The organism is Microlunatus parietis (assembly GCF_013407955.1).
In the GTDB taxonomy this organism is placed as follows: Bacteria; Actinomycetota; Actinomycetes; order Propionibacteriales; family Propionibacteriaceae; genus Microlunatus; species Microlunatus parietis.
In genome coordinates this window covers 3268651-3383993 of record NZ_JACCBU010000001.1, presented here as the reverse complement: position 1 = coordinate 3383993, position 115343 = coordinate 3268651, and the positions used below count along the sequence as shown (strand labels likewise).

The following is a 115343-nucleotide window of genomic DNA, read 5'->3' as shown; positions in this document are numbered from 1 at the left end:
TCAGGCCGCAGTCCGGGTTGGCCCAGAGCCGTTCGGCGGGCAGCGTCTGCCCGGCCAGCCGCAGCGCCTCGATCATCTCCTCGACCGGCGGGACGCGCGGCGAGTGGATGTCCCAGACGCCCGGGCCGACCTCGCGCGGATAGCCGGCGTCGGACAGTTCGCCGACCACCTCCATCCGGGACCGGGCCGCCTCCAGGCTGATCACGTCGGCGTCCATCGCGACGATCGCGTCCACGATGTCGCCGAACTCGGCGTAACACATGTGGGTGTGGATCTGGGTCGCGTCGGCCACGCCGGCGGTGGTCAGCTGGAAAGCCGCGACGGCCCAGTCGAGGTAGGCCGGCCGGTCGGCCCGGCGCAGCGGCAGGGTCTCCCGCAATGCCGGCTCGTCCACCTGGATCACCCGGATCCCGGCATTCTCCAGGTCGGTCACCTCGTCCCGCAGCGCCAGGGCGACCTGGCGGGCGGTGTCGCCGAGCGGTTGATCATCCCGGACGAACGACCAGGCGAGCATGGTCACGGGCCCGGTCAGCATCCCCTTGACCGGACGGTCGGTCAGGCTCTGCGCGTACGAGGCCCAGTCCACCGTCATCGGCCGCGGCCGGGACACGTCGCCGACGATGATCGGCGGCCGCACGCACCGGGTGCCGTACGACTGGACCCAGCCGTTGCGGGTGCTGAGGAAGCCGACCAGCTGATCGGCGAAGTACTGCACCATGTCGTTGCGTTCCGGCTCGCCGTGCACCAGCACGTCGACGCCGAGCTCGGTCTGCAGCTTGATCACTTCGGCGATCTCGTCCCGCATCGCCCGGTCGTACGCGGCGTTGTCGATCTTCCTCGCCCGCAGGTCGGCCCGCGCCTGGCGCAGTGTCGTGGTCTGCGGGAACGAGCCGATCGTCGTGGTCGGGAACGCCGGCAGCTTGAGTTGATCATGCTGCGCCTGCGCCCGCACCGGGTACGCCGAGCGGCGCCGGAGTTGATCATCGGCGACGGTGGCCAGCCGCTCCCGTACCGCTTGATCACGGACGATCGGCGACGTCGCGCGGGAGGCCAGCCGGGTTGCGTTCACGGTCAGCTCGCCCGCGACCGCGTCCCGGCCCTCGTTCAGCGCCCGGGCCAGGATCGCCAGCTCCTCCAGCTTCTGGTCGGCGAACGCCAGCCAGCCGGCCACGGTCGGGTCCAAGTCCGGCTCGTCGGTGACGTCGATCGGCACGTGCAGCAGCGACGACGAGGACGACACGTCCAGCCGGTCCACCAGGCCGAGCAGGGTGCCGAGCTTGCCCAGCGCCGCGGCCAGGTCGGTGCGCCAGACGTTGCGTCCGTCGACCACGCCGGCGATCAGCCGCTTGCCGGCGAGGCCCGGCTGACCGGCAAGATCATCGAGGCTGGCCGCGCCCGGACCGACGAGATCGACGGCGAGACCCTCGACCGGCGTCGAGGCGAGCACAGGGGCCGCATCCCCGAGCCGGTCGAAGTAGCTGCCGACGATGATCTTGGGCCGGTTCGGCACCGCGGCCAGCGTCGCGTAGGCCTCCCGGAACCGGGCCAGGTCGGCCGGCTCGAGGTCGGTGACCAGCACCGGCTCGTCCAGCTGCACCCACTCCGCGCCGGCCTCGGCCAGCCGGCCGAGCAGCTCGACGTACACCGGAATCAGCTTGTCCAGCAGGGAGATCGGCGCGAAGTCCGGGTCGTCGGCCGCCTTGGCGAGCAGCAGGAACGTGACCGGACCGACCAGCACCGGCCGCGCCGCGACGCCCAGCTCGGCCGCCTCGGCGAGCTCGTCGATGATCTTGGTCGGGTCGAGCGAGAACTCGGTGCCGGCGGACAGCTCAGGCACCAGGTAGTGGTAGTTCGTGTCGAACCACTTGGTCATCTCCAGCGGCTGCACCCGGTCGTCGCCGCGGGCCATCGCGAAGTAGCGGTCCAGTCGCCCCGCGTCGGTCGTGGTGTCCGGCACCGCCTCGGCGTGGCGCGGCGGGATCGCACCGACCATCCAGGCGGTGTCCAGGACGTGGTCGTACAGCGAGAAATCGCCGACCGGCACCTCGCCGAGCCCGGCGTCGCGGAGCCGCTCCAGCCGCTGCCGGCGCAGCGTCGCCGCGGTCTCCAGCAGCCCGGCCGCGTCGACTCCTCCCTTCCAATAGCGTTCGATGGCGCGCTTCAGTTCGCGGCGCCGGCCCTGTCGCGGATAGCCGTGGGTCGTGGCAATCGAAGTCATCTTGAGAGAACTCTCCTTCGCGAGTCCTGCTGATCAGCCGGAGAGCGGGCAGCACCGGAAGAACTTCCGGCACGACCTTCCTCCGAGATCGTCACCTCCGCCAGGCGGGCGCCGGGCGGACGGCTGGCAGGTCTTCGGACTCGAGGGCATGGGTCGGTCGGACCCGCCTACCGGCCGCCGCTTCCCAGGCCGGAGCCCAGTGCTTGGTGACGACTTTCGTTCCCTGATACCGCTGCGGGGCAGTCCCGGATTCGCACCGGGTTCCCTTGTCCAGCCGCACCCATCACCCTATGCGCGGCACCCGGGTGGATGGGGCCTATCTCGCCGGCCGGATCCGCCGGGAGCTTCAGGCGCGGATGGCGCGGCGGCGGACCAGCTCCGTCTTGGCGTACTTGCCGATCTGGTGGGTCGCCATCCCGTCCATCACGGCGCCGACCCCGCCGCCGATCAGCGGAATCCGCTTGGTCACGAGCAGGGCGAGGTTGCGGCCGCCGACGGCGGCGAGCAGGCCGGACACGACGGCCTGGGCGACCGCGGCATCGAGATCGGGGTCGAAGACCGGGGCGGTGGCCACAGCCAGCGGCGACGTGGGGAACGTGCCCTCCGCGATCCGCTTGGCCACCTGCTCACCGCCGAGCAGACACATCAGCAGCGCGGTCCGGACCCGGGGATCGTCGAGGTCGTACCCGCGCAGGTGGGCGATCGCGGCCACCATCCGGACCTGGACCACGGCGACGCCGGTCAGGTTCGCGGGCAGTGCGACCGGCAGCGTGGCCAGCCCGCCGATGTTGGTGACAAAGCCCTGCGCCGAGCCCAGCATGATGTGCGACTCGATCACCGACTCGATCGCGTCGTCGACGTACCCAGCGCACTTGGTCAGGTGCTTGCCGGCGGCATGCTTGGCGCTCGGCAGCCGGCCGATGCCGTCGATCGCCGCCTCGACGACCCGGCGCAGCACGCCGCCCGCCGCCTGCGGACCCTGGGTCCGGATCGGTTCGAGCGTGCGTGCGATGTTGCGACCGAACTCTTGTGCAGACGGCATCCGACCTCCCGGGCCACGAAATCACCACCAGCGTACGTGCCCGGGGGTGACGGCGCGTCACTCGCGCCCGGGCGGCACAATCGGGGGCATGCAGCCGTCGCCGTTCGGCCCGCCGGCGGACTGGCCGGACGAGGACCTGATCGGGTACTCGCACGGGTTCGACCTGGGGCTGGTCGTCGCGGGCTATCGCACCGGCGTGTTCCCGATGCCGATCGGCCGCGGCACCATGGGCTGGTTCTCCCCGGTCCGGCGCGGGGTGCTGCCGCTGGACGGGCTGCGGGTCAGCCGGTCGCTGCGCAAGACGCTCAAGCGGTACGAGATCCGGGTGGACACCGCCTTCGACGCCGTCCTGGACCGCTGCGCCGACCCGCGCCGCGAGGGGTCCTGGATCAACGGCGAGATCCGGGCGGTCTACACCGAACTGCACCGGGCCGGCGTGGTCCACTCGGTCGAGGCCTGGACCTCCGACGACCGGCTGGCCGGCGGCCTCTATGGGGTCGGGCTCGGCGGGCTGTTCGCCGGGGAGTCGATGTTCCACGACGCCGAGATCGGCCGGGACGCCTCCAAGGCCGCGCTGGTCGGGCTGGTCGAGTTGCTCCGCGCGGGCGGCCCGGCGGACCGGCTGCTGGACGTGCAATGGCAGACCGACCACCTCGCCACGCTCGGCGTGATCGAGCTCGATCGGGCCGACTATCTGGCCCGGCTGCCCGCGGCGCTCCGAGCGGAACCGCCGGCCTGGCGCACCGGAGTGCTCGCCGCCGGGCACCCGCCGCCCGGCCGAGCCGGTGACGGACTAACATCCGGCCAGTGCAGGACGAGCGGAAGACTGTCCGGTTGAACCGGTTCTGGTCCGGCCAGGTCGAGCCCTTCGACGTGCTGCTGGTCGTGTTCGCGGCCGCCGCCGTCGCCGGGATCGTGACCTGCATCGGCGTCGCGATCTGGCTTCAGCCGACCCAGCCGGCGATCTCGGGCGCGGTCGCGATGATGGCCGTCGTCCTGGTCATCGCGTTGGCCGGCATCGGCTGGCTCGGCGTCCGCGGCCGTACCGTCCAGGTGGGCCTGGGCCGGGCCGGGGTGCTGCTCGGCACCGGTGAGTCGCAGCGCGTCATCCCGTGGACCGACGTGGCCAGGATCGTGGTCGAGGACTCCGACGGCAACGGCAAGTTCCTGCCGGTACGGATCCAGCTGAGCGACATGGCTGCCGAGCTGGACGACCCGATCGTGAGCCGGATGTTCGGCGGCGACGGGCTGGCGCTGTCCCCGATGGGCGGCCTGCCGGCGCACCGGCTGGACCGGGTGGCGACCTGGGCCGAACACCGCCTCGAACTGGCCTGACCAATCCGCCGACCGGTCACAACAGCAGCGGTTTTGGCGGCGTGTCGCCGCACAAGTGACCGGTCGATCGGAGAATTGGCGGCGTCCCGGCGCATAGATTGGTGTCATGCCGGAGATGCCTGAGGTCGAGTCCCTCGTACGGTTCCTGCGGCCGGTCTGCATCGGCCGGACCATCGCCCGGGTGGACCTGGTCGCGTTCAGCGCCCTGAAGACGTACGACCCGCCGCTGACCGCCCTGGCCGGGCTCGAGATCGACGGCGTCGAGCGGCACGGCAAGTTCATCGACCTGTCCGCGCAGGGGCTGCACCTGGTGTTCCACCTGGCCCGGGCGGGCTGGCTGCGCTGGAAGGACGAGGTCTCGGACAAGCCGCCGCCGCGCAAGGGCCCGCTGGCGTTGCGGTTCCGGCTGGACGACGGCTCCGGGTTCGAACTGACCGAGGCCGGCACCCAGCGCAAGCTCGCCGTCTACGTCACCGCGGACCCGTCGACCATTCCGCACGTGGCGACGCTGGGTCCGGACCCGCTGTCGGACGCCTTCGACGCCGCCGTCTTCGCCGACCTGCTGCAGCAGGCCGGCCGGGCCCAGTTGAAGGGCGTGCTGCGGGACCAGAAGATCATCGCCGGGATCGGCAACGCCTACTCCGACGAGATCCTGCACGTCGCCAGGCTGAGCCCGTTCAAGGGCGCCAACACGCTCACCGACAAGGAACGGGACCGGCTGTTCGCGGCGATCAAGGAGGAGCTCGCGGGCGCGATCGAGCGGGCCGAGGGGCTGGCCGCGAAGGATCTCAAGGGGGAGAAGAAGGCGGGCTTGCGGGTGCACGGCCGCAAGGGCGAGACCTGTCCGGTCTGCGGCGACACCATCGCCGAGGTGTCCTTCCACGACTCGTCACTGCAGTACTGCCCGACCTGCCAGACCGGCGGCAAGAAGCTCGCCGACCGCCGGCTGTCGAAGCTGCTCAAATGAGAGCCCACCTGGCGGCCCTCCGGTCCATGATCAAGTTCCTGTTTGCCCGGACGAAGGGTGATCATGGGCGGGTGGATGTGATCGAGATCGGACCGGACCAGGTGGAGCAGCACGTACGGGACGGCTGGACCCTGCTGGACGTACGGACCGATGGCGAATGGGCCGACGGCCGGATCGAGGGCGCCGTGCACCTGCCGCTGGACCAGTTGATCGCCCGGCAGGACGAGGTGCCGGACCGGGTGGTCTGCGTCTGCGCGGTCGGCGCCCGGTCGGCCCAGGCGGCGAGCTACCTGGCCGCGCAGGGCCGAGAGACGGTCAACCTGGCGGGCGGCGTCTACGCCTGGCAGTCCTCCGGCCGTTCCCTGACCCGCTAGGAGGCACGGCTGCCGCCGCGCCGAGCCTCGGCTCACCGGTCGTTCACCACCCGACCCTTGATCACCCCGGGAGCCGCGGACTCCACCGAGCGCCGGGGTCGATCCAGACGGTCGCGCCCCCGTCGCCTCGGGCCGTTTGACGCGAAAGCTCCACGGTTCGAGCGCTGGACGGCCCTGAAGCGCTTTATCGGTTGAACCGTGGAGGAATAACGACAGCTAGAGGTAGAAGAGGTTAGACCGGCGCGCGCCCGCTGCACCGGAGGCGAACCCGAAGTAGAGCCGCGGGGCCCCGGAGCCGAAGCCGCCGACGGCCATCCCCTCCGGTTCGCGATAGACCAGGTCCGCGCCCGCGTGGGTGAGCACCCGCTCGGCCAGTTCGCCGGTACGGGTATCGATGCGGGACAGGTAGGCGTTGCCGGGCGGCGGGTTGGTGTCGCCGTACGCGGTGCCGTCCAGCGTGTAGATGTCGCTGCCGTACAGCGCATAGCCCTGGAACACGCCGAGCCCCGGCGGTTGCGCGACGTCGGCGATCCGGTCGGGCGCACCGCCGGCGGCGACGTCGGCCAGCCGGAAGATCGCGATCCGCTTGCCCGCACTGGTGTGGTAGCGGACCGCCATCCGGCCGGCGTCGTGGTCGATCGCGCAGGTGGTCTCCAACGCCTCGGGCACCGGCCGGAACGTGGTGGCCCGTGGATCGTCCCGGCTGAGCGTCGCGCCGTTCTCCCAGGCGAAGCGCTTGAGGACGGTGCCGTAACCGTTCGCGTTCGCCTCGCCCTCGGTCCACAGGTAGGTGCCGCCGCGGAAGGCCTGGGCCGCGAACGAGACGGCGTGCCCGTAGCCGAGCAGCACCATCGCGCCGAGCAGCCGCCCGCGCCGGTCCACCTCGCTGACGTGCAGGTCGCCGGCGACACCGGGGGAGCCGGCCTTCAACTGGGCGACGAACAGCCGGTCGTTCTCCGGATCGAAGGTGAACGACTGCTGGACCGTCGCCGAGGCGAGCGTTGCGCCCGTATAGAGCGCCCGAGCGCGCGCCGACAGGTCGAACGTACGGGTTCCGGCCGAGGCGGTTCGGCTGCTGGCCCAGCCGGCGGTGGCCAGGCCGGCGACTCCGGCGGTGCCGAGCAGTTTGCGTCGAGTCCACGTCGCTGATGCCATTCCGAGCTCCTTCGGCGCAGGCCAGATTAACAATCAGGATGTGAAAGCTAACACTCTGAAGTCGGTTGATTCACAGTTTGCATGGCTGTGTCTCAGTCGGTGGCGAGGCCCGAGACGATCAAGGAACCGGCCAGCCCGACCATGATCACCGCGATCACGCCGTCGAGCAGACGCCAGGTCAGCGGCCGGGCGAACACGGGCCGGAGCAGCCGGCCGGCGAACGCCAAAGTCAGGAACCAGAGCACGCTGGCGACGATCGCCCCGGCGCCGAACACCCAGCGGCCGCTCGGCCCGTGCGTGTTGGCCACGGTGCCGAGCAGCAGCACGGTGTCCAGGTAGACGTGCGGGTTCAGCCAGGTCAGGGCCAGCGCGGTGATGATCACGCGGGTCGCCGAGGTCGAGCCGCCGGTCGCTGCGTCGAGCGTCTGCTGCGGTCCCAGGGCCCGGCGCGCGGCCAGGATCCCGTACCCGATCAGGAAGGCGGCGCCGCACCAGCGCAGCACCTCGATGATCATCGGAGCCTGCCGGACGATCACGCCGATGCCGCTGATCCCGAGCAAGATCAACAGCACGTCGGAGGCGATACAGATCGCCGCCACGACGCCGGCCCGTTCGCGGCTGATCGCCTGTCTGAGCAGGTACGAGTTCTGCGCCCCGATCGCGACGATCAGGGACAGGCCCATGCCGAATCCGGTGGCTGCGGTGTGGATCACCCGGCCGAATCTAGGTTCCGGCGGGCTGTCGTACCAGCTAAAGATTCTGACGAATCATCAGCATTGCTAATGTCGAGGTATGCAGGTCCAGTTCGATCAGCTGGCCACCTTCCTGGCCGTCCTGGAGGAGGGCACGTTCGACGCGGCCGCCCGCCGGCTGCAGGTGACGCCGTCGGCGGTGAGCCAGCGGGTCAAGGCGCTCGAGGTCGGCACCGGGCGAGTGCTGCTGCTGCGCAGCAAGCCGGTCCGGCCGACCGAGTCCGGCGAGGTGCTGGCCCGGCTGGCCCGGCAGACCGCCTTGCTGACCGAGGAGGCGGTGGCCGAGCTTGGCGGTCCGGCCGACCCCGGCCACGCGCAGTCGGCCGAGATCCCGATCGTGATCAACGCCGACTCGCTGGCCACCTGGGCGCTGCCGCCGCTGGCCCGGCTGGCCGACGAACACGGGCTGCGGTTCGACATCCACCGCGAGGACGAACAGCACTCCGTCGAACTGCTCCGGGCCGGTGCCGTGATGGCCGCGGTGACCGCGGTCGCCGAGCCGGTGCAGGGCTGCAGTGTCCGCCGGCTGGGCCGGCTGCGCTACCTGCTGGTGGCCAGTCCGTCCTTCGCCGAGCGCTGGCTGCCCGGCGGGCTGACCGTGGACAACCTGACCCGGGCGCCGGTGCTGGCGTTCGACCACAGGGACGACCTGCAGTTGCGCTATCTGCGCCGGCGGACCCGGCGCCGGCTCCGGCCGCCGCAGCACTTCGTACCGTCGTCGGCCGAGTTCGCCCGGGCGGTGACCCTGTCGATGGGCTGGGGCCTGCTGCCCGAGCCGGACGTCCGGCCGCTGCTCGCGGACGGCTCGGTGGTCCAGCCGGAGCCGAAGGCGTACGTGGACGTTGCGTTGTTCTGGCAACGGTGGCGGCTGCCCTCGCCGGCGCTGGACCTGGTCAGCGAGGCGATCGTCCAGGCGGCTTCGGTTGCGCTCCGGTGAACTGCGCGGTCGTACGATCCGGAAAGCTCCGTGACCATTCGTCCAACTCCGAGCCGGCTCGGTGAGCCGATCGGCTCCGGTGTGCCAGACTGATCGCCGTGATTTCACCGGTGCATGCGGCCCGGCCGCTATCCCACCAGCTCTTCGCCCACCGTGGATTCTCCGGCCGCCAGCCCGAAATGACGATCGCCGCGTATCGCGCCGCGATCGACTGGGCCGGCGAGACCGGCACCCGTCTCGGCCTCGAGTGCGACGTCCAGTTCAGCGCCGACGACCAGCTGATCTGCCTGCACGACAGCCGGGTCGACCGGACCGCCACCACGACCGGCATCGCCTTCGAGTTCACTGTCGCCGAACTCAAGGCGCTCGACTTCGGGTCCCGCCAGACGCAGAACCCGTCCGAGGAACAGCGCACCCTGATCACGCTCGCTGAACTGCTGGCCATGGTGGACGAGGCCCGGCAGCGCGACATCGACGTGACCCTGGCCATCGAGACCAAGCACCCGAATCCGCGCGGCCTGGACACCGAGGACCGGGTCGCCGACATGCTCGCCGACTACGGCTGGACCAAGGCCGGCGCGCCGGTCCGGATCATCAGCTTCTCGATGGAGGCGCTGCTCAAGGTCGGCCGGCTGCTGCCGGAGCTGGAGCGGACCTACCTGCAGCAGTTCGACTTCGGCGACTATGAGACCGGCCAGCTCCCGGACGGCATCGAGGCGTTCGGCCCCGACATCGCCATGCTCCGCGCCGATCCCGACTTCGTCGCCCGCGCCCACCAGCACGGCAAGCAGGTCCACCCGTGGACCCTGAACGAGCCGCACGACATCGACTTCGCCCTCTCCCTCGGCGTGGACGGCCTCACCACCGACTTCCCCGACCGAGCCCTGGACCGCCTGAACACCCCCGCCCGCGCCTGACCCGGCGGGAGGCCCGTTCGGTAGGCAGCCACGCGGTGCCCATCGCCCGGCCCGAGCGTCGAGTGTGACGTTACGGACCGAAGAAAACGGCGCGATTTCGGACGGTCGTAACGTCACACTCGACGATGTGACTGCTCGGGCGAGGAGGCGGCCCCCGGTGATGGGCCCACGGCCCACGCAGCTGCGCCGCTGATCGCTCGCACCGTGACGTCCTCGCCGGGGATTTGGCCGCGCTGGATTGCCGTGCACCAGGTTCTCCGCCCCCTGTAGTCCTGGACCGCGGATCGCCCTCGCCTTACGCGCCCGGAACCCCACCGCCCGCGTCCGACTTGGCCAACGCTCGTCGTGGCCGGATCGTCCGGCGCGATCTTCCACCCGAGCCCTGGCCGCTGGCCCGCCCGCAACTTCCCCACATTTCTTGTCGCTTTACCAGAGAAGTAACTTGCGGGAAGTGCCAGTTTTTCACGTTACGTGAAAAACTTGTGGCCAGAGTGACGACCGGGGAAACCGGCCCAGGGTCAGTCGCGGAGGATGGGGCAGGACATGCAGCGGGGGCCGCCTCGGCCGGAGCCGAGTTCGGAGCCGGCCAGGGTGATCACCTCGATGCCGGCGGCCTCCAGTCGGGCGTTGGTCTCGACGTTGCGTTCGTACGCGACGGCGACCCGGGGCTCGATGGCCAGGGTGTTGTTGCCGTCGTCCCATTGTTCGCGTTCCGCGGTGACCGGATCCAGGCCGGTTGCGATCACCCGCAGTCGGTCGATCCCCATCGCCGTCGCCGCGGCCTCGAGGAACGGCGCTCGCTCCCCGATGATCAACTCGCGGCCCTCGCCGGGCCGGACCGGGATCGCGGACAGTCGGTCGGCCACGTTGGGATACATGACGACGGCGTCGACGTCGACCATGGTGCAGATGGTGTCCAGGTGCATGGTCGCTCGGTTCTGGTCGATCGGTACGACCAGCAGTTGCTCGGCCAGACCATGATCGAAAACGGTCCGGGCGAACCGTTCGGCGCCGGCCGGCGTGGTCCGTTCGCCGACGCCGACCGCGAGCACTCCGGGCGCCAGGGCCAGCACGTCGCCACCCTCGAGATGCTCCCGGGCCCACCCGTGCAGCCGCGGCACGGACTCGAACCGCGGGTGGAACGCGTAGATCAACTCGGTCAGCTGGGTCTCCCGCTGCCGGGCCGGCATGGCCAGCGAGGTGATCGCCACCCGGTCGCCGACCCAGACGCTGGAATCCCTGGTGAACAAGAGATTCGGCAGCGGATCGATCAGGAAGTCCTCGGCCGCCAGCAGCGACGAGACCAGCCCGGTGGAGCGCAGTTCGTCGTTGCGCAGCCCGGCGATCAGCACACCGGACAATTCCTCCGGCCCGAGCTGGACGAGTTGATCACGCAGCTGACGGCGAAGTTGATCACCGAGCCGGAGATCGGTCAGCACGCCGTCGATGGCGTCGGCGGCCGCGGTCGGCTGGGCCAGCGTCTCGATCAGCAACTGTTCCAGGTGCAGCACCTCGACGCCCCGGGCCCGCAGTACCGCGGCGAAGGCGTCGTGCTCGTCCCGGGCCCGGCTCACCCACGGGATGCCGTCGAAGAGCAGGGCGTCGTTGTTCCGTGGGGTCAGCCGCCGCAGTTCCGGCCCCGGCCGATGCAGCAGTACGGTGCGCAGCCGGCCCACCTCGGACCGTACGCCGACCGGGCGCTGATCAACGTTCTCGGCCATAGCGCCCGACCCTACCCCCGACCCGCGCGCCGGATACGAACGCGCGGCGACCAGCAGGAAACCACTAACCTTGCCCTGTGACTTCCCGGACACCGATCGCGTGCGTGATCTGGGCCAAGGACGCGCAGCGGCAGGTGGCCGACGTCGTCCGGGCCGCCGCAGCGCTGCCGGGAATCGACCCGGTGATCGTCTGCGACGACGGCAGCGCCGACGAGACGGCCAAGTACGCCGGCGCCGCCGGCGCGATCGTGGTCACCCACAAACGGGCCCGCGGCTGGGCCGTCGCGATGGAGTCCGCGGTCAACGCGCTCGGCATCCTGGAGCAGCGCGACCGCCGGTCCGAAGCCGCCTCGCTGTTGCTGCTCTCGGCGACCGGCGCCCAACCCGCCGACCTGGCCCCGCTGATCGAGCCGGTCCGCGCCGGCCGGGCCGACCTGACGATCGCCGTACCCACAACGGAGGCGGCTACGGATCCGGGTCTTCCGGAAGCAGCCGCGATCCGCGGCATCGCCGAACTGACCGGCTGGACGCCGCGGGCCCCGCTCGCCGTCGAACGCTGCCTGACCCGGCGCGCGTTCGAGCTGACCAGCCCGCTCGCCGCCGGCTGGGGCGGTGCGGTGAGCATGCTCGTCGACGTTCGGCGGGCCGGACTGACCGTCGAGGAGGTCGAACTGGATCGGCCTCGCCGGGAGTCCTCGCTCGATCTGACCGAGCGGTTCGACCGAGCCGTCCAGCTGGCCGAGGTGACCAGGGCTCTGGCCGCCCGCGGCCTGGTGCAGGCCGGGCTGTCCGAGTTCAAGGAGTCCGGCGGTATCCAAGGAATACTGAAGCGGTTCAAGCGATGACCCGAGCGACCACGAAACCGGCGGGATCGAAACCTGCCGGGCCGACCGGCTACGTCCCCGATGCCTGGCACCGTGATCACCGGATCGCGTTGGCCATGATCATCGGCGCGACCGCGCTGACCTTGATCACCGGCTTCCTCGGCCCGTCCGCGGTCACCCTCACTCTCGGTGCCCGGGCCAGCCTGCTGCCGCCGTGGTATCTGCCGGACGGCAGCCCGGAACCCAACGAGTGGGTCGTTTCCACGATGATCTGGGCGGTGATCATCGTCGGCGGGGTCGGCCTGACCATCGCCCTGCGCGCGCTGTCCCGCGGCTGGCGACCCGATCACCGCAAGATCTTCGGGCTCGGCGCCGGGCTCAGCCTGTCCACGATCTTGGTGCCGCCGATGACTTCGGCCGACATCTTGATGTACGCGGCGTACGGCAGGCTGCAGGTGACCGGGCACAACCCGTACGACACGACCCCGGCGGAGGTCTTCCGAACCGTCTACGACCCGGTGCTGCACCAGATCGAACCGCCCTGGTGGGACGTGGTCAGTGTCTACGGCCCGATCACCTCCTGGACCCAGTGGGCCGCCAACATCATGGGCGGCGAGAACCTGCACGACATCGTGTTCTGGCTGCAGGTGTTCGTGGTGGTGCCGTTCCTGCTCGCCGGTGCCGGCATGGTGGTGCTGGCCCACGGTGACAAGACCCGGCAGGCCCGCACCGCGCTGCTCACGGTGGCCAATCCGCTGCTGATCTGGGCGGTCGTGGCCAGCGGCCACAACGAGGCGATGTCGGTGATGTTCGCGGTCGGCGGGCTGCTGCTGATGCGGAAGAGCCCGTTCGGCGCCGGGATCGGGATCGGCCTGGCCGGCTGCGCGAAGCTGAGCATCGGGCTGTGGGGCATCGCCATGCTGTGGGCGTACCGGAAGGAACCGAAGAAGGCGCTGCTGCTCTGCGTCGGCGCCGCGATCCCGATGGCGCTCAGTTACGTGGTCTGGCAGCCGACCGCCCTGATCCGGGTGCTGAACAACACGACGTACGTCTCGGTCGGGTCCTGGCCGGATCTGCTGTTCCGGCTGTTCGGCCTGTTCCCGGGGCCGCCGGGGATCAAGAAGCTGGCGCTGAACCTGGTCTGCTACGCGCTGATGATCTTGGTGGTCTGGCTGCTGTCCCGGGTGCTGCCGTGGACCGCCGCGCCCGGCCTGGACCGGGACGCCAACCCGCGCGCCGATCCGCTCACCGTCGCGTTACGGACGTCGGTGCTGCTCGCCGTGGCCTGGCTGGCCACCTCGACCTACACCCTGTCCTGGTACGACCTGATCGCCTGGATGCCACTCGCGGTGCTGGCGCCGAGCAAGCTCGACCTGTTGATGATCTTGCGCGGCGTGCCGCTGTCGCTCGCGTTCGTACCGGGGCGTGATCTGCCGATGGGACCCGAACTCGACTTCGTCGCCACCCGGGTCCGGGAGAACGTGTCCCCGGTGATCCAGTTGTTGATCTTGATCGCGATCATCCTGTGGGCGATCCGGCGGGCAAGACCGGGATCGCTGTCGTGGCTCGACCGCTTCGTCGGCGCGCCCCGGTACAGTCGTGTGTCGCGGCTGAAGCGCGGCGTCTGACGACGCCTGGGCACGCACCTCGCGTCGTTCGACTTCGGTCGCGTTACGACCCGGTAGCCCTCCCTCGGCGGCCTGGCGATGCACGCACCCAGACGCCGCCAGACACCACGCTTCAACCGCGACACACGACTATGGCGAGACCAGCGGCGGGTGCAGGTCCCGCATCGAGAACCGCTGCCGCCGCAGTACGGTCAGCGCACACAGTCCCAGCGCCAGAACGGCCACCGCCGCCAGCACGATGACGTCCCGGATCAGGTGACTCGCCTCGCCGCCGGAGATGGTGATCCGGAACGCGTCGATCAGGTACGTCATCGGCATGTACGGCGCGATCGCGGCGAAGAACCCGGGCAGCACCGGCGACGGATAGGTGCCGCCGGCCGACGTCAGTTGCAAGATCAACCAGACCAGCAGGAGTGACGAGCCGGGCGTGCCGAGCGCGGTCCGGAGCAGGTGGGCGATCGCGGAGAAACAGATCGCGGCGAGGGTGACCAGGCCGAGGAAAGGCCACGGCTGTACGGGATCCAGGCCGAGCGCGAGCCACACCACGCCCACCATCAACCAGCCGCCGACCACGGCGATCGCGCCGATCGGCAGCCAGCCGGCCAGCGCGTGCCGGAGCGGGCTGCCGCGGCCGGCCAGGGCCCGCGCGGTGATCGGCCGGACCACCAGGAACACCGAGATCCCGAACACCCACAGGGCGATCGCGAAGAACATCGGGGCCAGCCCGCGGCCGTAGTAGGTGGCCGGGTTGTCCACCCGCATGGTCACGTCGGCCGGCGACGACAGCACCTGGATCGCCTCGTCCTGCTCGCCGGGTGAATAGACCGGGATCCGGTCGGCGCCCTTCTTGAGTTGATCATGAAGCTTCCCGGCTCCGCCCTGCAGGTCGCTGAGCCCGCCGGTCAGGTCGGTCAGGCCCTGGTGCAGCGTGCCGAGGCCCTTGGTCAGGTCGCCGGTCCCGGTGGCCAGCCGGTCCGCTCCGGTGGCGGCGTCGGCGATTCCGCCCGCCAGGGTGTGGGCGCCGGAGTTCGCCTTGACGAGGCCGCGGTTGAGCTCCAGGGCCCCGTCCTCGACCTGGTGGGCGCCGTCGTTGAGCTTGATCAGATCGCTCCGGGCCGATGTCAGCCGCTCGCTCGCCGTGGTGTCCTCGGCCACCCGGCGGTTGATCGCGGCGATCCGTTCGGCGCTGTCGGTGGCCCGGCCGGCCAGCCGCTCGGTCCGGGCGCCGGCCTGCTCCAGCCGCGCGGTGAGGGCCAGGAAGTTCTTGTCCTCGGCCAGTTCCGGGTGGTCGGCCCGAAGTTGATCAAGGGCGACGCCGGCCTGGTCGAGGTCGTCACTGATCGACTTCTCGTTCCCGGCGAGTCCGGCGGCAAGATCATCCAGCGGCTCGGTCGCGGCCTGGGCATCTCGCTGCACCTGGGTGAGCACCTTCTGCACCCCGTCCAGGACCGGCAGCAGCCGGTCGTTCAACTGCTGGGTACCGTCGGCGACCTGACCGGCGCCGTCGGCCAGGTCGGCCGAGCCCGACTCGAGTTGATCAAGGCCCCGGTCCAGGTCGGCCGAACCCCGTTGAGCCGACTTCAGTCCGGTGGCGAGCTGGCCGGCCCCGGCGTTCAGCTTCGCGGCACCGGACTCGGCGTCGGCGGAGCCCCGCTCCAACTTGCCCGCTCCGGTGCCGGCGGACTTGGCACCGTCAGCGAGTTTGCCCGACCCGTCCGAGGCCTGCACCATGCCGGACCGGATCGTGGCCAGGTTCGCGAACACGGCGTCGAAGTAGCTGGCCACCGCTGACTCGTCGACGGCGCGGGCGATCGTGTTCTGCGCGCTGTTGGTGATGCTGCCGATCACGAACCCGTTGGCGTCGTTGCGCCGGAGCATGATCACCGCGCGCCGCGGGTCGTCGCCGGCACCGCTGATCAGGTTCGCCGAGAAGTCCGGCGGCACCACGACCGCGAGGTAGTAGTCGCCCTCGCGCAGCCCGCGCTCCGCCTCCGCCTGGTCCACGTCCCGGAAGTCGAACGTCGCCTTCTCGTGCATGCTATCGATGAAGTCTTTCCCGGCGGCCACCTTCTCTTTGTTGTACGTGACCGGGCGGTCGTTGTTGACCAGGGCGACCGGAAGGTGATCGAGTCGTCCGTACGGGTCCCAGTTGGCGGTCAGGTAGATCGCCCCGTACAACAGCGGGACGATCAGCACGAAGATCAACGCGATCTTGGGCAGCGGGCCGCGGAACCGGCGCAGCTCCAGCCGGGCCAGTCCGGTGATCGGGAACGGCATGATCAGTCCTCTTCTTCCGCAGCATCGGGGCGGGTCAGCGGGATCAGTGTGGTCCCGGCCGGCGCCGCGTCGGCGTGTACGGTGCTCGCCACCACCGTCGTGAAGTCCGAGCCCTGATCGTCCAGCGAGCACAGCCCGGCCAGCACCGACAGCAGCTCGGCCTGCTCGGCCGGGTCGAGGCCGCGGTCGGCGTCGTCGAAGATGACCAGGTCGGCGGCCCGTACCGTCGCCAGCAGGGCGGTCAGAACCGCCCGGTCCAGCGCGGGCAGCCGGCCGATCAGGGCGCCGTCGTCGAGTTGGAGCCCGTACTCGCGGGCGGACCGGTGGATGATCATGGCGGCCGACCGCGGCGCGACGTCGTCGATCAACGCGCGCTCGGTGATCGCCTCGCCGACCGTGTGCTGCGGCTCCAGATCGATCATGGTGTCGATCCGCGCCACCGACGAGATCCGGCGCACCGCCCGGGACTCCCGGGCCGCGTCCCGGCCGCCGATCCGCAGTGCGCCGGTCCAGCCGCGCATCCGGCCGGCCAGCGTGAGCAGCAACGCGGACCGACCGGACCCGGACGGCCCGGCGACCAAGGCCAGCCCGCCCTGCGGCACGCGGAACCGAAGATCACGAAAGACCGGCCCCTCCCTGGTGATCAAGGACAGCAGCTGCGCGTCGATGAACGCATCCGGCTCCTGCTCCGGCACCGTCTCGGCGGCGGTCACCGGAGCACCTTGATCAACAACTCGGCCAGGCACCGCTCGATCCGGTCCCGGTCGGTGACGCGAGGTGCGGCGGCGTGCTCCAGGGCCAACGAGGTCGCCGTCGTGAGGATCAGGTACGCCGCGACGGCATGATCGAAATCACCGGGCAGCCCGATCGCGTCCCCGTGCTCCCGCAGCTGCCCGGCCAGCCCGTCCAGCTGCCGGGCGGACAATTCGGCGTAGGTCCGGGCGACCTCCGGATCGCGGACCGCGAGCAGCCGGAACTCGCCGAGCGCGGTGGCCCAGCCCGGCGCCTCGGTCAGCCGGACCGCCAGCTCCCGGGCCACCTCGGCCAGGATCTCCTCCCGCGGCCGGCCGGACCTGATCAACTCGGACCGGCCCAGCGCAAACCCGGCGATCGCCTCGAACCGCTCCGACCAGACCGCACTGAACAAGCCCGGCTTGCCGCCGAAATTGGAGTAGACGGCGCCCTTGGTGAACCCCGCCGCGGTGGCGATGTCGATCACCTTCACCCCGGCGTACCCGTCCCGCAGGAACGCCGCCGCCGCATGCTCCAGCACCCGGTCCCGCACCTCGCGGCGCGGCGGCCTGGCGCGCACCTCCGCTGCCATCGGATCTCCCTTCCGCAGTCTCGATACCCAGGGTATCGACTCGGGATGGAGATGGCCAAGTCGAGAGGGATGGGTCCGCTGATGGCCAACCGGCGAGGCACGCCCTGGACAGCCGAGCCCGTCTTCCCCACACTTCTTGTCGCTTTACGCGAGAAGTAACTCGCGGGAAGTGCCAGTTTTTCACGTTACGTGAAAAACTTGTGGCCAGAGTGACGACCGGGACGGGCAGGGCTGGCAGAGGCTGACGAAGGGGCCGGGCCGATCGGCCGCCGGTAGGGTGTGGCCGTGTCCGAGCTCCCGTACGGCTACTTCGGCCCGGAGGGGACCTTCACCCATCAGGCCCTGCTGACCCTGCCGCTGCCGGCGGCGGCGCCGATTCCGTACCCGACGGTGCCGAGCACCCTGGAGGCGGTCCGCGAGGGAAAGATAGCGGCCGGGCTGGTGCCGATCGAGAACTCGGTCGAGGGCGGGGTCAGCGCGACGCTGGACAACCTCTGCTACGGCGACCCGCTGGTGATCACCCGCGAGGTGCTGCTGCCGGTCAGCTTCGACCTGTTCGTCCGGCCGGGCACCGCGCTCGCCGACGTCCGCCGGGTGATCACCCACCCGCACGCCGCGGCCCAGTGCCGGGGTTGGCTGGCCCGGGAGCTGCCGCTGGCCGAGCTGACCGAGGACGGGTCGACGGCGGCGGCCGCGGCCGAGGTCGCCCGCCCCGATTCTCCGTACGACGCCGCGATCTGCGCCCGGGTCGCCGGCGAGCTGCACGGCCTGACCTCGGTCGCGACCGGGATCGGCGAGAACCCGGACGCGGTCACCCGGTTCGTGCTGGTCAGCCGGCCGGGCCCGATCGCGCCGCCGACCGGCGCGGACAAGACGACGATGGTGCTGTTCATGCGGCACGACCACCCGGGCGCGCTGCTGGAGCTGCTGGAGCAGTTCGCCAGCCGCGGCGTGAACCTGTGCCGGATCGAGTCGCGGCCGACCAAGAAGAGCATCGGCGACTACTGCTTCTCGGTCGACGCCGAAGGACACATCGACGACGCGCGGGTCGCCGAGGCATTGATGGGCCTGCACCGGATCTCCGCCCGGGTGGTCTTCCTGGGCAGCTATCCGCGGGCCGACGGGGTGCAGCCGGTGGTACGCGGCGGCACCTCCAACGACGCTTACCGCGAGGCGGCCGACTGGCTCGAGCGGCTCCGGCGGTCATGACATCCCTGATCCCGACACCCCTATCCTTGGTGCCGTGACGGACCGGCCAGGATGGTATGCCGACCCCAGCGGCAACCCGGATACCTACCGCTGGTGGGACGGTACGAACTGGACGCGTTGGCTGAGCGACGACCAGCGCGCCCCGGCTCCGACGACCGAAGAGACCGCCGACCTGCTGGCCGGCGACGCCTACGCCGAGGCCGGTCACGACCAGCCGGAGATCCGGTTGCCGTTCGCGGTCGGGATCACGATCGGCGTGGTCATCCTCGCCGTGGTCCTGCTCGGGATCACCGTGTCGATCACGAGCGACCGGCTGCCCACCGGCCCGGCGATCGACCCGCCGCCGCGGAGGGAGCAGGCGGCCGTCGTGCTCTACGACCAGACGGTGCCCGGCTACGTCGCCGGCAAGGTCAGGATGAATCTGCCGGGAGCCCCGTACAACTGCTCCGACTATCTCGGCCAGCTGCGCAGCGGCGGCGACCAGGGCTTCACCTGCGACATCGTGGTGCACGAGGAATTCACCGACGGCCGCAACTGGATGGCCGACACCGGCTTCGGCATGGTGCCCGCGGAACTGGTGGTCAAGGACGACCTCAAGGAGACCTGTCGCAAGGTGCTCGGTCAGCTCGGCCTGCACGGGTACGAGAACGTGAAGTTGATCAACCCGAAGTTCAAGGCCGAGCCGCTGGCCGGCATCACCGATCCGCCGGACGAGGCGATGAAGGTCTCCGGCACGGTGGGCTTCCGGGTGCCGGGCCTGCCCTCCACCAGCTCCACGATCACGTTCGTGGTGATCAAGCTCGCCGACTCGGGCCAGCACGTGGTCTTCTACACCGACTATCCGAACGACGCGCCCAAGGAGGTCGTCGCCGCCAGCGACGCCGCGCTGAAGTCCCTCACCGCTCGCTCTCGCTGAGCACCTGCTGCTTCGGTACGGGATCCGACTCTTCCCCCTCCGGTACGGGAGCGGCCGCGGCCGCCATGATCGCCGGTCGGGCCGTGGCTGCGGCGGCAGCGGGCCAGATCCCGCGCGGCGAGCGCAGCAGCAAGGCACCGGGCAGCACCTCCGCGATCAGCTGGTTGCACTCGCCCTCGGTGTCCCCGTCGAGCTGGTAGCGGTCCCGTTCCTCGACCGTGATCGTCACCCGGCGGCCGGTGATCCGGTCGAGTTGATCATCAGTACGGCGCTGCCGGGTGAGCACCCGCGCGGTCAGCTTCACCCAGTCGCCGATCCCGCGCGGCGAGGCGATCAGCACGTCCAGCAGCCCGTCGTCCGGCGCGGCGTCCGGGATCAGCGGGATGTTGGCCTGCAGGAACCCGACGTTGCCGATCACCAGCACGTGCGCCCGCCGGCGCAGCGGCGGATCGTCGTCGACCTGGATCGTCGCGTGCAGCGCGGGATGGCCGGCGTTCTTCGCCGCCGACACGAAATAGGCGGCCGAGCCGACCGCCTTCTTCAGGTCCGGGTTGGTGGCCTCCATGATCACCGCGTCGATGCCGATGCCCGCCATGACGGCGAAATGATCAACGGTCCGGTTGTCGACGGTGAGCTTGACCAGGTCGATCGGCCGGTCGGCGCCGTCCAGCGCGACCTGCAGCGCCTCGTCCTCGTCCAACGGGATCCCGACGTTCTTGGCCAGCAGGTTGCCGGTGCCGGCCGGGATCAGGCCGAACGGGATGCCGGAGTTGGCCAGCCCGGCGCAGATCACCCGGATCGTCCCGTCGCCGCCGGCGCCGAGCACCAGGTCGACCCGCTCCTCGACGGCCCGCGCGGTCTGCGCCCGGCCGGGGTCGGACTGGGTCGTCTCCAGCCACAGCGTGTCCTGCCAGCCGCGGTTGGTCAGCTCGTAGTGCACCCGGCGCCGGAACACCTCCCAGTTGGTCACCTTGGCCGGGTTGTAGATCACCGCGCAGCGCCGGGCCCGCCCCGGCTCGGCCGGCCGCCGGATCCGGACGATCTCCGTCACCAGGTCGTGCGGGGCCGGGATCGCGACCCCCGCGATCATCAGCGCCAGCCGGGCCGCCAGGGCGCCGTACAGCATCCCGCCGATGATGTCGGAGATGTAGTGCGCGGACAGCAGCCAGCGGTCGACACCGACGATCAGCACCACGACGGCACCGCCGAGCAGCCAGCCGAACTTGGTCGCGATCCGCTCCCGGGTCACCAGCAGGGTGGCGCCGATGCCGACCGAGAAGGCGACGATCGCGACCGCATGCGAGGAAGGGTACGAGAGCCCACCGGCGGTGATCAGCGGCAGTGCTTCCTCGGGTCGCGGCCGGGCCAGCCAGAGCTTGAGCAGGTACGCCCCGCCCCAGCCCAGGATCACGGTCAGCGCCAGCGCGAGCGCCAGCTGCCGGAGCCGCTGCCGGACCGCCCAGACGGCGATGCCCAGCAGGATCGCGTACGGGATGCCGGGCCAGGTCAGGATCGCGATCGCGGACGCGATCTGGGCCACCGGCGAGATCAGTTCCAGGGGCGGCGCCGCCATCCGCCGGTCGAACGCGGCGATCGGCGGCCAATAGCGGACCAGTGCCGTCCAGACCACGAACGCGACGAGGATGCTCGCGGTGATCGCGGAGGAAGAGGCGGAAGGCGGCCGACGCACGCGCCCATAATCGCCGACCCGTCAAGAATGCGTGCAGTCGACGCGTCCTCGACGCGGCGGTAAACGACCTGCTTCCCGCCGGGCGGCCCGGCTAGGCTGGCCGCATGCTCGATCCCAAACTGCTTCGTCAGGACCCAGACCGGATTCGTACCTCGCAACGTGCCCGAGGCGAGTCCGAGTCCCTGGTCGACGACGCGGTACGGGCTGACGAGGACCGCCGGGCCGCCATCGCCGAGTTCGAGGCGCTCCGGGCCGAGCAGAAGGACCTGGGCAAGCGGATCCCGAAGGCGACCGGCGACGAGAAGGCCGAACTGCTGGCCCGGACCAAGGAGCTGGCCGAGGCGGTCAAGAAGGCCGACGCCGCGGCGACCGAGGCCGAGAACCGGTACGGCACCGTGATGGCCCAGTTCGGCAACCTGGTCGCCGACGGCGTACCGGCCGGCGGCGAGGACGACTACGTCGTGCTGGAGACCCACGGCACCCCGCGGGACTTCGCGGCCGAGGGCTTCGAGCCGCGCGATCATGTCGAGCTCGGCTCGCTGCTCGGCGCGATCGACCTGGAGCGCGGCGCCAAGGTGTCGGGCTCGCGGTTCTACTACCTGACCGGCCAGGGCGCCGAACTCGAACTGGCCCTGGTCAACCACGCGGTCGCCTCGGCGACCAGGAACGGTTTCACGCTGGTGATCCCGCCGTCGCTGGTCAAGCCGGAGGCGATGGAGGGCACCGGGTTCCTCGGCCAGGCCGCGCAGGACGTGTACCGGCTGGAGGCCGACGACCTCTATCTCGTGGGCACGTCGGAGGTGCCGCTGGCGGCCTATCACGCCGGCGAGATCCTGGACGCCGACAAGCTGCCGCTGCGCTACGCCGGGTACAGCCCGAGCTTCCGCCGCGAGGCCGGGTCGCACGGCAAGGACACCCGGGGCATCTTCCGGGTGCACTGGTTCGACAAGGTCGAGATGTTCAGCTTCTGCGCCCCGGCCGACGCCGCCGAGGAGCACCAGCGGATGCTGCAGTGGGAGCGGGAGTTCATCGAGTCGCTGGAGATCCCGTACCAGGTGCTGGAGCTGGCCGCCGGTGATCTTGGTCTGAGCGCCTCGCGGAAGTACGACTGCTACGCCTGGGTGCCCAGCCAGCAGCGCTACCGGGAGATCACCTCGACCTCGAACTGCACCGAGTTCCAGGCCCGCCGGCTCAACATCAGGGCCCGGTTCGCCGACGGCACCGGCCCGGTCGCGACGCTGAACGGCACCCTGTGCGCGATGACCCGGGTGATCATCATGATCTTGGAGAACCATCAGCAGCAGGACGGTTCGGTACGGATCCCGGCGGCCTTGCAGCCCTACCTGGGTGGCCGTACGGAATTCACCCCGGTGCGGGCCGGATAGCCGGTGAAGTCCAGGTTCCTCTCGTCGCTGTGGCGGCGCGACCGGCGTCGGCTGCCCGCCGACTGGCGGCCGGAGCTGGTGGCGCTGGACATCGACGGCACCGTTGTCGATCATGACGGCCGGATGCCGGACGCGGTCCGGGATGCGGTACGGCGGGTGGTCAAGGCCGGCGTCCCGGTGGTGCTGGCGACCGGCCGGTCCTGGCACGGCACCCGGGACCTGTTCGACTACCTGGACCTGCCGGCCGGCCCGGCCGTGCTGTCCAACGGTGCTGTCGTCGTCCGGTACCCGCCGCAGGAAGTGATCAAGACGGTGACGTTCGATCCGTCGGACGTGATCAGGAAGGTCCGCGACTTCTCGCCGACGACCTTGATCGCGGTCGAGGAGATCGGCCGCGGCTACCGAGTGACTGATCATTTCCCGGCCGGCGACCTGACCGGCGAGATGATCATCGAGACGCCGGAACAGCTGTCCGCGCGCCCGGTGACCCGGGTGATCCTGCGCGAGCCGGGCCGCTCCGACGAAGAGTTCCTGGCCCTGGCCGATCATCTCGGCCTGCACGGCGTGACCTACTACGTCGGCTGGAGCGCCTGGATCGACATCGCCCCGATCGGCGTCAACAAGGCCACCGCACTGACCGACGTGGCGGCCGAGTACGGGGTCGCGGCGGATCGGGTGCTCGCCCTCGGCGACGGCCGCAACGACGTCGAGATGCTGGCCTGGGCCGGCCGCGGCGTCGCGTTGGGCGACGCCCCGGAGGAGGTCCAGGAGGCGGCGGACGCGGTGACCGACCGGTTCGACGACGGCGGCACCGTGAACGAACTCGCCCGCTGGTTCGGCTGATCCGTCGGGTACCGTCGGCCCGTGACGGAACCTGCCTTGGTGATCTTCGACAACGACGGCGTCCTGGTGGACAGCGAGCCGATCGCGAACCAGGTGCTGGCCGACCTGCTCACCGGGTACGGCTGGCCGACCACGTTCGACGACAGCGTGAACACCTATCTCGGCGGCACCCTGCAACTCGTCCGCGATCTTGTCGAGCCGCAGTTGGGCCGACCGCTCCCGGCCGAGTTCGAAGCTCATTACCACGAGCGGCTGTTCGCCCGCCTGGGCGCCGAGCTGACCGCCGTGCCGGGCGTCCGGGAGGCCCTGGACGCGCTCCCGCTGCCGTACTGTGTGGCCTCCAGCGGTGCCCATCCGAGGATCGAGCGGACCCTGCGCACCGTCGGCCTCTACGACCGCTTCGCCGGCAACATCTACAGCGCCGACGACGTCCCGCGCGGCAAGCCGTTCCCCGACCTGTTCCTGCACGCCGCCCGCGAGCAGGGCGCCTCACCCGAGCGCTGCGTCGAGGTGGAGGACAGCCCGAACGGTGTGGCGGCCGGCAAGGCCGCCGGCATGACCGTGATCGGCTACGCCGGTGTCACCCCGCCGAGCCGGCTGGCCGCCGCCGACAAGATCATCTCCTCCATGGCCGAGCTGAGGTTCTGACCCCACCGGCCACCGGCGCAGCCAGTACGCGAACACGGCGGCGCCGAGCATCGGGCCCCAGAGCCAGAACGGCATGCCGATCATGGAGTACGCCAGGTCGGCGGGACTGTTCTCCAGGATCGGGCCGAGCAGCATGCCGGGAGCGGAGATCGTGACGAGGGCGGCGACCAGCCCGCCCGGGATCACCGCCAGCAGCACCGGGACCGGTCGGCCGGCCAGCACCGGGACCCACCGCGGGAACACCTCGCCCCACCGGCTGATCAGTCCGAGCGTCAAGATCACCCCGACCGCCACCGCCGGCGCGAACAGGAACCCCTGGAGCCGGGTGGCCGCGTCGAGCGGCATGCTGATCACGAGTTCCTCGATCCCGGGCCCGCCGAGCGGCCACGGCGTCAGCCAGGTCAACCTGGCGAATCCGTACGGGATCGGCCCGATCGCCGCAATGATCGTGGCGACCTTGCCCCACCGGGCGGCCGACTCCGGCCTGGCCCAGGAGGCGCGAGGCGCGGTGGTCCGGGCGCCCGCCAGGGTGCCGGCTGCGGCGATCGCCCAGCACGCCGCGCCGGCGAGCCAGCCCACCGGCCAGAGCAGGCGGAGTTCGTACCGCCCGACTCCGGTGGCGAGGTTGCCGAGATAGGTCGCGGCGCCCCCGACAGCGGCACCGAGCACCCCCGAGATCGCGCTGGCGACCCCGAGCAGCACCGCACAACCCACGATCACGATCCCAGTCCGCGGCGACCGGCGAGACACCAGCACGATGATCACCACCGCTGCGGCCGGGACGCCCAACGCGACCACGTACCCGAGCGCCGACATCACCGCGCCATCGCCCAGCACGAAGGCGAAACACAACGCCTCGGCTCCGGCACCGATCCCGGCGATCATGGTGAGCACCCGAGATCGCGGGCGGGACAGCCCGAGCACGGCCACCACGATGCCGACCGCCCCGGCGATCAGCGCGATCACCGCTCCGGCCTCGCGCTCGATCAGATAGTTGAAGCCCGTCCGCACGATGTCGCCGCGTCCGTACGGGTACGACCCGGGCAGCACCAGCCACACCACCCCGATAACCGCGGCACCCACCGATGCCACCAGGGCCAGCAGCCAGACGATCCGCGGCCGCCGGGACGGGGCTGTGGGTCTCGGGTCCGTCGAAGTCTCCATGCTGCAACGGTTTCGCAGGACCGACTTGGTCCGGCTCACCACGCGGTGCGATCCGGTTCCCCCGCCCGGGTGAGAATTTCCGCTCGGCACCGACGCGCGCGCTCAGTCCAGCCGGTTGAGGAGCCGCGACAGCGACTCGTTCTCGTGGCGCTCGTCCTCGTGTTCCTCGTCCGTGATCGGCGCGAAGTCGTCCGGTCGTTCCCGGAGCCTGGTGCGGAACTGCTGCTCGGTGAGTCCGTCCAGCCGGTCCAGCCGGCCCTCGAGCCGGCTGAACCGGGGCTCGTTCTCCGCGCTGTCCCAGTCCAGGCGACGGGCCGCGGCCACGAGGTCGGCGGCTTCGTCCAGCCCGAGGTAGCGATAGCCGTTCTCGGCCGCATCCAACTCCTCGGCGGTCAGGCCTTCGCAGGCGTGCGCCAGTCCGCCGTTGGCGGTCAGGCCGACGAACCTGATCACCGCCGCCAGGGCAAGATCGCCCGACCGACGGGCGACGGCACGGCTGGAGCAGGCCCGGTTCCAGATCACCCGTTCGCTGTCGTTGATCATGATCATCCCTTCCCGGAGGCCTGCGGGTCGTGCCCGAGCAACGTACGGGTGAACAGTTCGGTGTCGGACAACAGGTCGGTCAGGGCCGCGTCCAGGTCGCCGTCCGTGACCGGCCCCGCCGCGCGGAGCACGGCACGGCGGACCAGCTCCTTGGCGAACGAGGCCGTCGCTCCCTCGGTGCGGCCGGCGGCCCGGTGCAGCGCGTCGTCGGAGAACCCCAGCCCGTTCCCGTACAGCCTGAGCAGCCGGAGCCGGGCCGTCGCGTCCGGCTTATCGATCTTGACCGCGAGGTCGACCCGGCCCGGCCGTTCGACCAGCGCGCGCTCGAGCAGATCGGGCCGATTGGTCGTCATCACGAACGCGATGTCGGCGTCGCCGTCGATCCCGTCCAGCGCCTCGAGGGTCTCGAACAGCGCGGCGTTGGTGTCGCCGCCGCGATGCTCGGCGATCAGGTCACAGTCCTCCAGCACGATGATCGCCGGCTGGTTCGCCCGGGCCAGCCGGGTCGCGACCGAGATGTACTGCAGGGTACGGCCGGACAGCAGGACCGCGGTCGTCCCCGGCGTGACGCTGAGCAGGTGCCGGACGACATGGGTCTTCCCGGTGCCGGGCGGCCCGTACAGCAGGATCCCGCGCTTCAGGTGCTGCCCGGCGGTGCGGAGCCGTTCGGCCCCGGACCCGATGCCGACCACATGGCCGACGATCCGCTCCAGTTCGCCGTCCGGCAGGATCACCTCCCGGTCGGTGACCGCCGGTCGGGGCAGGAAGGTCAGCGGGGCGCCGCCGGAGAAGCTGTTGAAGTCGTCCCGGTGGAAGGTGAGCACCTGGCCGCGGAAGACGCTCTCGGCGGCCATCACCTCGCGCAACTCGCGCAGGTAACCGTCGGCGACCGCCGGATCGGGAGACAGCACCTCGAGCCGGTACTCCTCCCGGCCGAACCGGGCGTTCGCCGTCTGCTGCAACACCGCCAGCGGCACGCCGCCGATCCGCAGCAACGAGATCCCGAACGCGATCACCCGCCGTTCGGTGTCCGGCCCGACCGGCTTGCGGACCTGGCTCACCGGCCCCGGCTCGAACCGGAACATGGAGCCCAGCAGCAGATCGAGAAACGACCCGACGTGCTCGCGGTGCGGGCCGAAGACGCCGATCCGCTCGCCGCCGTGGCGCTCGTTCAGGACGGCCGCCGCGTGATCGACGTCGATCGTGAGGTGCTCCCCGAACTGCTCCACCACCGGGTCCATCGTGCCCAGGCCGACGCCCAGGAAGTCCTGCACCCGCTCGCCGAGCGGGCTGGTCCGGGTCACCCCGCCGCCCGCCTCCGCGTTCAGGTGATTGAGGAACTCCTGGAACGCAACCGCGAATTCGAGCCGATCGAATGCCATGATCATCAACTCCCGCAACCGTTGGGGACTCGACTCTAACCGCGACCGCTGCCACGCGAATTTCTCCGATCGCAGTGGAACCCGCCCCGACCTCGCGTCGTCTCAAGCGAGGCCAACTGAGCTTCGAGACCTCCTGGAGACACGATGTCGACCCACACCAGCACCAACGCCGCTCACTCCTATGAGCGCATGTCCTGCCTCGACAACCCCGAGTTGTTCCAGGACCCGTTGCTGGAGGAACCGCCCGCGAGCACCGCCCCGGCTTCGGTCCGGCGCCGGTACTCCATGCTGGAGTCCAAGGCGCAGGACCTGTGCCAGTCGTGCCCGCTGCTGACCGACTGCCTCTACCGCGCCGTCGTCGATCACAACGTCTCGGGCATCGCCGGCGGCACCACCGAGCGGCAGCGCAACGAGATCCGCAGGCGCCTCGGCTGGACCGTCCAGCCCGAGGACTTCGACACCCTGGCCGGCGTCACCGGCCGACACCGGCAGGTGGACCACGACGAGGTCGTACGGCTTCGGCAGGCGAACCCGCACGAGAGCCTGGAGACCCTGGCCCAGCGCCTCGGCTGTTCCCTCTCCACCGTCAAGCGGCACCTGCGCCGGGCACGGACCGAGCCGCGGCGCCCGAAGAAGACGGTCTCCGCACCGTCCATGGCCGCCGTCCTCGCCGCCGCCTCCGCCGTGATCAACCGGCTCCGGGTGGCCGCCTGAAGACGGTGATCAGCCGACCCTGAGCACCCGACAACGCCCACGCGATCTCTTGCAGGTCGCGTGGGCGTCGCACGTCCAGCAGCTACAGATACATGCCGTCGCTGCGGCCCGGTCCGGGGCCCTGACCCTGCGGCGTGGCGCCGGGCGGCAGGGCGCGGCGCATCTGCTCCAGCTGCGCACGGGCGGCCATCTGCTGCGCGAACAGCGCGGTCTGGATGCCGTGGAACAGGCCCTCCAGCCAACCGACCAGCTGGGCCTGGGCGATCCGGAGCTCGGCGTCGCTCGGCGCGGACTCCTCGGTGAACGGCAGCGAGATCCGTTCCAGCTCGGCCACCAGGTCGGGGGACAGGCCGTCCTCCAACTCCTTGATCGACGCCTGGTGGATCCCCTTCAACCGCTGCCGGCTCGCCTCGTCCAGCGGAGCGGCCTTCACCTCGTCGAGCAGTTGCCGGATCATGCCGCCGATCCGCATCACCTTGTCCGGCTGCGAGACCATGTCGGTGACCGACTTGGCCTGGTCCTCGGAGTCCTCCGAATCCTGCTGTGGCGGTCCCTCCACGGCCATCGCCGTCGGTGTCACCACATAGACCTTGCCGTCGTCGGTGGTGCCCGCGACGCCCTGCGGCTCGGCTGCGTTCTGCTCCGGATTCGGTTGGTCGGTCATGGCCTCGATACTAGTGCTGGCGCCGTTCCGGCCGGGGTGCGCGGTGGTCCCGAGACGGCCGGAGAAAATCGGTTCGGGAATGTCGGTGCGACGCCATAGTGTGGTGCGGTCATGTTCGACTTCCCGCCTCAGGTTCCCGAGTTCTCAGCGCGCCCGAACGCCACCAAGCGTTCGTGGACGCGCGGCTTTCGCGATCCTGACACCTCGTCCCCGCGCCGGTTCCTGTTCTGGCTGCTCTGGCAGCAGGGGCCGAGCCTGCTGGTCGCCTCGCTGGTCGCCGTCGTGGAGTTCATCCCGGGCGCCATCGGGCCCTATCTGATCGGCCAGGTGATCGACCGCGGGATCGCGGTTCGTGATCTTGGTGAGGTCTGGTTCTGGTCGCTGCTGCTGCTCGGCGCGATCATGATCGGGATCGGCTTCGGCATCGTCCGGCACACCATGATCGTCAGCCAGTGGCTGATCGCGATGTACGGGTCGATGAAGCTGGTCACCCGGAAGACGACCCAGATGGGTCACGTCCAGTTGCGGCGGGTGCCGGCCGGCGAGGTGCTGTCCGTCTCGTCCGGCGACTCCGACATGTTCGGTGCCCTCTGCGAAGTGGGTACGCGAGCGGCCGGCGCCCTGGTGGCGTATCTGGTGGTGGCGGGCCTGGTGCTCTCCACGTCGGTCCAGCTCGGCATCGTCGTGCTGATCGCTGCGCCGGTGCTGGTCGCGGCGGCGCTGCCGCTGCTGAAGCCGCTGGAGCGGCGGCAGGCGGTGGAGCGGAGCCGGCTGTCCGAGCTGACCTCGCTGGCCACCGACATCGTCGCCGGGCTGCGGATCCTGCGCGGCATCGGCGGCGAGCGGACGTTCGCCGAGAACTACGCCGAGCAGTCGCAGGTGGCCCGCAAGGCCGGCGTCCGGTCTGGCACCTGGAACGCCCTGGTCGACGCGACCGCGGTGCTGTTCTCCGGGTTGCTGCTGGTCACCCTGACCTGGCTCGGCGCGCAGCAGGTGGCGGCCGGCGAACTGACCGTCGGCGCCTTGATCAGCTTCTTCGGCTACGCGGTCTTCATGATGTTCCCGGTGCAGACGTTCTTCGAGCTGGCCCAGACCTGGGTCCGCTGCCTGGTGTCGGCCCGGAAAGCGATCGCGGTGCTCGAGCAACAGCCGCCGTGGGGCGCGGCGGAGCGGACCGGGACCCTGCCGTCCGAGGCGGAGATCGTCGACCAGGCGTCCGGCTTCACCGGCCGGCCGGGTGAACTGACCGTCGTCGTCTCGGCGATGCCGGACGACTCGGCGGCGTTGGCGGACCGGCTCGGCCGCTACCTGCCGGCGGAGTCGGAGCAAGTGGGTCTGGACATCGACGAGTCGATCAAGGGCCGCGAGGCGAAGGCGGAGCGGGCCAAGCAGAAGGCGGCCCGGGCCAGGCAGGCGGCCCGCGATCTCGAGGTGGCCAGCCGGGCCTGGGGTGTCACGGTCGGCGGAGTTGATCTTGCTGCGGTCGACATCGGCGAGGTCCGGCAGCGGATCCTGGTGTCGGACACCACCAGCCAGGTCTTCGCCGGCACGCTGCAGTCCGCGATCGACCCGGTGGGCCGGCTGACCCGGGCCGAGGCGGAGCGGGCGCTGCACACGGCCGCTGCGGAGGACGTGTTCGACGCCATGCCGGGCGGCTGGCAGGGGCGGATCGACGAACGCGGTCGCGGACTGTCCGGCGGCCAGCGGCAGCGGCTGGTGCTGGCCCGGGCGCTCGCCGCGGACCCGGAGATCCTGATCTTGGTCGAGCCGACCTCCGCGGTCGACGCGCACACCGAGGCGATGATTGCCGAGCGGCTGTCCCGGCACCGGGCCGGCCGGACCACGGTGGTCATGTCCACCTCGCCGCTGCTACTGCACCACGCCGACCGGGTCGTGCTGTTGCAGGACGGCCGTGCCATCGCGGACGGCACGCACGAGGAGTTGCTGGAACGAAGCGCCGACTACCGTCGGGTGGTCGTGCGGAGCATGGAGGAACCGGGATGACTCAGCTGATCACCCCCTTGGAGGGGTCGGCCGAGACCTGGCGCGAACAGCTGCACGAGCCGCGGGTGCCGCCGGAGCTGATTCCGCCGGCGCGGGCGAAGCCGTTCGAACGGCTGCGGCACTGGCAGGCCCGGCACCGGCTCCGGGAGCAGCGGGCCCGGGACGTGTTCGAGGCGTCCCGGCGGCCGGAGCGCGGGCTGCCCGTGGCCGAGAACCGCCAGGTCACCCGCTTCCTGGTCGACCTGTTCAAGCACCGCCGGACCATGATCGTGATCATGCTGGTGCTGAACGGGCTGGCCGCCGTGGCCGGACTGTTGGTGCCGCGGATCCTCGGCTCCCTGATCGATGCCGCGAGCGCGACCGGCACCCTGGCAGCCACCCTGAACGGGCTGGCCCTCGCGGTCGCCGGCGTGGTGGTCATGCAGGCTGCGATGACGTTCCTGGCCCGCGCCTCGGCGACCGTGTTCGGGCAGGATGTGTTGGCGTCGGCGCGGGAGTACGTCGTCCGTACGGTGCTCCAGCTGCCGCTCGGCCGGGTCGAGGGCGCCAGCTCGGGCGACCTGGTCACCCGGGTCACCCGGGACGTCGGCTCGATGAGCAACAGTGTCCGGCAGGGCGTGCCGGAGGCCGTGATCGCGTCGATCACCGCGCTGTTGACGATCATCGCGATGCTGCTCAACTCGGTCTGGCTCTCGCTGCCGCTGATCTTCACCGGGGTGCTGTTGATCATCTTCGTCCGGCGTTACCTGCGCCGCGCGCCGAAGGGCTACATCACCGAGGGCGGCACGTACTCCGACATCAACACCACGCTGACCGAGACGGTCGAGGGCGCCCGGACCGTCGAGGCGCTGGGCCTGCAGGGGACGCGGAACCGGACCAGCGACGAGGACATGGCGGCCTCCGGCCAGGCCGAGCGCTACACCATGGCGCTGCGGAACCTGCTGTTTGTCGGGATGGACACCGGCTACCAGGTGCCGCTGGTGCTGACGCTGCTGCTCGGCGGCGTCGGGTACGTGAACGGCTGGGTGACCCTGGGCCAGATCACCGCGGCGGTGCTGTACATCCAGCAGGTCACCGACCCGCTGAGCCGGCTGATCCGCAACCTGGACCGGCTGCAGGTCGGGATCGCCTCGACCACGCGGCTGCTCGGGATCGCGGCGGTGCCGCAGGACCGGGAGCCGGGGGAGGAGCGGCCGACCGGGACCCAGATCCAGGGCAAGGACCTGCGCTTCGCGTACCGGCCCGATCACGACGTGCTGCACGGCGTCGATCTCGAACTGGAGCCGGGCGAGCGGCTGGCGATCGTCGGGCCGAGCGGCTCCGGCAAGTCGACGCTGGGCCGGCTGCTGTCCGGGATCAACCGGCCGCGGACCGGCACGGTGAACGTCGGCGGCGTCGAACTGACCTCGCTACCGCTGCCCGTGCTGCGGACCGAGGTCGCCCTGGTCACCCAGGAACACCACGTCTTCGTCGGCACCATCCGGGACAACATCGTGCTGGCCCGGGAGGACTCCAGCGACGAGGTGGTGATCCAGGCGCTGCGTACCGTCGACGCCTGGGAGTGGGTCGAACGGCTGCCGGAGGGGCTGGACACCATGATCGGCTCCGGCCGGATGAACCTGACCCCGGCGCAAGCCCAGCAGATCGCGCTGGCTCGGCTGGTCGTCGCGGACCCGCACACGCTGGTGCTGGACGAGGCCACCTCGCTGATCGATCCACGGACCGCTCGGCATCTGGAAGGCTCGATGGCGGCCTTGCTGCACGGGCGCGCCGTCGTGGCCATTGCGCACCGGCTGCACACCGCGCACGATGCCGATCGGATCGCCGTGGTGATCGACGGGAAGATCGCCGAGTTGGGGAGTCATGATCAACTCGTAGCGGCGGATGGGGAGTACGCGAGCCTCTGGCGGGCCTGGACCTCGTAGGTCTTGGACCAGCCCGCCGCCTCCGCTCCCATCCGCGACCGTTGCTCGCAACCGCGACTCTTGCAACGGTCGCGGATAAGTGGACCGGTCGCGGCTGCGGTCCGAGCGACACCGGCCCCCGCCGCACCCCGCCGAGCCCGAGCGCACCGTGTCCGTAGCCGACCACCATCACAGCCGCGACCGTTCCATTCATCCGCGACACCTGCAACAGTCGCGGTTGCGAGCAACGGTCGCGGATGGCGGGAGGCCGCCTGGCCCGATGTTGATCTTCCTCGCCGACTGACCGAGCTCCCGGCGGTTCCGTACGGTGATCATGACGGTTCCGAGTAAGGCGAGGAGCAGCCCGAACCCGCCGACGACCAGGAAGCTCGACGGCCAGCCGGCGTGATCGATGGCGAACCCGGCCACCGGCGATCCGAGCGCAGCGCCGCCGGTCAGTGCCGAGCCGTGCCAGCCCATCGCCTCGCCGCGGACGCGGGTCGGCACGGCACGACTGAGTTGATCAATCGTCGCGGTGATCGTCGGCGCACAGAACAGGCCGGCGACGAAGATCAACACGCCGAACGCCAGCGGGCCGCCGGCGAGGGCGACCGGCATCGTGGCCAGGCCCAGCAGGCCGAGCAACGTGAACGCCGAGACGGTCCTTCGCATCGCTCCGTAGATCAGGCCGCCGGTCGCCGAGCCGAGGCCCCAGGCGGCCAGCACGATGCCGATCGAGGGCTCGTGACCCATGGCCCGGAGCGCCGCGATCGCGCCGACGTCGCTGCCCGTAAGAACGATCATGGTCGCCATCGTGGCGGCGAGCACCAGCATCACGGTCGGCGACAGCCACTGCCGCAGTGGCACCTTGGCCGCGGTGGCCTCGTCCGGCTCGGCCGGCCGCAGCACCGGGTTGACCAGCCACAGGGCGACGCCGCCGGCGACGCTGGCGAGCTCGCAGATCAGCAGCGCGAACGGCGTGCCCAACCAGGTGGCGAGCAGGACGCCGAGCGCCGGGCCGGCCATGTAGGACAGCTCGACGGCGATCGAGTCCAGCACCAGCGCGGTCTTGCGGCGTTCGTCGTCGACGGCGGTGATCATCACCTGCCGGATGATCGAGAACGTCGGCACGATGAACAGCCCGGCCACCGCGACCAGCGGCAGCAGCAGCCAGTAGCCGACGAACGGCGCGATCGACCAGCAGACGGTGAGCACGAACAGGGACGGCAACACGGTGCGGCGCAGCCCGTACCGATCCAGCAGCCGGCCCCGCCACGGCCCGCTGATCGCCGACGCGATCGTGACCACGGCGGCGGCGATCCCGGCCGCCGAGTACGACATCCCCAGGTGCGAGACGACGTGCAGGGTCAACGTCACCATCCCCGCCATCAGCGGGGTCCGAATGATCACTCCGAGCAGCAGGGTCCGCCGCGCGGCGGGGATCCGCAGAACGCTGGCGTACGCCGACCCGGAGGCGCGTTGCCGAAGAGTCACGCAGCAAAGTCAATCATCGGCCTCGGACAGTCGCCGAGGAGTTTTCCCGAAGGGCCCGGCCGGGATCCGGCGCGGTGGCGAGCAGGCCCTGAATCGGCTTCAGAACGGCCTGCACGCTGAGCATCCGGGCGGCGGTGTCGCGGACGACGGCCAGCAGCCGGCTGCGCCGGAACATCATCCGGGCCAGCGTGCGGGAGTTGTCCTGGGCCGCCTCGACCCGGGGGCGCTGCGCGATCTCGTACCTGGTCAGTAGGTCCGGCACCGCCAACTCCCGGCCGTCGATGATCATCCGGCCCAGCACCCAGGCCGACTCCATCGCCATCCCGGCGCCGATCCCGGCGGTCGGCAGGAAGCCCGCGCCGGCATCACCGAGGAGCACGATGCGACCGGTAGTCCAGCGCTCGGCCCGGCAGTCGGTCAGCGGCCAGTAGTACGGGCTGGCGTCGGTCGCGATCGCATTAAGGACCCGGTCCGTTCGCGGGCTCACCTCGCGGAGCCGCCGGCGCACCGAGTCGGCGAACGCCACCGGCCCGGCCCGCAGGTCGTCGACCGGACCGCCGAGGATCGCGCCGTACCGACCGGCGACCGGATAGACGCCGAGGAAGAAGCCGGCGCCCCAGAGCTCCTCGCCGAGGTCCGGCTCCTGGTCCGACGGTGCCCAGGCCACCCAGCCGGCCCAGTGCGTGTCGACGGTCTGCACCGCGAGCCGCGGCCGGATCAGGTCCCGGGTGGTCGAGTGCAGGCCGTCGCAGACGATCACCAGGTCGAAGTCCAGGTCGGCCGGTCCGTCCGGAGAGCTCAGCGTCACCCGGACCGTGTCCGGCGCCTCGGCCAACGCGGTCACGGTCGTGCCCGGCGTGACGTCGCAACCGTCCCGGGTGAGCACCTCGAGCAGGTCGCCGCGGCTGATCCCGCGGTAGTCGCCGTACCGGTCGAGGATGGCGGACATCGAGTCGACCCGGAGCCGGCGCCCGGTGTGGCCGTACAGCCCGTAGCGGGACAGCGGGACGCTGGCCGCCCGGTAGGCGTTCCGCACGCCGAGCTCGTCCAGCGCCGGGTCGACCATCGGCATCAGGGCCAGCATGTAGCCGGGATGGCCGCGGTCGTGGCCCCGCTCGACCAGCACCGGTCGCAGCCCGGCCCGGCGCAGCAACTGGGCCACGGTCACACCGGCGATTCCGGCGCCGACGATCAGCACCCGGGGCCCGCTGCCCTGCTGCTCGTCCTGCTGTTGGAGCGAGATCGTACGGAACATTCGTGGGTCTCCTGAGCTGTCTGGACCACCTGGTCCACAGGCAAGGTAACACGATCTGGACCGGGTGGTCCAGAGCGGGCTAGGCTGCGCCCATGACGGACGCGTGGGACCGCATGTCGCCGGAACGGCAACGCCGGCTGATCCGGGTCGCCGCCACCGAATTCGCCGCGGCCGGCTACCAGGGCGCCTCGCTGAACGCGATCATCCGACGCTGCGGGCTGAGCAAGAGCTCGTTCTATTACGTGGTCCCGGGCAAGCGCGAGTTGTACGACCTCGTGATCCGGGAGCTGTCGGCCGACCTGGCCGGGCGGATCCGGATCCCGCGGCCCGAGGAGCTGGCCGGCCCGGCGTTCTGGCCGGAACTGGCGGCGCTGTTCGATCGCCTGATCGCGGCCGCCGCGGAGGACGAGGGCTCGACGGCGCTGGGCCGGATGATCTACGGGCCGGGGCCGGACGAGGCCGCGGGGGCGACCTGGACCGGGATCGAGGGCTGGATCGGCGAGGCGCTCCGGGTCGGCCGGGAGTCCGGCGCGGTCCGGGACGACCTGCCGCCGGCCCTGCAGCGGCGGCTGGTCTTCGCCGTGCTGCGGGCGATGGACGAGTGGAGCCTGACCGAGGTCGAGCCCGGCACCGATCTGGGCGCCCTGGCCAGAGCGCAGTACGACGCGATCCGCCGGCTGCTGCGGGACGAATCCGAGAAGTTCCGAACTTCTCCGTGACGATCCGTGTGGCGCGACGTCTGTCCAGGTGTACGGACACAATGATTCCTTTCGTGTCCGGGGTCGACCGAGAGGAAACGGTGCAGATGAGCGAGACCACGAAGAACCTGCCGGCCACCGGCGAGGAGCGGCGTCAGCCGGGCGACGTCGCGACCCGGGGCGCCGAGATCGAGACCAAGCAGCTCGACGAGCTGCACACCGAGTTCGGTGACACGACCATCGCGGAGGCCGTGGTCCAGAAGATCGCCGGGATCGCCGCCCGCGAGGTGCCCGGCGTCTACGCGATGGGCAACATCGCCCGGCGCACGCTGAACAACCTCACCCAGCGGATCCCGGGCGGTCAGCCGAACGTGACCGGTGGAGTCGCGGTGCAGAAGGGTGAGCGGGAGACGGCCATCGACGTATCGATCGTCGTCGAGTACGGCGCTCAGATCGTCGAGGTGAGCCAGGAGATCCGGGAGAACGTGATCCGTGCGGTCGAGACCGGCACCGGGCTCAAGGTGGTCTCGGTCGATGTCGACGTCACTGACGTGCACCTGCCCGAGGACGACGCGGAGCCTGCGAAGCGGTCCGGCGACGACGAGCTCGCCTGATCGAGGAGATCTCGGTCCGGGAAGTCACTGCGGGGACTTCCCGGGCCGTACCAAGCGAAGGGAGAGCGGCCATGTCCCGTACCACGATCGCGTTGTTCGTCGGGCTGGTGCTGGGGGTGACGGCGGCCTTCGGTGGGTTCGGGGCGTTCCTGATCGTCGCCGTCCTCGGCGGGATCGGCCTCGTCGTCGGGCTCGTGCTGGACGGCCGGATCGACCTGTCGGCCCTGCTCGGCCGGGCCACCGAACGCCGGTAGCGGCGTGGCGAGCACAGTGGTCGCGCCGCCGGTCGACGACCCGCGGACCCGCGGCCGGCTGACCATTCCGCAACGCGTGGTGCAGCGGATCGCCGCGCAGGCGGCGTCCGAGATCGCCGCGGCCGGCGGTCGGGCTGGCGGGCTGCTGGGCCTCGGCGGCCGGGTCGAACAGGGGGCCCGGCCCAAGGTGACGGCGACCCTGTCCAGCGAGTCGGTCGACCTGGCCATCGAACTGGCGCTGGACTACCCGGTGTCACTCCGGACGGCCGCCCGGCAGGTGCGGGACCACGTCGCCGAGCGGGTACGGACGCTGACCGGCGTCGCCGTGCACCGGATCGACCTGACCGTCGTCGCCGTCGGCCTGGCCGACCGTGCGGATTCGGAGGGACTGCGATGACTGCGAGCAGGCCGCGGCTGCGGCGCCGGCCGAACCGCACCGTCCCGGCCGGGATGACGGCGCTGGGTCTGACCGCGCTCGGCGGGCTGGTGGTGTTCGGTGGGGCCGTACGGTTGGCGACCGGGGCCTGGCCGGCGCCGGTCGATTCGATCTTCGCCCTTCTGGCGGCGACGCCGTGGGGATCGGCCGGCTGGCTGGTGATCAGCGCCGCGGTCGCGCTGGTCGGTCTGATCATGATCATCGCCGCGGTGAAGCCGGGCCGACTGAACGCCGCCCGGCTCGCCGTCCCGGAGCAGGCCGGCGGTCCGGAACTGGAGGTGGTGATCTCTCGCCGCGGCATTGCCCGGCTGGCGGCAGCCCGGGCCGAGCTGGTCGACGGCGTCGATTCGGTACGAGCTCGCGCCGACGCGAGGTCGGTACGACTGTCGATCGGCACCGCGACCGAGCACCGGGCGGAACTGCGGGCGGCGGTCACCGATGCGGTCCGGCAGGCACTGACCCGGGCCGGGGTCACGCCGGTGCCGCGCGTCTCTGCCACCGTGACCACCAGGTCGAACTGAATTCGGGCGGGAGAATCTGATGAGCAATCGAGCGGCCGGTGTGAACCGGTTCTGGCTCTGCGTACTCGGCTTGATCATGATCGTCGCGGGCGCACTCGGGGTCGGCATCGGCACCGGGTGGATCGCCCGGATCCCTGTTCCTGTTGCCTCTCCTGAGCCTGGTGAGTCGGTGCTGGCCGGCCCGGTGACCGACCAGGTTGTGGTGATGATCATGGTCGGCGCCGGATTGGTGATCTTGATCACGGGGATCGCCTGGTTGGTCCGGCAGCTGCCGCGCCGGGAGTCCAGCCGCCCGTTCCGGTTGCACGACGACCCGGCGGACGGGATCACCACGGTCGACCCGGCCGTGGTCGGCGACGCGATGCGCGGGCAGCTCGAGTCGTTCCGCGGAATCGCCGCCGCCAGTGTCGGGTTGCGCGGATCCGTCCGCCGCCCCGAGTTGACGATCAAGATCACGGCCGACGAGCGGGCCGACCTCACCGAGGTCCTGGGCCGGATCCGGAGCCAGGCGGTGGCAGACCTCGAGCTCGCGCTGGACTCGACCGTGACCCGGCTAGCCATCCAGGTCGAGATCGATCGGGCGCGCGGCGGCGTCGCCGAGATCAGGATGTGACCTTGATCGAGGACTTGAAGCACGCTGCGGCCGCGGAACGCCCCGCCGGGCCGGACGGGCTGGACGGGCTGGACGAGACGACGATCGTGGTCCGGGCTCAGGACGGCGACCTGGCGGCCTTCGAGTCCTTGATCGACCGGTACCAGCGGCCCCTGTTCCGGCTCGCCGTACGAATCCTGAGGGATCGCGAGCTGGCCGAGGACGTCCTGCAGGACTCGCTCATCGCAGCCTGGCGGAAGCTGCCGACACTGGATCAGCCGGGAGCGGTGCGGACCTGGTTGTACCGGCTGCTCACGTTCCGCTGCCTGGACGCCCTCCGCCGTCGCCGGGACGCCGACCCGCTGGACGAGGAGCGCGACTCGGAGGATCGGGGGCAGGGCCGGGACCCGGCCGAGGTGGTCGAGCATCGGGAACACTGGAGGCAGTTGCATCAGGCCGTGGGCGAGTTGCCGGCGCAGTCGCGGGTCTGCTGGATCCTCAAGGAGATCGACGGTCTCAGCTACGGCGAGATCGCCGAGGTGATCAACCAGCCGGTCAGCACCGTCCGCGGTCGGATCGCTCGGGCGCGGCAACAGCTGGCGGAGAGGATGGCGTCATGGCGCTGACGGACCGTGGTCGGGACCGGGCCGAGAAGCTTGCCTGCGGACGCTCGCTGGACGGGATCTGGGAGCGGATCGCCGGCCCGCCCGATGATCATGAACAGTCGTGCCCGTACTGCACGGAGGCCCGGGAGCGGCTGGCCCGGTTGCACCAGGCGACCCGGGAACTCACCGAACATGAGGCGACCGACCCGGCCATGGAGGTCAGCCCGAACCTGAAAGCCTCGATCCTGGACATCGCCCGGACCGAGGTTCGACGGAGCCGGCTGCTGCCGCTGGTCCAGCCGGACGAACGGGTCGCGGAGCCGGACCAGCTGACCGTCAGCGAACGGGCGCTCGCCGAACGGATCCGGGCCGCCGCCGACAGCGTGACCGGTGTGCACGCGCGGCGCTGCTCGGTCGAACTCGACCTGGCCGGCGAGGGGGAGCGGGCGGATATGGAGGCGCCGGAACCGTCGGAAACGGACGACCGGCCGGCCCGGATCGCCGTCACGCTCCGGATCGCCGTCAGCGCCCGGACCGTCATTCCGGAGGCCGTCGCTCGGGTCCGTACCGCAATCGGCGAGGAGCTGGCCCGGCGCGCCGGCCTGGTCGTGACCATGATCAACATCACCGTGGAAGACGTCTACGATGCCTGACCTCGAACCTGCCGCCGACCGGGCTCCGGTGAGCCGTGCCGAACTCTCCCGGGCCGCGGCCGAAGCCGTGCTCGCCGTACCAGGGGTGTCCCGGATCGAACCCGACCTGCGGCAAGCCCTGCGCAACCTCGGCCGCGGCGCCGCCGAAGGTCTGCCGATGATCATCATCGCCGAGCGGACCGAGGTCGCCGTGGAGATCTCGGTGACCGACCCGCGCACCGCCTACCAGGTCGCGCAGGACGTCCGAGCCGCGCTGCGAACGTGCCTCACCCGGCTCGGGCACCGGCCCGGCGTGATCACCGTCTCCGTGCTGGGGCTGACCGACCGCTAGGAGGGTGGGGTCAGGCCTGGTTGTCCTCGTAGTAGGCGACCAGGTCCGGATCGAGTTCGGGGACTGGTAGGCAGGAGTTGTCGCCGCGGATCGACTCGGTGGCGAGCAGCGCAGCGGCGACGGCCTGGCGGGCCGCGATCGGCGAGGTCCGGGTCGGGCCGCCGTCGGCGACGAACCGGAGGAACTCCGCGATCATGATCGGATCCGCGCCGCCGTGGCCGCCGCTGCCGCCGCCGATGATCATGGACTCGTCCGGCTCGGCCGAACCCATGTGCCGCCGGTTCCACAGGCCGATCTGATCACCCGGGCCGTCGCCGAAGTTCTCCACCCGGCCCTCGGTGCCGATCACCGTGTAGTTGCGCCAGTAGTCCGGCGTGAAGTGACACTGCTCGTACGAGGCGAGCACGCCGTTGTCCAGCCGCATCTGCATCATCGAGATGTCCTCGACGTCGACCACCGGGTTAAGCCCGGTGAGCGAGGTCGGCGGCCAGTTGTCCAGGCTGAACCACTCGCCCATCCGCTCGCCGGAACGGTCCCGGCGGTCGGTGATGTCGCCGTAGACGGAGAGCGAGCCCATGGCCGACACGGCGGTGCTGTAGCCGCCGGCGAGCCAGTGGATCACGTCAAGATCATGAGCACCCTTCTGCAGCAGCAGCCCCGTCGAGTAACGCCGGTCGGCGTGCCAGTCCTTGAAGTAGTAGTCGCCGCCGTGGCTGACGAAGTGCCGGCACCAGACCGCCTTGACCTCGCCGATCCGGCCCTCCGTGATCAGGTCCCGGAGCTGGGTGATCACCGGCATGTGCCGCATGTTGTGCCCGAGGTAGAGCCGGGTCTTGTTCTCGTACCCGGCGCGCAGGATCGCGTCGCAGTCGCCCAGCGTCGTGGCCATCGGCTTCTCGCAGAACACGGCGATGCCGGCCTCGAGCGCAGGCACGGCGACCGAGCGGTGTTCATGATCGGGAGTCGTCACGAGCACCGCGTCGATCCCGGATTCGAGCAGTCGACCAAGATCATCGGTCACGATGGCCTCGGGCAGCGCGGCGGTCGCGTCCCGGCGGCCGCGTTCGCTGGTGTCGCACACGATGGCGATCTCGGCCCCCTCGCGGTGGGCGTGCCGCCACAGCCCCGCCCGCTGACCGAACCCGACGACACCGATCTTGAGCGTCATGCTGATTACTGCTCCCCTCGTGGTTGGGTGGAATCCCGGACGAACAGCGTCCAGGGAAACTCGTGCAAGCGGCCCGGCGAGTCGTCCTCGCCGAGGGCGCGGGCCCGGATGATGTCGGCCAGCCGGACGAAGAAGTCGGTCGGGCCGACCGTGGTCAAGGCCGGATCCATCTGCTCGCTCTCCCGGGTGTTGCCGATCCCGGCCACCGCGACGTCCTCCGGCACCCGGAGCCGCAGTCGTTGCGCGGCGTGGATCGCACTGATCGCGGCGAAGTCGGTGGTGGCGAAGATCGCGGTCGGCCGGTCCGGCAGCGTGAGCAGGCGCATTGCCGCCGCGTAGGCACCGGCCGCATCCCGCGGATAGACCTCGACATAGTCCTTGCGTACGTCCAGCCCTGCCGCCGCAAGGCCGGACGTATAGGCATGGAAGCGATTCGCCTTGGTCCGCCGGGTCGTCGCGGTCAGACAGCCGATCTTGGTGTGCTCCCGCGTCAGATGATCAACGACCATCCGGCTGGCCGGCATCGCCGTGGACCTGATCACGTCGAAGTCCTTCGGTTCCAGCTTCTCGTCGAAGATCACCAGCCGATGGCCCGCCGCCGCCAGGTCGGCCAGCCGTTGCTTGGCGTTCGGCGAGGCGGGTACGGCATCCAGGAACGCCGCGTCACAGGGCTGCCGCTGCAGCACCGGCTCCCAGTCGTCGTCGGCCATGATCAGCGTCGTGACCCCGTGCGGCAACAGGGCCCGGTTGACCGCCTCCGCGACCGCCTGCGACCACGGGTCGGACAGCATGGTCAGCGACAGCAGGACGACGCCGCTCTTCCCGGTCCGCATCGAACGCGCGGCCGGATTGGGCCGGTAGCCGAGCCGCTCCGCCGCCTCACGAACCCGCCGCGCCGTCTCCTCGGACACGCCGGCCGACCGCCCGGCCCGGCCGGACACGACATACGACACCGTCGCCGTGGAGACCCCGACCTCCTCGGCGACCATGCGCAGAGTCGCCCGCCCCGCGCGTCGCACCTTCGCGTCCATGCTCGGCTCCCATGGTCCCTGTGCTCATCCGCCGGTCATTCTGTCACCGGCCCCCAGACCGCCGGCAGCATCCTTTCCCGAACAATGTTAAACGATTAACGCAACCCAGATCCGCCGACCAGTCAGAAACGCAGCGTTTTCGGCGGCGTGTCGCGGCCGAAGTGACGTCTCACGATGTGGGTGCGGGGTGCGGGGTGCGGGGTGCGGGGTGCGGGGTGCGGGGTGCGGGGTGCGGGGTGCGGGGATGCCGGGTGCACGGTGCCGAGGCGCGGGGATGCCGGGGTGCCGGGTGCGCGGTGCCGAGCCGCGGCGGTGCGCGGGGCGCCGGGTGCGAGCTGCTGGGGGTATCGGGTGCGGTGCCATGGATGCTGGGTGCGCGGTACGGGGGTCTGCCGGTATGCGGCCGCGGAGGCCCGGGTGCCGGGGCGGGTTGCCGGGAGGGTGCGAGGTGCGGGCCGCCTGGGTGGCTGGGGGCCGGGCGGGTGCGCGTGCAAGGTTGCGGGATGCCGGGGATGCCGGGGATGCCGGGTACGTGTGCCGGAGCGCGCGGTGCCGGGTTGCAGGATGCCGGGGAGGGCGCACAGTGCCGAGGTGCGGTGGTGCCGGTGGCGCGGGGCGCGGGGGTGCGGGATGCCGGGGTGCCTGGTGCGCGGTTCCGCGCGGGATTCCGGGGGTGCGCGCTGCCGAGGCCCGGAGCGCGGGGTGCCGGGCGTTGCAGGATGCCGGGGTGCCCGGTGCCGGGTACAAGGTGCCGATCGCGGCGGTGCGGGGTGCCGGGCGTGTCGGGTGCACGGTGCCGGGGCGCGGGCGTGCCGGGGGCGCCGGGGTGCCGGGTGCCGGGTACAAGGTGCCGATCGCGGCGGTGCGGGGTGCCGGGCGTGTCGGGTGCAAGGTGCATGGATGCTGGGTGCGCGGTGCCGGGGTATGCCGGGATGCGGCCGCGGGGGCCGGGTGCAAGGGCGGGTTGCCGTGTGCGGTCACCACTTCGATGCTGTGGGCCGACATGGGCGTCACACGCCGAGCCGAGGAGCAGGGCGCCGCTGGTTGGTCCGGGTGACTGTGTCAACCCGAAATTGGCCCCACGTTGACGGGTTTGATTTGGCCCCAGGATCCGGTGCGGGAGGTGGCTTAGCTGGGTGCGTCGTCGAGTGAGACTCGCAATGATCTGAATGCCGAGCGGTCTGACGGCCGGAGGGACCGGTGGGTATCGGTCGGGGTTTCGAGGGCGAAGGTGACGGTCGTGCCCGTCGTGCCGTCGTCGGCGATCTCAACGAGCTCGGTAGCGGGCATCCCGTGGTGATAGGTCTGGATCCAGCCGCCTGAAGCCCGGCGGTTCTGGTGGATCAGTGTGGAGCTCAGCGCCGCGACGACGGACATTCCCCATCGCGGGAGTCCGTCGGGAAGTACCGAGCGATCCGGGTTGTCGAAGAAGCGGACGTCTCTGGTCGCCATGACGGGTTTGCGGATGATGTGTCCCTGAGGGGTTCGCCGGGTGTCGGTTCCCCTGCCGTCGTCGCGGATCGACACCGACCCGTCTGGTCGAATGGTGACGGTGGCCGTGCCCACTCTACCGGCTGCGGTTGCTTCGTCGGCGGCGTAGGCAAGCACCTCCAGCATCATGTGTCGTAGACCGCCTTGGGCATAGATGGCGGGATTCTGACGGATGTGCTCGAGGTGGTCCTCGTCGACCGAGATGGCCCAGTCGTGAGTTGTGACGACCCAGGCAGGGATGTTGTCCACGCCCCTCAGTTTAGGAATCGGTGCTGTCGCGGGCTGCTCAGCCAGCGGCCTGTCTGGTGTGCGCGAGGCGGTAGCTGGTGGTTCCGGTTTCGATGATGGTGCCGTGAGCCGGTCCACGATCGCGGCGCACAGACGAGGCACGCCAGCGGTGGACCGGGGTGCGGATGTGCATGGGCACGGGGGCCGCGGAATGCGGCGTGCGGCGGCGACAACTTCCAACGCCCACCCGCGGGCCGGGCAGTTCGTCGAGTGTGATGTTACGAACCGATGAAATCGATTTCTCCCGTTCGTGGTGTCACACTCGACGATGCTTGGAAGTCCTGGGTCGGGCTCTCGCGCTTGCCGGGTGAGATCGCGCCGCGAGTCCGGGTTTGCTTGCCACTTGGGTCCTGGGTCGTCGCGCGGCGCCGGCTCGGGCCGGAGTAGCGCGAACGGCCGCGGCCCGGCGCAGGCGCGACCGTCTGGCCGGAGTGGCCGTCGCGGTGGCGCCCACGCAGGCCCGGCCGGATCGCGGCTCCCGCCGAGTGGATGAATCGGGGCACGTTCGGCCCGGGGCCTGCCCTTCGCTCGGCGCGGCGCTTCGCGTGCTGGGTGGCGAGAGTGCGGCCGCGCCACGCTGGGATCGACCGGGTGATCCGGACCGGCGACGAAGAGAGTGGCGGAGCTGGTGGCGGCTCATCCGGTGCCGGGTTGAGTGACCGGAATCCAGCTGACTCTGCGGATTTCGGGTCCGAATCGGCCTGATCCGAGAATGCCGGCTGGATTCCGCTCGCGCCCCCTTGGAGCCGAAGTCGGCCAGGTCCGATCTGTCGCCGACCCCTGGCGAGACCGAGAGCCTGTTGACATGGAACGCAGTTCCAGATCAGGCTTGATCATTCGGCACTATGGCGGGGAGGCGATCATGCTCGGGTTCAGGGGTCGGTTCGGGGTCGGGGTCGCGGCGGTGGCCACGTTGGTGCTGGCTCAGGCGGTGATCATGGCGGGGCCGGCAGCGGCGGCGGAGACGGCGGCGCCGCGGACGTTCGACAGCGAGCCGTTGGGGCAGCCGCCGGCGGGGGCGACGGTGCAGGGTTCTGTCGCGGTGGTGAGCAAGCTCGGCGGATCGGGGCGTGCGGTGCAGCTGACCGACAACACCGCGAGCTTGCAGACCAAGGCGTACTTTCCGGCTCCGGCCGTCAACTCCCGGCACTACGAGTTCGATCTTGCGGTGACCGCCTGGCAGAGCGCGAGCCTGTTCGCGATCCGGGGCAGCGGAGACAACCCGGGCCTGGGCGTGTTCCGGTTCATGATCACCGCCAACGCGTCGACGACCGTGATCTCGGTCTACGACGGGTCGGCCTGGCGCACCCTGGCGACGGAGCCGATCAGCATCCGGAACACGTACCGCAGATTCAGTGTCGACGCGACGGCCGATCATGCCGCGGTGTCGCTGAACGGCAACCGTCACTCGACGACGATCAAGGCTTCGGCCGGCTCGCCGATCACCGGGATCGAGTTCGTCTCGGCCGGGACCGCGCCGGTCGGCAGCGCGGCCCAGCTGGACAATCTCGTCATGTACTCGACGGTCGTCGCGCTCGATCCGGTCGGCACCCAGATCCGGTTCCCGGACGTCACCAAGCTGCAGAACGGTGATCTGGCCGTCGTCTACGACAGCGGGGCGGCGCATACGAACGCCAACGAGGACATCAAGTTCGTCACGTCGAAGGACGGCGGCGTCAACTGGAGCAGTCCGCGGGTGATCGAGGACGGGATGTTCGGTGATCAACATTACGATGCCCGCGATCCCAAGATCAGCAGGCTTTCCGACGGTACGTTGCTGGTCAGCTTCTTCGTCACGGAATGGCTGGCCGGTGGCGGCAGCAAGCAGCACGGCACCCACGTGATCCGGTCGGAGGACGACGGTGCGCATTGGAGCGAACCGGTCGAGGTGGACTCGGCGATGGATCCGGACGTCTCCGGCGGCTGGAACGCGAGCCACGGCGCCGCCGTTCAGCTGCCGAACGGCGACGTCCTGATTCCCTTGTACGGAAAGGTTCCCGGCGACGCCACGTCCAGGGCGACGGTGGTCCGCAGCACGGACGGCGGGCGGACGTTCCACCGGGCGAACGAGGTGACCGTCGGGTCCGGCGGTGACGTGAACTTCCAGGAACCCAACCTGTCGGTGCTGCCGGACGGCTCGCTGGCCTGCCTGATCAGGATGGCCTCGGCATCCGGAGGCGGGATCCCGGCCCGGCTCAGCCGCTCCAGCGACGGCGGCCGGACCTGGAGCACGCCCGCGATCACGGACATCTACGCCTCCTCACACCACCAGTTGGTCACCTCGACCGGAGCGATCCTGCTGACCTGGGGCGCGATCACGCCGTCCACCCGTCCGACGTACGGACAGTTGATCAAGAACCCGGCCGGATCCTGGGACGGCATCGGCGAGATCCGGCTCTACGACACCACCCGGGGCGATCAGGCCAACCCGAGCAGCGTCGAGGTCTCGCCCGGACGCTTCCTCACCCTCGGCTACGACGTCAGCCGGCGCACCCTGACCGCGGTGTTCAGCACCGTTGCGAACTACGACTGAGGCAGCAGCAGGACCTTGCCGAGGTTGTCGCCGGACTCCAGCAGCCGGTGGGCGGCGGCGGCCTCGGCCAGCGGGAAGGTGGTCTGTGGTGCCGGCCGGATCCGGCCGTCAGTGATCGTCGGCCAGACCCGCTCCGCGACCCGGGCACAGATCGCGGCCTTCTCCTCGACCGGGCGGGGCCGCAGTGAGGTGGCGTGCACCTGACCGCGCTTCGCCAGCAGTCGGCCGAGGTCGAGGGTGCCCTTGCGGCCGCCCTGCAGCCCGATCACCACCAGCCGGCCACCGGTGCCGAGCAGCCGTACGTGATCTTCGAGGTAGCTGGCACCCATGTTGTCCAAGATCACGTCCAGTCCGGCGCCGCCGGTGATCGACTCGACGGCGGCCGGCCAGTCGTCCCGGTACGACAGCGCATGATCAGCACCGACGGACCGGCAGTAGTCCAGCTTCTCCGGCGAACCGGCCGTGGCGATCACCTCGGCCCCGACCGCCTTCGCGTACTGGATCGCGAAGGACCCGATCCCGCCCGCGCCGCCGTGCACCAGGAACCGCTCGCCGGCCCGCAGCCCGACCAGGTCCAGATTGGCCAGGACGGTCGCGGCCACCTCGATCAGGCCGCCCGCCGTGACCAGGTCGACACCCTCCGGCGGCCGGACGACCTGACCGGCCGGCGCGACCACGTACTCGGCATAGGCGCCGCCGGCCAGCAGCGCGACACACGGGTCCCCGGCCTGCCAGCCGGACCCATCGGGCCCGAGCGCGGCGACCGTCCCGGAGCACTCCAGCCCGAGCAGCGGGCTCGCTCCGGGCGGCGGCGGGTAGTGACCCTGGCGTTGCAGCAGGTCGGCCCGGTTCACCCCGATCGCGGTGGTCTTGATCAAGATCTCGCCCGCACCCGGCACCGGTTGTTCCCGCTGCACCGGGCGCAGCACCTCCGGCCCGCCCGGCTCCGCCACCTCGATCGCCTGCATGATCTCAGGCTGTCACACACGATGGTTCCCTCGACCATTAGGATCGACGATGGTCCGCCGGGCGCAGCTCGGCGGCCGGGCGAGGTCGCATAGTGGACTAGTGCAGGCGCCTTGAAAGCGCCCGAGCGGGAAACCGTTCCGTGGGTTCGAATCCCACCCTCGCCGCTCAGACTGTGGAGTGGCCTAGGGTAGGCCCATGGGTGAGCAGGATGCGCGGGCCGCCAGCCCAGGAACCGAAGTGCATCTGCTCGCCCCGAAGCCCCCGGTCAGGGCGTACGCCATCGCGGCCGGAGCGGCCGTCGTCGGAGCGGGCCTGATCGTCGCCGGTACGGTGAGCGCGCTGCAGGTGGTCCTCGTGATCGGCGTGATCGTGCTCGCGCTCGGCCTCGCCCTGGCCCTGGTCGCGTTGATCATGGTGCTCCGGCTGACCACGACGGTGATCATGGACCGCGACGGGCTCGAGGTGCGCCGGATCGGTCACCGGCAGAAGATCCCGTGGTCCGACATCACCTCGGTGAAGACGACCCGACATCACTTCATCGTCGTCGCGAACTCCGGCGGCACCGAATTCGTCAACCCGCGTGACGGTGAGGACAAGACCGTGATCGCGCTGATGACCGCGATCCGGGACCGGCTGGACGCCAACCGCGGCTACGGCAGCTGAGCCGCGCCGCGCGGCTCAGCCGTTGTACTTCGGCCTCGCCGTTGCGGCGATGTCGGGCCGGAACGCGCAGGAGTCGCCGGCGTCTTCACTGGCCTCGGACGGCTTGTCGCTCGGCTTGTCCGACTCCGGATCCGACGGCTCCTCGGACTGCTTCGGCGGATCGGTCTCCGGGTCGTCCGGTTCCTTGGTGGTCTCCGGATCCTCAGGTTCCTTGCTGGTCTCGGGATCGCCCGGCTGCGGGTCGGCCGGCTTGGGGGTCGACTTCGGCTTCTCCTTCTCGGTCTCGCCGATCGACTTCCGTACCTGCTCCCGCATCAGTTCGAAGTCGGGCCGGTAGACCAGGAAACCGTTCTTGCCGTGCTTGAAGACCAGGCTGCGGAGGTTGCCCTGCTGCGCCCGGCTGGCCAGCTCGACCATCGCCGGCAGCATCTCCTGCGGCACGTCGGTCTGGACGATCTCCTTGCCGGCCTTGGCGATGTCCTCGTAGCGGGTCAGCAGGGTCGCCGGGTTGGCCTGCTTGACGATCGCGTTGATCACGCAGCGCTGCCGATCCATCCGGCTGAAGTCGTCGTACCCGAACCGTCCGCGGGCGTACCAGAGCGAATCCTCACCGTTCAGGTGCTGACTCGGCCCCGGCGTCAGGAAGTCCTTCGGCGGGATGCCGGCGTCGGAATCGCCGCCCTTCGGGATGTAGAAGTTGACGTTCAGGGTGAGTCCGCCGAGGGCGTCGATCAACTCCTCGAAGCCCTTGAGGTTGACCAGGACGTAGTAGTCGATCTTGAGACCGAGCGCCTCGCCGACCGAGATCTTGACGACGTCCGCGTTCAGGTTGTCGGTCTCGCCGAGGACGTCCTTCGGCACATTCGACGGTACGTTCTCGTACATCGCCGTCAGGCAGTACTCGAGATCGTTCGGGTCGCCGTTGGTGAAGCCGTCCGGGTAGTACTCGTGCAGCGGCGAATCCTCCGGGAACGGCATGTTGGCCGTGCACCGCGGCAAGCTGATCAAGGTCGTGTTGCCGGTGTGGGTGTCGATGCTGGCGACCATCACCGTGTCGGTCCGGATGCCCTGCCGCTTCGAGCTTCCGTCACCGCCGAGCAGCAGGACGTTGAGCCGCTTCTTGTCCTTCCACGGGTCGTTCTGCCCGCCCTTCGGATCGAAGCTCGGCCGGGTCGCGCTCTTGTTGTCGTCCTGGCGCTTGAAGACGTTCGCCACCAGATCGGCCTGGTCGTAGCTGTACCGGGCCGCGACCGCCATCGGCGCCGCGACCGCGAACGCGAGCACGCCGACCAGCAGTCCGCCGGCGATCCGCTGCGACTGACTCGGCAGGTTGCGCAGCGCGAGGTGCGAGGCGATCACGACGACGACCCAGGCGAGCCCGATCACGACCGCGACCACGGAGACGATGTTGAGGGCCTCCGGGGTGACGGCGATGCTGGCCATGCCCTTCGGATCGACGACGGCCCACAGGCAGAGCGTGACCAGGCCCATCACGAACACGCCGAAAACGGTGAAGCCCGCCTTCTTCCGGCCGGCCGCGATCAGGCCGGCGCCGGGGATGATCGCGCCGAGAATGGTGAACAGGACGGTGCGCCGGAATTCCGGGGTGTCCATCGTGCGCCGGTTGCGCCGGTTCCGTGCTGCGGTACGCCCTCGGGGTGACTGGCCGGAGCGGGGTGACTGGCCGGAGCGAGGCGACTGGGGGCGGCTGCCGGAGCGCGATCGTGACTGGCCTTGCCGGTTCCGCGGGCGGGCCGGGCGGGCGGACTCGGGCAGGTCCCAATGCCACTGATCCTGCTCATCCACCACCGAACCTGACCCCCAAAACCCTGATCCAACGACTTGAGACCCGCCCAGCCTAGGCGGTCGCGGCAGCAAAGCCGTCACGCCCTCCGTCACGTCCCGCGGACCGCAGTTCCTCGGGCGACACGGCACCAGTCCAACGACACTTTGCTTCACGAGGTTCCCGATCGGTACTCTTGGGCGGTCTCGGCGCTGCCGAGTCGGGAGGCGTCGCCTAGTCCGGTCTATGGCGCCCGCCTGCTAAGCGGGTTGAGGGTTCATCCCCTCTCGCGGGTTCAAATCCCGCCGCCTCCGCCCTAGCTAAGGGATAACGCCGGGTGGCTCCACGTTCAGGAGTCACCCGGCGTCCTTCCGAAACCGGCCCTAGTCTCATTTGTAGTCTCAGTTGTCCTCTCCGCTGGTCCAGAGCAGGCCACCCACGCGCCGCGCAACGTCACGCCGGATCGGGTCGGTGACGTGCTGGTATCGAGCAGCCATGGCCGAGGTCGACCAGCCCATGATCAAGGGCGGCCCTCCGGGCCGCCTGCGGTCGGGCCGGCGCTCTGGCACGCCGCCACTCTGCCCGGCCGCCTCGCCGTCACGAACCAGGTAGATTTCGGCCGATGTGGCGGTCTCATGAACCGGCGGGGTATGTCTGTCCGTTCTGCGTCCTGCTGGCGGGCGGCTCGACGCCGATCAGCACGCCGGACAACGTGGTCTACCGGGACGTGGCGACAGCGGTAATCGTTTCGCCGCACTGGTGGGAGACCAACCCGGGCATCCTGCTCGTCGTGCCGATTGATCATGTCGAGCACCTCTACGTATTGCCGGACGCGTTGACCGGGCCACTGCTCGCAACATGTCGCCGCGCCGCCCGCGCCCTGGTCGAGACCGAACACTGCGAGGGCACATCGCTGCGCCAGCACAACGAGCCAGCCGGGAGTCAGGACGTGTGGCACCTGCACCTACACGTTATTCCACGTTGGATCGGGGACGCGTTCAATCAGGGTGAGCACCGGCTCCGTCCGGTAACACTGGCCGACCAGCATGCCTTCGCTGCTCGGGTCCGGGAAGCCGCGTGCTGGCGGGACAACATCGGCCCTTGGTGAAAGACCGAGTGCCCCGATGGATGGCTGGTACGTCGCGTTGCCCCGTTGCCGGTCGACATCGGAGAAGTCAGAGTCGGTGCCATCTGTCTGATGCAGGTCATGATCGGTCACCAACCGGGTCGGCGTCGGTCCGACAGCCTGACCCAGTCTGACTGCGCCGGTGCGACGACGGCCCGGACCCATCGACTCTGACAGAGTGGCTCGGCATGGCGACCGAACTGTTTCGTGATGATCACGGCATTCCGCACCTGAGAGCCGATGATCATCTCGCGCTGGCGTACGCTCAGGGCAGGGTCACCGCCCATGATCGGGGCTGGCAGATCGAGGTCGATCGGCTCCGCGCCGAGGGGCGGCTCGCCGCGCTGGTCGGGCCGTCCGGTGTCGCCTGGGACGTCTTCGCCCGCCGAGCCAGGCTGGCCGACACGGCGCAGCGTGCGTACGACGCTCTCGCCGAGCCCGAACGGGCGTGGGTCGATGCCTACAGCTCCGGCGTCCGCCGCGGATTGGGTGAGGTGACCGCCACCGAGTTCGCCACCCTCGCGGATCGGTTCGGCGATCGGTTCGAGCCCGGGCCGTGGCCGGACTGGGCGCCGCTGGGCATCCTGCACGCCAACCACGTCCTGTCCGGCAGCGTGGGGTCCGTCCTCTGGCGGGCTCATGTCGCCGACGCGCTCGGTGCCGCCGCGGTCGACCTGTTCACCAGCGAGGACCCGGCGGCCGGAAGCAACGCCTGGGCGCTGCACGGATCCCGTACCGCCTCGGGCCGGCCGGTGCTGGCGGGCGATCCGCATCGGGCCATCGGGTTGCCAGGCGTCTATCAGCAGATTCGGTTGGCCTGTCCGGAGTTCGACGTGGTCGGCCTGGCCTTCCCCGGCGTGCCCGGGATCGCGCACTTCGGGCACACCGGCAGCGCCGCCTGGGGCATCACCAACGCCGCGGCTCATACGGCCGACGTGTTCCGGGAGCGGCTGCGGCGGAGCCGGACCGGCTTCGAGGCGTACGGTCCGGACGGCTGGCAGCAGGCCGAGGTGGAGCGGAGCGTGATCACGGTACGGGGCGGTGACCCGGTCCCCGTCGAGGCGATCGAGACCGTACGCGGGCCGGTGATCACCGACCTGCGGCAGACCGGCGGGCAACTGACCGCCGCCAGCCTGCGGTCGCCGGCCCGGGCCGAGGCGGACCTCGGCTTCGCCGTGTTGCTGCCGCTGCTGCGGTCCCGGACCGCGGCGGACGTCGTCGCCGCCTTCGGATCCTGGGTGGAACCGGCGAACCGGCTGTTGGCCGCCGACTCCGCGGGGACCGTGCTGTCCGCGACCGTCGGCCGGCTGCCGGATCGGCCCGCGGCGGAGCGCCTGCTACCCCTGGATGCCGTGACCGTCCGACCGGCGGCGTCCCGGCGGCTGCCGCCCGCGGTCGTCGTCATCGATGCCGCCGTCGATGCGAACGAGCGCCCGGACCGGCCCGAGATCGACTTCGGCGTGCACTATCCGGCGAGGTATCGGGCCAACCGGATCCGGACCCTGTTGTCCGACCTGCACCCGGCCGCGGTGGACGAGCTGGAACCGATCTGGAGTGACACCGAGCTCGGGTCGGCGCCGCCGCTGCTGGCCCTGCTGCCGCCGCCGGACCGGCTCACCGAGACGGCGCGGGCGGTGCGCTCGGAACTGCTCGTCTGGGACGGACGGATGGAGCCCGACAGTCCCGCCGCCGCCCGGTTCGCGGCCTGGCGAGCGGCCCTGGTCCGGCGACTCGTGGACGATCCGGTGCTGGCGCCACTGAGCCGGCCGCACGGCTTCGGGGCGATCTTCGATCCCGTCATCTCCGCACCGACACGGATCGCCGCAGCCCTGCCGACGCTGCTCACCGAGTCCCGGATCGGACTCGCCGTGGAGACGCTCATTGCGGGAGCGCTCGAGGACGCGGCTGCCGGTCCGGTGCAGGAGTGGGGCGAGCGGCACACGTTGCTGCCGCTCCATCTGCTCCGAGAGGTCGCCGGCCTGCCCGAAGCGGCCGTGCCCGGGGCCGACCTCGCTCCGGCGCTGGCGGGCGACGGCGACACCGTACGGTGCACGGCCAGCACCCCCGGGGTGAGCGACCGTTGCTCCCGCGGCTCGGTGGCCCGCTGGGCCTGGGATCTGGCCGATCGCGACCAGAGCCGGTGGAGCGTGCCGTTCGGGTCCTCCGGTGATCCCGTGTCGGCGCACTTCGCCGATCAACTGGACGGCTGGGTCACCGTCAGACCGACGCGAGTGGTGACGGATTGGTCGCGGCTGCGGCCGGACGACCGGTGGGATCCACCGGGTCGAGGACGCCCTTGACTCCTGGACAGCGTCCGGGTCACCAGAGGCCGAGCGCCTCGACGATGATCGCGGCGGTCGGCAGTTGCGGGCTGGGCCGGCGTTCGACGAGGCCGCCCGGGAGCGGGTGGTCGGGGCGGAGCCGGATCATGGAGCGCCAGCGGAGCGCGTCGGGGAGGGCGTCGCGGACCCGGTCGCCGATCCGGCCGGTCAGCCGCCCCGAGCTCGGCAGGTCCTCGATCGTCAGGCCGCCGGCGAGCAGTCTCGCCGCGGTGACCGTGCCCACGCCGTGGACGCCGCGGATGCCGTCGGACGGGTCGCCGACCAGGCTGGTCCGGTCGCACCACTGGTCCGGCCGGACTCCGTAACGGGCCGTGATCTCGGTCGGCACGATGGCACGGTGGCCGGGCTTCCGGGCCGTGTTGAGGATCCGGGTACGGCGATCGAGGAGCTGGTAGAAGTCGCGGTCGCCGGACATGATCCAGACCTGGCGCCGTGGGGTGGCCCGGCGGCAGGCCTGCACCAGGGAGGCGATCAGGTCGTCGGCCTCGGCCGTGTCGAAGCAGAGCCGGCTCACGTCGAGGAGGTCGAGGCCGCGTTCGACGTCGGCGAGCGCGCGGATCGGGGCCATCGCCTCCGGGTCGGTCGGCCGGTGTGCCTTGTAGTCCTGGTCGACGGCGGTCCGGTCGCCCCAGGCGTTCTCGCCGTCGAAGACGACAACGATCTCCGGCGGTAGGTCGAGCTCACGGACCGCGACCCGGAGCAGGGCGAAGAAGCCGAACACGCCGGTCAGATCCCGGGTCTTGTCGCGGCTGGTGATCCGGGCCGGGAAGCCGTACCAGGATCGCCAGAGCAGATTGTGGCCGTCCACCAGGAGCAGCGGAGGAGTCATCGGGCACGCATCCATCTCTCGCTCATGGTCCGCTGAGCAGAGACGGGCGGGTCGCACCGGACGCGGTGCGGTGATCCAAACGGACCTTCACCGTACGATCTCGCGCCGACAACCCGAGCGTCGACGCGCCGCCTCACGGCAACAGCCTCGGCGGGCCGCCGCACGGGAGCAGCATCACCCGGCCGGCCAGGGTGTCGTCCTCGATCAACGTGACCACGGCTGCCGTGAAGGCCGACAGCGGGATGGGCGGCGGATCGGTGGCACGCTCGGCCGCGGTGACCCGTTCGGTCGCGACCCAGTCCGGCACCAGGCAGGCGACCCGGGCCGGCGCGACGTCGGCCAGGGTCGCGGTGAACCTGATCAGCCCGGCCTTCGCCGCCGAATACTCCGGCGATGGGTGAGGCTCCAGCCCCAGGCCGGCGGTCGAGGCGATGTTGACGATCACCCCGCCGTCCCGCATCCCGGCCAGTGCGTGCTGGGTGGCGCGCATCGGCCCGATCAGGTTCAGCGTGAGCAGCCGTTCCCACTCCGCGGCTGGCGCGTCCGGGAAGTGCGGCGCCAGGTGACCACCGCCGCCAGCGTTGTTGATCAGGATCTCCGGCCGGCTGGTCTCGATCAGGTCGGCGGTCTGGCCCGGGTCGGTCAGGTCCGTCGCGACGAAGCGGCACCGCTGCGGGCCGGCGCGCGCGACCGTCTCGCGAGCACCGGCCTCGTCGACGTCGGCCACCACGACCTCGGCGCCACGCTCGGCCAGCGCGATCGCCGCCGCCCGTCCGGTCCCGATCGCGCCGCCGGTGACCACGGCCCTGCGTCCTTGGATGTCCATGGCCCTTGGCTACCAGGGGCCACTGACAGTAGATCTGGGTCAGGTCGTCCAGATGGTGTCGATGGGTGCGGCTGCCACGCAGTCACCGGTAGCCACGCTCGGTGCCGACAATCTCGGCGACCAGGGAATCTGCGCGTCCAGGGCGACCTCCGGTGACCTCATCCTGGAAGCGACGACGGTCTCGTCGCCGACTCGGCCATGTGCGCTCGCCGATCCGCACCCATCAGGTCGCCGATTCGCTGCCCCGCTCTCGCCGAGTCGCTGGGATGCGTTCGAGGGCTCAGTCGCCGGCCGCTCGGCGTACGGAGGCTGCGTGCAGGTCGACGGCCTCGGAGTAGAAGCCGACCAGCTCGGAGCAGATCGGGCGCCAGCCGCGGTCGATCACACTGGCTCGGGCGGCTCGGCCGAACGCGTCCCGTTTGGCGTCGTCGCCGACCAGGTCACGGACCCGGTCCCGCATGATCATCAGCTCGCCGGGCGGGTAGAGCCAGCCGGTCCGGCTGTGGTCGATCAGGTCCAGCGGGCCGCCGGCGGCGGGGGCGACGACCGGTACCCCGCTGGCCATGGCCTCCTGCACCACCTGGCAGAACGTCTCCGACTCGCCCGGCGTGACCAGGACGTCCAGGCTGGCCACCGTGCGGGCCAGGTCGTCGCCGTGCAGCATGCCGGTGAAGGTCGCCTCCGGCAGCACGGTGGCCAGCCGCCGCCGCTCGGGGCCGTCGCCGATGATCACGAGCCGTACCCCGGGAAGATCACGGAGCACGGCAAGATCATCGAGCTGCTTCTCGGCGGCCAGCCGGCCGACGAACCCGACCAGGCGCTCGCCGTTCGGTGCCAGCTGGTTGCGCAGGTCAAGATCACGAAGCTCCGGCCGGAACCGGGTCGAGTCGACGCCGCGGCGCCACATCCGGAGCCTGCCGATTCCATGATCACCAAGAGCGGTCAAGGAGGCCGAAGACGGCGCCAGGGTCAACGTCGCCCGGGTGTGGATGTCGCGGATTCGCTTCCACAGCAGGCGTTCCGCGTGCCGGAAGCCCGACCGCGCGGCCATCCCGGGCACGTCGGTCTGATAGACCGCCACCGTCGGTACGTCCAGCGCCTGGGCCGCCAGTACGCCACGCCAGCCGAGCAGGAACGGCGACGCCAGGTGAACCACATCCGGGGCGAAGTCCCGCAGCGGCGCGACCACCGGGGCGAACGGGCCGCCGGCGACCCGTACCTCCGGATAGATCGGCAGGGGTAGCGACGGAATGGTGATCACCGGCGCACCGGAGACGATCATGGGGACACCGGCCGGATCGGCCGGCGCGATGACGACGGCCTGGTCGCCCCGTTGCTGGAGGTGTTCGAGCACCCGGAGCACCGAATGCACGACACCATTGGTCTGCGGAAGGAAGGACTCGGCGATCAGCGCGACCCTCATGGTGCCGAGCCTTGCCGCCCGGACGGACCGGTGGGCAACGACCGCGTGACATGTCGGGAACGACCGCCCGTCCGTTCGGCGACCGGCCCTTCTCGGCGCCCGTCAGTTTTTCACGTTACGTGAAAAACTGGCGCTTTACGCGAGAAGCTTCTCGGGTAAACAGCCAGGAAACCTGGTGAGGTGGGGCGGGTGTGTCGGACCGCGGGACGGAGGCGCGGGGCAGCGATCGCCTCCGGCGGGCGGGCACTACGGTGTTGCCATGCGTGAGGCATTCCAGAGCGACCATGCACCCAAGCCCGGGGGCAGCTACTCCCAGGGCATCGCCGCCGGCGGCTTCTACTACACCGCGGGAGTCGGACCGATCGACCCGGCGACCGGGCAGGTCGTGGGCGAGACGATCGAGGAGCAGACCGCGCAGGTGCTGGACAACCTCGAGGCGATCCTGGCCGCCGCCGGCCTCGGCTGGGGCGACGTCGTGAAGGTGACGACGCATCTGCAGGAGTTGCACCGCGATTTCGCCGGCTACGACCAGGTGTATCGGAGCCGGCTGGTCGAGCCGTACCCGGTGCGGACCACCGTCGGCTCGCAGCTGATGAACATCCTGGTCGAGATCGATGTCGTCGCCGTCCGCCCCTGAGTCCGCGGCGACCGACCGCCGCACACCGGGCAGCACGGCCGGGCTGGAGCGGACCGTCGCCGAGCACGCCGAAGTGGTGCTGGACTGGCGCGTCAAGGGCTTCGCGGGCGCCGGGATCACGATCGGCGAACTGCGCGCGTCGGGCCGGCCGCTGTCCTCGCTCGGGTCGCCGATGATGATCATCGACCGATCCGCCACCCGGGCCAACATCGCCGGTATGAACGCGTGGTGCGCCGAGCACGGCGCGGTGCTGGCGCCGCACGGCAAGACCACGATGGCGCCGAGCCTCTGGCTGGATCAGCTGCGGGCCGGCTGCGTCGCGATCACGGTCGCCAACGCGTTCCAGCTCCGGGTCGCGCGGGCGGTCGGAGTTCCGGACGTGATCGTCGCCAACGAACTCGTCGACCCGACTGAGCTGGCCTGGATCGGCGCCGAACTGGACGCCGACCCGGACTTCGGGCTCGTCTGCTGGGTCGACTCTGTGGCTGGCGTGCGGCAGATGCAGGAGGCGCTCACCGGTCACGGCAGTCGGCCGCTGGACGTCTGTGTCGAGGTCGGCGGTGTGGGCGGTCGGGCCGGCGCCCGCGATCAGCAGACGGTACGGGAGGTCGCCGAGGCCGCCGTCGCCGCGGACCGGCTGCGCCTGGTCGGGATCAGCTGCTACGAGGGCGCGGTGCCGGGGATCGGCGCCGACGCCGACGGACTGGCCACGGTGGACGCGTTCCTGGCCGAGGTGGCCGAGATCCATCGCGGGCTCGGGGACCTCTATCAGGACGACCGGGTGCTGATCACCGCCGGCGGCAGCGCCCACTTCGACCGGGTGGCGGCGGCGTTCGCCGGGCTCGGTCCCGAGGTCGATCTGGTGATCCGGTCCGGCGCGTACGCCGTGCACGACGACCTGCACTACGCCGAGGTGACGCCGAGCACCCGCGGTGCCGGCCCCGACCTGATCCCGGCGATCAGCACCTGGTCCACCGTGCTGTCCCGGCCGGAACCGGGCCGGGTGATCATCGACGCCGGTCGCCGAGACGTGCCGTTCGACCAGGATCTGCCGATCGTGCTGGAGGCCCGCCGACGCGGTGATCATGGACTGACCAAGATCGAACCGGGCCCGACGACGGTAATCAGCCTCAATGATCAACACGGGTACGTCGACGTCGCCGCGGACTCCGAGCTTGCGGTCGGCGACCTGGTCCGGCTCGGCCTCTCCCACCCGTGCACGGCGTTCGACAAGTGGCGGGTGATCGGGGTCGTCGACACCAACGACACGGACGATCCGACGGTGGTCGATGCCGTGCTGACGTACTTCTGAACCCGAGCAAGGGAGCCTGATCATGATGACCACTCGTACGGTGCTGCGCGGCGGCCGGGTGGTGAGCGACGGGTGCTCCACCGAGGCCGACCTGGCGATCGTCGACGGCACCATCGAAGAGATCGGCCCCGTCGCGTCGACGCCGGATGATCAAGAGGTCGACTGCTCCGGGCGGTTGATCATGCCCGGGCTGGTCGACGCGCACACGCACGCCGACGGCCGGGTGTTCGACGACGAGGTGGCGTTCGCGCTGCTCCGGCAGGGCGTGACGACGGTGATCGCCGGGCAGGACGGGGTGTCCTATGCCCCGGGCGACGGCAGCTACGCGACCCGCTACTTCGCGGCGATCAACGGCTCGCACCCCACCTACGACGGTGGCGGGGTCGCGGCCCTGCTGGCCGGCTACGACCAGGCCACGCCGCTCAACGTCGGCTACCTGGTGCCGGCCGGAACCGTACGCGAGCAGGTGATGGGCCTGCGGCCCGGCCGGCCGGGGCCGGACGAACTGATCGCGATGCGGGACCTGGTGGCGCAGGGGATGGCGGCCGGTGCGCTCGGGCTGTCCACCGGCCTCGACTACACCCCCGGCCTGTTCGCCGACGCCGACGAGTTGGCCGCCCTGTGCCGGCCGGTCGCCGAGGCCGACGGGGTGTACGTCAGCCACCTGCGCGGCTATGAGGAGGACAGCCCGGCCGGACTGTCCGAGTTGATCAACATCTGTGAGACGAGCGGGGCCCGCGGCCACGTGTCCCACTTCCACGCCCGGCCGGAGCTGATGTTCGAGTTGCTCGCGGAGGCCTCGGCACGAATTGATCTGACCTTCGACTGGTATCCGTACTCGCGCGGCTGTTCGGTCCTCGGCATGGTGCTGCTGCCGCCGGAACTGCTCGCCGAAGGGTTCGACGCGACCACCGCGGCGCTGTCGACGTCGGACGGGCGGACTGCGGTGATCGAGTCCTGGCTACCCCGGCTGGTGGCCAAGGAACACCTCGGCGCCCCCTGGGCGGACAAGCTGGCCCTGGCCCACATCGCCGCCCCGCAGTACGGCTGGGCGCACGGCCTGACGCTGGCCGAGGCGGCCCGCCGGGCCGAGGCCGAGCCGATGGACCTGGGTCTGCGAATGCTGGCGGCCGCCGATCTCGAGGTCAGCGTCGTGATGCGCACCCAGTTCGACCGCGGCGACGACGACCTGGCCCGGATCCTGTCCCATCCGGCTCAGCTGACCGGATCGGACGGGATCTTCATCGGCCGCAGCACCCATCCGCGCGGCTGGGGCACGTTCGCCCGCCTGATGGATGTGTTCGTACGGCAGCGCGGTGACCTCAGCTGGCCGGAACTCGCCGAGCACAGCAGCGCCCTGCCGGCGCGGGCGTTCCGGCTCGGCCGCCGCGGTGAGCTGCGGCGCGGTGCGATCGCCGACCTGTTCCTCCTCGATCCGGCCCGGATCAGGGACAACGCGACCTATCCGGCGCCGCGCCGGGCGGCCGACGGGATCGACGACGTCTGGGTCGCCGGCGAACGCGTACTCGCGGACGGGCAACTGACCGGCACCCGCTCCGGGCGCGGGATCCGCCGCGGCTGAGGTCTGCGTTGGTGGAAATCGCCCAACCATCCGGGATTGATCTGATGTATTGTGGCGATTGCCGTGAGAAAGGACATCATGTCGCGCATCGCCTCCAGTCGGGTCCTGGACGTCCGATTTCCGACTTCGCTCGAGCTTGACGGCTCGGACGCGGTCAACGTCGACCCGGACTACTCCGCCGCCTACCTCACCCTGACCACCGACGCCGGCGACTCCGGCTACGGGCTGGTCTTCACCGCCGGGCGGGGCAACGAGGTGGTCGTCGCCGCCATCGAGTCCGCGGTCGCGCTGCTGCCGGACGCCGACGTCGAGACGCTGCTGGACGACCTCGGCGCCGTCTCGAAGGCGCTGGTCCATGACTCCCAGTTCCGCTGGATCGGTCCGGAGAAGGGCGTCTCGCACATGGCCGTCGGGGCCGTGCTGACCGCGCTCTGGGACCTGAAGGCGCGCCGGGTCGGCCTGCCGCTGTGGGAGTTGATCGCGAACCTGACTCCGGAGGAGTTCGTCGCCGCGGTCGACTTCTCGCACCTGCGCGACGCGATCACCGAGGACGAGGCGCTGGAGCTGCTGCGCAAGGCCGAGCCGGGCAAGGCGGACCGGATCGCGGAACTGAAGCAGACCGGCTACGCGGCCTACACCACCTCGCCCGGCTGGCTCGGCTACAGCGACGACAAGATGGTCACGCTGGCCAAGGAAGCGGTCGCCGACGGCTTCGAGTTGATCAAGCTCAAGGTCGGTGGCTCCGTCGAGGATGACGTACGGCGGATGAAGCTGGCCCGGGAAGCCGTCGGGCCGGACATCAAGATCGCGGTCGACGCCAACCAGAAGTGGGAGGTGCACGAGGCCGCCACCTGGATCAAGTCGATCGGCGACCCGGACATCCACTGGATCGAGGAGCCGACCTCCCCCGACGACGTGCTGGGCCACGCCCGGATCCGGCGCGAGGTGTCGCCGATCAAGATCGCCACCGGCGAGGCCGTCCAGAACCGGATCATCGTCAAGCAGCTGCTGCAGGCCGGCGCGATCGACATCCTGCAGATCGACTCGACCCGGTTCGCCGGGCCCAACGAGAACCTCGCGAATCTGTTGCTGGCCGCGAAATTCGGGGTGCCGGTCTGCCCGCACGCCGGCGGCGTCGGGCTGTGCGAGCTGGTGGTGCACTTCTCCTTGATCGACTACGCGGCGGTCTCGGCGGACCGGGACGGCCGGGTGATCGAATACGTTGATCATCTGCACGAGCACTTCGTCGACCCGGTGGTCGTCGAGCGCGCCCACTACCTGGCTCCGGCGGCGCCGGGCGCCGGCGGCGAGATGCGCGAGGAGTCCGTCGCCCGATGGACCTACCCGGACGGGCCGGGCTGGGCCGAACTGTTCGAGAGCGGCGCCTTCACCCGCTGACACGGGGGAGTCCGGTTCCCCCGCAGTGGGGAGCCGGAGTGTGCTGCAGCCGGACCAGACTCGGCCGCATGAAGCTGATCTTGATCACGGCGGCCGTGCTGGCCGCGCTGACCCCGGGTGCCGCTGCTGCCGTACCGCCGGAGACGACGGTGATCGGTACCGCCGAGATCCGGATCGAGCAACCGGCGTCGACGTTCGACTTCCGCGTGCAGGCGACCGGCGACGGCCGCAGCGGCACCGGAGTGATCTTCCTGACCCACCACGACGACCGCGAGATCAGCTGGGCGGTGGCCCGGGTCGACTGCGTCCGCTGGCACGGCCGGACGGTCACCGTGACCGGTGTGGTGGGCGACGCCGAGAACTACGCCGTCGCCCGACCGGGCGATCGGGTCAGCCTCTCGATCCGGGACGGCCGGCCGGACCTGATCGGCGCGGCCTTCCAGGACGAGGCCCACAGGTGCCGCGGCCCGGTACCGAACCAGCCGGTCGACGAGGGCGACTTCGTGATCACGCCCTGACCACGGGGCGGCGCGGTCGGAGCAGCGTCGCGATCGCGACGCCGATCAGGGTCACGGCGGCCGCCAGATAGCTGAACAGGGTCAGTTCCTCCGGCGCGGAGATCAGGTCGATCACGATCGCCGAGACCACCTGGCCGGCGATCGCGCCCAGGCCGAGGATGAGCACACCGTGGATCCGGACCAGGATCGACGACGCCCAGATGAAGACGATGCCGAGTGAGCCGCCGAGGTAGAGCCACCAGGTCGACGGCAGCCCGCGCAGCGTGCCCGGCACCAGCAGCGAGATGCCGAAGTAGATCGCCAGGCCGGCGAACCCGACCACGAAGTTGTTGAACGTGGTGGCCCAGGACCCGGCGTAGAGGGCGACCCGGCCGTTCAGCGCCTGCTGGACGCTGGTGCCCATGCCGGCCACCAGTGGCAGCACCGCGACCAGCAGGCCGAGCCCGGCCACGGTCGAGGCGCCGCTGCCGATCGCCGACAGGGCGACCGCGACCACGGCGAGCGCGGCGCCGATCATGCGGCCGCGCGAGACCGGCCGCCGACCGCCCGGGCCGAGGCCGTGGTGATCAACGACGAGACCGGCGGTCGACTGTCCGGCGACGAACGCGACGATGAAGAGGGCCACCCCGAGGATGCCGACGGACAGCCCCTGCGAGGCGACGAAGAGGCCACCGGCGAGGCCGCCGAGGACCAGCCAGAGCGGGACCTCGCCGTGGCCGATGCCGCGGTAGAGCCGGGTCACGCCGCGCCGGGTGGCCGGGTGCACCAGGACCAGGATCGACAGCAGCACCAGCCCGGTGCCGAAGCTGATCACCGCCGACAGGGCGGCCGCGCGCAGCCCGGTGCCGAGCTGCTGGGCGAGTTCGCTGTTGATCTTGGACTGGATGGAGACCAGCGCGCCGATGCCGAACAGGGCCGGGATCGTCGCCGCCCGGATCAGCGGTGAGTAGGTCACCGGCTGCGGGATCGGCGGCGTGCCCGAATTCGTCGGGCCGGGGTCGACTGTCGTACGCACGTGTCGATACAACCACCGCGGGCCGCCGCTGATTCCGGATCGCCCGGTCTTGCGTGAACTTCCGCGGTCAGGAAGCTGTCGCAGAATGGCGCGGCCAGTTCGGCCACTCGGCCGGACCGGCGCGACCCGGGACACCGACGCGCGGAGCGGACGGTCCGGCCTGGAACGACCCGCCGGACTCTCCGGGAGACGCCCAGGAGGTCGATATCGCGGCTCTGCCCCACTCGAGGTGCGCGATCGGAGTGGATTTCAGCCGGTCAGTCGCGGCGGAAATCCACAGCGGTCGTGGCGTGAGGTGAACGGGGCCGAAACCACGACACGGTCAGCTCCCGGCGAACGCCGGCTCACTGAGCGGACGCGTTGACCTCCAAGTCGGCCGGATCTGCCGGTCAAAGGGTCCGCTCGACGAAGGCTCCGCATCAGCAAGATCTTCCGCGGCGCCGCCGCCCCGGATCAGGAGCTTCCGAATCCCTGCACTCGGAACTGCATCACCCGGTACGGCCAGTTGTTGGCACCCGGCGTCGTGTTCCACTGGCTGACCGACAGGTGCAGGTCGTCCAGCGTCGAGCCGGGGATGACGTAGCCGCCGTACAGCTGCGCGACGTGGGTGTCGTCCTCGTTGCCCCAGCTGGTTCCGTACAGGAAGGTGGCCCGCTTCGCCTCGTACAGATTGGAGGTCGGGGTGTCCGCGATCAGCCCGTCCATCCGGTAGTCGCCGGCGTTGAACCAGGTCAGGATCCATTTTCCGCCGAGCGGGCGGAACGACAGCTCGCCGAACTTGCCCTCCAGGATCGGCGTCGGCGGCTGCCCCCAGCGCCAGCCGCCGCCGCTGGTCCAGCCCCACGGCTCCCAGGCGTTCGTGTCGGCGAGGTTCGCTGTCCGTACCCGGTGGAGAATGAGCGGCTTGTCGCGCTGGAAGCCGGTCGAGTAGATGTAGACGAAGTCGTCGTTGCCGAGGCCCCAGCCGATCAGTTGGGCCAGCCCACCCGCGAAGTTCGCCGGGATCCGGGCACCGGTGTCGTGCCAGGTGTTGCCGTTGTCGTCGGAGAACCAGATCTCGTTGCGGACGACGTTGCCGATGTCGCCCTTGTTGACGATCGCGTGCAGGTAGATCCGGTTGCCGATGGTGATCACGTCGGACGGCAGCACGGTGGAGAACTCGGGATTGTTGTGCGGGTAGTCCCAGAACTGTCGCGCCGTGTCGCCGCCGACCGCGCCCGACCACGTCACGCCGCCGGCCAGATCGGTGGTGGTGGAGTAGAGCCCGACCGGGGAGCGCCAGTTCGGGTCGCCGATCGTCTTCTCGAACGTGTCGCCGAAGACGAACAGGTTCCGGCCGTCCGGCGTCCGGGTCGGGATGCCGAGATCGGTCGCCTCCATCTCCCATTCGGTGGTCAGTCCGGGGCCGGTCAGGTCGGCGACCTTGGTCACGGTCATCGCGAGCGGCTCGGCCTGAGCCGGCGCGGTCAGCCCGGCCAGCGCTCCGCCGGCCACGACGCCCGCCGTACCCCGCAGCAGGGTTGAGCGAGAGATTCTCGGATTGAAGGCCCGCATGGTTGTTCCTTCCGGTCGATTCACCGATGAAATCGATTACACGCTAACCCGGGCCCGACGCTCGACGCCAGGGCTTCGGGCCGTAGATTTGTGCGTCGGAGCACGAGGTCGAGGAAGAGGCGTCCATGAAGATCGGGGTGATGCTGCCGTTCGGCGGCAGCGACGGGCCGGACGGCACGATGCCGAGTTGGGCCGACGTACGGACGGTGGCCCAGACCGTCGAGCAGACCGGGCTGGACTCGGTCTGGCTGGCCGACCACTTCCTGCACCGCTCGCCCGACGGCGAGCTGACCGGCATGCACGAGGCGTTGTCCCTGCTCAGCGCGGTGGCCGCCGCGACCGAGCGGGTCGAACTCGGCAACCTGGTGCTCTGCTCCTCGTTCCGTGACCCCGGCCTGACCGCGAAGATCGCGGTGACGGTGGACGAGATCTCAGCCGGCCGGCTGATTCTCGGGGTCGGCGCAGGCTGGCACGATCCCGAGTACGAGGCGTTCGGCCTGCCCACCGATCACCGGTTCAGCCGGTTCGCGGAATGGCTCGAGATCGTGGCCCGCCTGCTCCGCCAGGAGACCGTGACCTTCGAGGGCCGGTACTACAGCACCAACGAGGGCGTGCTCGTTCCGGCGCCGAAGCGTCGGATCCCGATCCTGGTCGCGGGCGGCCGACCGAAGATGCTGGGTCTCACCGCAACCTGGGCGGACGCCTGGAACACCGCCTGGTACGGGTCGCCGAATGACGCGGTGGCCGAGAAGCTCGAGACCCTGCATCGTGCCGTCGCGGCCTCGGGCCGGCCCGCCGGCGCGGTGGCGACGACGGTCGGCATCACCGTCCACGACCCGGACCAGGACGACAGCGAGCCGAACCCGAAGGTCATCGGCGGCTCGGTTGAGGAGCTGGCCGAGGCGTTGCGCGGCTATCGGGACCTCGGCGTCGAGCACGTGATCGTCGGGCTGCGGCCCGGCACGCCGCGCTCGGTCGAGCGGCTGGCCGAAGCCAAGCGCTTGCTCTAGCCCAGCCCGTCGGCCAACCGTTCCAGTTCGGTACGGAGAGCGGCCGGCAACCGATCACCGACCGTGGCGAACCACTCCTCGATCCGTGGCACCTCGGCCCGCCACTCCTCCGGCCGGTAGGCCACCGCCTCGGCCACGGCGTCCTCGGTCAGGTCCAGCCCGGACCGGTCGATCGCGTCCGCGGTCGGCACGAAGCCGATCGGCGTCTCGTCCGCGTCGGCCCGCCCTTCCAGCCGCTCGACGATCCACTTGAGCACCCGGGCGTTCTCGCCGAAGCCGGGCCAGAGGAACCGGCCGTCGGCGTCGCGGCGGAACCAGTTCACGTAGAACACCGGCGGCAGCTGCGCCGTCGGGTGCCGGTCGCCGAGCTCCAGCCAGTGCGCGAAGTAGTCACCGACGTGGTAGCCGAGGAACGGCAGCATCGCCATCGGATCGCGACGGACCACGCCCACCGCGCCCGTGGCCGCCGCCGTCGTCTCGCTGGACAGGGTGGCGCCGAGGAAGACGCCGTGCTGCCAGTCCCGGGCCTGGCTGACCAGCGGCACCGTGTCCTTGCGGCGGCCGCCGAACAGGATCGCGTCGATCGGCACACCCTGCGGGCTGTCGTACTCGTCGGCCAGCACCGGCACCTGGTCGATCGGGAAGCAGAACCGGCTGTTCGGGTGTGCCGCCGGCTCGCCGGGGCTGCCGCCGTCCGGGCCGCGCTCGGGGGTCCAGCTGCGGCCGCGCCAGTCGGTCAGGTGGGCCGGCGGCTGCTCGGTCATGCCCTCCCACCAGACGTCGCCGTGATCGGTCAGCGCCAGGTTGGTGAAGATCGCGTTGCCGCGTTCGATCGCCCGCATCGCGTTCGGATTGGTCTGCCAGCCGGTGCCCGGAGCCACGCCGAACAGCCCGAACTCCGGGTTGACCGCATAGAGCCGGCCGTCGTCGCCGTACCGGAGCCAGGCGATGTCGTCGCCGATCATCTCCGCCGTCCAGCCGGGCAGCGTCGGATTGATCATGGCCAGGTTCGTCTTGCCGCAGGCGCTCGGGAACGCGGCGGCGATCGTGTACGAGCGCCCCTCCGGCGAGGTCAGCTTCAAGATCAACATGTGCTCGGCCAGCCAGCCCTCGTCGCGCGCGATCGCGCTCGCGATCCGCAGCGAGTAACACTTCTTGCCCAGCAGCGAGTTGCCGCCGTAGCCCGATCCGTAGGACCAGATCGCCCGCTCCTCGGGGAAATGGCTGATGTATTTGGTGGTGTTGCACGGCCAGGGCACGTCCTGCTGGCCGGGCTCCAGCGGTGCGCCGACGGAGTGCAGACAGGGTACGAACTCGGCGTCGCCCCGCGCGGTCATCGCGGCCAGCACCTCGGCCCCGGCCCTGGTCATGATCATCATGCTGACGGCGACGTACGCGGAGTCGGTGAGTTCGACGCCGAACATCGGCTGGTCAGCGTCGAGCGGCCCCATGCAGAACGGGATCACGTACAGCGTCCGGCCCCGCATCGAGCCGCGGTACAGCTCGGTCATGATCGACTTCATCTCGGCCGGCGCCATCCAGTGGTTGGTCGGCCCGGCGTCGGCCTCGTCGACGCTGCAGATGAAGGTTCGGTCCTCGACCCGGGCGACGTCGTCCGGGTCGGTGCGGGCGTAGAACGAGTTCGGCTTGGCGACGGGATCGAGCCGGGTCAGCGTGCCGGCCTCGACCAACTGGTCGGTCAGTTCGGCTCGCTCCCGGGCGGAGCCGTCGCACCAGTGGATCGCGTCGGGACGGGTCAGTTCGACGACCTCGGCGATCCAGGTGAGGAGCGCGGCGTGGGTGGTCGGCGCCTGCTCGGTGAGCGGCGCGATGCGGGCGGGATCGAGGGTGGCGGTCACGGGGCGGCATCCCTTCAGATGAGACCAGTTGGGGCGGTGGACTGACCATAGCCCACCAGTGCTACTGGTATTACTTCGGGAAAGCGCCTGCTTCGGGGTGAGGCTGCTCACACTCTCGCTAAAGGACGTCTGACCAGGGGGAATGTCAGCAGGGGGTGACGCCGATCACGGTCTCAGATCGTGAGCCAGGCCACTCGGAGCGGTACCGGCCGACCGGATCAGACCAGTGAAACGTGCCAGCCTTCGGCGTCCGTCGCGACCTGGTCAGGCCGGGTCGATCCGCACGGGTTCGGCGGAGAACCGGGCAGTCCGCGGGTCCCGCTCGTCGCCGAATCGGCGGATCAGGATCTCGTACAGTTCCGGCCGCCGTCCCTTCAGCCAGCGCCGGCCGGTGCTCAGCGGCAGCAGTTCAAGATCAAGATCGGCGATGACCATCTCGTCCCGGGCGGCCCAGGTCTCGGCGATGATCCGGCCGTACGGATCGATGATCATCGCGTTCCCCGTCCGTACCTCATCGTCGTCCCGGCCCACACCGTTGCTGAAGATCACGAAGAGCCCGTTGTCGTGGGCGCGGGCGGGCAGCCAGCGCAGCAGCCATTCCCGGCCGTTCGGCCCGCGGAACTCGGCCTCGATCGCGTCCGGATCGGCATCACGGTTGTCCCACAGCGACAGCGGGATCGGCTTGGTCGCGTGCGGGCTCCGAGATCGGGTTCCGCCGGTCTGGTGCGGCGCGATCAGGACGGACGCGCCGAGGAGTGCGGTGGCTCGGACGTTCTCGATCAGATTGTTGTCCCAGCAGATCAGGATCCCCGCCTTGACACCCCAGGGCGTGTCGAAGACGGTGAACCGGTCGCCGCTGGAGATCGCCTCGTGCTCGAACGCGTGCAGCTTGCGGTGCCGGTGCACCTGCCCGTCCGGCAGGCAGACCGCGTAGGCGTTGAACAGTTGATCATCGGCCGCTTCCAGAAACCCGACGCCGATGCCGATCCCGTGCTGTACGGCGAACTCGCGGACGGCGGTGACCGACGGTCCGTCGAGCGGCTCGGCAAGCTCGCGCAGCCGCTCCGGAGTCTGCCGGCGCAGGTGCCAGTAGCCGAGCAGACCCATTTCCGGAAAGGCCACCAGGTGCACCCCGGCCTCGGCCGCGCGGCCGGAGTAGTCGGTGATCAACGCGAGGTTGGCGGCCTTGTCGTCGGGCCGGGCCTGGAACTGCACGGTCGCTGCGCGGAGAAGGTTCACCTCTCCAGCAGACCCCGGACCAGAGCTCCTGTCCAATGACTCTTCATCGTTTCGGACGGTCGGGCCGGTCGGTCGAACGGTGATCAGCGTCAGCGGGGCTGCAGGTGGAAGGTGCCGCCGGTGCGCCGGAACAGCGTGGGCGGCTGACCGTACCGGCGACGGAAGGCGGTGCTGAACGGTCGCACCTCGGGATAGCCGGAGCGTCGGGCGACCTCGGTGACCGGGTTGGTCGACTCCAGCAGCAGCCGGGCGGCCCGCTCCAGCCGGAGCCGGCGGAGGGCTGCCATCAGCGACTCACCGGTCTGGCTCTGGAAGAGCCGTTCGGCGTGCCGCTCCGACAGGTGTACGACGGCCGCGACGTCGCGGACCAGCAGCGGCCGGGCCAGGTTGTCCAGCAGATAACGCTCCATGGCCGCGACGGCGACCGAGCGGCGGTCCACCGGCCGGGTCGCCAGAGCAAGATCATCTTCGTCGGCGAACGCGCGTGCGGTCTCGATCACCAAGGTCGCGCCGAGGCCGGCCAGCATCCCGGCCTGGCCGGACCGGGGCTGCTCGGCTTCGTCGGCCAGGGCTCTGATCGTCGCCGGCAGCCGGCCGAGCCGATAGGACAGAACCGGGCGGGCGGGGTCGAGCAGGCCGCGCCACCAGCCTGGCCGCGACGGCGCTGAGCCGCGACCGGGAGCCAGCGTGAAGCCCCAGAAGGCGATCCCGAGTGCGTCGCGACGCTGCGAGATGATCTCGTGCACCTGGCCGGGCCGGGCGATGAAGACGGAGCCGGTCTCGATCTGATGGAGCTCCCCGTCGATGGTGAAGGTGCCGCGGCCCGAGTAGGCCAGGCACACCTCGTAGAACGAATGCGTGTGCGCGTAGTTGCGCCAGTAGCGGGGCTCGTAGAAGCCCCAGCTGACGAAGTCGCTGGCGTACGTGTCGACGACGCACCGGTCGAGCAGCCCGTGCAGGCGCACGAAGCTGCTCGAACCGGCGACGTCGTCGAGACTCATCGAGGACTGATCATTGCGGATTGCGGTTGGTCGGGTCGATCCCGGCCAGGATCATGCCCTGGCCCAGCGAACCGGAATGCTGGTCGGTGAGCGGCGGATCGGCCGGGTCCCGATACTGGATCAGCCAGGTCGTCCGGGCCTCGTCCGAGGTGTTGATGCCGGAGCCGTGCACCGTCAGATAGCTGAAGAACAGGACGTCGCCGGCCTCGGCCGGTTGCGGTACCGCGTCGCTGAACGGGACATCGGTCAGATGGAAACTGCCCTCGGCGCTGTGCTCGCGCGGGCCGGAGGTGTGGCTGCCCGGGATCACCCGGACGCAGCCCTTCTCGTCCGGCGCGTCGTCGAAGTGGAAGATCGCCGCGCCGACCCGGTGGTACTTGTGCGGGAAGAACGGATGATCTTGGTGCAGCGGGAACGGCGAGCCGTTCTCCGGCGGCTTGATGAACAGCTTGGTGTGATGCAGCTGGACGTTCGGCGTGCCGAGCACTGCGCCGGCGACGTCGGTGAACCGGGGATCGAGCAGCAGCCGGCCGAACGCAGCGTCGTAGAACTGGGCGTCGTGCACGTGGCGCAGGCTGGTGGCCTGACCCATCGCGACGTCGGCCGCCGAGGCCCAGGTCGGGTCGTCGTTGCGGTTCAGCCGCTCGATCAGCTCGTGGCTCCGGGCCCGATAGTCGGCCGCTTCCTCCTTGCTCAGCAGGCCTTTCACCAGGACGAAACCGTCCCGGGCATGATCGGCCGCCAGTTGATCAAGATCGCGGGTGGGGGTGGTCAGGGTCGTCATCGAGGCTCCTCGTCGGGGTTCCGTACGACCACCAATGTAGGAACGGCTGACTCGACCGGGGAAGGCCTGGGCCGGACGCTGATGTTCGCGAGACGGACACGGGCCGATGGCGTTCCGTGAGCCTGTCGAAGGGTCGAGTCACGTGCGGTCTGCCCGTCGACAAGCTCAGGGAACGTTGTGGAGCCGGGCCGCGACGGTCGCCGCGACGTCGGGGCTCGGATTCGCCCCGGTGATCACCGTGGCCAACCGGTCACCGGCGATCGTCGCGGTGGCGATCGCCGCGATCCCCGCGGCACCCGACGGCTCGGGCAGCACGCCGACACAGCGCACGGTGAGGGCCATCGCGTCCAGCAGGGCGGCGTCGTCGACCAGGACGAACTCGTCCACCAGGGCCCGGACCCGGGCGACCGCCTCCTCGATCGGCGTGCTGACGGCGATCCCGTCGGCGATGGTGGCGGCGGGGACGGTCACCGGAGCACCGGCTTCGACGCTGCGCAGCATCGCCTGGCTGCCGGTCGCGCAGACCCCGACCACCCGGACGTCGGGCCGATGCGCCTTGAGCCAGCGTGCCACTCCGGTGATCAGCGCGCCGTCGCCGACCGGCAGCACGATCGTGTCGAACTCGGCGCCGGCAAGCTCGACCCCGATCGTCCCGGCGCCCTCGGCGATCTCCGGCTGCCGGCCGTCCTCGATGAACACGGTCCCCGGCCGCTCGGCCACCTGCTCGGCGGCGACCAGCCGTGCCTCGGCGCTGCCCTCACCGACCGGGGTGAGCCGGGCGCCGAACGTCTCCATCCGGCGCCGCTTGTCCGGGTTGAGGTCGTGCGGCACGAAGACCTCGACCGGCTGGCCACGCTTCCGTCCGGCGTACGCGACGGCCTGGCCGAAGTTGCCCGACGAGGCGCACACCACGGGTGTACCCGCTGGAAGAGTCGCCAGCATCGTGTCCGCACCGCGGCCCTTGAAGCTGCGGATCGGGTTCGCCGTCTCGAGCTTGATCAACACCGGCCGGCCGAGCGCGGCCGCGAGCTGTTCCTCCACGAACTGTGGGGTGTTCCGGAACACCGGGTCCACCTCGCGGGCCGCGCGGGCGATCCGGTCAAGATCAAGATCCATCGCCGGACTCTAACCCGCCGGCCCGGGCGGTGGGAAGGAACGCCGTTCCCTGTGCCCGAATCCACCGCACCGAACGGAAGCGGCTGAGCCGAGTTCCCGACGGATCGCGGCCGTCGCGGCCGAGGTCGGGCGCGGTTCGCCGAGCGGACGATGTGACCTCGCTTTCGGCGAGTTCTGCCGGTCAAGCGGTCCGTTCGGTGAGGTCGAGGCTGGGATGGCCGGCAGTGGCGGCAACGGTGGATCCGGGCTGAGCCTGTCGAAAAGGCCGATCCAGATCAGACCTGGCCCTTCGACAGGCTCAGTGGCGTTGTGGCTCAGTGGCGCTGCGCCCGGCGCCGGATCATGATCATCAATGCGCCGCCGCCGATCAGGGCGAGGGCCGCCGCCAGCAGTGAGGGCGGGATCGACGCGCCGGTCTCCGGCAGTTCGCCCTCGCCGCCCGGGTTTCCGCCGGGCGGCGGCACGCTGGTGCCGTCCGAGGGCGACGGCTCGGCGGTGCCCGGGCTGGGCGTCACCGTGGGGACCGGCGACGCGGACGGCGAGCTGCTCGGCGCCGGCGAATCCGTCGGAGGGGTCGGGCCGGTGGAGGGCGTCGGGCTGTCCGACGGGCCTGGAGTCTCCGATGGCCCGGGACTGTCCGAGGGGGACGGGGTGTCCGACGGGGTCGGGCTACCGGACGGGTCCGGGGCAGAACCGAAGACCTTGTCGCTGTGGCCGAGCCGCAGGAACACGGTCTCGCCGGTCGCGTCGTCCACGCCGTCGTTGTCGGTGATCGCGTACACCTGACCGTCGCCGGCGATCCCGAGCCCTTCGAGCTTCTCCTGGGTCCAGCCGTTCGTCTCCCGCAGCAGCGGCAGTACGTCGACCGCGGTCTCCTTGGTCAGCGCCGTCAGCCCGGTCGCCGCCGGCTGGTCCGGAAGCGTGATCACGGTGACCCGCTTGATCGCGGCGTCCGGCCCGTTGAGCTTGTCCCGTTCGATCAGGGCCAGCCGATGATCATCGACGAGCGTCAGTTCGCTGAGCCCGATCCAGTCGCCCTCGACGCTGGTCCGCTCCAGCGGATAGCCGAACCAGATCCACTGCCCGGTGGACGGGGTGTAGCGGCCGATCCGTGCGGTGTCCTCCGGGTCGCCGTCCAGATGCCGCTGCAGGGCGACGTACACCTGCTCGACGCCGCCGACTGTGTGCGCCGCGACGCCCTCGAAGCCCTGGCTCTTGACCTTGGCGGCCACGTCCTCGGGCAACCGGATCTCTTCCTGTACGGCGCCGTCGGCGGAGATCTTGATCAACGCATTCTCCGGTCCGGTCTCGCCCTCCGCGGCGATCCAGAAGCTGCCGTCCGGGCGCTGGGCGATCCCCTCGGCGTCGACCGGGTACGGGGCGCCGTTCTTGGTGATCACCCGCTCGGAGTCGATCACCGCCGGCGTCGCGGCTGCGTCGATGCCGAGAATCCGGGTCGGCTCGTAGGCTGCATCGGTCACCGTGTAGAGGCGGCTCGGGTCGTCCACGTCGGGGCTCAGCGCGCCGAGGGCACCCCACGGGATCGGCCGGTCACCGGTCGAGTGGATGGTCGGGAAGGCCGGTTTTCCCTGCCCCAGTTGGAAAAGGCTGACGCTGGCCCGGACCCGCGCCTCCGCATCGTCGGCCTCGCTGGACACCGCGAGCAGGCCGCGGCCCGGGATCGGCAGGATGCCCTCCGGCCCGTTGGTGGTCGGCAGCGTCTGCAGGTACTTCGGCTCGGCCGGGTCGGCGAGGTCGTACACGGCCACGAAGTTCCCGCGTTCGGAGGCGACGAACCCGTACCGGTTCCCGTCGAACTCCGCGACGGCGAGCCCCTCCGGCTCGGTGCCCTTGTTCTCCGACCGGTCCTCCGGATAGAGCCCGTTCGCGATCGCCAGCTGCTCGTAGTTGTTGCCGGCATCCCAGACCGTCTTGCCGGTCCGAGCGTCGAAGATCGTCCAGCCGCGGCTGCCGCCCTTCCAGTCACCCTCGTTGGCCGTCGCGACATGATGATCATCGACCCAGGCGATCGCGTCCGGCTCGCGGGGCACGTCGGTGATCGTTCCGGTCGGATCGATCTGACCATCCTCCGTGGTGTCGACACCGGAGATCGTCACCGTGCCGGCGGTGAAGGCCTTGATCAACTTCCCGCGGCGCGGATCGAAGAGTGCAATACCGTTGTTCTCCTGCAGGGTGAGCGCGACGGTGCCCGAATCAGGGGCGTACGCGACGTACTCCGGCTCCGGGTCCTCCGGGGTGTCGATCCCCGGGACGCCGGCGAGCTGATCGGCGAACTCGACCGTCCGCAGCGACCAGCGGGCCGGACCGGTGGGAGCGAGCCTGAGGAAGCTGATCAAGCCGGCCGGCTGCTGTGGCAGGCCGCCGTCGCCGGCGTCCTCGTCCCGCTCGTTCTCGATCGCGATGGCCGCGGTCGAGCCGTCCGGCGCGATGGCGATCGAATCCGGCTGGCCGGGCAGCTCGATGCTGCGGACCCGGGACCGGTCGGCGATCTTGATCACGTCCAGCCGACCGGACGGCTCGGTGAACGACGCGCTGGTGTTGATCACCACGAGGACGTACTCACCGACCACGGCGACCGACGTCGGCTCGTCCTCCGCATCACCGAGCTCGGTCAGCGACAACGTGCCGAGCCCCTTCGGCGCGTGCGGGTCGGTGATGTCCAGGAACCCGATCTGCCGCGCCGCCGCGTCGGTGTAGATCAGCGTGTTCCCGTCCTCGCTGACCGCGGAGATCTCCGCGACGGTCTCGGCCGCCGGGTCGCCGCCGTTGTTGAGATAGACCGGGTAGGTGGCCGTCCGCTGGAACGACACCTCCCCCGCGGCCGACGCGAACTGCGGTGCGGCCGTACCGGTGGCCGCCAGGGCCACCACCAGCAATCCGGCCGCGAGCTTTCCGGACAACCTACGATGCTTCATCGACGACGATCCCCCTGCGATCTCACCTGCGCCCCCTGCGCCGCGCGAGCATCGCAGCCGGACCGTACCGCTGGATGTCCGGGAGGTGTCCACGACGTTGCCGACCAGCAACGGGTTTGAGCCCCGGCCTCCCCGACGCTAAACTCAGGCGTCGGCCGTCGTACGCGACGATCGAGCGCCCGTGGCTCAACGGATAGAGCATCTGACTACGGATCAGAAGGTTGCAGGTTCGAATCCTGCCGGGCGCGCCACCCAAATCAGTACCTGACTAGGCTGCAAGATCTGGCCCAGATTCGAACAGTGCACACGCCGCAAGGCTCTGCCCATGTCGGTGCCCATGGGTACTCTCTGCCCATGGCCGAGAAACGTCAGCGAGGATCCCATCGCAAACGGGGGAACTCCTACGAGATCCGCGTCTACGGCGGAGTCGATCCGTTGACAGGAGAGGATCGCTACCTCACCGCGTCGACGACCGACGAGCGCGAAGTCGAGAAGATCAAGACCAGGTTGCTCGCCGAGGTCGACCAGCAGCGGTCGACGCCGACCAAGGCCGCGCTGGGCCACCTCCTGGACTCCTGGCTCGATGTGCACGACGCCGACGAGACCACGATCGACGGCTACCGCTACCTCGTGAAAACCGTCATCAAACCGGCACTCGGCGACGTGCCGATCGCCAAGATCGACTCACTCGTGCTCGAACGGTTCTACGCCGAGCTGAGGAAGTGCCGCCGCCGCTGCCTCAGCAAGATCGAAGTTGATCACCGAACTCACCTCCCGCACGAGTGTCGAACCGTCCGACATCACCGCCGGCCGGGCCGGCCAAAGGCTGGCGAGACACACGACTGCGAAGAACGAGGCTGCACGGTGATCGAGTGCAAACCTCACGTGTGCGCGACTATGGCGCAGTCGACGATGCGGCAACTGCACTGGATCCTGTCGGGCGCGATGGCCGCTGCCGTCCGTTGGAAGTGGGTCCCATGGAACCCAATGGAGGGCGCGGAGGCGCCGCGACGGCCAGCGCCCAATCCTGAGCCGCCGTCGGCGGCGGATGCAGCCAGGATCGTGAACGCAGCTTGGGAGCGAGGTGACCTTGATTGGGGCACGCTCGTATGGCTGATCATGATCACGGGAGCACGTCGTGGTGAGCTGGTGGCCCTTCAGTGGCGTGACCTCGACCTGCAGGAGGGGGTTGTCGAACTCCGCCGGGGATTCACACATCGCGCGGGCAAGAAGTCCCTCAAGCAGACCAAGACCCATCAGATCCGGCGGATTGGCCTCGACGACCTGACTGTTGAGCTGCTGGCTGACCACCGCTCGCGGTATGAGAAGGAAATGAGGTATCTGCGGGGGATCACCGCCGAGCAGCCTTTCGCGATCGACGCCGAGGCGTTCGTCTTCTCCGCCAAACCCGACCATTCAGCTCCGCGCAACCTGGACGCAGTCTCGCACCGCTACGCCGCCATGTGCGCGAGGCTCGGCATTGACAGTCACCCTCATGCAATGCGGCACTACAACGCGACCGAGCTGCTCACCTCAGGCGTTGACCTCCGCACTGTCGCCGGCCGCTTGGGCCACGGAGGCGGCGGAAGCACAACCCTGAAGGTCTATACAGCCTGGAGCGAGGCCGCGGACAAGAAGGCTGCCGACGTACTCGCCACGAAGGTGTCTCTGCCACCGGGCGCAAGGCGCTCGAACGGCAAGAGGTGACCGTCACCAACGCCGCTGACACCGGCGGAGGAGCCGGGTTGAACGCTTGGGTTGACGAGTCGATGAGGATCGTTGGCGACTCGGGCGATTACATCCTGGCCGCGGCCGTAGGGGACCCGACCGCGCTCGACGCCGTTCGAGACACGCTCCGTGGTCTGCTGAAGGGCCGACAGGTCAGGCTCCACTGGCACACGGAGAACAATCGCCGGCGAGCCGATCTCGCATCGGCCGTTGGATGTTTCGATCTTGCCTCGATCGTCGTCGTCGGAACTCCGATGGTCCGCGCGAAACAGGAACGCGCCCGTCGGAAGTGCTTGGAGCGGCTACTGCACGAACTCGACCAGCTCGGCGTTGAACGCGTCTACACCGAAGCGCGCAGTCCTCGGCTGAACGTGCGCGACCAGCGCATGGTCGACGCCCTGCGTGTTCGCGGAGTCATCGGTGAGTCACTCCGCGTCGAGATCGGTCGACCTACCGAGGAACCCATGCTGTGGGTGCCCGACATCGTGGCCGGCGCGGTCGCCGGGAGCCGAGCCGGAGCGGCGGATCTGGTCGCGCCCTTGCGCCAGGTCCTCACCGAGATCCAGGTGACCCTCTGACATGTCTCCAGAAATGCGCGAAGGCCGGGTCCCGTCATTCCGGCGGGGGTTCCGACCTCACGACTTCCCAACTGTCAGCGGCAGCGGGCTTGCAGCAGAGTCTACCAGCAACGTTGCCCAGAGATGCGCGAAGGCCGGGTCCCGTCATTCCGGCGGGGGTTCCGACCTCACGACTTCCCACCCCCCCATCAGGAGGCGGGCTCAGGAACGAGCGTAGCGGAAGTGCAGTCGGCAGGCCGCTCTTCGATGAAGCCCGGATCAAATCTCCTGCGCTTCAACGTCTTTGCGTGTTAGCTCTTCGAGTTGATCAAGGATCCAGGACCACTCGAACTCCTCCGCTACGCGAGCACCGGTTCCCGATGCGATTGGCTCAGCCGACCCGGCACGACCGGTCGATGGGTCGACGAGCCGGACTCCGGCATACTGCAGCACCGCCAGCGAGCCAAGCCATGCGGGATGACCAGCAAGATCATCTTTGGCGAACGGCACCGCCACGATGGGGACTCTTCGGCCAAGTGCTGCACAGAGCGTCGCCAGTGGATAGGTATTTGCAATGCCGGTTGCCCACGCGTTGAGCGAATTGAAGGTCAGAGGAGCAACGGCGATGGCGTCTGCCGGTGGTAGTCGCTTTTCTTCAGATGGCTGTCGATGCTGTCCCACGACCGGCGTTCCATCGAGCGCAGCGAGGTCGATCCATGCGTGGGCTGCTTCCGTCGGAATGATCGCGACGGTCCAGCCGCGTTGACGCGCTTCTTTCACCCCGTCGGCAATCCTGACTGCTAGGGGAGCTCCGCATACGACCAGGTGAAGGATCCGATCGCTCATGCGAGGACTCCCGCGCTGGTAGCAAGCGTGTTCAACGCTGGTGTGGTTCTCCGTGCTCGTCGCAGTAGCTCACGGAGAGTTTCGCGGGCGATCGTGTTGTATCTGGTCACTTCAGGTGCTTGTCGGTTGACCAGGTGCAGATGGAAGACGGCCTCAGTATCGTTGTGCGCTTGGGTTTGCGCCCACGCAAGATCAAGGTGGACCTGGACCCGTCGGCTATGAAGCCCCTTCGGCAGGCGGTCGGCATCGACCATGGTCGCTTCTTGAATGACCGCCCGAGGATCGCCGAGTTCGGCGGCCACTGAGGCGCGGTGAATCTGGACGTTGGTCGGGCCAAACGCTGTCCATGCACGATTCGCGTCCTGAGCTAGTAGCTGGCTCAACTGTTCCGCCCTCGTCAGCCGTTCGGTAGCCAAACTGCGATCCGCCCGCTGCGCCGCAATAACCGATGCCAGTAGGAGGTTTGAGCCGGCGAGCGAGACGAGATCCGGTTCATCAGAAGCAGCAAGCGGCAGCAGATGCTCGGCGGCACCCACGGCAACGTACTCGGCCTCATCGCTTTGCTCCGCGCGGTGAAGGGCGCAGGCGATCTGGTAGGCCGCCAATCCTCTCGCCACGTCAGAATCAGCGGCCATTGCCGCGTGGCTGGCACGATCAGCGGTTATCCACGCCAGCTCGGACTCACCCATCTTGGTCAGGAGCTTCGAGGCTGCTGCGTAGGCCATGCAGCGTGCGAGATGAATCTCGCGGCTCGACTGGCCTGCGAATCCGTCATATCCATCCGCCGCCCTTAGAAGATCAGGGAGCACGCGAGCTGTCGCACCGTACTTTGCGGCTTGATAGGAACGATGGACCTCGACCGTGGCCGCGCGCAACTGAGGCAGGGGCCACGGCGGAGACTCCGACGGCCGCGCGAGCAAGTGGCCATAGCTGGCGAGGTGAGCACGGATTGCCGCAACTGCGGCCACCTCCGGCGAGCCGTTGGGAGCGTACTTCCAATCGTGGCCAACAAGATCAGCAGGCTTGACCTGCAGCGCTGCCGCCAGGTTATTGATTGTGCTCAGCCGGTCGACCCCGCGAATGCCGCGCTCGACCTGAGACAGCCAGGATCGCGAGCGGCCAACTAGACCGGCCAGGGTCTCCTGGGGTATGCGCTTCCGCTTGCGGTACGCGCCGATTCTTTCGCCGATGTGCATGGAATCACCCTCTCCTCAGGATCAAGGATCTCAGGCTTCCGCCAGGGTAACGCGCACAAAAGTGCGCATCAGTGAAAGTGCACACACCTCCGACATGCCGACGTGAAGGTTGCAGCAATGCCAACCCAAACAGCGCGAGGAGGTGCAGGCACACCATGAGTGTTCTAGGGCTTCTCGGCCGCCCCTTCAAGCCTTGCGATGCGCTCGTCAAGCGCCCGAACGCTTCGAATCAACTCCTGAACCTGCGTGTGGAGATCCTCGTCGAGCGGAGCTTCCTCGCCGGATTCGGCGACGAACGTGCCTCTACCCTGCCATGCCTCGATACGGCCTTCGGTCCTGAGCGTCCGCAGCGCGTGGTGGATCGTCATCTGGGCGACCCCATAGCTCTCAGCGAGCACACGCATCGACGGCAGTCGGTCCCGTGGCTTGAGCTGGCCGGCCTCGATCTGTCGGCGGAGATCATCCGCAATCTGCACATACGGGGGTCGCGGATCGGAGTCACTCACACGGCTCGGCATGCAGTCAATCCAACCACTACCCATGCGATCCAACCTAGGGCGCCCTAGATCTTCTATTGATGATCCACTAACATCTAGTACATAACAGAAGTCCATAGACATCTAGGGCAGGAGAAGCCAGGAATGACTGTTGAAACGTTGGCCGATGAGTCCGGTTTCGGGCGGGCCGATCGAAATCAGAGTCGTGAAGACGCCAGACGCAGCGCGGTTCGCAAGTGGGCCGATCGGGTTCCGAGTCTGACGATCCCCGAGGCCGCCGAGCTGTGCAGCGTCTCCCGAGAACACCTCTACCGCCTAGTTCGGACCGGCGCGTTTCCGGCGGTCCGGATGCAAGGCCGGTATGTCGTCCCGGCAGCGGCGGTCGAGCAGCTGTTCAAGACCGCAGCGGCAGTCGCTGGAGCGGTCGAGGTCGCCGAGTGGGCGGCCGCTCGTCAGATCGAAGGCGGTCCGAGATGACTGCGATGTTCCGAGACCGGCCCCGCCCCGACGCCAATCAGACCGGGGCCGGCTCTCACACCACTACCCAGATGAGTGCAGCGGAGGTATCAATCATGACGGATCGGGTTGTGTCGGCGGAGGCGTGGGTGCCTCGGTTGGGCACGTTGAAGGTGTTGCCGGCGGAGCGGGCCGGGTTGGTTCGCGGTTTGTTCGAGCTGGCGGCTTGGGTTTGTGATCATCCGGAGTTGCCGTTGCCGACGGTCTCGGCCCGGGTGCCGTCGGGCTATCTCGCCCACGAGGTTGTCGACGCGGTCGCCGGCTCGATTGGCATGGAGCCGTTCACGGAGTGTGATCGGCGGAAGTACGCGGTTGAGGCCGGGTTTGGTCCGGTGCGGCTGTCGTGTATCGCGTACGGGCCGCGGGTGCTGCGCGAGTCTCGAATCCGGCCAGGTGCGCCGCGCGGCGGAGAGTCGGCCGGTCTGCTTGGCCAGGTCGTGCGCCGGTCGGGCGGTGCGCGATGACCGGCCGGCCGGAGTTGAGGGGCTATGGGCTGGTCCAGTTGGCTCGCCGGCTCGGGTTCGAGCAGTGGCAGGTGGAGCGGGCGCGTGAGTTGGTGTGGATCCCGTCTCCGGACGTCGACGGCCGGCGTTGGTCGGCTGCCGTAGTCGACCGGCTGGCCGGGCAGGTTGACGAGATCCGGGCAGGGATTGGGTCGATTCCTGATCTTGGCGCGACCAGGGCGGCCGCGGTGCTGGCTGACCGGTTTGGGATCGCGGTCACGCCGGATGCGGTGGTCGAGCTGGGCCGGCGGGGTCGGTTGACGGGTGCGGGTTCGTACAAGGACGCCCGCCTGTTCAGTGGTCTCGGGCTGCAGTATTTCGATGATCGCGACGCGCTGGTGGAGGCGATCCGGGTCGGCCGGTGCGTGCTGGCCGATGATGCGGCGCGGTTCATGGAGATCCGCAGGACTGACTTTGATCACTTGGTGCGGGCCCGGTTGTTGGTGCCGGCGCGGTGGACGTGGAGCCGGTGGCAGCCGCGCCGGGCCGAGCCGGATGTGGCGTTGTACCGGGTGGGTGATCTTGAAACGCTCCTCGCGGATGAGCGGATCGATTGGGCCGCGGTGCGGTCGACTCCGGCCGGCCGACGGTCGCCACTGGCTGATCTTCCGACGTTCGGTCCGGAGGTTTCGTCATGAGGCGGCCGACGGAGAAGGAAGGGCTGGTCATGCCGTGGGCTGGCCTGGTCGGGCTGGCGTTGTTGATCTTGGGTGGCGCGATGTTGGCCGCGCGTCTACCGGTGGGCCTGTGGGTGATCTTGACCGGGGCGCTCTCGGTGATCATGTTCTGCCTGGTGTTCTGGCGCCTGGTCGTCGGCGGAATCTTGTCGGGCGGGCTGTGGCTGACCGCGGCCGGCGTGTTCTGGCTGGTCCAGCCCGGAATCCCGTTCAAGGAACACCACTGGATCCCGTTGGGTCTCGGCGGCGGCGTGTTGTTGATCATGCTGATCAAGTTGTCGCATCGTCGGACGGGTTCGGGTGGTCTGGTGCGGCGTTGGTCGCGGCGGCTGGCTCAGCAGGATGGTGTGGCGTCGTGGTGGGTGTTGTGGCGGCGGGCTTCGGCGTTCGCGCTGCGCCGTAAGGCTCACATCCTGCGGCCGTCGTTGCGGGACGTGTCGTGGTGGGTGCGTTGGTTCAAGCTCTCGGCGACCGAGCTGGGCACGCGGCTGGCGAAGGTCGGCATGTTCGGGATCTGGTCGCCGATCGAGGACGTCACGCTGCGGTTCGGCGGGCCGCGGATCGGGAAGTCGGGCGAGATGGCCGGCCGGATCTTGGACGCGCCGGGCGCGGTGATCACCACTTCCACCCGGACGGATCTGATCGACAACACCGAGCTGCTGCGCGGGAAGGTTGGTCCGCTGTATGTGTTCAACCCGAACGGGTTGGCGAAGCTGGAATCGACGTTGACGTTCGATCCGCTGGCCGGGTGTGAGGCGCCGGCCGTGGCGATGTACCGGGCTGAGGACTTGATCGAGGGCGGTTCGCCGGGTGACGGCGGCGACGGGGATCGGAAGTTCTGGCTGCTGCAAGCGGCGCAGGCGTTGTCGACGATGCTGCACGCTGCGGCCCTGGGCCGGGCGGCTGGCGGCGAGTACGGCATGAGTGACGTGCACGATTGGGCGGCGCAGCCGTCGAAGGACGTCAAGGAGCTGGTGTTACGGCTGCTGCGGCGGTCGCCGGCAGCGAACGCGTTCACGGCTCAGGCGGTGCAGTTCTTCGACAACAACGAGCGGACCCAGTCGTCGATCACGACGACGATCCTGCCCGCGTTGCGGTGGATGATCTCCGATACCGCGAGCGCCGCCGCCAGGCCGGGCGAGTCGATCGACGTGGCGAAGTTCCTTGACGAGAAGGGCACCCTGTACTTGCTCGGCGCCGAGGACGCCAGCACCGCCCCGTTGGTGACGGCGTTGACGGCGCATATCGCGCGGGAGGCACGCCGGATCGCGTCGGAGCAGCCGTCGGGTCGGCTGGATCCGTCGCTGACGATGGTGTTGGACGAGGCCGCCTTGATCTGTCCGATCCCGTTGCCGGAGTGGACCTCCGACATGGGCGGCCGGAACATCACCATTCACATTGCGGCGCAGGGCCGGTCGCAGTTGCGGAAGAGGTGGGGCGATACCGGGGCGGGTTCGATCATGAACAACTCCGCGACCGTCCTCGTCTACGGCGGCGCCCGCGACACGGATGATCTTGCGACCTACTCGAAGTTGGCCGGCGAGCGGGACGAGGACGTCGCGACGCATGATCACAGCTCGCGCGGCTACTCGACCACGAAGCGGCGCCAGGCGATTCTGTCGGAGGCTCAGTTCGCGCAGTTGGAGCCGGGACAGGTCGTGATCATCGGGCGGTCGATGCCGCCCGCGATCGGCAAGGTCGAGATGGTGTGGAAGCGCCCCGACTTCCGCAAGGCCGCCCGGGCCAAGAAGCGGGCCGACAAGGCCGCCGACCGGCTGAACCGGCGGATCGCCGCCGGCCGTCCGGCCCTGGTCGAGATCTCGGTGCGGTCCGGCTGGGCCGGGTTCCGTGCCTGGCTGGCCAGCCTCCGCCCGGCCGACCGGTTCACCCCGACCCTGTCCACGACCCGCCGGGTCGGTGACACGCCCGTCAGCCCGACCGACTTCACCAGCGACACGGATCCGGTGTGGCCGACCGAGCGTGACCGGCACCTGGTGGTCGTCCCGCCGGCCGATGACGATCGGGACCGGTCATGACCGCCCGGGAGTTGGAGGGGTTCGAGTTGTGGGACGGCCGGGTTTGGCCGGCCGTCGTCGAATCGGACGGGTTGCCTGAGTTCAGGTTCCGGCAGGCGCCGGATGGTTTGTTGACGCGGCGGCAGTTGCGTGACGCGGGTTTGTCGCCGGGCGGGCAGGAGCCGTACGGGCGGATCGTGTGGAAGCGGGAGCAGCGGTTCGCGTGGCTGTACCGGGAAGACCTGGCCGCGCCGAAGCGGGTTCCGACGCCGGCGCAGCTCGCCGCCGTCGAGGCAGCCCTGGCCGCCCGCAAGGTCTGCGTCGAGTGCGGCCCGGTCGACCACACCGTCCGGACGACCGATCACCTGTGCGGCGACTGCTACGCAGCCATGGTCGACGTCGACGAAGTTGATCAAGCCGCCACCGATGAGGTGACGGACGAACTGCTCGCCCGCTACCGGACGATCCCGGCGACGGACGACCCGTTCCGGGCCGACATCGACCCCGACGGGATCCAGGTCGAGCCGATCGAGGCCCGGGCGACGGATACGGCCGTTCAAGATCAACACGGTCAAGATCAACAGGCCGTGGAGCACGACGGCGAGACCGGCAACGAGCCCGAGCGGCCTGGTGGGGACCGGGCTCAGATCGCCGCGGTGTGGTCGGGGACCGAGGTCACGGATGCGTTGGAGCGGGCCCGGCGGGCCCTGGATGACCTGGTGGCCCGCCAACTCCGCACGAACAGCCGGCGCGATGAGGATCCCGGCTGGTCGACGGCCGACACGGCGCCAGCTGTCGCGGGCGATGGCTGCGAGGACTGGCGAGAGAGGGGTGTGGCATGACGATCACGATCGAGGAACGCGTCCAACTGCTGCAGCGTGGGCTGGCGGGTTTGGGCCGGGAGGTCGAGGCCACCCGTACGGCGCAGGCCGGGCTCGCGGACCGGGCGGGGCTGGAGCAGCTCGCCGAGGAGGTCCGCAAGCTGGCCGAGCAGGTCGCCGCGCTGCCCGACCTGCTGACGCCGGAGCCGGACCAGGTGCCGCCGGTCGAGTCCTGGCTGGCTGGTCTGCCGGACACGTTCACCCCGTCCGAGGTGCTGACCGACCTCACGCAGTGGTTGCAGACGGTCTATCTCCAGTACGCCGACGGTGCGGCCGGGCTGCCGGAGTGCTGGCTGTGGCACCCGGAGGTGATCGAGGAACTGGTCTGGCTGATGCAGGCCTGGCGCGCCTCCTATCTGGGCCGGCCGTCGATCCGGTCGGCCGCCGATTGGCATGACCGGATGCGGCCCGGCGTGGTCCGCCGGATCACCGACTACGCCGGGAAGTGCTCCCTGGACCACCACCAGACCGACCAGGCGTCCGGCCGGCCGGACGTTCCGACCGCTACCGCCACGGTTGCGATCGCCGCGTGGTGGGAGGGCCCGCACGACCGGCCCGCCCCCGTACCGACCGACGAGCAGATCGCGGCCGCCGACGCGGCGTTCCACCGCCGCACCCGAACCCGAGGAGGACAGTCATGACCACCACCTGGAACGATTTCTGGAAGACCGTGGGCAGCGAGGAGTGGCTGGCCGCGAAGGCCCTGCTGGAACTCTCTCGCGCCGTCGGCAACGATGCGGCCCGGTGGCTGCTCGACGATGTCGAGCACGAGGACGGACCGTGGCAGGCATGGGTTGACGATGTCGACGCGAACGGCCGCGGCTGGTCCTCCACCGAGTGGCGGCTGTTCGGGATCGTCGCCAGCCTGACGACGGGCAGGCCGCTGGACCTGTCGACGCTGGCCTACCTGGGGTCGTGGGAGACCGCCGCGTGGGCGGTCCTGGTCGACTGGGGCACCGGCGGCAACAACCGGGAGTACCCGGGGCGGGCCCGGGTGGTGGTCGCAGGATGATCACCTTCACGCAGATCCGGCGCGCTGCGCGCGACCGGTTCGACGACCTGACCGTCAAGGCCGTCCGCTGCCGGGGGCCGTTCACGCGGCTGGTTGAGCCGTGGTCGTCGGCACACGTCCTGTCCTGGGTCGATGCGGAGATGGGCCGGGTGCCGGTGGCCGGCGGGCTTCACCAGGACGGTTGGGACGGGCATTGGCGGGCCTGGCTCACGGTCGGCCCGGTCGAGTTCGACCTGTCCCGCCGCGCGGTGGTTCGTGCGATCGCCGCGTGCGACCGCGCCCGCGTTCACCAGTTCGCCGACGTTCGGATCGGGCCCGTCTCGGTGGCGGCCCGGCCGGACCTTCGGGCCGCGATCCGTAGCGAGTTGATCAAGCTCGCACGCCAACTCGACCCGCCGCCGCCGATCGGCAAGCCGCTTCCCCTCGTCCCTGGAGGTCTGTCATGAACCCGTTCGATCTGATCCCGTACGGCGTGATCGTCCTGGTCGCGATCTTGGTCGTCGTGGTGATCGTCCGCACGGTGCGGCGGCCGTGCGCGCCTTCCAGCAGCGGGCGCGCCGCAGCACCGGGGCCGGGTCCCGGTTCGGGTTCGGTGTCGCGGTGGCGTTCGCTTTGGTGGTGGCCGGGATCGGCGGTGTGACGTCGTTCGAGGCGGTCTCTGCCGCGTTCGGGTCGCCGTTGGTGCCGCTGGTTGCGGACGGCATGATCATCGCCTGCACCGCGCTGCGGTTGGCGGCGATGAGTCGTGGCTGGACGATCCCGGGCGCGATGTTTACGACCTACGTGTTCATTGTCGGGTCGATCGTGATCAACGCCGCGAGTGTGGAGGGGTGGGCGGCCAAGCTCGGTCACGCCCTGGCCCCGCTCGCTTACGCGATCATCGTGGAGATGCTGGCGCACCTGCTGCGGCAGCACATGGGCCTCATTCAGCCTCGGCAGGAGCGCCGTTTGTCGGCGTTGATGTCGGCCCGGTGGTCTGCATTGACGTGGTTGACGTCGCCGGTGATCACGACCCGGGTGTGGCTGCACCTGGCCCGGACCGGCGGTGACGATCCGGTCGCCGCCCGGGCGTTGATGCAGCAGCTCGTCCGGGTCTCGTCCCGCCTGGCCGCGGTGTGCCCGACCCCGGCTGGCTGGCGGCCGATGCTCCGCGCCCGAGCGGCCCGGACTGCCGTCCTGCGCACGATCCGTGACGGGCTGCTGTCGGCCCGCGATGTCGCGCTGCTGCTGCCCGACGACGACCGGCAACTCTCACCCGGTCAGTTGCTCGCCCGGCTCGACCGAGCCACGATCACCCTCCCCACCTCCGACCCGGCAGTGGGCCGGGTGAGCGGTGAGCTGCACCGGCCGGTGCACACCGCTGTTGCTGCACCGGTGCACCGCCCTGCTGCTGTGAGCGCTTCCGCCCCGGTGCAGCCGGGTGCTTCCGGTAGCGCTTCCGAGCCTGCTACTGCTGCCGCTTCCGTTCCCGCCCCGGCGGTGCAGCCGCCTGCTGTTGCCGAGGGCGCACCGCCCGACGGTGACGACGCTGCCCTGGTCGGCTGGCTGCACCGGCATGCCGCCGCCCACAACGACGGCGAACCGCTGTCTGCGCGCGCGGTGATGAAACTTCTGTCTTCCGGCTGGCCCCGCGCGAAGCGGATCCACGAACTCGCCGGTTGGAACGACACCACCGACACCGACCAGACCGCCGAGACCAAGACCGAGCCAAGACAGCTCCAGTTGATCCCGAACACCAGCAAGTCAGAGCCCAACGAGCCGTCAGATTCCGAGTCCGAACTTGAGGAGAGCCGAGCATGACCAGCCACTTCAGCACGAATCAAGTTTCCGATTTCCATGGCCCGACCCAGGTAGCCAGCGAGATCCAGATGAGCGCACGCGACCCACAAGATTTTCAGTACACACCTTGGCATCACGATCAGATGGGCCGCCGGTCGGCGGGTGCGGCGGTGGCCGGATGCTGACCGTCAATTCGGGCCACAGTGCCTCCTACCTGACCGACGCGATCGCCACCGGCCGGGAGAACTACTACACCGGCGCCGTGACCGAGGGCGAGCCGCCCGGCCGCTGGCAGGGCGCCGGCGCCGCCCTGCTCGGTCTGCACGGCGAGGTCGACGCGCAGGACATGCAGGCCCTGTATGAGCGGTTCCTGGACCCTCGCGCCGACGGTTTCCGCGATCCGGAAAAGTGGGAGGAGGTGGAGAAGCTCGGCCACGACGGCCGGCACTACCCGACTGAGGATGCGATCTACGCCGCTGCACTGGAGCGCGAGCCCGGTGCAGACGCCGAACGCCGGGCCGCACTGCGGATCGAGGCGGGGCAGAAGGCCCGCAAGAACGTCGCGTTCCACGACGCCACGTTCTCGGTCCAGAAGAGCGTCACCGTGTTACACACTGCTTTCGAAGCGCAAGCAGTGCAGGCGCAGAACCGGCTCGACGACGCCCTCGCCGCACTGGCCGCAGCCGAACAGGACGCGGCCGGTGCGGCGGTGCACCCGGCCGGTGCACCGGTGCAGCCGGTGCACGGTGTGCAGCCGTTGGAGGCGGCGGTGCGCCGGGCTCGGCGTGAGGTCGAATCCTGGGCCGCCTACCGGACAGCGGTGGAGGATGCGATCTGGGCCGGGAACAATGCCGCACTCGGCTACCTGTCGGAGAAGGCCGGGTACGCCAGGGTCGGGCACCACGGCGGCAACGCCGGCCGGTGGGCCGACGCCCACGACTGGGTCGTGGCCAGCTTCTTCCAGCACGACTCCCGGAACCACGATCCGCAGCTCCACATACACAACGCGATCCTGAACCGCGTCCAGGGCGAGGACGGGAAGTGGCGCACTATCGACTCCCGCGCCCTGCACAAGTACAAGGGATCAGCCGGCGCGGTCGCCGAGCGGGTGATGGAGCAGCACCTGACCCGCGCGCTCGGCGTCCAGTTCGCGACCCGCCCGGACGGCGCGGCCCGCGAGATCGTCGGGATCGACCAGTCGGTGATGGACCTGTTCTCGTCGCGCAAGACGGCGATCGGGAAGAAGGCCGGCGAGCTGGTCGCCGCGTTCGAGAGCAAGTTCGGCCGGGCGCCGAACGCGTTGGAGCTGAACCGGCTGAAGCAGCAGGCCACGCTCGCGACCCGGCGGGCGAAGTCGCACGACGGCGAGACCGTTGCCGAACGGCTCGACCGGTGGGACCAGCAGCTCCGCGCCGAGGTCGCCGGCGGCCTCGCAACGGTCGCCGATCAGGCCCTCGCGGCCCGCACCGAACAGCCTCCCGGCGGCGGGGAGTGGACCGAGACGGCGGTGCTGCAGGCCGCGCTCGCCCGGGTGCACGAGACCCGGGCCAGTTGGAACGAGTCGGACCTGACCCGGGCGATCAGCGACAGCCTGCCCGACCACCTCGGGAACCTGCAGCCCGGCGAGATCACCGAGCTGCTCGACCGGCTCACCCAGGACGGCGTCAAGCTCGCCACCCCGTTGGAGCCGGAACGTCCCGGCGAGGCCGTGCTGCCCGACGAGCTGCGGCTCGCGAACGGCGCCTCGTCCTATCAGGCGCCCGGCGGCCGGGTCTACGCCACTCCCGGCCACCTGCACACCGAGAAGCTGCTCCACGCCGCGGACCGGTCGACCGACCGGCGCGCCCTCGACCCGGCTACGGCACAGACCGTGATCGCCACGGTCGCCGCGCAGGGCACCGAACTCGGTGCCGACCAGGCGGCCGCGATCACCGGAATCCTAACCTCAGGTGCCCGGATCGAAACCCTGATCGGCCCGGCCGGGACCGGTAAGAGCTTCCTCCTCGGCACCCTCGCCAACGCCTGGGAAGACCCCGCCCTGTGGGGCGGGGAGCAGCGTCGGGTTGTCGGGCTGGCGACCGCGCAGATCGCCACCGACATCCTGGCCGCCGAAGGGCTCACCGCACGGAACACGACCCAGTGGCTCGGCATGCAGGACCGGATCGCCGCCGGCGACGCCCGGCCGGAGGAACGCGCCTGGGCACTCTCCGCCGGCGACCTGGTCGTGGTCGACGAGTCCGGCATGGCCGACACTGCCGCCCTGGCCCGGATCTACGCCCACGCCGAGCAGGCCGGCGCGAAACTCCTGCTGGTCGGTGACCACCGCCAGCTCTCCGCCGTCGGCGCCGCCGGCGGCATGGACCTCGCCGCCGCGGCCGGACCCCGGTACGAGCTGACCGAGACCCGCCGGTTCGCCGAGGACTGGGAGGGCCCGGCGTCGTTGCGGCTGCGCGAGCACGACACCACGGTGTTGGGCGAGTACCACCGGCAGGGCCGGCTGATCGACGGCGGCGCGGTCGAGCAGACCGAACAGGCCGCCGGCCGGGCGTGGCTGGCCGACACTCTGGAAGAGCGACGGTCCCTGCTGATCGTGGACAGCAACGAGCAGGCCGCCCGGCTGTCCGGTGACCTGCGGGCCCGCCTTGTTGATCTTGGCCGGGTCGACGATGAGCGCACCGTCCAACTGGGCCTACAAGGCCTGTTCGCCGGGGCGGGCGATGTCGTGCAGGCCCGGGAGAACGCGTGGCACCTGGCCGGCTACGCGGGTAACCGGCGGGCGCCGCGGAACCGGGACGAGTTCAAGATCACCGACGTCCACGACGACGGGTCGATCACCTGCGCCCCGATCGACCGGGACACCGGCCGCCCGGTCGACGGCGAGACGTTGCGGCTGCCGGCCGACTACGTCTCCGACAAGCTCGCCCTCGGTTACGCCTACACCGTTCACGCGGTGCAAGGCGTCACGGTCGACACCACCCACTCCGTGGTCAGCGCTCGAACGGGAGCGGACGCGCTCTATGTCGGAATGAGCCGCGGCCGGCACGCCAACACCGCCCACGTCGTCACCCGCGACCGGCCCGACCAGGCCCAGACCGGGGAGGTGCTGGAGGCGGTCCACCGCGACCCGCAAGCCGTGCTCGCCACCGTCCTGGAAACCGACCAGCCGGAACTGTCCGCCCTCGCCCACGCCGCCGAGGCCGCCGACGAGAACGCGGCGATCCGCACGCCCGGCGAGTTGTTCGCCGACGCCTGCGAGATCGCGATCGCCGGCCGCACCGAACGGTGGCTCGACGAACTCGTCCAGGCCGGCACCCTCACTGAAGGTCAGCGGGCGACAATCGCCGCCGAAGACGGCGCCGCCACCCTCACCCGGCTGCTACGCCGGGTCGAGATCGCCGGCCACGACCCCCGCGCCACCCTGGTCGACGCCGTCGAACGGCGCGACCTCGACGACGCGCGCCAGATCACCAACGTCCTCCACTCCCGCATCACCGACCACACCACGACGCTCGATCCGACCGGTGACGGCTATGCCGATTGGATTCCGGCGATCGAAGACGGCCAATGGAGTGCCTATCTCCAGCAGCTTGCCGCGGATGCTGACGAGCGGCAGACCGAGCTGGGCGTCGCACTCGCGGCCAGTCCACCCCAATGGGCCGTGGAGTCGCTGGGCTCGGTTCCTGAGGACGGAAACGGCCGAGAAGGCTGGATCAGCAAGGTAGGCATCGTCGCGGCTCACCGGGAACTGACGGGTCATGATGATGCGGCAGAGGCGTTGGGGTCGCCGCCGAAGCCGGGCCAGGTGGAGGCGTACGCGTCCTGGCATGCGGCGTGGCGGGCATTGGGCCGGCCGGTCGCGGACCGGGCCGAGGCGGAGATGAGCACGGGCCAGCTGCGGGTCCGGATCGCCGCCTATGAGCGGGAGAAGACGTGGGCGCCGGCCTACGTGGCGGACCAGCTCGCGGCGACCCGGCAGACCGCCGAACAGCGCCGCAACGATGCCGCACTGCTGAACGCGCAGGCCGATGCAGTCGAGGATCCGGCGGAGCGGCACCGGCTGCTCGACGAGGCCGGCGACGCCGCCGCTCTCGCCGAAACGATCGAGGCGCAGGCGGCCGAGTTAGCTGCCGCGGACGAGGCGCGGGCGCAGTGGTACGCGCACACCGCCGAGACCAGGGCGGCGGCCGAGCGGGCCGCGGCCGAGCTGCCGTCCCGTGACGACGCCGCTCTGGACGAGGAACCGGTGACGGCCGAGGAATGGCTCGCCGCCCGCCGCGAAGCCGACGCCGAAGAGGATCCGCACCGCGAGATCACCGGCGAACACGAACTCGCCGACGCCGAACAGCAGCGCGACCAAGATCTCGCCGCCGTCCGGCCCGAACCCGCCCAGGTCGAGCCAGTCGCCGAACTCGACGAGCCGGACATTCGCGTCGAGACCGAGGGCGCGGTCGAGGTGGAGGACCGGATGCGGGTGCCGTCAGCGGAGGAGTCCGCGGCAGCGGTCCGCAACGCGCAGCGCGCGATCGTCGAGATCCGCAACCGCCAGACGATCGAGGACCAGCGGGTCGTCGACGAGCAGGCCGAGCAAGACGACGAACTCGCCCGCTGGCACACCGACCAGCAGCAGGCCGACAGCCGTTCCGACGTCCGGCAGGACGACGACGGCCCGGCCCTCGAACTCACCAACTAACCAACACCGGAAGGAATGATCATGACCGAGTTCGATCAAGGAACCGCTGCCGAGTGGAGCAGCCCGGAGGAGTACCGCACGGCCTGGGGTGCGGCATTCACCCAACTCGCCTGGCAAGGCCAAACCGAGGAGTCACGCGCGCACTATGCGCGCCTGGCCGGCGAGGTCGACCGCATGGCCACGGAATCGTGGAGCACAGGCGAGATCCTCAGCCAGAGCGGAATCTGGCAGCGCGTCGAACGGATCCACCGAGAAGACGACCCGCCGGCCACCAACGCCGAAGCCCTGGTCGGGCTGGCGGCCGCGGTCGATGCCGGTGAGATGACGATCTTCGAGCCGACGTCCGGTCCGGAGGACGGTCTGGACGCGGAGACGGTCCTGGCTGATCTGGCCCGGCAGATCTCGGGACGTGCGGACCGTGACCGGATCGTCGCCGAGCGGCGCGCGGCTGGTCTACCGGATGGGGCCGCCCATAACGCGAGGGCGCGGGCTGATCTTGCCGCCGCGTTAACCGAGGTCAGCAGCGAGATGACCCGAGCCGCCGAGACCGAGCGGCGTGCCCGAATCGCGGCCGGATTCGAGGGGATCGAGTCGCCGTTCGAGTGGCGGATCCACCGCGGCCTCCTGCACGCGTCTGCCGCGGCCGGCCTGCAGCAGACCTACGAGGAGAGCCTGACCGGCGAGGGATCGGGCGGTGATCGGGTACCGGGCACGACGGACTGGGTCGCCCCACTGAGTGCCGAGTCGATCGCCACGGTAACCGCAGAACTGCGGCGGTACGCCGACTATCGGCGCAACACCGGCGACAGCGACACCGAATTCGACGGTGCGCCATGGTGGAGTGAGGACGAGGCCGCCACCGTGCGGGAGGCGGCGTGGGCACGTCTGGCGGAGCAGGCGGCCGCGTTCGACGAGCTGGCCGACAACATCGACCACGACGGCGAGGCGATGTTGTCGCCGGTCAACGTGGCCCTGTTGGGTGAGGCCTTCTCCGAGGCCTTGTGGGAGAGCACGCGCGGCGATGGCGACCACACGCCGCGGCACCTGCGGCCGTTCGTTGCCGCGGTCGAGCAGGAAGCGAAGCGGATCGACGAACACCAGCGGCTCGAAATGGAGATCGAGACCGCAGTCTCCGATGAGCACCGGGACCAGTTGATCATGCTCGACGCGCACAAGGAGGCCGCCGCGGCGGCCGGTCGGGCACGGTTCGCGCTCGACCAGCTGGTCACTGACCACGCCTATGACCCGGTGAGGGAACCTCATGTGTGGCGAGAACTGGATGATCGGCTCGACCGGCTCGGCACCTCGCTCCGGGTCAACACGGCCGAACTGTCCTCGCCGGACTTTCGGGAGCTCGTTCACAGCGACTGGCTTCACGCGGCCGAAGCCCGCGAGACCGCCGCCGCTGAAGCCATGACGGACGACTCTGCGACCGGCTCGGAAGTCGCGTCGGATGATCATGACGCCGACACCAGAACGGGTGAGGATGACCGGGCGGAGGCTGATCGACCGGTTGCGACCCCGTACGGGGTCGGGCGGATCGCCGAGGCCTTCTACGGCCTGGACGCGGACGCATCGACGCCGGCGGAAGGCTATCGGGTGCGGATCGACGCGACCGGCGCCGAGAAGTTCATCAAGGCCGAGCACGTCTCCACAGACCCGGACAAGATCGCCAAGTCCGGCCTTCAGGCCCGGTACTCCGACGGGGCACCGGTCCAGATCACCCACGACGGGTTCATCCTGGACGAGCACGAGGTGTGCAACGACGACTGGGATCAGCCCTACTGGTACCGGATCCCACAACGCAACACCACCGCCCGCCAGGACCTCGCGGCGGCACTGTTCGACGCAGACACCGCCCTCGGCCGGGCCGAGGAGATCGAAGACCAGGTCCGGGAGGCGGCCGGGTACGACGACGTCACGTCGGAGTTCGCCCTGGAGATCGACTTCGCCCGCGGCGACGTGCAACGCGCGATTGCCCTGCAACGCCTGCTCGAAGGCACCCACACCGCACCGCCGACCGAGGACCAGGCGGACGACGACGCCGACGGCGACCAGTCGCCGATCGCTGAAGCGAACGCCGCCGAGCCGCCGGCCGTGGATGCCGAGCTGGGTGAGGACGGGCACAGTCTCGGCGCCCACCGTGACGCCGACGCCGCTCTGGACCGGGCCCGGTTCGCTTTCACCGCCCTTTTGGGCAGTGACGACGACTACGCCGACTGGGACCGCGCCGACGCCACCCCGACCAACGTCGACGAGCTTGGCGACCTGATCGGCCAAGCCCAGGCGATGACCCGGTCCAATCTGAACGATCTCCAGACCCCCGGCGTCGACGACCGGATCCGGGCCGACTGGGAAGAACAGGACCAGGCGACCCGTGGCCTCGTGCCGGACCAGGCCGGCGCCGACGGTGCCCATGTCGACGACGATCCGTCGTGGTGGAGCGAGCCCGACGCTGAGACTGCGGTCGAGATTGACCGGCTGATTGCCATCGTTGGTCGTGGCGAGGCCGTCCAGCATCGGCGGGAAGCTATGCCGCCAGACGCTCCGAACTATGACCTGTGGCGTGATCTTCGCACCGAACTCGCCGCGGACGCCGGTGACTCCACCGCAACCCCGACCGCCGAACATCACGACGGCGACCAGGATGTCGACGACGACGCGGTGACGCCGGATTTTGACGAACGGCCGGCCACCGAACCTCCGGATCCGACCGCGGAAGCGGTGCAGCGGGCCGAAGAGGCCGTGCACGATCTGCAGCGCCAGACCGAGGAACACCGGCGGACCGCGGCCGAGCGAGCCCGGCACGACGACGACCTGGCCCGGTGGCATCAGCAAGATCAACAACAGCACGCCGGCGCGATCGAACACACCGACAGCGGGCCGGCACTGGACCGCGCCGATCTCGGCGACCGGTAAGCCGGCGGGGCAGCTACCGGTCCCGACCTGGTGCCCACCGCCCTGCGGGCGGGAAAGAGGGTGCCTGGTCGGGTTCGGTGGCCTGGTGCCAGCCCGGTCCCTCCAACCTCAATCAGGGTCCGTGAGGTTCTCGCCTGACGGACGTCGGCGCTCGCAAGCTCGCTTATTTCCTAGTCCGCCAAACGAGAACCTCACGGACCCTGATTGACCTTGGAGCCTCTACCGGGCCGGCATGCGACAGCTGTCGGCAGGCCCCCAAAAACAGGGGGCTGCCGCCACCCAACGGCCACCAGCAGGGGAGTTGATCAACATGGCGAACAACTCAAACCCACCGCGCCGGATCCCCGCCGGCGCCTGCACCTGGTGCGGCCACAACCCCCACACCGGCCCCTGCCCCGACCAGATCGGCACCCACCGCGAGCAGGAGCTGCGCGACCTGGCCGGCGAGATCGACTGGCGGCTAAGCAAGGAACGCGACTGGGCCCGGGCCTGGACCGACCTGGAACCGATCGTGCCCGACGACGCCATCCGTGCCGTGCTCGATCCCGGACCGGTCGACGAGGTCCTCCGGCAACTCGAAGAACTCCGACGCAAGATCAGCGACCGCCTGAACGACCACACCAGCGAGGAGAAATGATCATGACCGAGGAACACGGCGCGGAGGCGCTGACCGAGCGCGACCTGTGGGGCGAGGCCGTGGGGTCGCTGACCGCGGCGGCCCGCCGGCGCCGTACGATCGCTGGCCGGGACGAGCCGGCCGACTTCTCAAGTTTCCTCGCCTCCGTTCTGGCGTCGGTGGCCGCGAATCTGGGCAGCGTGGAGCGGGTGACCGCTGGCCGGCCGGGATCGTGGGAATCGAATCTGGTCGAGCAGCTCGTCACCGGCACAGTCGGTTGGGACGGCGAGTACCTCCTGCAGCACCGCACCGAGCCGGTCAGGGTGCCGCTGAACGTGCCCGAGCTGGTCGAGGACGAGGGACCGGACAACAACCCGCCGGCCGTCTCGTGTGACGAGGCGGTGGACCGGCTGCCGTGGAAGAGCCTGCCCGAGGACATGAACTCTGCGGAGTACCTGCGCGCCGAGGAAGAACTGGACCAGGCCGCCAGCGCGATCGAAGCCCGCTACGCGGCCGCCTACCTGGCCTATGCCGAGCGGTTCCGGGCAGCGGTCGAGGCCCAGGCGAAGACCATGCCTGGCCTCACCACGACCGATCCCGCTACCGGCGCCGTGACTCTGCGGCTTCCGGTCGAGGTCGTCGCGGATACCTCCCCGTTTCCCCGCTACGACAGCGACGGCGTGAGCAACCCCGACCCGTACGAGGAACCCGATCCGTTGGTCGCCGAACTGTGGGCCCACGCCCGACGCACGGTCGGGCTGCCAGATCTCACTGCGGTGCAGGGCTGACAGATGCTGGCACCCTGCGGCGGCCCGTTCTATGGCTACCTGGACGAGCTTGACGTCACCGATTTCTACTGCGGGGCCGGCGGGTCGTCGACTGGCCTGCGCGAGGCCGGGTTCACGATCAAGGTCGCCGCGAACCATTGGCCGCGGGCGATCTTCTCTGCACCAGTCAAGCCAGCACCGTTCGTGTGCGCCGGTCATGAGATAAATCCACTTGCGGAAGGGCCTGCTCGTCTGGGCAGCATTCTCCGGGTGACGGCCACAAAGTTCTTGGACGATCTGTCGCTCGACGGGATGCTCGTCGCCCTTGCCGTAGAGGCTGACGCAAACTCTCTCGACTTCTCGCATGCGGTGCGACGTGAGGGCTGGGAGAGCGTGGTTGTCGAGACCCGCGATTGGATCATCCGATTCCCGCGTCACCGTGATCATGCCCGTTTCGCGACCGAGCTTGCCGTGCTTGCGTATGTCAGTGGACGCCTGCCGGTTGAGACCCCAGAGGTGGCTTGGACCGGGGAACACACCTGCTGCATGGCCTATCCCAAGATCATTGGCACGGAGTTCACGCCGAAGGACTGGCATGCGGCAAGCGATGTGGACCGTCGGAAGCTGACCGATTCGCTGGCTGACCTGCTCATCGCTTGGCGGGAGGCGCTCACTGGTGCCGACGTCTCCAGTCTGGGTGTCACCTCGATCGGCGGGGTTCCGTATGTGGGTCAGCTGACGTCTAGTCTCGCCAGCTTTCCCCCGGCTATGCGGCCTGCGATCGAGAATCTTTTGACCGAATACAGCGCCCTCTATGAACGTGATCTCGCCCACGGTGGGGCGATCGTGCTCCACGGTGATTTCCACTTGGGCAACATGGTGCTCGACGGCCGATGTGGTGCCGTGACCGGGCTCTGGGACTTTTCCTGCGTCGCGACTGGTGCTTTCACGTGGGACCTGCACTATCTCGCTGGAGAGGTCAGTGATCCGGCTGAAGATCTGTCTCCGCCCGGGACAGGAGAGCACCTTGACCTTCTCGCCGGCGTGCTCGCCCGGTTGTCGAACATTGTCACTTCGCCAGAGGCCAATCTCATGCTCTCGGATCTGATGCAGTGCGCCGAATGGATTGGCGACCACGATCCCCAGGAGTCCCTGCACTGGAAGCGATGGCTCGACCAGCTCGCACTCTGATCGCCTCTCTTCCTGGGCCATCAATCTCATGATCATTACGCGTTCCTCGGCCCCATCGAGGGAGCCGTCGGCATCCCGAGGTCAACAACGGCCAGGCGGTTCACTCGGAGGGCTTCCTCGCGCTTGCCGGCTAGGAAGCTCAGGGTCAGGTTGATGCCGTCGATCTCGCCGAGCCATCCCTCGTCCTGGGCACGCTGTCGGCGAGTGTGAAGATCAGCTTCGATCTCATCCAGCCGGTCGAGCATTCTCGGATCAACACGGAGCATGGGGCAGCGGATGCAGGCGTGCTCGTGGCTGCAGGGGGTTGCGTAGGGTCGGCCGCAGTTGCCGAGTTCGAGCTTGCGCTTGTCGAAGTGATCTTCGAACTCCTGCCACTCGGTGTCGGTGACCGGCCGGTACTCCTCGAGCGGGCGCATGGATCGCCGCCGGGCGAGGTGGCTCTGGTAGTGCCGGACGACTTCCTCTTCGAAGATCGCGACGTAGCCGCGTGTGGTTTCTAGGTTGAGATGGCCGAGCAGCGCGGCACCAATGTGGATGGGCAGTCCGTTGTTGACCAGGTCAGTCGCGAACAGCCGGCGGAAGTCGTGCGGCGCGAACTTCACTCCGTCGAACCGCAGGTCGGTCTCGGCCAGCTGGGTGCAGACCCGGGTAAGCATGTTCCCGACAGCTCCGGGCGTCATGACCTCGTTGCGCTGGCCGATTCGTCGCTGAAACAGGAATGGCTGTGGTTCGGTCGTGATCCGCTCGTGGGTGTCGTAGCGGGTTGCCAGCGGGACTGTGGAATGGCCATCGCGGGTGAGCCGGCGGATGATGCGGGCCAGGACGTGGAACAGTTCGGCCGAGACGGGGATGACCCGCTCGCGGTCGGTCTTGGATGGGGCGATGACCAGTAGTGCGACCACTTCGCCGTTGCGTCGCAGGTATTGGCGGATGCTCAGCTGGGACAGTTCCAGCAGTTCCTCGATCCGGACGCCGGTGTGTCGAAGAGTTTCGACGATGGCCCACTGCCAGAAGGCGGTGTCTTCGGCGAGGCTAACGTTGACGGCTCGTCCTGTGGCCTCCTCCTGGAACCTGACATTGGCGTCGCCGTGCGCTCGAGCTCGGCGCTGGTCGGCGAGGGTGAACAGCCGCCGGTAGGCCCGGGACCCAACCGCGACGATCTCACCGACCGGGGTGTCCGCTGCGGCGAGCAGGGTGTTGAGGTCTTGGTGCGTCTCCTCGACGTAGCGGGCCAGGACCGGCAGCAGGGGCTGCAGCCGGCGGGTCTGGTCTGCCTTGGCCTCTCGGGTCCGCCGACGCCGGCGGGCACCCTCCCTGATCTCCCGGTGCGGGATCGGGCAGTGGGCCGACCAGTGCGCCCAGCGTTCCGGCTCGTGCGCCGACCAGGCCTGGATGTCGAAGTAGAACGCGCGGACCGAGGTCAACACCGCGTCGACGTTGCGTCGTGGCTTGCCGTCGGCCCTGACTCCTACTGCTTCGCGCCACCGCTGGTAAACGCCCGGCGCGAGCCGCAGGTCGGTCTGCTCAGGGGCGAGGGTCTCTACCGATTTCCAGAACAGAAGCACGAGCGAGTGGGCCAGGCCCTGCACCGAGCTGTAATCGAGATCGTGGCGGCGCCGCTCGAGATACTGCACCAGCAGATCGGAGACATCGCGCTGGCGTAGCTGATGGCGGTCGACCAGCTCTTGGCAGGTCAGCTGTGGCGTCCGCAGCGCGGCGCGCAGCGTGCTCGGAACCGAGCCCGGGAACTGGCCCATCTCGTGCAGGATTTCCCAGGCCAGGTGGCCGACGTAGGTGGAGTAGGAGTAGGACGCCAGGCCGGCATCGCGGGTGGTGCGGGCGTAGTGCAGGAATGCCTCCGGCGTGAGGTCGGCGAGGGCGATCCCTTGGATGGTCAGCGCGGCCGACACGTCGAACACGGCCCGACGCTTCCAATGCCTGGAGATCACCCGGTCCTCGACCGCGGCGAAGAACTTGTCCAGCTCGGGATCCCGTTGCGCGGTCCGGAAACTCAGCGGGTAGTCGCGGAAGAGGTTCGAGCGGAACGCTTCCAGCGTGGGCTGAATGATGCGCAAGCTCAGCAGTGCTTCGAGTGCCTGGGTCATCCAGGCCCGCGGTCCCTCGCCGACGGCCAGGTCCCGGACCGGCCTGCCGCGGACGTTGAGCCCGGCCGTGTCGAACCGTTCCTGCCAGGTCTGGCCGGGCTGCTCAAGCAGGTGCGTCAGGAGGTTGCGCAGGCCGGCGTCGCGGGTTCGTGTCCGGCTGGGCGCATCGGTGGCCGACCAGGTTTCTTGGGCGATGCGGCAGATGGTGTCGATGTCGGCGGTGTCCAGCCGGCCGCGTGGACGGGGCGGATCCGCCGGCGCCGGGGCCGGGGCGGGAACGACCGCGGGCGTGGTGAACTTCGTCCGGGTGACGTCCGGCCGGGCGGGCCGCGTGTGCGGACGGGTCAGAGTCCTAGCCACCGAACACCGTCTTCACGTCGTCGGCGGCGTAGCCGACTGCGAACTGCGGAGCGGCGACCGGGCGCGCGAAGTGCTCGGCGAGCTTGTCGAACAGTTCCTCCGTCCGCGGCTGCAGATACCGCTCGGTCGTGGAAAGCTGCCGGTGCCGCAGCACCGTCTGCACCTCGACCAACGACATGTTCGGATCGGCGGCCATCCGGTAGGCAGCCGTGTGCCGCAGATCATGCAACGTCCAGTTCGTGCCCAACCGTTCATCGACGCGCTGCAACACCCGCCGGGCCGCCCAATAAGTCAGCGGCCGGACCGGACCGCGGATCGTTCGCCAGACCGGATCGTCCGGACCAGGTGCGCCGTGCTCGTCGAAATACCAAGCCAGGTAACGGAAAGCGGCCGGTGAGGCGGGCACTGCCTCCAGCACGCGAGTCCCCTTGGACACGACCCAGATCCGTTGCCCAGCCCAATCGATGTGCCGGCCGAGCATTCCCAGCAGCTCCTCGGCGCGGCCGCCGCTGGACACGTAGCACTCGAACAGCGCCCGGTCCCGGTTCGTGCGGAGCGCGCCGAACAACTCCTCCCACAACGGCTCCGGAATTGAGCGGGGCGCTCGATCGGCAACCCGCTGGCGCAGCGGCGCCCGGCGAGTCACCGGCCGCGCCGCGATCGGGCTCCGGTGCGCCAGCAACGCGCGGCGCTCGGCAGACTCCGGCACCGGGTTGACCAGCGGCCCGTCCCCATTGCGCAAATGGAAGGCGTAGAACGACGACAGCGACGACAGCGCATGATTGATCGTCGTCTTCGCATAACCCGCGGCCAGGCTAGGCTTGCCCGTCTTCAGGTTCACCGAACCGGGCGACTCCGCATCAGTCCGGGTGCGCCGCCGCTGCGGATTCGGCGCCGACCGCATCCAGCTGATCAGCAACTCGATCTCAACCCTGGTAGCCCGGTCCCATTCGACCTCAAGCAGCGTCAGCAATCGCCACCACCGCAACAGGTCGTGACCGTAAGACCGGCAGGTCAGCGGACTCCCGTCGCCGAGCACGAGCTCGCGGAGGAAAGCACTGATGTAGCCGAGCGGGACACCGTCCCCATCGACCACCCAATACGGAAGCCGGGGATCCCCGGTCACTGTCACGTCACCAAGCTGGGGCATGCGAACCCGCCCCTCCAGCACGGCCTGCCGAAGCTCCACCTGCAACTACCTCCACGTGTGTGGCCCACAAGATCAGGACCAGAGATAGTGCAGTCAACAGTGCGAGACCCACTCGGCGAACCACCCCGACACCGAGCACCTGTGCGCGGACGTGTCCCAGATCGATCTGCGGTATCTGCCGCGGACGTTGGTGCTGTGGGCCTCGCCGATCTGCACCGAGCTGTCACCGGCCGGCGGCCGGCGGAAGAAGGGCCACCAGCTCGACCTGTTCGAGGACCACGGCCACGTGCCGACTGCGGCGTTCGAACGGACCAGGGTGACGTTCTGGGAGGTGATCCGGGCCGCCGAGCTGCACCGCTACCCGTTCGTGGTGATCGAGAACGTCGTCGAGGCGGCCGACTGGGAACTGTTCGACGTGTGGCTGGCAGGCATGGCCGCGCTCGGCTACCAGCAGCAGTTCATTTCGATCTCCGCCGCCCACGCGTTCGACTTGCAGGGCAACGACCCCGCGCCCCAGTGGCGGGACAGGATCTACGGGATCTTCACCCGTACCGGCATCAAGCAGCCCGACATGTCACCGCGTCCCTTGGCCTATTGCCCGCGTTGCGACCAGGTCGTGGAAGCCGTGCAGTGGTGGAAGCCGCGCAAGGGCCAACAGACATTCCTTGGGCGCACGATCGGCAAGTACGGAACCCAGTACCTGTACGTGTGCCCGGTCGGTGACCACGGCGTGATCGAGCCCTTCACCGCACCGGCCGCGGCGGCGATCGACTTCACCGATATCGGGGTGCGGATCGGGGACCGGGAACAGCACGGCATGCGCCCGCTCGGCGCCAACACGTTGCGGCGGGTCGAGTACGGACTCCGCGCGATCGGGAACCCGGCCCTGGTCGCTGCTGGCGGGAACACCTACGACAGCGCGTCCGGCGCCCCGAACTCCTACCTGAGGGCGTGGCCGGTCGACGGCAGCCCGACCCCGGCGCAGGTCACCACCGCGCAAAACGCGATCGCGGCGACCCCGCAGTTCGTGATGGGCGTCAACCACGGCGGATCCAACGGTCGACCCTTCGACCCGGACCAGCAGCCCATGCCGACCGCGACCGTGAAGCGCGAGGGCCTGGTCAGTCCGGGACCGTTCGTGACGATGCTCCGCAACCACGCCGGACCGACCCCGATGGGCCAGCCGCTCGACACCTTCGCTACCGCCCGGCACCACTACCTGACCGTGCCGCCGAGCGCGATGATCATGAAGCAGTACGGCGGCCGGCTCGTCGACCGGAACGCCGTCAAACCCGTCACCGAGCCCCTTCCCGCGGCGGTAGCGCAGTCCGCGCCGACCCTGGTGATCCCATACCGAAAGGGCGCTAAGCCCCACCGGACCGATCAGCCGCTGTCGACGGTCGCGACCCGCGAAGCTCACGGACTCCTCCAGGCCGGCGTTGCTGTCGAGGACTGCTACTTCCGGATGCTCAAGCCCCGCGAAGCCGCCAACGCCCAACGATTCCCATCCGCCTACACGATCCACGGCAACAACGGCGAGCAGCAGATGCAGGCCGGGAACGCGGTCGCGGTCAACGTCGCCCGCTGGATCGGCGGACGCATCATTCAAGCCCTCTAAGAAATCCAACCCCGATGGGGTGGAGTGGACTCAACTCGCTTGGGCCGCTGGCAGGTCCAGTGGGGGCCGGCCCTGCCCCTTCCATGCCCATCTCAACGTCGCGGCTGCGCCCTCGACGATCAGCCGCCGAGGATCGTCAGTGCCAGCGACCCGGATAGCCTTCTTGTCTGCCGCGAGATGTTCGCGCTCCAGCAACTCCTCGTGTGCGCGCCGGGTGGTGTGGGTGATTGGCGCTCGGGCTGGTTCCGGCCGGCCGTTGAATGTGACAGTGGCGCACGCAATCCACCTGCACATCAGACAGACACCAGTTGCGTACTCTTCAGTCTTGCCGAGGAGTTCCGCTGCACGCCAGACTTCCGCGAACGCGGCACGCGGCACCCGGAGATTCCCACGGGGGATCCTCTCGATGTCCTCAGCGCGCACATCCATGATTCAACGATCGCACGACGGACTGACAATTCCCAGAGCTACACCGATCCGGGGGTTCGCCGCGGCGCGGTGTCGTCGGTGACGGGTCGAATCTGGTCGGGGGATTCCCACCGAATCAAGACGTCGCCCTGGTGAGTGTCGACAGCTGCAATCTGGGCCTGCCATTTTCCGCCATCACGTCGGGTGTCGAGCACTAACGCGGGCGAGGGCCTGCCTCCGTCGTAGAGCGGGCCTCGCCATGCGTGGCGGGTGCCCCGCCGGCCCGTCCAAGAGCCAGCCGGCGTCGGGTCTGGGATCGGGTCCAGTAGCTCGGCCGGGACCCAGACGACGCTGACCGATGCGGGGGTCCGCTGCACGGCAACCAGGCACCGCCAGGTCTCGGTTCCGGGTTGTGGGAGCCAGAGGGCTACGATTCCGGGTGACGGCGCGGCGTAGCTGCCGTGGGTGTGCACCCAAACGTGTCGCGACGGCAGATCCGGTACGAGCCCCATGAGCACATCCTCGCAAGGACCTCTGTCAGCCTGGCGGGGCTCATGCCTCAAGATCATTTAGTCCGTGGGGTGGGTTCGAGTTCCACGGCCCTACCACTGGTGGCAAGGTCCCAAAACTAGCCCCGCAGCGCAAAAGGTCCTGTAACTTGATCAGCATGTTGGGGTTCCTGCGTGGCGTTCCGCTTGGGGCGTCGTGGTCGAGCACTCGACGAGGCCGGATGTGAGCGACCGTTCGAACATTCCAAATGCGGTAAAGCGCATTGTGCGTCAAAGGTGCGGCTACGGTTGCGTGATATGTGGGAATCCCATCGTCGAGTATGACCACATGGCTGGAGGCTGGTCAACAACGCGGCGGCATGTCGCAGAAGAGATCACCCTCCTGTGCCCCAATCATCACAGCGAGAAGACCAGAGGATTCTTGCCGGAGAAGTTAGTCGAGCTGGCAGATTGCAGACCCGCGAACCTCCAGGCCGCATCCACGCCAGGATATGCAATGGCATATGGCGATAACGCGATTACTGTGGAGATCGGGACAACGGAATTCACGCTTAAGCGCGGGATGAAGAGGTTCGTTGGGGTCGTTGTTCACGGAATCCCTCTGTTCTCGACTCGTGTCGAGTCTGGTCGTCATCTTGTGTCGGCTGTTGTTCTCGATCTGGCTAACCAGGTGCAACTGTTGCTGGATGACAATGAACTACGCTTCAAGACGCGACACTGGGACGCAGAGTTTATTGGCTCGACTTTAACGATCCGGCACGGTCCTCGCGATGTTATCTTACGGGTTCGATTCTCCGCGCCGGACCGGGTCATATTCGACCGCGGTCGACTCATGTGCAACGGAGTTGAAATAGACACCGCGGGCCAAGCGGGCCCGTTCGCCTTCAGCAGATCCAAATTTGAAGGCCGCGATGCGGGGATTGCTCTTGGCCTGCACGCGAAGGCTATCGACGCCTCGCTTCGGGCAGAGAATGTGATCCGCAAAGAGGGTAATTGGAGTGACAACAGGGTCGGCTGGCTAGCATCTGATGTGCGAAGCAGTGTCTCGACGCGAGCCGAACCGTTCGTCAGGAACTGGCGCATCGGCCCAATCCTTGACTGGAAGTGGATATTCTGACCGATCTTCGGCAACGGTTGATCTGGTGTTACAATCGAGTCTGTGACTCAGTCGCAAGAGGATGAGGCAGACGCAGATGGAATCATTCATGTCGCGCTCGATGAGTCATTTGACCCGATGGTTTGCGTTGGGGCCACGGTCGCGGAGTCCGATTTTGCGACGATTAATGATTCGATCCAGCGACTGTATGAGGAGCTCACTGGATATAGCTGGCTGGACGAATTGGATTCCTTCCAGCGTTTCAAGTCTGACGGATTTCACATGTCGAATGACTCGGCCGATGTCGCTGGTCGATTCGTTCCATTCCTTGGCCACACGTTGGGGTTCAATTCTTATCTCTTCTTTTCTGAGGCGGTCCGCTAGGAAAAGTTAGAACGACTCTACTTCTCTATCGCGAACTGATAAGAACAGTACTGCGCCGGTATCGGGGGAGGCGCGTTATAAAGATGTATTTCGAACAGAATGACGAGCTCCAGCCCTACTTTGACCCAGTTGTGAGGCACTGTCTGCGATCCCTGGGCAGGCGCAAGCCGCTCGTCGAAGTGAATATAACGCCAAAGATGCAGCCGCATCTCCTGTCAGTGTGTGACTATACGATGCTCACCTTCTCTCGTTGGTACAAGGGGTACAGGCAGTGTGAGGCGATGACTCAGTCGCCAAGTGACTTCACTTGGCGCAACCTGAATGTGCTTCGACGGTCAATCTCGCTAATACGTTCGATAGATGATGGCGGCCATACTTTCTCTCGACGGGACCTGCCCTTTAGTCCTATGATATGATATCGCGCGGATGGGGGTGACGCCTTGGGCGTGCTAGGACGCATGCGACAGGAAGTTAGATCAGGCACTTCGGCTCACCTCCATCCTTTAGTCTGGAATTCGAAATGGCAGTCACGGTTGATCAAATCGAACGCATGATGGGCGTTCCGCCAGGAACGCTTGACAAGACTGCTCGGATTCTTGAGGCGGAAACAGGATTCACGATACTGAGGATCCCTTCAAGGCGAGGGAGATTTCGTCGCGTGGTTCGCCTCACGACCACGCTCGACTCAATCATAAAGGGCATTCGGCGAAGTCTTGAAGCTCAACTAAGTTTCGTTCCGCGCGACTGTGTTCATGGATGTGTAAAGCAGCGCGGCATATTGACGAATGCGCGCGCGCATGTGGGGAAAAAGGTAGTTCTCCGGATCGATATTCGTCGATTCTTCGAGTCGATTTCGGTCAGCCAAGTCGAAGATGCGCTTCGGACGTCAGAAGCTGATCCTGAATCAAGCGCGCTTGTTGCACGGTGTACGACTCTAGGTGGATTTCTCCCTGTGGGGTTCAGTACGAGCCCGCTACTCGCGAATATGATCTTCGATGGCACTGATGCGCTTCTCGGTGACTGTGCCAAATCATACTCCCTGAGCTACACTCGGTACGTCGACGACTTGTCATTCTCGGGAGAGCACCTCGATGATCAGATTAGGTTGGAGATTGAAGGAGTTCTGAGGAGCCAGGGCTGGGAGATACAAGACCGCAAGACACGCTTCATGCGTGCCGGCCACGCGCAGTACGTGACCGGCCTGTCGGTGAACGACCCCAACGGCCCGCATATACCGCGAAATATGAAGCGGTTCCTGCGACTTGAAGTCCACCACGTAGTGCGATCGGGCTTTGGGGCGTCAGTCCTCGGGAAGCGTAAGCTCCTGGGCCATATAAATCATGTCAAGCATGTAGATTACGACCTTGGCCTGGAGCTGCACGACGCCATCCGATCCGCAGGCTTGTTGGTCGGGAGGCCGGACGATGAGAGTCCCGAGGACGGCCTGGAACTGTTCTGGGAGGACATCGGTATCGACTTCTAGAGATATTCAGCCCCGCGGGTCTGGCACGGGTCAGGCTGACGTCCCTAGGTGTGGGCCTGAACTCCGGGGTTGGATTGGTGTGGCCCTCTCGTCGAGAGGGCCACACCCTGGTGCTACTTCCGCCGCCGGTTCTGCCAAAACTTAAAGCACTTCGAGAGAGCTCGTAGTACCCTACTGCGATCCTTGGGCGGAACGCCCCAGAGTGAAACAACAATTGCCGCGAGCCGGATCAAAGCTAAGGCAATGAGCACGACCACGGCCATCCAAGTTGCAACCCACATGGTGGTGCTCCCTTCGCTGGACGGTTGGGTCGGGACTTCGACCCCCGGCTTGCGCCGGGCACGAAGCTCCCCCGGCCGCCGATCCCTCCGGGAACTCATGAGGCTGGTTGAATCACCTCGTTCATGATCTCACCCGTTGTGGAAGCTTGCCGGGAAAGTGGGCTCATCCGTGGAATCGACTGTGGGACTCAGAACGCTTCTTGTTGCGGGGAGCGGGCCGGTACTTTCCGTCCGTGCTGGGTTGCGGATCTGAATAGGTGCATCGGTGGTCGAAGGCACTGCCGCGACCTATCGGGAGGCCCGGTGCACCCGGCCACCGCCCAAATCCCGGAGGGCTGGCAGGTGCTGGCCTGGGCCGTGCCTGAGCATCTTCTCGATCGAGCAGTGCGCGGACGGTGTGGTCGTACACGTGTGGCGCAGGGTAACCGGCAGGCCTGCATCGCGGGGATGGACCGTAACACAGGACCTCGGAGTCTTCATGATCATCTGTCCATCACTCTGTCCATCAACAGCCAGCAAGCCATGCCGAATCTGACACTCAAGGCACCCAACAGGTCGCGGTTCCCGCCTGAGACAAGTGGCACTGCGCCAGCCCTCGGACTTTTAATCCGCGGATTGTAGGTTTCGAGTCCACGGGCCCACTGGTTCAGAGTTGATGTTTGAAAGTCTCGGTGCGCTTGCAACCTGGCGCCGTGACGTAGATGTTGGGGTCGTCGCGGGAGCCGACCGCGATTTGCCAGAGGTAGGAGGCTGTGCCCGCATCCGGCAAAGTCATTCGAGGTGGCGGTCGGGACGGCTTGAGTTATCCGCCGGCCGAGATGTCTGTCGACGTGCTGGCGTGCGGCACCGCCCTGCGCGTTGCGATCCAGCTGATGAGGAGTTGGAGTTGATCTTCGGCGTTGCTTCCGGGGTCGGCGGTGTAGGCGACGAGCACAAGGTCGTCCCCGGCTAGATCGAGGGCGTTGCCGGTGAATTGGATGTCGCCGACGATGCGGTTGTGCAGGGTCTTTCGGGCGGTGCGGTGGAGGCGGACGTTCTGTTTGGCCCAGCGGGTTGCGAAGTCGTCGCTGCGGGTGGACAGCTCGCCGACGAGGTCGCTGAGGGCGCGGTTGCGCGGGTCGCGGCCGGCTTGGGTTCGGAGTGAGCCGGCGAGGTCGTCGGCGACTTGCTCCCATTCGAGGTAGATGTCTCGGGCGTGGGGGTCGAGGAACAGGAACCGGGCCAGGTTGACGGGAAGTTTGTCGTTGTCGAGGGCGCCGTCGTAGAGGGCCTGGCAGAGTTCGTTGGCGGCGAGGATGTCCATGGTGGGGGTGCGGACGTAGGCCGGGATACCGGTGAGCCCGTCAATGATGGTGCGCACGGCCGGCCGGAGTCCGGACTGTTTCGGTCGGGTGGACCGGCGAGCTGCTGGAGCGGCTGGGGTGGTGCGGGCGAGGTCGAGGAGGTGCTGGTACTCGGCTTCGTCGAGCTTCAGGGCGCGGGCGACGGCTTCGAGCACGGTGTCGGAGGCTCCGGCGAGGTGACCGCGTTCGAGGCGGGCGTAGTAGTCAACACTGACGCCGGCGAGCATGGCGACTTCTTCGCGGCGCAGGCCGTGGACCCGGCGCCGGTCGCCGAATGTGGGCAGGCCGGCCTGTTCCGGGGTCAGCCGGGAGCGGCGGCTGGTCAGGAATTCCTGGATGTCCTTGCGGCGGTCCACGATTCCGACGGTACGGGCACTGGCCGGGGCCGCACCAGGTACTGGCAATACATGGCACGGCAGTCACTGGTTCGGCAGGTGGCCGACGCGTTTGATGGAGACACATCGAACAGAAGGGCAGAACGTCACCATGGAACAGGTACGACTCGGATCGTCGGGGTTGAAGGTCAGCCGGCTCGCGCTGGGCTGTATGAGTTTCGGTGATGGTTCCCGGATGCCGTGGGCGTTGGGCGACGAGGCCGGCGAGCCGATCTTTAGGCAGTCGATCGAGTTGGGCATCACGTTCTGGGACACCGCCAACATTTACGGCTACGGCAGCTCGGAGGAGATCGTCGGCCGCGCCCTGCGGAAGTACACCAGCCGGGACGACATCGTACTGGCCACCAAGCTGTTCCAGCCGATGCACGACGGCCCCGGCGGTGGTGGGCTGTCTCGGCGGGCCGTGATGGAGCAGGTCGACGCCTCACTGCGCCGCCTTCAAACGGATTACATCGATCTGTACCAGATTCACCGGTTCGACTCGGCGACGCCGATCGAGGAGACGATGGAGGCGCTGCACGATGTCGTGAAGGCGGGCAAGGTCCGCTATCTCGGCGCTTCGTCGATGTGGGCCTGGCAGTTCGCGTCGATGCAGCACGCCGCCGATCTCGGTGGCTGGACCCGGTTCGTGACGATGCAGGACCAGTACAGCCTGCTGCACCGCGAGGAGGAGCGGGAGATGTTCGGCCTGCTCGCCCACCAGGGCGTCGGCTCTTTGCCGTGGAGCCCGCTCGCTGCGGGGCGGCTGGCCCGACCGTGGGGCCAGGCCGGTACCGAACGATCGGCCAAGAACCCGGACGTCGACATGTACGGGACGCCGCTGTTCCTGGACAGCGACGCCGCGATCGTCGACGCCGTCCAGCAGATTGCGGAAGCTCGGGGTGTGTCGATGGCGCAGGTCGCGCTGGCTTGGGTGCTGCACAACCCGATCGTGACCGCGCCGATCATCGGATCGACGAAGCCTCATCACCTCACCGACGCTGTGGCGGCGCTGGACATCGTCCTGACCGAGGACGAGCTGACCGCGCTGGAGCAACACTACGTCCCGCGGCAACCGACCTACTTTCGCTGAAATCTCTTACCTGCAAGGACGTTGACATGATCACCAGAACTCTCGGCGCCAGTGGGCTCGAGGTCTCCGCGATCGGGCTGGGCTGTATGGGCCTGAGTCACGGTTTCGGCCAACCCGTCGCTGATGATCACGGCATCGCGCTGATCCGTGACGCTGTCGACCGCGGTGTCACGTTCTTTGACACCGCTCAGGTCTACGGCCCGTACACCAACGAGGAACTCGTCGGGAAGGCCCTCGCCCCGGTCCGCGACCAGGTCGTGATCGCCACCAAGTTCGGCTTCGGCATCCAACCCGGCCAGCCGAACACCCTCAACAGCCGGCCCGACCACATCCGCGAAACGGTCGACGCGTCATTGCGACGGCTCGGCGTGGAGAAGATCGACCTGCTCTATCAGCACCGCGTCGACCCCGAGGTTCCGATGGAGGAGGTCGCCGGCACCGTCACGGACCTGATCGCCGCGGGCAAGGTCGGCCACTTCGGACTGTCCGAAGCCGGAGTCGAGGCGATCCGGCGCGCCCACGCCGTCCAACCGGTGGCGGCGCTGCAGAGCGAGTACTCGCTGTGGTGGCGCGAACCCGAGGCCGAGATTCTGCCCACTCTGGCCGAACTCGGCATCGGGTTCGTGCCGTTCAGCCCACTGGGCAAGGGATTCCTCACCGGCACCGTCAGCACCGGCACGTCGTTCGAGACCGATGACGTCCGGGGCCGGCTGCCTCGGTTCGGTCGACAGGCCCCGGAAGCCGACCGCCGCCTGGTCGAGCTGGTCGCCGAGATCGGGGCGCGCCACCAGCTCACCGCGGCACAGGTCGCGCTCGCCTGGCTCCTCGCCCGCCAGGAGTGGATCGTGCCCATCCCCGGCACCACCAAGCTCCACCGGCTCGCTGAGAACACCGCAGCAGCCGGCCTCTACCTGACCGCCGACGAACTCGCTCAGATCACTGCAGCCTCCGACCAGGTCGACCACACCGGCGACCGCTACCCGGCCGCCATGCAGGCCTGGATCAACCGCTGACCCCGATGACCGCACCTCTGCCGCGCCGGACCCTCCTGCTCGGCGGCCTCGCCCTCGGCGCCGCCAACTGCACCCGCCCCGCCCCCGACGACCAGCCCCCTTCGTCGCCGCCGGCCGGTCGGTCCGGGCGGGTGCTGCTGGCCTACTTCTCCCGCGCCGGCGAGAACTACTACTACGGTGACCGGCGCAACCTGACTGTCGGCAACACCGAAGTCCTCGCCACCATGATCGCGGAACTGATCGACTGCGACACCTACCGCATCGAGGCCGCCGACCCGTATCCCGACAGCTACGACGCCACCGTACAACGCAACACCACTGAACAAGACGCCGACGCCCGGCCGGCGATCGCCAACCCGCTCGCCTCGATCACCGACTACGATCACGTCCTGCTCGGCAGCCCGATCTGGAATCAACGGCCACCGATGATCATGACCACCTTCGCCGACGCCCACGACTTCACCGGCCTCACCGTCCACCCCTTCGTCACCTACGCCGTCAGCGGACTCGGCAGTACCGAAGATGTCTACACGACCGCCTGCACCGGAGCCCAGATCAGCCCCGGCCTGGCCGTCCAAGGCGAAGAAGTCCCCCAACACCGCGGCGACGTCGAGACCTGGCTTCGCGAACGCAGACTCCTCAACTGAACCTCGCGTTGCTGGACGGGTGGTTGGCCCCGAGGGCACTCGATGCATGCCGGATCTCGAACAGTGAGACGCCTCCTGGGCGACCAAGCCCGAGACTGTTCGAATAAGTTACAGCACCTGAGTTGCTTCCCATGGCCATGCCCATGAAATCGAGACTGCCCATGGCAAAGATGACAGACATGCCGCCGCGGAGTAGTCCTCTGACTAGGTATTACACGCCAGCTAGCGGGCAACTTCGGACTACGGATCAGAAGGTTGCAGGTTCGAATCCTGCCGGGCGCGCCAGTTGAACCGATGGCGCAGCGCGTAACCCTCCCGACCGTTGGGTACGTGGCACGAGGTGACGGTCATCGGCATCCACGCCTCCCACGAACAGATCCACCCCACCGCGCTGCTGGACGCGGTCCGGCGGGCGGAGCAGGTCGGCTTCGACGCGGCGATGAGTTCGGATCACTTCTCGCCCTGGAGTCACCGGCAGGGACAAAGCGCGTTCGCGTGGTCGTGGCTCGGGGCGGCGTTGCAGGCGACGACGCTGCCGTTCGGAGTGGTCACGGCTCCCGGTCAGCGTTACCACCCGGCGATCATCGCGCAGGCCATCGGCACGTTGGGGGCCATGTTCCCGGAGCGATTCTGGGTGGCCCTCGGCACCGGCGAGGCCAGCAATGAGCACATCACCGGCGAGGCCTGGCCGGACAAGGCGACCCGCGCCGCACGGCTTCGCGAGTGTGTGGAGGTCATCCGCGCGCTGCTGCGCGGCGAGGAGGTCACCCACCGGGGATTGGTGGTGGTGGACCGAGCCCGGGTGTGGACCCGGCCCGAGCAGCCGCCGTTGCTGATCGGGGCAGCGGTCAGTCCCGAGACGGCAGCGTGGTGCGCGGAATGGGCGGACGGCCTGATCACCGTGAACGCACCGGCCGAGAAGTTGATCAAGGTACGGGACGCGTACCGGGACGCCGGCGGCCGCGGGAAACTGCACCTGCAGGTGCACCTGAGTTGGGCACCCGACGAGGACGCGGCGCGGGCGACCGCGCATGATCAGTGGCGGAGCAACGTGTTCCCGCCGCCGGCCTGCTGGGACCTGGACCTGCCGGAGACCTTCGATGCGGTGTCCGAGCACGTCTCGGTGGAGCAGGTGGCGCAGGTGGTGAACATCTCGGCCGACCTGGGCTGGCATTCCAAGATCATCCGCGAATACGTCGAGCTCGGGTTCGACGAGGTCTACCTGCACCACGTCGGTCAGGAACAGCGGGCGTTCCTCGATGCGTTCGGTGATCATGTCCTGCCGGAGGTGCGGTGATGCGACTGACCCGGACCGCGGACCTGTGGTGGATGAACGCCGTCGTCTACTGCCTGGACGTGGAGACGTTCCACGACTCCGACGGTGACGGCGTCGGCGACTTCCGCGGCCTGAGCCAGCAGATCGATCACCTGCAGCGGCTGGGGGTGACCTGCCTGTGGCTGATGCCGTTCTTCCCGACGCAGGACCGCGACGACGGCTACGACATCACCGACTTCTACGGCGTGGACCCGCGGCTGGGCACGCTGGGCGACTTCGCCGAGTTCGTCCGTACCGCCCGGGATCGCGGGATGCGGGTCATCGTGGACCTGGTGGTCAATCACACCTCGGCGCAGCACCCCTGGTTCCAGGAGGCGCGCGACCCGTCCAGCCCGCGGCACGACTGGTATGTCTGGGCCGACGAGAAACCCGCCGGAGCCGATCAGGGCGTGATCTTTCCGGATCAGGAGACCTCGCTGTGGACGTACGACCGCAAGGCCAAGCAGTACTACCTGCACAAGTTCTACAAGCATCAGCCCGACCTCAACGTCGCCAACCCGGCGGTGCGGGACGAGATCGCGCGGGTGATGGGGTTCTGGATGGCGCTGGGGTTGTCCGGGTTCCGCGTCGACGCGGTGCCGTTCCTGCTGGAGGCCCCGATCGAGGCCCTGCCCGACCCGCACGACTACCTGGGTGACCTGCGGGCCTTCCTGTCCCGGCGCAACGGCGAAGCGGTGCTGCTGGGCGAGGTGAACCTGCCGTACACCGACACCATGAAGTTCTTCGGCGGCGCCGACGGTGTGGGCGACGAACTGCATCTGTGCTTCGACTTCATCGGCATGCAGCAGCTGTACCTGTCCCTGGCGCGGCAGGAGGCCAGCCCGCTGGCGCACGCGCTCAAGGAGCGGCCGGAGCCGCCGCGCGACTGCCACTGGGCGACCTTCGTCCGCAACCACGACGAGCTGACCCTGGACAAGCTGACCGTGCCCGAGCGGCAGGAGGTGTTCGCCGCGTTCGGGCCCGAGGAGGACATGCAGCTGTACGGGCGCGGTCTGCGGCGGCGGCTGCCGTCGATGCTGGGCGGTGACCTCAAGCGGATCAAGCTGGTCTACAGCCTACTGTTCTCGCTGCCCGGCACGCCGGTGCTGTTCTACGGCGAGGAAGTCGGCATGACCGAGGACCTGTCGGTGCCCGGCCGCGAGGCCGTACGGACTCCGATGTGGTGGGACGCCGCGGCCGAGCAACGCCGCGACCCGGCTTCCCTGCTGGAGTGGATCAAGCTGCTGATCGAGCGCTACCGCGAGTGCCCGGAGCTGGCCTGGGGCGCCTGCCAGATCCTCGACACCGCCGACCCCGCCGTGCTGGCGCACCGCTGCGACATCGACGGCGGCACCGTGCTCGCCGTCCACAACCTCGCCGACCGCGCCGTCACCGTCGAGCTGGGCCGGCTCGACGGAGATCTGACCGACGTGTTGGTCGACGGCACGGTGCCGGTCACGGACGGCACGGCGAGCATCGATCTCGGCCCGCACGACTGCCGCTGGTTCCGGATGGCCTGAACGAACGGGTAACTCCGTTGAGTGGAGGATGGGCCTCTGCCAGGATGTCGCCGATGGGATGGCCGGCGCTGAAGCAGTGGGGTGACGACGCCCGTCGCATCGAACCGTTGACCGGCGGGGTCGGGGTCAACGAGGTGTGGAGCGTCCGGGTGAACGGGCGCCTGGCGGTCGGCCGGCTGGGCCGGCGCAGCGACGCTGATCTTGCTTGGGAGACCGACCTGTTGCGCCACCTCGACCGCGGCGGGATGGCCGTACCGGTTCCGATCCCGACCACGGACGGCCGCAGCTTTGCCGACGGCCTGGTGGTGATGACGTACGTGGAGGGCGGGCCGCCGGAGACCGAAGCCGACTGGCAGCGGGTCGGCGAAACGCTGCGGCAACTGCACCGGCTGACGCGTGACTGGCCGCAGCGCCCGGGCTGGCGATCATCGACCGATCTCCTGCACGCCGAGACCGGAACGCGGGTCGATCTCGGGGCGATGCCGCCCGAGGGTGTCGTGCGCTGCCGGGCGGCCTGGGCGCGCGTCGCCGGAGGTGCCCGGTGCGTCGTCCACGGCGACCCCAATCCGCGCAACATCCGGATGACCGCCGATCGCGTCGCGCTCATCGACTGGGACGAGTCGCATGTCGATGTCGCTGATCTTGATCTCGCGTTGCCGCACAACGCTGTCGGCCTCGACGAGGAGGCGTACGACCTCGCCGCGCAGGCGCGGGCCGCCTGGGAGGCGGCCGTGTGCTGGGATCCCACCGGGGTCGACCCGTTCGGGGCCAACCGACTCGCCGAAGTCCGGGCCCGCGATTAAGCTAGGCAGTAAATCGCCATTACGGGGGTCCGGAATGCCAATGCGGTTGTGTTCTCTGCTGGTACTGGTCGGCTTGTTGATCATGGGCCCGGCGGGGGCGGGCACGCCTGCTTCGGCTGCGGCACCGACTCACCTCCATGTCAGTACGGACGGCTCGGACACGAATCCGGGTACTGCCGAGGCGCCGTTGGCGTCGTTGACCCGCGCGGCGCAGCTGCTCGCCGACGTGCCGGCGGGGGACCAGGGCGGAACGGCCACGGTCTGGATCGCGCCGGGCACCTATCACGAACCGGCGGTCGTGTCCTGGGGCAAGGTCACCCTGGATCGGGTCACGCTCCGACCGACCGATCCGGCGCACCCTCCGACGTTCGACGGCAGCCGAGCCACCGGTACGTCCCACTACTGGATGAACACCGGCGGCGGGCCCAGCCTCGATGTGAGTGGCATGGTGATCACGCACTACCGCACCGGCGGCATCCGGCTCGACACCGACGGCAACGTGATCGACCGGATGGTGTTCACCGAGCTCGGCAACGCCTTCGTGCCCGACGGTCCTGGCTACGCCGCGCTGCACCTGCTCAACTCCTCGAACAACACCGTGACCGACTCCGTGTTCCGTGACCTGGTGAACACGAGCTGCCCCGGCTGTATCCATGCCGCCTATGTCGCGAACGGCAGCAGTGACAACCACTTCGCCCGCAACACCATGGCCCGGATCACCGGTGACCCGGTGCGGTTGCGTCACGACACTCACCGCAACCTGTTCGAGCAGATCGCGTTCACCCGGTCGGGGACTGCGTTCCCGCACCGCGCGATGGCCTCGTTCTGGCGGTTCAGGGACACCGAGGTGTGCGGCGTCGACAACCGCGTCGAGCGAAGCGTCTCCGACGGTCGCTACTACGACGGAACGTCTGGGCAGCGGACGATCGGCAACGGCGCAGAGCCCGGCACCGAGGTGTGTGACCAAGCACTGCGGGGCATCGGCAACGTGATCAACCCGAAGCTGCAGTTGCCCTGATCACTGCTCG

The 115343-nt window shown here is 69.2% G+C and carries 99 protein-coding genes, 3 tRNA genes, 1 pseudogene and 1 riboswitch (1 of these 104 running past the window's edge); of the genes and pseudogenes, 67 read left to right on the top strand and 36 right to left on the bottom strand.

The genetic code is table 11. The features are described from left to right. Together metE and BKA15_RS16320 are read right to left on the bottom strand one after the other, a co-directional pair. On the bottom strand, positions 1-2218 hold the 5' portion of the coding sequence (metE, locus tag BKA15_RS16325) for a 5-methyltetrahydropteroyltriglutamate--homocysteine S-methyltransferase (protein WP_179752477.1). Its footprint begins 92 nt before the window's first position; only the first 2218 of its 2310 coding nucleotides appear in the window; it begins with the start codon at positions 2216-2218; the stop codon falls past the left edge of the window. A gap of 125 nt (positions 2219-2343) precedes the next feature. Beyond that, positions 2344-2520, bottom strand: a riboswitch (cobalamin riboswitch). A 44-nt stretch (positions 2521-2564) separates the two neighbouring features. Beyond that, positions 2565-3260 carry an EcsC family protein gene (locus BKA15_RS16320; RefSeq protein WP_179752475.1) on the bottom strand — a complete coding sequence of 232 codons (696 nt, stop codon included), beginning with the start codon at positions 3258-3260 and terminating at the stop codon, positions 2565-2567. A gap of 88 nt (positions 3261-3348) precedes the next feature. On the opposite strand from BKA15_RS16320, the gene aat reads away from it, so the two are divergent. From aat to BKA15_RS16300, 4 genes are all read left to right on the top strand, one after another. Further along, positions 3349-4098, top strand: a complete 750-nt coding sequence (aat, locus tag BKA15_RS16315; RefSeq protein WP_179752473.1) for a leucyl/phenylalanyl-tRNA--protein transferase — start codon at positions 3349-3351, stop codon at positions 4096-4098. Continuing rightward, a complete protein-coding gene (locus BKA15_RS16310) occupies positions 4095-4595 on the top strand; it encodes a hypothetical protein (protein WP_179752471.1) in 501 nt (166 codons plus the stop codon). Before aat ends, BKA15_RS16310 begins: the two co-directional genes overlap by 4 nt. 106 nt (positions 4596-4701) lie before the next feature. Then, positions 4702-5562, top strand: coding sequence for an Fpg/Nei family DNA glycosylase (locus BKA15_RS16305; RefSeq protein WP_179752469.1), 861 nt, complete (start codon positions 4702-4704; stop codon positions 5560-5562). Beyond that, a complete protein-coding gene (locus BKA15_RS16300) occupies positions 5559-5936 on the top strand; it encodes a rhodanese-like domain-containing protein (RefSeq protein ID WP_246322358.1) in 378 nt (125 codons plus the stop codon). The genes BKA15_RS16305 and BKA15_RS16300 overlap by 4 nt, the downstream gene beginning before the upstream one ends. 216 nt (positions 5937-6152) lie before the next feature. On the opposite strand, the gene BKA15_RS16295 is transcribed toward BKA15_RS16300, so the two are convergent. Together BKA15_RS16295 and BKA15_RS16290 are read right to left on the bottom strand one after the other, a co-directional pair. Continuing rightward, positions 6153-7091: a phage baseplate protein gene (locus tag BKA15_RS16295; RefSeq protein WP_179752467.1), complete on the bottom strand. Its 939-nt coding sequence runs from the start codon at positions 7089-7091 to the stop codon at positions 6153-6155. 92 nt (positions 7092-7183) lie between these two features. Then, positions 7184-7804 carry a LysE/ArgO family amino acid transporter gene (locus BKA15_RS16290; protein WP_312879066.1) on the bottom strand — a complete coding sequence of 207 codons (621 nt, stop codon included), beginning with the start codon at positions 7802-7804 and terminating at the stop codon, positions 7184-7186. 79 nt (positions 7805-7883) lie between these two features. On the opposite strand from BKA15_RS16290, the gene BKA15_RS16285 reads away from it, so the two are divergent. Both BKA15_RS16285 and BKA15_RS16280 read left to right on the top strand, forming a co-directional pair. Then, the gene (locus BKA15_RS16285) at positions 7884-8780 is read left to right on the top strand and encodes an ArgP/LysG family DNA-binding transcriptional regulator (RefSeq protein ID WP_179752465.1); all 897 of its coding nucleotides are present in this window, start codon (positions 7884-7886) and stop codon (positions 8778-8780) included. A gap of 98 nt (positions 8781-8878) precedes the next feature. Then, entirely contained in the window at positions 8879-9697 is an 819-nt protein-coding gene (locus BKA15_RS16280; protein ID WP_179752463.1) for a glycerophosphodiester phosphodiesterase, read from the top strand. Positions 9698-10215: 518 nt separating this feature from the next. On the opposite strand, the gene BKA15_RS16275 is transcribed toward BKA15_RS16280, so the two are convergent. Next, positions 10216-11418, bottom strand: a complete 1203-nt coding sequence (locus BKA15_RS16275; protein ID WP_179752461.1) for an arginine deiminase — start codon at positions 11416-11418, stop codon at positions 10216-10218. Positions 11419-11495: 77 nt separating this feature from the next. Between BKA15_RS16275 and BKA15_RS16270 the strand changes: the two genes are divergently transcribed. Both BKA15_RS16270 and BKA15_RS16265 read left to right on the top strand, forming a co-directional pair. Continuing rightward, on the top strand, positions 11496-12263 hold the full coding sequence (locus tag BKA15_RS16270) for a glycosyltransferase family protein (RefSeq protein ID WP_179752459.1): 768 nt from the start codon (positions 11496-11498) through the stop codon (positions 12261-12263). Further along, entirely contained in the window at positions 12260-13870 is a 1611-nt protein-coding gene (locus BKA15_RS16265; protein ID WP_179752457.1) for an MptA/MptB family glycosyltransferase, read from the top strand. Before BKA15_RS16270 ends, BKA15_RS16265 begins: the two co-directional genes overlap by 4 nt. Before the next feature lie 129 nt (positions 13871-13999). Here BKA15_RS16265 and BKA15_RS16260 read toward each other — a convergent pair whose 3' ends face one another. From BKA15_RS16260 to BKA15_RS16250, 3 genes are read right to left on the bottom strand one after another with little or no spacing between them, the layout of a single operon-like run. Further along, positions 14000-16147 carry a YhgE/Pip domain-containing protein gene (locus BKA15_RS16260; RefSeq protein WP_179752454.1) on the bottom strand — a complete coding sequence of 716 codons (2148 nt, stop codon included), beginning with the start codon at positions 16145-16147 and terminating at the stop codon, positions 14000-14002. Between the two features lie 2 nt (positions 16148-16149). Then, positions 16150-16860 (bottom strand): ATP-binding cassette domain-containing protein, encoded by a 711-nt coding sequence (locus tag BKA15_RS16255; RefSeq protein WP_179752452.1) that lies wholly within the window; start codon positions 16858-16860, stop codon positions 16150-16152. After that, positions 16857-17471 (bottom strand): TetR/AcrR family transcriptional regulator, encoded by a 615-nt coding sequence (locus tag BKA15_RS16250; protein ID WP_179752451.1) that lies wholly within the window; start codon positions 17469-17471, stop codon positions 16857-16859. Before BKA15_RS16250 ends, BKA15_RS16255 begins: the two co-directional genes overlap by 4 nt. 285 nt (positions 17472-17756) lie before the next feature. Here BKA15_RS16250 and pheA point away from each other — a divergent pair, with 285 nt between their 5' ends. Together pheA and BKA15_RS16240 are read left to right on the top strand one after the other, a co-directional pair. Beyond that, a complete protein-coding gene (gene pheA, locus BKA15_RS16245; protein ID WP_179752449.1) occupies positions 17757-18680 on the top strand; it encodes a prephenate dehydratase in 924 nt (307 codons plus the stop codon). Positions 18681-18714: 34 nt separating this feature from the next. Continuing rightward, positions 18715-19596, top strand: coding sequence for a DUF2510 domain-containing protein (locus BKA15_RS16240; RefSeq protein WP_218871373.1), 882 nt, complete (start codon positions 18715-18717; stop codon positions 19594-19596). Here the strand turns inward: BKA15_RS16240 and BKA15_RS16235 are convergent. After that, positions 19577-21286 (bottom strand): bifunctional phosphatase PAP2/diacylglycerol kinase family protein, encoded by a 1710-nt coding sequence (locus tag BKA15_RS16235; RefSeq protein ID WP_179752447.1) that lies wholly within the window; start codon positions 21284-21286, stop codon positions 19577-19579. The two genes, BKA15_RS16240 and BKA15_RS16235, sit on opposite strands and share 20 nt — an antisense overlap. 104 nt (positions 21287-21390) lie before the next feature. Here BKA15_RS16235 and serS point away from each other — a divergent pair, with 104 nt between their 5' ends. The 3 genes from serS to BKA15_RS16220 all read left to right on the top strand — a co-directional run bounded on the left by serS (position 21391) and on the right by BKA15_RS16220 (position 24162). Next, complete coding sequence (gene serS, locus BKA15_RS16230; RefSeq protein ID WP_179752445.1) at positions 21391-22671, top strand: serine--tRNA ligase; 1281 nt, start codon at positions 21391-21393, stop codon at positions 22669-22671. Between the two features lie 75 nt (positions 22672-22746). Continuing rightward, a complete protein-coding gene (locus BKA15_RS16225; RefSeq protein ID WP_218872122.1) occupies positions 22747-23514 on the top strand; it encodes an HAD family hydrolase in 768 nt (255 codons plus the stop codon). Positions 23515-23535: 21 nt separating this feature from the next. Continuing rightward, positions 23536-24162: an HAD family hydrolase gene (locus BKA15_RS16220; RefSeq protein ID WP_312879064.1), complete on the top strand. Its 627-nt coding sequence runs from the start codon at positions 23536-23538 to the stop codon at positions 24160-24162. Positions 24163-25428: 1266 nt separating this feature from the next. Here BKA15_RS16220 and BKA15_RS16215 read toward each other — a convergent pair. Next, positions 25429-25869 carry a DMP19 family protein gene (locus BKA15_RS16215; RefSeq protein WP_179752443.1) on the bottom strand — a complete coding sequence of 147 codons (441 nt, stop codon included), beginning with the start codon at positions 25867-25869 and terminating at the stop codon, positions 25429-25431. Positions 25870-25871: 2 nt separating this feature from the next. Further along, entirely contained in the window at positions 25872-27251 is a 1380-nt protein-coding gene (locus tag BKA15_RS16210; RefSeq protein WP_179752441.1) for an AAA family ATPase, read from the bottom strand. A gap of 144 nt (positions 27252-27395) precedes the next feature. On the opposite strand from BKA15_RS16210, the gene BKA15_RS16205 reads away from it, so the two are divergent. After that, entirely contained in the window at positions 27396-27965 is a 570-nt protein-coding gene (locus BKA15_RS16205) for a WhiB family transcriptional regulator (protein WP_246322357.1), read from the top strand. 82 nt (positions 27966-28047) lie between these two features. Here the strand turns inward: BKA15_RS16205 and BKA15_RS16200 are convergent, their stop codons facing one another. Further along, complete coding sequence (locus tag BKA15_RS16200; protein ID WP_179752440.1) at positions 28048-28629, bottom strand: bacterial proteasome activator family protein; 582 nt, start codon at positions 28627-28629, stop codon at positions 28048-28050. A 111-nt stretch (positions 28630-28740) separates the two neighbouring features. Between BKA15_RS16200 and BKA15_RS16195 the strand changes: the two genes are divergently transcribed. After that, positions 28741-30633 (top strand): ABC transporter ATP-binding protein, encoded by a 1893-nt coding sequence (locus BKA15_RS16195; RefSeq protein ID WP_179752438.1) that lies wholly within the window; start codon positions 28741-28743, stop codon positions 30631-30633. Continuing rightward, the gene (locus BKA15_RS16190; RefSeq protein ID WP_179752436.1) at positions 30630-32558 is read left to right on the top strand and encodes an ABC transporter ATP-binding protein; all 1929 of its coding nucleotides are present in this window, start codon (positions 30630-30632) and stop codon (positions 32556-32558) included. Before BKA15_RS16195 ends, BKA15_RS16190 begins: the two co-directional genes overlap by 4 nt. 189 nt (positions 32559-32747) lie before the next feature. On the opposite strand, the gene BKA15_RS16185 is transcribed toward BKA15_RS16190, so the two are convergent. Both BKA15_RS16185 and BKA15_RS16180 read right to left on the bottom strand, forming a co-directional pair. Continuing rightward, positions 32748-34031, bottom strand: a complete 1284-nt coding sequence (locus tag BKA15_RS16185; RefSeq protein ID WP_218871372.1) for an MFS transporter — start codon at positions 34029-34031, stop codon at positions 32748-32750. A 13-nt stretch (positions 34032-34044) separates the two neighbouring features. Further along, the gene (locus BKA15_RS16180) at positions 34045-35286 is read right to left on the bottom strand and encodes an FAD-dependent oxidoreductase (protein ID WP_179752434.1); all 1242 of its coding nucleotides are present in this window, start codon (positions 35284-35286) and stop codon (positions 34045-34047) included. A 92-nt stretch (positions 35287-35378) separates the two neighbouring features. On the opposite strand from BKA15_RS16180, the gene BKA15_RS16175 reads away from it, so the two are divergent. From BKA15_RS16175 to BKA15_RS16135, 9 genes are all read left to right on the top strand, one after another. Continuing rightward, positions 35379-36005 carry a TetR/AcrR family transcriptional regulator gene (locus BKA15_RS16175; RefSeq protein ID WP_179752432.1) on the top strand — a complete coding sequence of 209 codons (627 nt, stop codon included), beginning with the start codon at positions 35379-35381 and terminating at the stop codon, positions 36003-36005. 86 nt (positions 36006-36091) lie between these two features. After that, positions 36092-36598 (top strand): Asp23/Gls24 family envelope stress response protein, encoded by a 507-nt coding sequence (locus BKA15_RS16170; protein WP_179752430.1) that lies wholly within the window; start codon positions 36092-36094, stop codon positions 36596-36598. Positions 36599-36669: 71 nt separating this feature from the next. Next, positions 36670-36852, top strand: a complete 183-nt coding sequence (locus BKA15_RS16165; protein ID WP_179752428.1) for a hypothetical protein — start codon at positions 36670-36672, stop codon at positions 36850-36852. Positions 36853-36856: 4 nt separating this feature from the next. Then, positions 36857-37249 (top strand): Asp23/Gls24 family envelope stress response protein, encoded by a 393-nt coding sequence (locus tag BKA15_RS16160; RefSeq protein ID WP_179752426.1) that lies wholly within the window; start codon positions 36857-36859, stop codon positions 37247-37249. Then, positions 37246-37809 carry a DUF6286 domain-containing protein gene (locus BKA15_RS16155; RefSeq protein WP_179752424.1) on the top strand — a complete coding sequence of 188 codons (564 nt, stop codon included), beginning with the start codon at positions 37246-37248 and terminating at the stop codon, positions 37807-37809. The genes BKA15_RS16160 and BKA15_RS16155 overlap by 4 nt, the downstream gene beginning before the upstream one ends. A gap of 19 nt (positions 37810-37828) precedes the next feature. Further along, the gene (locus BKA15_RS16150; protein WP_179752422.1) at positions 37829-38422 is read left to right on the top strand and encodes an Asp23/Gls24 family envelope stress response protein; all 594 of its coding nucleotides are present in this window, start codon (positions 37829-37831) and stop codon (positions 38420-38422) included. 2 nt (positions 38423-38424) lie between these two features. After that, positions 38425-39027, top strand: a complete 603-nt coding sequence (locus BKA15_RS16145) for an RNA polymerase sigma factor (protein WP_179752420.1) — start codon at positions 38425-38427, stop codon at positions 39025-39027. Next, positions 39018-39659: an Asp23/Gls24 family envelope stress response protein gene (locus BKA15_RS16140; RefSeq protein ID WP_179752418.1), complete on the top strand. Its 642-nt coding sequence runs from the start codon at positions 39018-39020 to the stop codon at positions 39657-39659. The genes BKA15_RS16145 and BKA15_RS16140 overlap by 10 nt, the downstream gene beginning before the upstream one ends. Then, a complete protein-coding gene (locus BKA15_RS16135) occupies positions 39652-39990 on the top strand; it encodes a hypothetical protein (protein ID WP_179752416.1) in 339 nt (112 codons plus the stop codon). The genes BKA15_RS16140 and BKA15_RS16135 overlap by 8 nt, the downstream gene beginning before the upstream one ends. A gap of 10 nt (positions 39991-40000) precedes the next feature. Here the strand turns inward: BKA15_RS16135 and BKA15_RS16130 are convergent, their stop codons facing one another. The 3 genes from BKA15_RS16130 to BKA15_RS36415 form a co-directional block, all read right to left on the bottom strand. Further along, complete coding sequence (locus BKA15_RS16130; protein WP_179752414.1) at positions 40001-41158, bottom strand: Gfo/Idh/MocA family protein; 1158 nt, start codon at positions 41156-41158, stop codon at positions 40001-40003. A 5-nt stretch (positions 41159-41163) separates the two neighbouring features. Then, complete coding sequence (locus BKA15_RS16125; RefSeq protein WP_218871370.1) at positions 41164-42189, bottom strand: LacI family DNA-binding transcriptional regulator; 1026 nt, start codon at positions 42187-42189, stop codon at positions 41164-41166. A gap of 1128 nt (positions 42190-43317) precedes the next feature. Next, positions 43318-43929 carry an ATP-binding protein gene (locus tag BKA15_RS36415; protein WP_179752412.1) on the bottom strand — a complete coding sequence of 204 codons (612 nt, stop codon included), beginning with the start codon at positions 43927-43929 and terminating at the stop codon, positions 43318-43320. Between the two features lie 844 nt (positions 43930-44773). Here BKA15_RS36415 and BKA15_RS16115 point away from each other — a divergent pair. Then, positions 44774-46501 carry a sialidase family protein gene (locus BKA15_RS16115; protein ID WP_179752410.1) on the top strand — a complete coding sequence of 576 codons (1728 nt, stop codon included), beginning with the start codon at positions 44774-44776 and terminating at the stop codon, positions 46499-46501. Here BKA15_RS16115 and BKA15_RS16110 read toward each other — a convergent pair. Continuing rightward, complete coding sequence (locus BKA15_RS16110; RefSeq protein WP_179752408.1) at positions 46492-47469, bottom strand: NAD(P)H-quinone oxidoreductase; 978 nt, start codon at positions 47467-47469, stop codon at positions 46492-46494. The genes BKA15_RS16115 and BKA15_RS16110 overlap by 10 nt on opposite strands. A gap of 78 nt (positions 47470-47547) precedes the next feature. On the opposite strand from BKA15_RS16110, the gene BKA15_RS16105 reads away from it, so the two are divergent. Then, a tRNA-Ser gene (locus tag BKA15_RS16105) sits at positions 47548-47634 on the top strand. 31 nt (positions 47635-47665) lie between these two features. Next, positions 47666-48133: a YcxB family protein gene (locus tag BKA15_RS16100; protein WP_179752406.1), complete on the top strand. Its 468-nt coding sequence runs from the start codon at positions 47666-47668 to the stop codon at positions 48131-48133. Between the two features lie 15 nt (positions 48134-48148). Here BKA15_RS16100 and BKA15_RS16095 read toward each other — a convergent pair whose 3' ends face one another. After that, on the bottom strand, positions 48149-49747 hold the full coding sequence (locus tag BKA15_RS16095) for an LCP family glycopolymer transferase (RefSeq protein WP_179752405.1): 1599 nt from the start codon (positions 49745-49747) through the stop codon (positions 48149-48151). 392 nt (positions 49748-50139) lie between these two features. On the opposite strand from BKA15_RS16095, the gene BKA15_RS16090 reads away from it, so the two are divergent. The 3 genes from BKA15_RS16090 to BKA15_RS16080 all read left to right on the top strand — a co-directional run bounded on the left by BKA15_RS16090 (position 50140) and on the right by BKA15_RS16080 (position 53342). After that, positions 50140-50230 (top strand) — tRNA-Ser (locus tag BKA15_RS16090). A 308-nt stretch (positions 50231-50538) separates the two neighbouring features. Continuing rightward, positions 50539-51024: an HIT family protein gene (locus BKA15_RS16085; protein WP_179752403.1), complete on the top strand. Its 486-nt coding sequence runs from the start codon at positions 50539-50541 to the stop codon at positions 51022-51024. Positions 51025-51230: 206 nt separating this feature from the next. After that, positions 51231-53342: a penicillin acylase family protein gene (locus tag BKA15_RS16080; protein WP_179752401.1), complete on the top strand. Its 2112-nt coding sequence runs from the start codon at positions 51231-51233 to the stop codon at positions 53340-53342. A gap of 19 nt (positions 53343-53361) precedes the next feature. Here the strand turns inward: BKA15_RS16080 and BKA15_RS16075 are convergent, their stop codons facing one another. The 3 genes from BKA15_RS16075 to BKA15_RS16065 form a co-directional block, all read right to left on the bottom strand. Next, on the bottom strand, positions 53362-54213 hold the full coding sequence (locus BKA15_RS16075; protein WP_179752399.1) for a 5'-3' exonuclease: 852 nt from the start codon (positions 54211-54213) through the stop codon (positions 53362-53364). 133 nt (positions 54214-54346) lie between these two features. Beyond that, entirely contained in the window at positions 54347-55039 is a 693-nt protein-coding gene (locus tag BKA15_RS16070) for an SDR family NAD(P)-dependent oxidoreductase (RefSeq protein WP_179752397.1), read from the bottom strand. 280 nt (positions 55040-55319) lie between these two features. After that, the gene (locus BKA15_RS16065) at positions 55320-56462 is read right to left on the bottom strand and encodes a glycosyltransferase family 4 protein (RefSeq protein ID WP_179752395.1); all 1143 of its coding nucleotides are present in this window, start codon (positions 56460-56462) and stop codon (positions 55320-55322) included. A gap of 259 nt (positions 56463-56721) precedes the next feature. On the opposite strand from BKA15_RS16065, the gene BKA15_RS16060 reads away from it, so the two are divergent. From BKA15_RS16060 to BKA15_RS16040, 5 genes are all read left to right on the top strand, one after another. Continuing rightward, the gene (locus BKA15_RS16060; RefSeq protein WP_179752393.1) at positions 56722-57099 is read left to right on the top strand and encodes a RidA family protein; all 378 of its coding nucleotides are present in this window, start codon (positions 56722-56724) and stop codon (positions 57097-57099) included. Then, positions 57077-58411 carry a type III PLP-dependent enzyme domain-containing protein gene (locus BKA15_RS16055; protein WP_179752391.1) on the top strand — a complete coding sequence of 445 codons (1335 nt, stop codon included), beginning with the start codon at positions 57077-57079 and terminating at the stop codon, positions 58409-58411. The genes BKA15_RS16060 and BKA15_RS16055 overlap by 23 nt, the downstream gene beginning before the upstream one ends. A gap of 22 nt (positions 58412-58433) precedes the next feature. Then, positions 58434-59993: an N-acyl-D-amino-acid deacylase family protein gene (locus BKA15_RS16050; protein ID WP_218871368.1), complete on the top strand. Its 1560-nt coding sequence runs from the start codon at positions 58434-58436 to the stop codon at positions 59991-59993. 78 nt (positions 59994-60071) lie between these two features. Further along, entirely contained in the window at positions 60072-61391 is a 1320-nt protein-coding gene (locus BKA15_RS16045; protein ID WP_179752389.1) for an enolase C-terminal domain-like protein, read from the top strand. A gap of 68 nt (positions 61392-61459) precedes the next feature. Then, positions 61460-61909: a hypothetical protein gene (locus BKA15_RS16040; protein WP_179752387.1), complete on the top strand. Its 450-nt coding sequence runs from the start codon at positions 61460-61462 to the stop codon at positions 61907-61909. On the opposite strand, the gene BKA15_RS16035 is transcribed toward BKA15_RS16040, so the two are convergent. Together BKA15_RS16035 and BKA15_RS16030 are read right to left on the bottom strand one after the other, a co-directional pair. Further along, positions 61899-62924: a DMT family transporter gene (locus BKA15_RS16035; protein WP_218871367.1), complete on the bottom strand. Its 1026-nt coding sequence runs from the start codon at positions 62922-62924 to the stop codon at positions 61899-61901. The genes BKA15_RS16040 and BKA15_RS16035 overlap by 11 nt on opposite strands. Positions 62925-63377: 453 nt before the next feature. After that, the gene (locus tag BKA15_RS16030) at positions 63378-64478 is read right to left on the bottom strand and encodes a glycoside hydrolase family 183 protein (RefSeq protein WP_179752385.1); all 1101 of its coding nucleotides are present in this window, start codon (positions 64476-64478) and stop codon (positions 63378-63380) included. A 125-nt stretch (positions 64479-64603) separates the two neighbouring features. Here BKA15_RS16030 and BKA15_RS16025 point away from each other — a divergent pair, with 125 nt between their 5' ends. Continuing rightward, positions 64604-65488: an LLM class flavin-dependent oxidoreductase gene (locus BKA15_RS16025; protein WP_179752383.1), complete on the top strand. Its 885-nt coding sequence runs from the start codon at positions 64604-64606 to the stop codon at positions 65486-65488. Here the strand turns inward: BKA15_RS16025 and BKA15_RS16020 are convergent. From BKA15_RS16020 to BKA15_RS15995, 6 genes are all read right to left on the bottom strand, one after another. Then, positions 65485-67347: a phosphoenolpyruvate carboxykinase (GTP) gene (locus BKA15_RS16020; protein WP_376766804.1), complete on the bottom strand. Its 1863-nt coding sequence runs from the start codon at positions 67345-67347 to the stop codon at positions 65485-65487. The two genes, BKA15_RS16025 and BKA15_RS16020, sit on opposite strands and share 4 nt — an antisense overlap. 264 nt (positions 67348-67611) lie before the next feature. Further along, positions 67612-68586: a nitrilase family protein gene (locus tag BKA15_RS16015; RefSeq protein ID WP_179752382.1), complete on the bottom strand. Its 975-nt coding sequence runs from the start codon at positions 68584-68586 to the stop codon at positions 67612-67614. A gap of 89 nt (positions 68587-68675) precedes the next feature. After that, on the bottom strand, positions 68676-69587 hold the full coding sequence (locus tag BKA15_RS16010; protein WP_179752380.1) for a helix-turn-helix domain-containing protein: 912 nt from the start codon (positions 69585-69587) through the stop codon (positions 68676-68678). A 10-nt stretch (positions 69588-69597) separates the two neighbouring features. Then, entirely contained in the window at positions 69598-70371 is a 774-nt protein-coding gene (locus tag BKA15_RS16005) for a phytanoyl-CoA dioxygenase family protein (protein WP_179752378.1), read from the bottom strand. Positions 70372-70536: 165 nt separating this feature from the next. Continuing rightward, positions 70537-71487 (bottom strand): threonine ammonia-lyase, encoded by a 951-nt coding sequence (locus BKA15_RS16000; protein WP_179752376.1) that lies wholly within the window; start codon positions 71485-71487, stop codon positions 70537-70539. 314 nt (positions 71488-71801) lie between these two features. Continuing rightward, positions 71802-74423 (bottom strand): esterase-like activity of phytase family protein, encoded by a 2622-nt coding sequence (locus BKA15_RS15995; protein WP_179752374.1) that lies wholly within the window; start codon positions 74421-74423, stop codon positions 71802-71804. 175 nt (positions 74424-74598) lie between these two features. On the opposite strand from BKA15_RS15995, the gene BKA15_RS15990 reads away from it, so the two are divergent. From BKA15_RS15990 to BKA15_RS15980, 3 genes are all read left to right on the top strand, one after another. After that, positions 74599-74674 (top strand) — tRNA-Arg (locus BKA15_RS15990). A 103-nt stretch (positions 74675-74777) separates the two neighbouring features. After that, positions 74778-76130 (top strand): tyrosine-type recombinase/integrase, encoded by a 1353-nt coding sequence (locus BKA15_RS15985; RefSeq protein ID WP_179752372.1) that lies wholly within the window; start codon positions 74778-74780, stop codon positions 76128-76130. Next, the gene (locus BKA15_RS15980; protein WP_179752370.1) at positions 76127-76729 is read left to right on the top strand and encodes a hypothetical protein; all 603 of its coding nucleotides are present in this window, start codon (positions 76127-76129) and stop codon (positions 76727-76729) included. The genes BKA15_RS15985 and BKA15_RS15980 overlap by 4 nt, the downstream gene beginning before the upstream one ends. Before the next feature lie 258 nt (positions 76730-76987). On the opposite strand, the gene BKA15_RS15975 is transcribed toward BKA15_RS15980, so the two are convergent. The 3 genes from BKA15_RS15975 to BKA15_RS15965 all read right to left on the bottom strand — a co-directional run bounded on the left by BKA15_RS15975 (position 76988) and on the right by BKA15_RS15965 (position 79268). Next, entirely contained in the window at positions 76988-77554 is a 567-nt protein-coding gene (locus BKA15_RS15975) for a flavoprotein (protein ID WP_179752368.1), read from the bottom strand. Beyond that, positions 77551-78750, bottom strand: coding sequence for a helix-turn-helix domain-containing protein (locus tag BKA15_RS15970; RefSeq protein ID WP_179752366.1), 1200 nt, complete (start codon positions 78748-78750; stop codon positions 77551-77553). Before BKA15_RS15970 ends, BKA15_RS15975 begins: the two co-directional genes overlap by 4 nt. A 164-nt stretch (positions 78751-78914) precedes the next feature. After that, the gene (locus BKA15_RS15965; protein WP_179752364.1) at positions 78915-79268 is read right to left on the bottom strand and encodes a GntR family transcriptional regulator; all 354 of its coding nucleotides are present in this window, start codon (positions 79266-79268) and stop codon (positions 78915-78917) included. Positions 79269-79391: 123 nt separating this feature from the next. Here BKA15_RS15965 and BKA15_RS15960 point away from each other — a divergent pair, with 123 nt between their 5' ends. From BKA15_RS15960 to BKA15_RS15890, 15 genes are all read left to right on the top strand, one after another. Continuing rightward, a complete protein-coding gene (locus BKA15_RS15960) occupies positions 79392-79724 on the top strand; it encodes a helix-turn-helix domain-containing protein (protein WP_179752362.1) in 333 nt (110 codons plus the stop codon). 71 nt (positions 79725-79795) lie between these two features. Then, positions 79796-80227: a hypothetical protein gene (locus BKA15_RS15955; RefSeq protein WP_179752360.1), complete on the top strand. Its 432-nt coding sequence runs from the start codon at positions 79796-79798 to the stop codon at positions 80225-80227. Further along, complete coding sequence (locus BKA15_RS15950; RefSeq protein ID WP_179752358.1) at positions 80224-80904, top strand: hypothetical protein; 681 nt, start codon at positions 80224-80226, stop codon at positions 80902-80904. The genes BKA15_RS15955 and BKA15_RS15950 overlap by 4 nt, the downstream gene beginning before the upstream one ends. Then, entirely contained in the window at positions 80901-82979 is a 2079-nt protein-coding gene (locus BKA15_RS15945; protein ID WP_179752356.1) for a type IV secretory system conjugative DNA transfer family protein, read from the top strand. Before BKA15_RS15950 ends, BKA15_RS15945 begins: the two co-directional genes overlap by 4 nt. Further along, positions 82976-83800, top strand: a complete 825-nt coding sequence (locus BKA15_RS15940) for an RRQRL motif-containing zinc-binding protein (protein ID WP_179752354.1) — start codon at positions 82976-82978, stop codon at positions 83798-83800. Before BKA15_RS15945 ends, BKA15_RS15940 begins: the two co-directional genes overlap by 4 nt. Next, a complete protein-coding gene (locus BKA15_RS15935) occupies positions 83797-84480 on the top strand; it encodes a hypothetical protein (RefSeq protein ID WP_179752352.1) in 684 nt (227 codons plus the stop codon). The genes BKA15_RS15940 and BKA15_RS15935 overlap by 4 nt, the downstream gene beginning before the upstream one ends. Beyond that, on the top strand, positions 84477-84851 hold the full coding sequence (locus tag BKA15_RS15930) for a hypothetical protein (protein ID WP_179752350.1): 375 nt from the start codon (positions 84477-84479) through the stop codon (positions 84849-84851). Before BKA15_RS15935 ends, BKA15_RS15930 begins: the two co-directional genes overlap by 4 nt. Next, positions 84848-85297 carry a hypothetical protein gene (locus tag BKA15_RS15925; protein WP_179752348.1) on the top strand — a complete coding sequence of 150 codons (450 nt, stop codon included), beginning with the start codon at positions 84848-84850 and terminating at the stop codon, positions 85295-85297. Before BKA15_RS15930 ends, BKA15_RS15925 begins: the two co-directional genes overlap by 4 nt. 85 nt (positions 85298-85382) lie before the next feature. Then, a complete protein-coding gene (locus tag BKA15_RS15920; protein WP_179752346.1) occupies positions 85383-86651 on the top strand; it encodes a DUF2637 domain-containing protein in 1269 nt (422 codons plus the stop codon). Then, entirely contained in the window at positions 86648-86815 is a 168-nt protein-coding gene (locus tag BKA15_RS15915; protein ID WP_179752344.1) for a hypothetical protein, read from the top strand. Before BKA15_RS15920 ends, BKA15_RS15915 begins: the two co-directional genes overlap by 4 nt. Continuing rightward, a complete protein-coding gene (mobF, locus tag BKA15_RS15910; protein WP_179752342.1) occupies positions 86809-91320 on the top strand; it encodes a MobF family relaxase in 4512 nt (1503 codons plus the stop codon). The genes BKA15_RS15915 and mobF overlap by 7 nt, the downstream gene beginning before the upstream one ends. A 21-nt stretch (positions 91321-91341) precedes the next feature. Further along, on the top strand, positions 91342-94239 hold the full coding sequence (locus tag BKA15_RS15905; RefSeq protein ID WP_179752340.1) for a hypothetical protein: 2898 nt from the start codon (positions 91342-91344) through the stop codon (positions 94237-94239). 310 nt (positions 94240-94549) lie between these two features. Next, on the top strand, positions 94550-94876 hold the full coding sequence (locus BKA15_RS15900) for a hypothetical protein (protein ID WP_179752338.1): 327 nt from the start codon (positions 94550-94552) through the stop codon (positions 94874-94876). Further along, positions 94873-95643 (top strand): hypothetical protein, encoded by a 771-nt coding sequence (locus tag BKA15_RS15895; protein ID WP_179752337.1) that lies wholly within the window; start codon positions 94873-94875, stop codon positions 95641-95643. Before BKA15_RS15900 ends, BKA15_RS15895 begins: the two co-directional genes overlap by 4 nt. Before the next feature lie 3 nt (positions 95644-95646). Continuing rightward, positions 95647-96813 carry a phosphotransferase gene (locus tag BKA15_RS15890; RefSeq protein ID WP_179752335.1) on the top strand — a complete coding sequence of 389 codons (1167 nt, stop codon included), beginning with the start codon at positions 95647-95649 and terminating at the stop codon, positions 96811-96813. A 35-nt stretch (positions 96814-96848) separates the two neighbouring features. Here BKA15_RS15890 and BKA15_RS15885 read toward each other — a convergent pair whose 3' ends face one another. Both BKA15_RS15885 and BKA15_RS15880 read right to left on the bottom strand, forming a co-directional pair. Then, positions 96849-98918 (bottom strand): tyrosine-type recombinase/integrase, encoded by a 2070-nt coding sequence (locus BKA15_RS15885; protein ID WP_218871363.1) that lies wholly within the window; start codon positions 98916-98918, stop codon positions 96849-96851. A gap of 352 nt (positions 98919-99270) precedes the next feature. Then, positions 99271-100410 (bottom strand): tyrosine-type recombinase/integrase, encoded by a 1140-nt coding sequence (locus tag BKA15_RS15880; RefSeq protein WP_218871361.1) that lies wholly within the window; start codon positions 100408-100410, stop codon positions 99271-99273. A gap of 127 nt (positions 100411-100537) precedes the next feature. Between BKA15_RS15880 and BKA15_RS36410 the strand changes: the two are divergent. From BKA15_RS36410 to BKA15_RS15860, 5 genes and pseudogenes are all read left to right on the top strand, one after another. Next, a pseudogene (locus BKA15_RS36410) lies at positions 100538-100972 on the top strand (DNA cytosine methyltransferase); the annotation flags it as partial. A 27-nt stretch (positions 100973-100999) separates the two neighbouring features. Beyond that, complete coding sequence (locus BKA15_RS36890) at positions 101000-102046, top strand: DNA cytosine methyltransferase (protein WP_312879693.1); 1047 nt, start codon at positions 101000-101002, stop codon at positions 102044-102046. A 1245-nt stretch (positions 102047-103291) separates the two neighbouring features. Continuing rightward, positions 103292-104080: a hypothetical protein gene (locus BKA15_RS15870; RefSeq protein WP_179752331.1), complete on the top strand. Its 789-nt coding sequence runs from the start codon at positions 103292-103294 to the stop codon at positions 104078-104080. Between the two features lie 42 nt (positions 104081-104122). Then, the gene (locus tag BKA15_RS15865; RefSeq protein ID WP_179752329.1) at positions 104123-104443 is read left to right on the top strand and encodes a hypothetical protein; all 321 of its coding nucleotides are present in this window, start codon (positions 104123-104125) and stop codon (positions 104441-104443) included. Between the two features lie 520 nt (positions 104444-104963). Continuing rightward, positions 104964-105926 carry a reverse transcriptase family protein gene (locus BKA15_RS15860; RefSeq protein WP_179752327.1) on the top strand — a complete coding sequence of 321 codons (963 nt, stop codon included), beginning with the start codon at positions 104964-104966 and terminating at the stop codon, positions 105924-105926. A 1083-nt stretch (positions 105927-107009) separates the two neighbouring features. On the opposite strand, the gene BKA15_RS15855 is transcribed toward BKA15_RS15860, so the two are convergent. Beyond that, on the bottom strand, positions 107010-107906 hold the full coding sequence (locus BKA15_RS15855) for a helix-turn-helix domain-containing protein (protein ID WP_312879057.1): 897 nt from the start codon (positions 107904-107906) through the stop codon (positions 107010-107012). Here BKA15_RS15855 and BKA15_RS15850 point away from each other — a divergent pair. The 7 genes from BKA15_RS15850 (at position 107887) to BKA15_RS15820 (ending at position 115333) form a co-directional block, all read left to right on the top strand. Then, complete coding sequence (locus BKA15_RS15850) at positions 107887-109017, top strand: aldo/keto reductase (protein ID WP_312879055.1); 1131 nt, start codon at positions 107887-107889, stop codon at positions 109015-109017. The two genes, BKA15_RS15855 and BKA15_RS15850, sit on opposite strands and share 20 nt — an antisense overlap. Positions 109018-109043: 26 nt before the next feature. Further along, entirely contained in the window at positions 109044-110030 is a 987-nt protein-coding gene (locus tag BKA15_RS15845) for an aldo/keto reductase (RefSeq protein WP_179752325.1), read from the top strand. 5 nt (positions 110031-110035) lie between these two features. Continuing rightward, a complete protein-coding gene (locus BKA15_RS15840) occupies positions 110036-110677 on the top strand; it encodes a flavodoxin (RefSeq protein WP_179752323.1) in 642 nt (213 codons plus the stop codon). Between the two features lie 340 nt (positions 110678-111017). Further along, a complete protein-coding gene (locus BKA15_RS15835) occupies positions 111018-111974 on the top strand; it encodes a TIGR03885 family FMN-dependent LLM class oxidoreductase (RefSeq protein ID WP_179752321.1) in 957 nt (318 codons plus the stop codon). Further along, complete coding sequence (locus tag BKA15_RS15830) at positions 111974-113512, top strand: alpha-amylase family protein (protein ID WP_179752319.1); 1539 nt, start codon at positions 111974-111976, stop codon at positions 113510-113512. The genes BKA15_RS15835 and BKA15_RS15830 overlap by 1 nt, the downstream gene beginning before the upstream one ends. Before the next feature lie 53 nt (positions 113513-113565). Beyond that, entirely contained in the window at positions 113566-114315 is a 750-nt protein-coding gene (locus BKA15_RS15825) for a phosphotransferase enzyme family protein (protein ID WP_179752317.1), read from the top strand. 34 nt (positions 114316-114349) lie between these two features. Then, a complete protein-coding gene (locus BKA15_RS15820) occupies positions 114350-115333 on the top strand; it encodes a right-handed parallel beta-helix repeat-containing protein (RefSeq protein ID WP_179752315.1) in 984 nt (327 codons plus the stop codon). Positions 115334-115343 lie beyond the last annotated feature (10 nt).

What these genes read in the sequence shown, in the direction of transcription:
- BKA15_RS16320 (WP_179752475.1), bottom strand. Translation starts at nt 3,260, where the DNA reads ATGCCGTCTGCACAAGAGTTCGGTCGCAACATCGCACGCACGCTCGAA.
- aat (WP_179752473.1), top strand. Translation starts at nt 3,349, where the DNA reads ATGCAGCCGTCGCCGTTCGGCCCGCCGGCGGACTGGCCGGACGAGGAC.
- BKA15_RS16305 (WP_179752469.1), top strand. Translation starts at nt 4,702, where the DNA reads ATGCCGGAGATGCCTGAGGTCGAGTCCCTCGTACGGTTCCTGCGGCCG.
- BKA15_RS16300 (WP_246322358.1), top strand. Translation starts at nt 5,559, where the DNA reads ATGAGAGCCCACCTGGCGGCCCTCCGGTCCATGATCAAGTTCCTGTTT.
- BKA15_RS16295 (WP_179752467.1), bottom strand. Translation starts at nt 7,091, where the DNA reads ATGGCATCAGCGACGTGGACTCGACGCAAACTGCTCGGCACCGCCGGA.
- BKA15_RS16285 (WP_179752465.1), top strand. Translation starts at nt 7,884, where the DNA reads ATGCAGGTCCAGTTCGATCAGCTGGCCACCTTCCTGGCCGTCCTGGAG.
- BKA15_RS16275 (WP_179752461.1), bottom strand. Translation starts at nt 11,418, where the DNA reads ATGGCCGAGAACGTTGATCAGCGCCCGGTCGGCGTACGGTCCGAGGTG.
- BKA15_RS16265 (WP_179752457.1), top strand. Translation starts at nt 12,260, where the DNA reads ATGACCCGAGCGACCACGAAACCGGCGGGATCGAAACCTGCCGGGCCG.
- BKA15_RS16260 (WP_179752454.1), bottom strand. Translation starts at nt 16,147, where the DNA reads ATGCCGTTCCCGATCACCGGACTGGCCCGGCTGGAGCTGCGCCGGTTC.
- BKA15_RS16250 (WP_179752451.1), bottom strand. Translation starts at nt 17,471, where the DNA reads ATGGCAGCGGAGGTGCGCGCCAGGCCGCCGCGCCGCGAGGTGCGGGAC.
- serS (WP_179752445.1), top strand. Translation starts at nt 21,391, where the DNA reads ATGCTCGATCCCAAACTGCTTCGTCAGGACCCAGACCGGATTCGTACC.
- BKA15_RS16215 (WP_179752443.1), bottom strand. Translation starts at nt 25,869, where the DNA reads ATGATCAACGACAGCGAACGGGTGATCTGGAACCGGGCCTGCTCCAGC.
- BKA15_RS16210 (WP_179752441.1), bottom strand. Translation starts at nt 27,251, where the DNA reads ATGGCATTCGATCGGCTCGAATTCGCGGTTGCGTTCCAGGAGTTCCTC.
- BKA15_RS16205 (WP_246322357.1), top strand. Translation starts at nt 27,396, where the DNA reads ATGTCGACCCACACCAGCACCAACGCCGCTCACTCCTATGAGCGCATG.
- BKA15_RS16200 (WP_179752440.1), bottom strand. Translation starts at nt 28,629, where the DNA reads ATGACCGACCAACCGAATCCGGAGCAGAACGCAGCCGAGCCGCAGGGC.
- BKA15_RS16195 (WP_179752438.1), top strand. Translation starts at nt 28,741, where the DNA reads ATGTTCGACTTCCCGCCTCAGGTTCCCGAGTTCTCAGCGCGCCCGAAC.
- BKA15_RS16190 (WP_179752436.1), top strand. Translation starts at nt 30,630, where the DNA reads ATGACTCAGCTGATCACCCCCTTGGAGGGGTCGGCCGAGACCTGGCGC.
- BKA15_RS16180 (WP_179752434.1), bottom strand. Translation starts at nt 35,286, where the DNA reads ATGTTCCGTACGATCTCGCTCCAACAGCAGGACGAGCAGCAGGGCAGC.
- BKA15_RS16175 (WP_179752432.1), top strand. Translation starts at nt 35,379, where the DNA reads ATGACGGACGCGTGGGACCGCATGTCGCCGGAACGGCAACGCCGGCTG.
- BKA15_RS16170 (WP_179752430.1), top strand. Translation starts at nt 36,092, where the DNA reads ATGAGCGAGACCACGAAGAACCTGCCGGCCACCGGCGAGGAGCGGCGT.
- BKA15_RS16165 (WP_179752428.1), top strand. Translation starts at nt 36,670, where the DNA reads ATGTCCCGTACCACGATCGCGTTGTTCGTCGGGCTGGTGCTGGGGGTG.
- BKA15_RS16155 (WP_179752424.1), top strand. Translation starts at nt 37,246, where the DNA reads ATGACTGCGAGCAGGCCGCGGCTGCGGCGCCGGCCGAACCGCACCGTC.
- BKA15_RS16150 (WP_179752422.1), top strand. Translation starts at nt 37,829, where the DNA reads ATGAGCAATCGAGCGGCCGGTGTGAACCGGTTCTGGCTCTGCGTACTC.
- BKA15_RS16140 (WP_179752418.1), top strand. Translation starts at nt 39,018, where the DNA reads ATGGCGCTGACGGACCGTGGTCGGGACCGGGCCGAGAAGCTTGCCTGC.
- BKA15_RS16135 (WP_179752416.1), top strand. Translation starts at nt 39,652, where the DNA reads ATGCCTGACCTCGAACCTGCCGCCGACCGGGCTCCGGTGAGCCGTGCC.
- BKA15_RS16130 (WP_179752414.1), bottom strand. Translation starts at nt 41,158, where the DNA reads ATGACGCTCAAGATCGGTGTCGTCGGGTTCGGTCAGCGGGCGGGGCTG.
- BKA15_RS16125 (WP_218871370.1), bottom strand. Translation starts at nt 42,189, where the DNA reads ATGGACGCGAAGGTGCGACGCGCGGGGCGGGCGACTCTGCGCATGGTC.
- BKA15_RS16115 (WP_179752410.1), top strand. Translation starts at nt 44,774, where the DNA reads ATGGAACGCAGTTCCAGATCAGGCTTGATCATTCGGCACTATGGCGGG.
- BKA15_RS16110 (WP_179752408.1), bottom strand. Translation starts at nt 47,469, where the DNA reads ATGCAGGCGATCGAGGTGGCGGAGCCGGGCGGGCCGGAGGTGCTGCGC.
- BKA15_RS16100 (WP_179752406.1), top strand. Translation starts at nt 47,666, where the DNA reads ATGGGTGAGCAGGATGCGCGGGCCGCCAGCCCAGGAACCGAAGTGCAT.
- BKA15_RS16095 (WP_179752405.1), bottom strand. Translation starts at nt 49,747, where the DNA reads ATGGACACCCCGGAATTCCGGCGCACCGTCCTGTTCACCATTCTCGGC.
- BKA15_RS16085 (WP_179752403.1), top strand. Translation starts at nt 50,539, where the DNA reads ATGTGGCGGTCTCATGAACCGGCGGGGTATGTCTGTCCGTTCTGCGTC.
- BKA15_RS16080 (WP_179752401.1), top strand. Translation starts at nt 51,231, where the DNA reads ATGGCGACCGAACTGTTTCGTGATGATCACGGCATTCCGCACCTGAGA.
- BKA15_RS16075 (WP_179752399.1), bottom strand. Translation starts at nt 54,213, where the DNA reads ATGACTCCTCCGCTGCTCCTGGTGGACGGCCACAATCTGCTCTGGCGA.
- BKA15_RS16070 (WP_179752397.1), bottom strand. Translation starts at nt 55,039, where the DNA reads ATGGACATCCAAGGACGCAGGGCCGTGGTCACCGGCGGCGCGATCGGG.
- BKA15_RS16065 (WP_179752395.1), bottom strand. Translation starts at nt 56,462, where the DNA reads ATGAGGGTCGCGCTGATCGCCGAGTCCTTCCTTCCGCAGACCAATGGT.
- BKA15_RS16060 (WP_179752393.1), top strand. Translation starts at nt 56,722, where the DNA reads ATGCGTGAGGCATTCCAGAGCGACCATGCACCCAAGCCCGGGGGCAGC.
- BKA15_RS16055 (WP_179752391.1), top strand. Translation starts at nt 57,077, where the DNA reads ATGTCGTCGCCGTCCGCCCCTGAGTCCGCGGCGACCGACCGCCGCACA.
- BKA15_RS16050 (WP_218871368.1), top strand. Translation starts at nt 58,434, where the DNA reads ATGATGACCACTCGTACGGTGCTGCGCGGCGGCCGGGTGGTGAGCGAC.
- BKA15_RS16045 (WP_179752389.1), top strand. Translation starts at nt 60,072, where the DNA reads ATGTCGCGCATCGCCTCCAGTCGGGTCCTGGACGTCCGATTTCCGACT.
- BKA15_RS16040 (WP_179752387.1), top strand. Translation starts at nt 61,460, where the DNA reads ATGAAGCTGATCTTGATCACGGCGGCCGTGCTGGCCGCGCTGACCCCG.
- BKA15_RS16030 (WP_179752385.1), bottom strand. Translation starts at nt 64,478, where the DNA reads ATGCGGGCCTTCAATCCGAGAATCTCTCGCTCAACCCTGCTGCGGGGT.
- BKA15_RS16025 (WP_179752383.1), top strand. Translation starts at nt 64,604, where the DNA reads ATGAAGATCGGGGTGATGCTGCCGTTCGGCGGCAGCGACGGGCCGGAC.
- BKA15_RS16010 (WP_179752380.1), bottom strand. Translation starts at nt 69,587, where the DNA reads ATGAGTCTCGACGACGTCGCCGGTTCGAGCAGCTTCGTGCGCCTGCAC.
- BKA15_RS16005 (WP_179752378.1), bottom strand. Translation starts at nt 70,371, where the DNA reads ATGACGACCCTGACCACCCCCACCCGCGATCTTGATCAACTGGCGGCC.
- BKA15_RS16000 (WP_179752376.1), bottom strand. Translation starts at nt 71,487, where the DNA reads ATGGATCTTGATCTTGACCGGATCGCCCGCGCGGCCCGCGAGGTGGAC.
- BKA15_RS15995 (WP_179752374.1), bottom strand. Translation starts at nt 74,423, where the DNA reads ATGAAGCATCGTAGGTTGTCCGGAAAGCTCGCGGCCGGATTGCTGGTG.
- BKA15_RS15985 (WP_179752372.1), top strand. Translation starts at nt 74,778, where the DNA reads ATGGCCGAGAAACGTCAGCGAGGATCCCATCGCAAACGGGGGAACTCC.
- BKA15_RS15975 (WP_179752368.1), bottom strand. Translation starts at nt 77,554, where the DNA reads ATGAGCGATCGGATCCTTCACCTGGTCGTATGCGGAGCTCCCCTAGCA.
- BKA15_RS15970 (WP_179752366.1), bottom strand. Translation starts at nt 78,750, where the DNA reads ATGCACATCGGCGAAAGAATCGGCGCGTACCGCAAGCGGAAGCGCATA.
- BKA15_RS15965 (WP_179752364.1), bottom strand. Translation starts at nt 79,268, where the DNA reads ATGCCGAGCCGTGTGAGTGACTCCGATCCGCGACCCCCGTATGTGCAG.
- BKA15_RS15960 (WP_179752362.1), top strand. Translation starts at nt 79,392, where the DNA reads ATGACTGTTGAAACGTTGGCCGATGAGTCCGGTTTCGGGCGGGCCGAT.
- BKA15_RS15955 (WP_179752360.1), top strand. Translation starts at nt 79,796, where the DNA reads ATGAGTGCAGCGGAGGTATCAATCATGACGGATCGGGTTGTGTCGGCG.
- BKA15_RS15950 (WP_179752358.1), top strand. Translation starts at nt 80,224, where the DNA reads ATGACCGGCCGGCCGGAGTTGAGGGGCTATGGGCTGGTCCAGTTGGCT.
- BKA15_RS15945 (WP_179752356.1), top strand. Translation starts at nt 80,901, where the DNA reads ATGAGGCGGCCGACGGAGAAGGAAGGGCTGGTCATGCCGTGGGCTGGC.
- BKA15_RS15940 (WP_179752354.1), top strand. Translation starts at nt 82,976, where the DNA reads ATGACCGCCCGGGAGTTGGAGGGGTTCGAGTTGTGGGACGGCCGGGTT.
- BKA15_RS15935 (WP_179752352.1), top strand. Translation starts at nt 83,797, where the DNA reads ATGACGATCACGATCGAGGAACGCGTCCAACTGCTGCAGCGTGGGCTG.
- BKA15_RS15930 (WP_179752350.1), top strand. Translation starts at nt 84,477, where the DNA reads ATGACCACCACCTGGAACGATTTCTGGAAGACCGTGGGCAGCGAGGAG.
- BKA15_RS15925 (WP_179752348.1), top strand. Translation starts at nt 84,848, where the DNA reads ATGATCACCTTCACGCAGATCCGGCGCGCTGCGCGCGACCGGTTCGAC.
- BKA15_RS15915 (WP_179752344.1), top strand. Translation starts at nt 86,648, where the DNA reads ATGACCAGCCACTTCAGCACGAATCAAGTTTCCGATTTCCATGGCCCG.
- mobF (WP_179752342.1), top strand. Translation starts at nt 86,809, where the DNA reads ATGCTGACCGTCAATTCGGGCCACAGTGCCTCCTACCTGACCGACGCG.
- BKA15_RS15905 (WP_179752340.1), top strand. Translation starts at nt 91,342, where the DNA reads ATGACCGAGTTCGATCAAGGAACCGCTGCCGAGTGGAGCAGCCCGGAG.
- BKA15_RS15900 (WP_179752338.1), top strand. Translation starts at nt 94,550, where the DNA reads ATGGCGAACAACTCAAACCCACCGCGCCGGATCCCCGCCGGCGCCTGC.
- BKA15_RS15895 (WP_179752337.1), top strand. Translation starts at nt 94,873, where the DNA reads ATGATCATGACCGAGGAACACGGCGCGGAGGCGCTGACCGAGCGCGAC.
- BKA15_RS15890 (WP_179752335.1), top strand. Translation starts at nt 95,647, where the DNA reads ATGCTGGCACCCTGCGGCGGCCCGTTCTATGGCTACCTGGACGAGCTT.
- BKA15_RS15885 (WP_218871363.1), bottom strand. Translation starts at nt 98,918, where the DNA reads ATGACCCAGGCACTCGAAGCACTGCTGAGCTTGCGCATCATTCAGCCC.
- BKA15_RS36890 (WP_312879693.1), top strand. Translation starts at nt 101,000, where the DNA reads ATGTCACCGCGTCCCTTGGCCTATTGCCCGCGTTGCGACCAGGTCGTG.
- BKA15_RS15870 (WP_179752331.1), top strand. Translation starts at nt 103,292, where the DNA reads ATGGCTGGAGGCTGGTCAACAACGCGGCGGCATGTCGCAGAAGAGATC.
- BKA15_RS15860 (WP_179752327.1), top strand. Translation starts at nt 104,964, where the DNA reads ATGGCAGTCACGGTTGATCAAATCGAACGCATGATGGGCGTTCCGCCA.
- BKA15_RS15850 (WP_312879055.1), top strand. Translation starts at nt 107,887, where the DNA reads ATGTCCTTGCGGCGGTCCACGATTCCGACGGTACGGGCACTGGCCGGG.
- BKA15_RS15845 (WP_179752325.1), top strand. Translation starts at nt 109,044, where the DNA reads ATGATCACCAGAACTCTCGGCGCCAGTGGGCTCGAGGTCTCCGCGATC.
- BKA15_RS15840 (WP_179752323.1), top strand. Translation starts at nt 110,036, where the DNA reads ATGACCGCACCTCTGCCGCGCCGGACCCTCCTGCTCGGCGGCCTCGCC.
- BKA15_RS15830 (WP_179752319.1), top strand. Translation starts at nt 111,974, where the DNA reads ATGCGACTGACCCGGACCGCGGACCTGTGGTGGATGAACGCCGTCGTC.
- BKA15_RS15825 (WP_179752317.1), top strand. Translation starts at nt 113,566, where the DNA reads ATGGGATGGCCGGCGCTGAAGCAGTGGGGTGACGACGCCCGTCGCATC.
- BKA15_RS15820 (WP_179752315.1), top strand. Translation starts at nt 114,350, where the DNA reads ATGCCAATGCGGTTGTGTTCTCTGCTGGTACTGGTCGGCTTGTTGATC.